The following is a 115343-nucleotide window of genomic DNA, read 5'->3' as shown; positions in this document are numbered from 1 at the left end:
TGACAATTTTAAAAGGTACAACGTCTTAATGAAGGGTGATTTTCAGGCTAAAAACTGGTTGTCTTTCAACACTCAGTTGACCATGAATATGCAATATTCTGATAAACCTTCGGCACCAAGTATCAACACTATCATAAGAACTGAGCCATTGAGACCTCACGTGATACCTAGAATCGATGGTTATGAACAATATGAAGGGATGTTCTGGGATCATGGCCTTATGATACTGCCTCAGCTCACCAATGGAGGCAGACAAAAGTTTAGTAACTCTGATGTGTGGATGAAGGCGGGTGTTAAGGCAGATTTATTGCAAAACTTATCATTTGTAACCGACTTTTCATACAATATTTTTAATAGACAATTTGAATCTGCACGTCCGCTTTTTCAAACAGTCTCCTTTAATTTGGATCAGGACAATCCCGTTAATATTATAGGAGATGATATGATCGAAGTAGATCGCAGATATGATCAATATTACGTATTCAATGCAAGATTAGAATACGAAATTAATAACAAATCCAATCACTACCTCAAGGCCATGGTTGGCTTTAACCAAGAATATGACTATAATACAAGAGTTTTTGGTGAAGCCCTTACTTTGGTTTCCCCTGAACTAATTGACATAGGAGCTACCACAGGAGCGCAACAAATCAGTGGCAGTAAATCTCATGCCTCACTCAGAGGAGCATTTTATAGATTAAATTATATTTATGATGATCGCTACTTGTTTGAATTCAATGGGCGATACGATGGAACTTCCAGATTCCCTAAAGAAGATCGATTTGGATTCTTTCCTTCATTTTCAGCAGGATGGAGAATTTCTGAAGAATCCTTTATGGATGGCACAGATGCATGGTTGGACAACTTAAAGGTGAGGGCTTCTTATGGTTCACTGGGGAATCAATTGCTAGGAAACAATTTTTATCCGTATATCCCGTCTCTGAATTCAGGAACGTCAAACTTTGTACTGAGTGATGGTTTTACACCATTCATTTCTGATCCCGGACTGGTGAGCCCTACGTTAACATGGGAAAGAGTGACTACCCGAAATCTGGGACTAGATCTTTCATTGATAAATGGCAAACTTTCATCTTCCTTTGATATTTACACACGAGCAACAACTGGTATGTTGACCAGAAGGGATTATCCCGACATTTTGGGAACTCAGGCTCCACAAGAGAACTCTGCTGATCTGGAAACCAGTGGATGGGAGTTTTCACTCACATGGAGAGATGGAATTGGTAAAGGAGTGAGCTATTACACGACTTTCAATCTGGCAGACTGGACAAGCATAATCACCAAGTACGACAATCCGACAGGCTCTTTGGATGAATACTATGTAGGCCAACAAATAGGTGAAATATGGGGATTCGAAACTGTGGGAATCATTCAGGATGAAGAGCAATTAGCCCAGATTGCAGATCAGGGTCGGGTTGGAAATGGATGGGATGTTGGTGATATTCAATACGCTGATTTAGATGGTGATGGCATTATCAGTACCGGTGAAAACACCCTTGAGAATCCCGGAGATCGCAAAATTATTGGTAATAACACTCCAAGGCTTACATTTGGAGTTAATTCAGGGATCAGTTGGAACGGTATTTCAGTGAACGCCTTTTTCCAGGGTGTAGGCAGAAGAGATTACTATCCCTCATCTGGTAACTGGACCTGGTTCTTTCCATGGAGATCCTATAATGGAGATAAAAGTTGGTTAACGGAGACCTGGGCAGAAGATCGAAGAGATGCGTACTTCCCTCAGTCTGAAAGAAGTAATAAGAATTTTGTGACACAAACGAGGTTTTTGCAACCGGCCAGCTATATCAGACTTAAAAATCTTAACATAGCCTATCAATTGCCTATCTCTATACTTAAAGGTTCTGGCATAGGAGGTGCCAAAGTATATGTTGGCGGGCAAAACCTCTGGGAATATTCCAATATAAGGAGGCCCCTTGACCCTGAATACGTCTTTAATAATTCAATTAACTATCCACTTTTCAGAAGTTTTACAGTGGGTGCCAATGTTAACTTCTAAAACAAAAGCAATGAATAATATACTTAAATCAATATCTGTAGCTCTCGTTTTCATCTTCACCACAAGTTGTAATGATGATTTTTTAGAGCGCTATCCTTTAGATGAAGTCAGCAATGAAACTTTTTGGAGGAACGAAGCTGATATGAAGAATTACAACAACAGCATTTATCACCTGATCAGAAACGATGAAGTTTATCCTATACTAATGGGACTTGGAAAAGGGAAAAATCTAAACTTTTACGAGGGCCTGTGGTGGCAAGATGAAATGAGTGACAACCTGGGTGCTACCCATGGTAGGGCGCGAGAAATGTACAGCGTAAGGACCGGTACATTTGAGGTGCCTGACGGTCCCAGAATAATGGGATACAAAGGCTGGGACCTGGTCAGAGCGGTCAACTTTGGTTTGGAAAATTACGATTCGGCGAATGAATCGGAAGCGACCAAAGCCAAGTATAAAGGGGAAGCCAGATTGTTTCGTGCCTGGTTTTACGCCGATAAAGTCTCCAAATTTGGTGATGTACAATGGGTGGAAAAGGTCTTGAATATTGATGATGACGACGTTTTATATGCAAGCAGAGATAGCAGAGATTTTGTCATGGAAAAGGTACTGGAGGATTTTGATTTCGCGATTGAAAATTTACCTGAATCCTGGGATGAAGGAAGGGTGGACAAATGGGTGGCTCTTGCGGTGAAATCACGTATATGTCTGTTTGAAGGAACATGGCGCAAGTACCATGGTCTAAGTGATGCTGAAAAATATCTTCAGGAAAGTTTATCCGCTTCCGAAGAACTGATGACTTCGGGGCAGTTTTCGATCTACAACACAGGAGATCCTCAAAATGATTACAGATTCATGCATTGGCAAACCACTCAGGAAGGAAATCCCGAAGTGATTTATTATCGACGGTACATCGCAGATATCAATGGTCATTTTGCATCCAGGTTATTTTTTAATTACAATGGAGGTGCTACTAAAAGTTTTGTTGACGATTTTTTATGTGACGATGGCTTACCTATATCCCTTTCTCCTAATTACATGGGTGATGATTCCATAGAAACGACTTTTATGAATAGAGACCCAAGATTAAGTCAGTGCGTACTGAACCCTGCGGATGCAGAAAGATTAAATTATGCCAGAGATCTTAACAATACTTATCCCAGATTGACTGGACAGAGCGGCGGACGAAATAAATCCAATACCGGATATCATGTGGTCAAACACTGGAATGATGTGGATGAAGGTTCACCCAGAAATCAACACACGGTTTCCCCCCCATGCTTAAGACTTGGAGAGGTCTTATTGAATTATGCAGAAGCAAAGGCGGAATTAGGAACCATCACACAGGAGGATCTTGATATCAGCATCAATCTTTTAAGAGATCGAGCGGGCATGCCACACCTAGATGTCAACCCACAAATGGATCCTACCAAGGCTGATGAAGGCGTCTCAGCTTTGATTATTGAGATAAGAAGAGAAAGAAGGGTCGAGCTTTTTCTGGAAGGACATCGGTACAATGATGTAAGAAGGTGGGCGCAAGGACCCAAATACTTTGGAAATTCAGATTTCGGAATAAGATTCGACGCTGCAGCAGAAGCGAGATATCCCGGTGCAAAAGTAAAAACGACCATGATAGATGGAGTACCTTATATAGACGTACGGAAGGATACTGATTTCGAGCCCAACTTTGAAAACAAACACTATCTCTGGCCCATACCCATCAGTGTGATTTCACAAAATCCAAATGTTGGTCAAAACCCGGGATGGTAGAAAAACAGTGAATTTTTTCAATTAATTATTAAGTTTGAATGGGGTGTAAAATCCACACCCCATTTTTTCAATTTCTAATAATAATATTTTGATATACAAACTGCACTTTACTCGAATTTTGATATTGGTTCTAACACTTGGACCTATTTTATCATATGCGCAATCCAAACCCAATATTATATTTATCCTCACGGATGATCAGAGGTTTGATGCCATTGGCTATGCGGGAAACGAATATGCTTTTACTCCAGAAATGGACAAATTGGCAAAACAAGGCACTTATTTTCATAAAGCCATGGTGACAACGCCGATATGCGCTGCCAGTAGAGCCAGCATTCTCACAGGTTTATATGAAAGAACGCATAATTTCAATTTTCAAACCGGCGATATTCGCGAAGCCTATATGAAGGAATCGTATCCCAAGGTTTTGAAAGAGAATGGCTACCATACTGCTTTCTACGGAAAATTTGGCGTTCGTTATGATGATCTGGATCATCTCTTCGATACCCACGAAAGCTATGATCGAAATAATGCGTACCGTGACAAACGTGGGTACTATTACAAAACTTTAAATGGAGATACCGTTCATTTGACGCGATATACCGGTCAAAAGGCTCTAGATTACATTGATTCGGTAGAAAAGGATGAGCCATTTTGTCTTTCATTAAGTTTCAGCGCACCCCATGCACATGATGGTGCAGAAGAACAATATTTTTGGCAAGAAGAGTCTGACCACATTTTAGCAGATACTGAAGTTAAGGCAGCTGATCTATCCGATGATCAATATTTTAATGCTCAGCCTCAGTTTATTAGAGATGGCTTTAATCGAGTCCGATGGGCATGGAGATACAATACACCAGCAAAGTATCAACACAGTGTCAAGGGTTATTATCGAATGATTTATGGTATCGATCGTGAAATCAAGAAAATTAGAGATAAGCTGGAGGAAAGAGGTCTGGCAGAAAATACCATCATCATCTTAATGGGAGATAATGGGTACTTTCTGGGGGAAAGACAACTTGCAGGTAAATGGTTGATGTATGACAATTCAGTTCGCGTTCCACTGATTGTTTATGATCCGAGAGTAAAGCAGCATGTTGATTCTGATGAATTGGCGCTCAATATAGATGTTCCTTCTACTATAGCGGCCTATGCTGGTCTTAAAGCTCCGGACCAATGGCAAGGTCTGTCTCTGGTTCCCATAGTTTCTGGTACACATAAAAAGTTGGCTAGAGACACAGCACTGATTGAACACATCTGGGAATTCGATCAGATACAGCCTAGTGAAGGTGTAAGAACTCAGAACTGGAAATACTTCAGATACATTAATGATAAATCAATCGAAGAACTATACGAAGTTTCTGAGGATAAAAAGGAGGTCAAAAACCTTGCGACGCTTCCTGAGTACAAGAATAAATTAATTGAATTCAGACAAAAAACGGACGAATTAATAAAGCAATTTAGCGATAAGTATCGCACAGGTCCACACGGTTTATCAGTTGAATTTATCAGAGATCCTAAATCGGTTTATATCGTTGATAATAAACCTGAATACAGTTGGATCGTTCCGAAATGGGCTAAATATCAATCTGGCTATCAAATCCTGGTGGCCTCCAGCCAAAATAATATTCAGAATAATATCGGTGATGTTTGGGATAGCGGCAATGTGCGCAGTGCAAAATCAACGGATATTGAACATGGCGGATCACCTTTGAAGCAAGGCAAAACTTATTATTGGAAAGTAAGAATCTGGGATGAAGCTAATCGCTTATTAGACTATTCAGAACCGCAGCAGTTTACCATTGGCACACCAAAAAACATGATTACAAGTGAAAACAAGTTTTTGTTGGAACGCATCAAGCCCACCGAAATTACAAAAATAGGAAATGCTTACCTCATTGATTTCGGTAAGGCCGCATTTGCAACCATGGAATTTGCATATGAAGCTAAGCAAGACGATACCTTAGTCATTCATGTTGGTGAACAATTGGAAGGCCAACTCATTAACAAGGATCCGGGCGGGCATATCAGGCATCAAAAGATTAAAACACCCGTAAAAAAAGGACTTCATCATTATCAGCTAAAAGTCCACGTTGACAACCGAAATACACTTCCCAATAAGGCAGTCGCCCTACCCGATTCTTTTCCCGTTCTGGTACCTTTCCGATACGCCGAAGTCATTGAACCGGATTACGACCTGAATTCCGATGACTTTGAACAGATTGCATATTTTAATTACTGGGAGGACTCGACTAGCTTCTTCGAAAGCAGTAATGATATCCTTAATCAGGTTTGGGATTTGTGTAAATATTCCATCAAGGCAACCACATTTGCCGGACTTTATGTGGATGGTGACCGAGAAAGAATTCCATATGAAGCTGATGCTTATCTCAATCAATTGAGTCATTATACCACCGATCGTGAATATGCGATTGCCAGGCGTACCATCGAATATTTCATGGAGTACCCGACCTGGCCCACTGAGTGGCAGCAGCATGTCGCATTGATGGTTTATGCTGACTATATGTATACCGGTAATACAGAACTGATCGAAAAATACTATGAACCACTCAAACACAAAACGTTGATGGAGTTGAGGAGAGAGGATGGTCTTGTCAGCTCTGAAAAGGCAACTCCGGAGTTCATGAAGAAATTGGGCTTTAAGGATCCAGAAGCAAAACTAAGAGATATTGTGGACTGGCCACCGTCTGGATGGCAGGGAAATCCTGAGGTCATGGGTGAACGAGATGGCTTCGTATTCAAACCTATCAGTACTGTGATCAACTCCTTGTATTATAAGAATATGAAGATTATGGAGGAATTTGCTGAACTTCTTGGGAAGTCAGAAGATGCTGAAGAATTCAATTATCTGGCGGCATTGGCAAAAAAATCCATCAACGAAAAATTACTGGATAAGGAAAGGGGTATTTACAGAGATGGTGAGGGAACGGACCACGCTGCCTTGCACTCTAATATGATGCCACTTGCTTTTGGCATAGTCCCGGATGCATATATTCCATCAGTGTTGGAACATATTAAATCGAGGGGAATGGCCGCTAGTGTCTATGGTGCTCAATATCTCATGGAAGCGCTATATCTCGCTGAAGAAGAGGACTATGCTCTGGAGCTATTGACCGCAACTCATGATAGGAGTTGGTATAATATGATCGCAGTGGGTTCGACCATCACACTGGAAGCATGGGACATGAAGTATAAGCCCAATGCAGATTGGAATCATGCCTGGGGAGCAGCACCTGCTAATATCATACCGAGAGGCCTTTGGGGTATAAATCCAAAAACACCCGGCTTCGAAGTGGCTACCATTAAGCCTCAAATGAGTACTCTGAATGAAAGTAGAATTGAAGTGCCTACCATTCGAGGTAGCATCAAAGGAGAATTTCTTCGTGTGAATCCACGTCTGGATCGTTTCGATATGGTAATACCTGCCAACATGGTCGCAGAGTTTCTCTTGCCAGCAGATAGCAAGAGAGCCATCAAACACAATGGTAAAAAAGTGAGCGCAGCTTTTGGGTCGATCAGATTAGAACCGGGACAACATCGTATAGAGCTTGCTATAAACAGTTTCTAAATGATCAGGACATTTCTCTTCATATTATTGATCAATTCTTACACTCTGGCACAGGTAGATATGATTCACAGCTCGAAGGTTTCAGATCAGGCGTTGTATTTTGCAGGAGAAAAGGGAATAGACTATCATTTTAATTCCAGAATAACTCCTCATGGTGATTGCATCAAGGTCGCTTTCGGATATATCTACGTTACCTGGTATAGAGGAGGAATGGACAACCGACATGTGATGTTGAGTAGAAAGAAAATAGGTGAAGAGAAGTGGCATCACATAGAATTTCCTCATCAGCACACAGGTTACAGAGGTAATCCAAAAAAAGGTGATTCCCACAATACTATTGCAATTGGTATTTCACCTTTAGACAGTACCATCCACCTGATTTACGATATGCATGCTTACTCAGAAACACAGTATGGTGTCGATTTCTTCAATTACAGTCTTTCAAAAACTGGAGCGGCTGTCGCAGAGGATGAAGATTGGACCATTGACTTGTTCAACAGAAAAAGAAACTATCTAAAGAAGGATCAGGATTACGATAAGGCCACTTATCCGAATTTTAGCCTGGCTGATGATGGAAAACTTTTTGTATTCTGGAGACTTGGTGGATCAGGTAATGGCAATCACTCTTACGCTTACTACGACCAAAATGGCTGGTCAGAAACCATTCAATTCAATAATGGCAATCAAACAACAGTTTCTGAAAAATATAGCATTTATGGCAGTTTTGCGCACTATAATAATCGCCTGATGACTGGTTTTGCCATCCGATATCGAGATTTTCCTAACGAAAAGTACACCTATAATTCAGGATTGTATTTTGCATCTAGTATTGACCCTACCGGTGCGTCTCAATGGCAAACTTTGCAAGGAAAGCCCGTTACACTTCCCATTCAGTCTCCCCAGGCCTTAAAAATTGGTTCCCCTTTGGAACTAGTAAACAGAAATTATATGAGTTCAGGTGCAACCTGGGTTGTTACGCCTAATGAATCTTATCACTTTTTAAGTACCGTAAATGATACCACGATCCATTACTACAAATCTTCAGGTGAAAAATCCATACGTTTCGATATCGGGTCTCCTAAAGGTAAACTTTTCTCGATTGGTCATAAGGTGTATCTGATGGGATTAAATGACATTGGCCAACCTTTCTTATTAAGTACGCCTGAAGGTAAAAATGAATGGAGAGAAGAATATAGCTATGAAGGTGATCTGAAATTTCGACATGGCAACAGTACGATTCACGAAAATAGAATCTACTACTACCTCATGCAGAATGATCAGGGAGATGCTCAACCTATCCATGTTTTAGAATTTATAGTCAATTAATATGAACTGCAAGCAACTATTATTTTTGGTTTTCACATTGAACATGTTCCATATCAATGCTCAAGAGACCGAATTATTCAAAAGTCCTCCCGATGAAACTAAGCCCAAAACATGGATGCATACCATGAGTGGGAATATGAGCAAGGAAGGTCTTACTAAAGATTTGGAATCCATGAAAGAAGCTGGCATTGGGGGGCTGTTACTTTTCAATGTAACCCAAGGTATACCTAACGGTCCGGTAAAGTATAATTCTGACCTACACCATGAGATGATTACCCACGCTGCAGTGGAAGCAGAAAGGCTGGGACTCAGTTTTGGAGTCCATAATTGTGATGGCTGGTCAGCTAGCGGTGGTCCTTGGATCGAACCGGATGAATCTATGAAGATGATCGTTTGGTCTCAGCAAATGGTAAAAGGTGGGAAGGTCAATGTTACGCTGGAAGAGCCGACTAAAAGAGAAAACTTCTATCAAGATATCGCCGTTATCGCCTACCCTAGCCTCACCTCAGAAATTGACGATTTTGAAAATAGACCAATCGTAACCACTTCAGATTCTGAAGTGAATGGATCTGTTTTGGTAGATGGTAAAGTAGATGAAGACGTCCAATTAAATCAATCAGATGGCCAAAAACCATGGATCACTTATTCTTATGAAAAGCCTAAGTCCATCAGATCTGTTTTTATGGTATTTAAAGAAAGAAATGGAAATGCCATACTACAAACTTCTGAAGACGGCCAGAATTGGAAAGATATAAAAGAACTCTACAAAATTCGAACAGGCAAACAGGAATGGGCCATCAATGATCATTTTGACGCCATCAACTCCAGGCATTTTAGACTCCAACTGAACAGTACCATGTCAATTAAAGAGGCATATTTAACCTCAACATACATGATTGACGATCCGTTAGGTCGAACTATGATTGCCAGGACAGAGGCCAATTCACTGCGAGATATGGGCACACCTGATGCATCTATGATCATTCCGAAGAACAGCATTCGCATCATAAATCAAAAATTAGGTGCCAATGGTAGGCTGCAAACAGCATTACCAGAAGGTCAGTGGACCATTTTGAGGATTGGATATACATCAACTGGTGCATTTAACAATCCTGCGTCCGATGAAGGGAGAGGGTTAGAAGTCGATAAATTGAGCAGAGCGCATTTTAAAAAACATTATGATGCCTTTATCAAAAAAGTGATCGTCAATACTAAAGAGAAAGCTCCTAATGCTCTTCAGTACGTTGAGATCGATAGCTATGAAATGGGAGGACAAAACTGGACTGAAGGATTTGATGAACAATTCGAAGCTCGGTTCGGCTATAGCATCATCGATTTTTTGCCCTTAATCACTGGTAAGTTCGTTGAGACCAAAGAAGTTTCTGAAGATGTGCTATATGATTTCAGAGCCATTATCTGTGATCTGATGACAAAAAATTACTTTGATTATTTCACAGAGCTTTGTCACCAGGACGGTATCAAAAGTTATGTCGAACCATACGGATTTGGTCCGCTGAATGATTTGGACATCGTAAAGAATGTTGATTTACCTATGGGTGAGTTTTGGATGAATAGACCCATAACCATGGTCAAATCTGCAGTTTCAGGCTCACACATTTACGGCAAACCCATTATTTCAGCTGAATCTTTCACGTCCAGACCCGAAATAAATTGGAGAGGACACCCGGCTATGGCTAAAACTTCCGGTGACTTGGGTTGGACGCAGGGAATCAACGAAATCATGTTTCATCGTTTTGCACATCAAGCCAACACACATGTATCACCAGGTATGACTATGAACAGATGGGGTTTTCATATTGACAGAACACAGACCTGGTGGAAAAATGCAGGTAAAGCCTGGTTTGAGTACTTATCGAGGGGTTCTTATATGTTGCGGTTGGGAAATCCGGTATCAGATTTACTGGTCTTTGGTGGAGATGATAGCCCTAATTCCAGTTTGATGAGAGGCCAAATCACTCCTGAAGTTCCTAAGTTTATCAATTACGATTGCGTCAATGCAGATGTACTTATCAATAGGTTGAAAATCACAAAAGGTCAACTGGTATTGCCTGAAGGAACGACCTATTCTGGTTTGGTGCTGCAAAATACAGAAGTTATGGAATTACCGACTGCCTTGAGAATTGCAGAGTTCATAAACAAAGACATACCAGTTTATGGAATACCTCCTAAAAAACTTGCTGGTTATAATCGAAGTTCGAAAGAACAAAGTGCCTTTGCCGAAGCAAAATCCGTCATCGCTCAAAATATACGTCCTGTAAAAAATTGGGAATCAGTCCTTGATGACCTTAAAGTAAAACCTGATTTTCAGGTACAAGAAAGAGATGACATTGACTTTATACACAGAAAAACCAAAGATGCAGACATTTACTTTTTCTATAATCCAGACAGCCTGAAAAGTAAATTTACAGTCGATTTTCGTGTTACCAATAAAATACCTGAATTGTGGAAAGCAATGGATGGTTCTATTGTAAAAACGCCATTTTTTGAGTCACAAAAAGAAACAACCAGGCTCCATTTGTCTTTGAATTCAGGAGAATCAGTCTTTGTTGTTTTCCGGGAAAGCCGAAGAAATGTTCCCACATTGGCTTATGACGAAGCATTGGACGCCTATTACGATGAGCATAATCACATCATCGGAGGATTCAAGAATGACAAAGAACCTAACATCGAATTAACAGGCTACCAAAATAATTTAAAAAATGTCCATGCTATTCCAACAACACAAGCCGTTAAAACGCCCTGGAAGGTTAAATTTGATGAAAAGGAATACTTATTCAAAACACTACAAGACTGGTCAGCACACCCTGATGATGAAATAAGATTTTTCAGTGGTACGGCACGATACAGCAATGAGATTATTTTAGACGACCAACATTTGGAGGATGGCATCAGGACAAAACTTGATTTAGGCGATGTAGATGTTGTTGCAGAAGTAATCATCAATGGTGAAAGCGCTGGAATAGCCTGGTATCCACCTTTTGAGATAGACATTACCGAATTCTTAAAAGTAGGTGTCAATAAAATAGACATCTTCGTGACCAATCAGTGGTCCAACAAATTGATTGGCGATGAACGATTTCCTGCAAATGATGGTGGCTACCAATTGGGACCACACAGACCTACGGACCTGACCATGCCAGCATGGTATACAAACAATGAACCCAGACCAGCAGGACAGCGAACTACTTTTACCACTGCACCATTTTATCATCAAGACGATCCATTGATGCCCAGCGGTCTAAAAGGTCCTGTTCACTTAAGCTTTACTAAAGAAGTAAATTTAACACCGGATTTCCTACCACAGATTAATATGCCGGCAGGTAGAATCGCTTTCAGTTCGGATGGAAATCTTCACGATTCTGATGATTGGGGCGCTACAGCAATGTCACTGGCCTTGCTGCATTATGCAGGCCTAGGAGAACGTTTGGTGCACTATGACTATAATAATCATATCGGACTATCCAGGAAATCCTGGGAGGTCATCATGGACGAAGCTGCAAAAGGTGGAGCTAAAAGATTTGGATTGGATGTTAGCAGAATTTTCAACAATCAAACTGAGCGAGACGCAGCAACGGCTAATTTTATCAAAGAAGCAAATCTATCCACCCAGGAAAATCCATTATGGGTGGTATGTGCCGGACCCATGCACACGATTTATTCAATGCTTTCTGAGGTAGACCCAACGAAGCACCCCTATATACATTTAATATCACACAGTCAATGGAATGAGAAGCATTCACACGGAGAGACCCTGAGAACCTGGTACGACTTAAAGAATGATTTCCCAAAAGTTCGCTTCCATAAAATACCAGATCAAAATCGTTCTAATGGAGAAAACGATTTTCACAGTCATATTGACCACTGGAAATGGCTGAAAGAAAGCTCAAATGAAGATTGGCGATGGCTTTATGACATTGACGATACCTGGCAGGTGGATTCTCTTGAGACTTGGAAGGCAAATACAGCGTTTCAATACGATGTATCAGATGCAGGTATGACCTACTGGCTAATCAGCGGTGGACCCGATCAAGGGAACAGTAGAGCGGGAACTAAAGAAGTGAAGGCATTATTTCACCACCAACCTATGATTTCCGCGCCAGTTAAAACCACTGAGATGATAGAACCGAAAGATTTCATACAAATAGAAGCAGAGTCCACTACATCTGACCCGGGGGATTGGCAAACCAGAGAACCCGGTCATCCCTATTATGTGAAGGGTGCATCAGGAAAAACTCATCTGGAGTTCATGGGCAACGACCCAGATCAGGGAGATCCTGCCTCACCCCTTGTCTATACTTTTACAGCCCCTAAAAACGGAAACTTCAGACTATTAATGATGGCTAGTAAAAGACTGGAAGGTGCCCGTGGTGATTGGTGCAACGATGCTTTTGTAAAAATGGGTGGCGACTACGCTTCTGCCACAACATTGACAAAAGAAGAACTACAAACTTTTCAAAAATACTTTCAGGAAGGCAGTACCAGAACACCAGAACTATCCTGGCATTGGGGCCGAAGGGCTGAGAAAGGAAGACATCAATTCCATGACCTGGTTTATAAGTTAAAAGAAGGCGTGGAATACACGCTTACCGTTGCCGGCAGATCTCAGAGATTTAGTTTTGACTATGTGGTGCTTTACGATGATGAAAAATTCACAGTGAGCGAAGCCCAAGAAATTTTTAAAAAGTAATTGATGTACAAATATCTCTACCTATTTTTACTAACAGCTTCCTGTTTAATGGCAGGCAATCCTATTGTTCCCAATGTTGGGCTGAATGATCCTCATATACGTATCTTTAACGACACGGCATATGTATACGCCTCTCATGATAAATCTGCAGATAACAGAAAATTTACCATGGAAGACTGGTGGGTTTGGTCTTCGCCCGACCTGGTGAATTGGACCAAGAGAAGTGTATTGAAGCCTGAAGACACGTACATCGGAAAGCCATATGACGGCTGCTGGGCCACTGATGCAGCTGAAAAAAATGGTAAATACTACTGGTATTTTTCAGAAAGAAATAAACAATCGGGAGTTGTAGTCGGAGAAAGTCCGGTCGGTCCTTGGGTTGACCCATTAGGTAAACCACTTTTGCCTGAAGACCTTACACCTACACATGAATACGATATGAGCATCATTGAGGACGATGGATCTCACTACATAGTATTTGGGGTATGGGATTATTACATCGCAAAGCTTGGAGATGATATGATTAGTCTTGCGGAGGCTCCTCGTAAAATAGATATCATTAATCCCAGAGGTCCATATAATCTGGACGGAAACAATAAAAAAATGCCGACTGATGATAAACCATTTTTACATCAGCACGAAGGTAAATACTATTTGTCCTGGGGTTGTTTCTATGCTACCTCTGATCATCTCTATGGTCCGTATAAATATCAAGATGCCATTCTGCAACCGGAAAGTTTTGCATACGGTTATGATCAACCTACCTGGCCTAATGGTTTCCGGCAGGGGCGTCATGGATCATTTTTCGAATGGCATAACCAGACCTATTTCGTTTATTGTGATATCAGTCAAACCGGAAATCGGTGGTTTAGAGATGCCTTTATCAGTTATGTCCAATATAAGGACAATGGACAAATTGCACCTATCAGGGTTGATAGATTGGGTGTAGGTCAATATTGCGCTACGGATACCATTGAAGCAGAGGAATACTTTGCAGCAGAAAACCTGAAAAAGAAAGAGTGGCAAAAGGGGTTTGCAGTCACCCAAACAGCAAAGGAAAGCCAACTTTTCTTCCAAAATGTGAAAGAATTAGAATGGCTTGACAAAGTGAGAATCAAAGTCAGTGGAAACGGCGACTACGACATTAGCATAGTCGATAAAAGTAAGCAGGAACAGGAGATTGGACACTTAAGTTTTAAGTTGGACCAGGAAGAAAGAATGATCGAAATTCCTTTAAATCTGAATTCACAGGAAGGCAACATTGACATCAAAATCAAGAAAAAAAGTGGACTCCCACTGACCATCGATTTTCTCAAATTTGCAGGATCAGATGATTATCAGGATCCTTCTTTGCCCATTGAAAAGAGAGTTGAAGATCTGCTTTCGAAAATGTCTGTAGAAGAAAAGGTTGCCCAAATGAGAATTTTTCATGCCAATAAAGGTGTGGAGATGGGAGATGATGATAAAATGAAGCTATCACAGGACGTCATTTCCAGGCTAGCATATGGTATTGCTGGTATTAAGAATCCGGGAGAACACATCAGCCCGGTTCGAGCGGCCAAACTGAATAATGAGTTGCAGAAATACATCATTGAAAATAATCGATGGGGAATACCTGCACTGTTTGTAACAGAATCCTACAATGGCGTGGATGCAGAAGGTTGCACTGTCTTTGGAAGGCCGATTACATTTGCTGCATCGTGGAATCCAGAGTTGGTCAAACGAGAATGGGATGTGGTAGGCCGGGAAGCGAGATTAAGAGGAATGCATATGTGTCATTCTCCTGAAGCAGATATTGTCAGAGATCCCAGGTTTGGTAGAATGAGTGAAGCTTTTGGCGAAGATACTTATTTGGTGAGGCAGATGGTGACGAGTGCCATCAAAGGAGTGCAGGGAGATTACGAAGGTCTGGGAGAGGTAACGCATATTGGCGCAGTTGCAAAACATTTTGCAGGCTATGGACAAGTTTTGGGTGGAACCAATTTTGCCGCTATAGAGATTTCACCCAGAACACTGATCGATGAAATATTTCCTCCTTTCGAAGCAGCTGTAAAAGAAGCCAGAGCATTGGGAATCATGGCTTCTCACGGCGATCTGAATGGAATTGCCAGCCATGCGAATCCCTGGTTACTAAGAGAAGTACTACGTGATCAGTGGAGATTCAAAGGTTATACAGTTTCGGATGCCAATGATATCGCAAGGCTCTATTTCTTTATGAATGTTGCCGAGTCGGCAGAACAAGCGGCTCTATTAGGTCTGAAAGCCGGAATGGACGTAGATCTATACAGCGATGAAGCTTATATTTTACTGCCTGAAATGGCAAAACGAGACCCTGAATTAATCACATATATAGATCAGGCAGCCGGAAATGTATTGAGAACAAAATTTATCCTGAGCTTATTCGAAAATCCATACATCGATTTAGAACATACCCGAAACGGGGTTCGCACAGAAAAAGCCCTTGCATTGGCCAAGGAGGCTGACTTAGAATCCATCATTTTACTTAAAAATGAAAATGCAATCCTGCCATTGGCACCCCATTCAGCGAAAAAAATTGCTCTACTGGGACCAATTTTGGATGAAGACACAGCAGAAGCATGGCGAAGAATTGCTGGAAAGGAGACTGAAATCATATCAAAACAAGGATTCCGGCTTACCGATGAAAACCGAAGTGTTCCTCAACTTTTACAAACGACTGAAGAAGAGTTAGCAAGCTTGGTTTCCATGGCAGCCGAAGCAGATGTGGTAGTGCTTTATCTGGGTGGTGATGAACACACGTCAAAAGAGGCTTTTTTCAATAATGCCCTTGGTGATCGAGGTACAATTGAACCATTAGGAAAACAAGATGAATTGATCAGACGTGTGAAAAATCTAGGAAAGCCTGTGATTGTCATTCTTAAACATCGACGAACCCTCGCTATTAATGAGATTTCAAAACATGCAGATGCCATTTTGGACTGTTGGGACCTCAGTGAATTTGGAGATGAATCCATTGCCAGGCTGGTATTCGGCGAAGTCAGTCCTTCAGGCAAACTTCCGGTAACGGTTCCCAGAAATATAGGTCAGCTTCCCTTTCATTACAGCTCCAAGGAAATCAATCGTAAAAAAGAATATTTATTTCTGGATCAGGGACCGCTCTACCCTTTTGGATTTGGTCTTAGTTACAGTGAATTTAAGTATTCAAATTTAAATTTATCTAGTGAAACCCTTGACCCTGATGGGTTTATTCAGGTAACGGTGGAAGTAACCAATACTGGAACTATGGAGGCCAGAGAGGTGGTCCAAATGTATGTAAAGGATGAAATAGGCAGTGTTCTTAGACCAGATAAAGAGCTAAAGGCTTTTGATAAGGTAAGTCTCAAACCTGGGGAAACCAAAAAAATCACTTTCCAAATTCAGCCTGAAATGCTTAAATTCACCGGAATCAGTATGAAAAAAATTCTGGAACCTGGTGACTACACGGTGCAGGTAGGACCTTCTTCACAAGAAGGATTAATTCAACAATTTAAATTAGTAAAATGATAAGATTCATATTATTCGTAGGATGGGCCGTCATCTTGACATCTTGTGGAGCGAGCAAAATCAAGATCGATGATCAAAATGTTGAGAATGCTATGGTGGAGGCTCTAAAATGGCAAGAGGCCAATCCAATTTTTGCCAAGGACCCTACAGACTGGACAAACGGAGCCTACTATACCGGTGTTGCAAGGGCGCATGAATCTACTGGTAATCCAATTTTTCTTAAAGCCATAAAAGATATGGGAGAAAGAAACGATTGGGAGACATGGGAACGATTTTATCATGCTGATGACGTCGCTATTTCTTATTCATATCTATATCTGAATGCACTTCAACCGGATGTTGTCGACCTTGAACCTACTTCTGTCTGGATTATGGATCATCTCTATAAGCCACATGCCTGGAAGGATGGTACGGATCCAATGTCTGAGAAAAAAATACTGTGGTGGTGGTGTGATGCATTGTTCATGGCGCCACCGGTCCTTGTCAAATATTCCAATCTGACGGGAAATAAAGAAATACTCAATCAAATGCATGAGTATTACATGGAGACCTACAATTTACTGTTTGATCAGGAAGAGAAATTGTTCGCTAGAGATACACGCTTTCAGTGGACAGGATCAGAAGATGATCTGAAAGAAGAAAATGGTGAAAAAATCTTTTGGTCCAGAGGTAACGGATGGGTCCTGGGAGGGCTTGCTTTGATACTCAGCGAATTACCTAAAGACTGGGAGCATTATAATTTTTATGAGGACCTCTATAAGACCATGGCCGAAAGGATTAAAGAATTACAACCGGCTGACGGTTTGTGGAGATCCAGCCTTTTATCACCTGAGTCCTGGAACCATGGAGAGGTTAGCGGCAGTGGTTTTTATACCTTCGCATTGACATGGGGAATCAATAATGGCATTCTTGATCGCAAAAACTATGAAGAAACAGTCAAAAAGGCCTGGGTGGCTTTGGAAGATTGCCAACAACCTAGTGGAAAAGTAGGATGGGTTCAAAACATAGGGGCATCACCAGACCCTGCATCTGCAGACAGTTGGCAAAACTATGGAACAGGAGCATTTCTGCTTGCCGGTAGTGAAATATTAAAGTTGTAGAATGGACTACAATTTTGATCAATATTTGGTAGATCTAAAGCAAAGACTGGTTTCAGAATAAATTAAAATGAAAAGAGTAGCATTTAAAATGACCTTAAAGCCAGGATGTGCAACTAAGTATGAAGAAAGGCATAAAGTTTTATGGCCGGAATTGGTCACCCTATTAAAGAATTCGGGCATCTCTGAATATTCAATATTCCTGGATAAAGAAACCCACACCTTATTTGCCTATCAAAAGATCGATGGAGAGAAAGGATCACAGGATCTTGCTGCAGAAAAAATCATCCAAAAATGGTGGAAACATATGGCAGACATCATGGAGACCAATGATGATCACTCTCCCGTGACCAAACCTTTAAAAGAGGTCTTCTACCTTAAATAAAAAAGCTCATGCGCTGGCAGATAGTCCTTTTCTTTTTCATTCTAAGCTTTGGGAGCTTTAACTGGACAGAAAAATCAAGTACCAAAGAATTAGGCAACCAGCTTAAGGATCAAGACTTCATAAACTTGACAGAAGAGCTACTTACAACATGGTGTGATGCGATGCTTGAGTTGCAAATAGATCATCCCGATGACCCATCCATACATGGCGCCCTAAATTGCCCTGCCTGCAATAAAATACATGGTCGTTGCATGGATGCAGTGTACCCGTTTATGTATATGGCTGATCAAACCGGGGATGAAAAATATCTCAAGGCAGCCATCGACGTCATGAACTGGTCAAAAAATGTAAGCATGCCAGATGGAAGTTGGACTGTTATTCCAGATCCTAAATCATGGAAGGGCATATCAGTATTTGGTGCCATAGCCCTGGGGGAAGCATTAAAGTATCATGGACATCTATTGACTGAAGAGAAGCGTATTGAATGGATGGATCGACTCGGAAAAGCAGGTGAATACATTTACGATCAGTTTTATATGGGCTTTAGCCACATCAATTATGGAATCACTTCCATTTATGCACTTCACCTGCTCGGAGAACAACTCAATAGAGAAGATTACATAGCCAAAGCAAAAGAAATGGCTATTGAAATTCCAAATTGGATTACGCCTAACGACAGCTTGATTTATGGCGAAGACAGCCCTGCAGATAAGCGCAGTGCCAAAGGACTTCTGCCTGTCGATTTAGGATACAATGTGGAGGAGACCTTGAATGGTGCCGTCCTTTATGCTATGGAAACACAGAACCATTCCTTATTGAATGTCCTTCAAACTGTGTTGGAACAGCATCTTGAATTTCTTCTCCCGGACGGAGCCTGGGACAACAGCTGGGGAACCCGACAAAACAAATGGAGTTACTGGGGCTCCAGAACTACAGATGGTTGCCAACCTGCCTTTGCATCTATGGCTGATCGTAATCCTGCTTTGGGCACGGCAGCTTTTCTTAACACTAAATTGTTGAAAGAATGCACAGTTGATGGACTGCTCGCCGGTGGACCGCACTATCAGTCACATGGTGTCAAGCCCTGTGTTCACCATACTTTCGCCCATGCCAAATCACTCGCATTTGTGCTTGATAATACGAAAAAACTTTCAAGCATCAACCTTAGTAATAAAGTCCCACGACAGGCCGAAAATGGCTTGCAGCACTTTAAAGACATCGATGTTTGGATTGCTAATAAGGACGAGTGGACGGCAACAATTTCTACTTACGACAATGAATTTAAAACCAAAGGATCTAACCAGGCGACAGGAGGTGCAATGTCCGTGCTTTTTCACGAAAAGGTTGGTCTACTGCTAGCAGCTAGTATGGCCAAGTATAAGTTAGCCGAGAAAAACAATCAACAACCTCAGCCTGGTGAAGAATTTGCTACCACTCCAAGACTTGAAGTCACTCGAGAAGGCATATGGTATACCAATCTATACGACATGGATGCCACGGTACGAACAGAAGAAACGTTGGATGAAATGGCTTTTTATGTCCATACCAGCTTAAGAGATGCAAATCGCACCCCTATCTATGGTAAAAGTAGTGAAATTCACTATTACATAAGAAAAAATGAAGTCATCTTTGAAATACCACCATCATATTACGAAAGTCGGTTTGTGTTTCCACTGGTTTCACCATCTTATGAAGAGTTTGAACTAGAAAACCGCCAATTGACGCTATACAAATCTGATGCGAAGGTAAATTTAGAGTCTACTCTTCCTCTGACCATCAAGGAAACGGAGGGAAGGAGAATTTTCAATATGGTACCCGGAATAGAGGTCATTCCCATTTCTATAGATATTCCTAAAGGACAATTATTGACCGTAAAACTGACTGTAAAATGAAATATTATTACTTATTAATCGCCTTTGCTTTTTATGCATGTCAAAATGAATCTTCCAGTGAGGATAAGCCGCTAAATATTTTAATGATTGCCGTAGATGATTTGCGTCCAACCATTGGAGCTTATGGTGATCCTCTTGTAAAAACACCCAACATTGATCATCTTGCTTCTGAAAGCGTTCTGTTTGCAAAGGCATTTTGCAGCGTGCCCACCTGTGGAGCATCTCGAGCAAGTTTACTGACCAGCACTCGGCCTACCAGATATCGCTTCCTTACCCATAAAGCAATTAGTCAGGAACAAGTACCTGATGCCATCGCCATCAATGAATATCTGAAGGCAAACGGATATCATACCATTTCAAACGGAAAAATATTTCACAACTTGAATGACCGGGCGGCAGGATGGGATGACAACTGGCGATTACAATCGGACGGTAATTGGAGAGATTATCAAATTCCTGAAAACGACTCTTTGGACAGTGGCGACCAACGAGGACCGGCATATGAGAGAGCTGAAGTTCACGATACAGTTTATCGGGACGGCAAACTGATGCTCAAAACGATCAAAGATTTAGAGCAGTTGAAAGATTCTGGTCAGCCTTTCTTTCTCGCCACAGGATTTGTCAAACCTCACCTTCCGTTTAATGCGCCTGCTAAATACTGGGATCTATATGATAGATCAGATTTTGAACCCTCACGGCAGGAATTCTGGCCAGCAAATGCACCGAGAAAGGCATTTCACAATTCAGGAGAATTAAGAAATTACCACGGTATACCTCAGGAAGGTTTTGTCAGTGATAGTCTTTCTGTAACGCTTCAGCATGGTTATCATGCTGCAATAAGCTACACGGATGCCTTGATTGGTCATATTCTTGAAAAGCTCGATGAACTGGATTTGCGTAAGACTACTATTATTGTTCTGTGGGGAGATCATGGCTGGCAGCTAGGGGAACACGGACTTTGGAACAAACACTGTAATTTCAATACTTCATTACATGCCCCATTGCTTATCTCCGTTCCAGGTGGTCTTCAAGGTGTCAAAACTCAATCTATTGCCGAATTCATAGATATTTACCCCACCATCGTGGACCTGGTAGGTTTAAAAATTCCCCGGACCGCAGAAGGAAAGAGCCTGGCTCCGATTTTAGAAAATCCTGACCAAGGCGCAGAAAATTTTGCCATTTCAAAGTGGCAGGATGGCTTAACCATTAGAACCCAACAATATGCCTATACCGAATTCAGGACAGACGAAGACAGTTTGATCTCCCGTATGCTATATGATCACAACACGGATCCAGAGGAAAGCGATAATATTGTGGATGAGCCACAATATCAAAGTGTGATAGATTCTCTAAGTTCCATTATGATGGCTAATCGTGGGAAAGACTACTTTACAAATTGGAAAATGGACAGTGAAGAGATATAGTTACATCTGCTGCATATTTATTTTGATAGGTTGCCATACAAAATTAGAAGTGGAACCGGATTACATCGATCTGTTTTCCGGCGATTTAAGTCAATGGGTTGTAGAAGGAGATAACTCTACGGTTCAATTAGTAAATGGGCAACTAAATATCGATACCTATAAAGGAGTGACCATTTGGTTCCATGAAAAATTGACGGCTCCTCTTAGAATCAAATATGAGGCTAAATTAGTGGATGCGGGCGGTGCCAATGATAGGGTTTCTGACCTGAACTGCTTTTGGCTTGCCTTGGACCCCAATAATCCTGATGATTTTTTCGCAAAGTCTACCTTCAGAAATGGCATTTTTAAATATTATGACACCCTTCAATTGTATTATGTCGGTCAAGGTGGACATGACAATAGCAGAACCAGGTTTCGAAGGTATCATGGAACAGGCGCAAAGCCATTATTACCGGAACATGATTTAACCGATAGCACCTACCTTTTGAAAGCCAATACAACCAATCACATTAAAATAGAAGTAGCTCACGGTATCTCCAAGTATTTCAGAAATGACCAATTGATTTACGAGTTTCGTGATTCCACACCTTATCATAGGGGATATTTCGGTTTTAGAACCACCCGTAATCACATGATCATAGATAACTTTAAGGTCTATTTAGAATCTGAATCGAACTAACCTGTGAAATGATGACTTCTGATATAGGTGGTCCGATTCGTCCAATTTCCTGATTAAAGGGAAAGACGACCACATTTCCACTCTCTTTATTGGCAACAATAAGGTATTCTCCATTCGGTGTAATGGCAAAGTTTCTGGGAAAGTCACCGCCACTGGCTTTTCGATCTATCAACTTTAATTCACTACCATTCAAACGTTCATATACCACAATCGTATTTTCTGCCGGACCGCGATTGCTTACAACCAGAAATTGGTTATTGGGCGTAATGTGAATGTCTGCAGATCGATATATGTCCAGCGTGTCAGCGTAGGTTAAAGTGCTGTTTACTAAAGTTAATAATCCTTCATTGGCAAAATAATCAAATACATCAATTCTTCCTCCTAATTCATTGATCAAGTATCCATATTTTCCTTCTCTGTCAAAGGTAAAGTGTCTCGGCCCGGAACCTGGTGAAATATTGACATTTAAATCCTCCCTGAGGATTAGGCTGTCCTTGACCTGAAATGCGCGAATCTTATCCCCTCCCAGATCATGCGCAAAAAGGAATTCGCCATCGATTGAAAAATTTGATGAATGGATGTGTGCCTCAGCCTGACGATCTTTAATAATGCTACTGTCCTTAAAAGCAAAAAATTGGAAATTATTCGATAGTCTTCCCTCGCCATCTATGGTGTAAAAACTCAGACTTGGATCTGAGTAATTGGATACGGAAAGATATTTTCCATCCGGGGATATATCGATGTGGACCGGATTGCGCCCTCCCGTCGAAACACGGTTTATCAATTCCAGGTGATTTTCATTAAGACGATACGATGAAACGAAGCCGGGAGATTCTAATCTGCTTTCCGTGATTGCATATAAAAACCGACCATCAGATGATGTCTTCAGAAAAGAGGGATTGATCAGACTATCTACCTGACTTACAAGTTCCAATTTCCCTGTCTTGTGATATAAATGGTAAACAAACAGTCCTGTATCAATGCTGTTATCTGTATAAGAGCCAATGAAAATCGTCGAAAATGCGGACTTTTCACAAGCAATCCAAGATAAAGCAATCCATATAATGATGAAAGGTCTTAACATCCACTAAAACTAAGCATATTAATTGGGGTATTTCTTAACTTTAAGCACATCTCTTCAAAATGGATAAGAAAAAAATAAGGTGGGGCATCATCGGTTGTGGCGACGTAGCAGAGATAAAAAGTGGACCTGCTTTTAACAAGATCAAAGACTCAAAATTGCTGGCGGTAATGAGAAGAAATGCTGATAAGGCTGCTTCATTTGCAAAGAGACATCAGGTGCCATATTCTTATTCTGACGCTGATCTTCTCCTTGAAAATGAGGAGATTAACGCAGTCTATATCGCTACTCCTCCTTCTTCACATCTGGAGCTGGCCATCAAAAGTTTGAAAGCCGGAAAAATGATCTATCTGGAAAAGCCAATGGTTTTAAATATCCACGAAGCCCAATTACTGAATAAAGCGGTGCACGATCATCGTGCGAAGTTATGTGTGGCACATTATCGAAGAGCTCTGCCTGCCTTTCAAAAAGTAAAAGAACTTCTCGATGAAAAAGCCATTGGCACGGTGAGATTGGTTGAAATAAACATTCGCCAACCCCTTCATTCTGATCTAATTGCTAATACTGATGAAAACTGGAGAATAGTACCTGAAATTTCGGGGGGTGGATATTTTTATGATCTGGCACCCCATCAATTGGATTTGATGTGCTTTTATTTTGGAGACATTGAAGAGATTTGCGGGCTGGCAACCAATCAATCCCGTTCATATGAGGCCAACGACATGGTAACCGGTCTGATTAAGTTTAAGTCCGGTGTACATTTTTCTGGCACATGGGCATTTAATATTTATGAAAAAAATAAAGAGGACAACTGTATAATCTACGGATCAGAAGGAAGAGTTCACTTTAGCTTTTACGGGGACCAGGTAACTCTTGACAATGCAAAAGGAAGTCAAACTTTTAATTTTATTAATCCCAGACATATTCAAGAACCGATGATACAAAAAGTAGTAGATTACTTTTTAGATGATAAAGAATGCAATCCCTGCAGCGTACAAGAGGCATTGGTAGTGCAAGAAATAATGGAAAAATTTACTAGAAGCTATGGTGCAAACTGACCTGCAATTGGTCCTTCGCCCATCCGTTGGTTGTTTGTCGCATCCAACCGATCTGGGTTCTTAGGCTATTTAGTATTCCATATCCCAGTCCAAGATAGGTCCGGTTTCTGTCGAAAAATGGTACAGTCTGGCCACTTCCTATCTCACGTTGGCCATTGATAAACAACTCGTTATACAGTGCTATATAAATCGTTCCTTTATTAAAAGAAGAATCATTTAGTAAAATATTCAAAAACAAATTATATCGATACCGAGTTCTCATGTCTTGTTCTGGGAGCCAACGCTGTTCGTATCGAAATCGATGGGTCAATTTAACTGCGCTTGTCAAGGATTGAGGAATTAAGGCTTCCTGATAAATCCGGTTTTCAACTACTGTTTCAGTGCTTTCCCCTGGCGTTCCTGTAGTAATATTTGCATAGCCAAGAGTAAATAGAACATTAGAATTCTTCTCTAAATAAGTCAAGCCTGACCGTAAAAGCAATTGTTCTAAATCTCCACCCAGGTTCCAATTCCGATATTGAAAATCACCTTGCATCCCAACAGGACCATCGCCAAGTTTAGCATTGTAAAAGTACATATACCAGGCACCTAATTGGTCCTCGTCCACAGATTGAGCTGTAGCATTAACACTGAACAATAGTGATAAACAAGTAATAAAACAGGTAAGTATCTTCAAGTTCTTGATTTGAAGGCGAATTTAGCAAATCTTATATTAATAATGTAATCCAACATAGGTGGCCCAAAACCAAACTGACCAGCGTTAGTTGGTATGTGCTGTCGTATTATGCCGTGTCTCTGGGTTGATGCACCTCATTCTTTTTTTGGGTTTGCGGATCAACTTCTACGCCGTCAGCTTGAGTCCCTTTTTTGTTGATTGCCTGCTCTTTCAGACTTTGATTATTTTTTTCTTTAGGATTGTCCATAATATCTTTTTTTTATCATACCAGAATAGCGATATAAATGTTTTGTCACACCTTTAATTTGTATTTCAGACCAATACCTTAAACAGATATTAAACTGAGTGGTTATAATATTAAGCTTTAAGTTCATATTTTGGAGCTTAAGTGAAAAACTGCAGTTTTTTTAATTACAAAACGTAAAAAATGGAGAATAATAACGGAAATGGCGGAGAAGCCTGGGATGTAAATGAATCGAGCAAATGTCCATTCCTTGGAGGAAAATTAAAAGGCAGTGCCGGAAACGGAACTGCTAATCGCGATTGGTGGCCCAATCAACTGGACCTGACCATCTTAAGACAGCACAGTCATTTGTCAGATCCTATGGATGAGGATTTTGATTATGCAGAAGCCTTCAAGAGTCTGGACCTGGCGGCCTTAAAAAAGGACCTGACAGAACTAATGACGGATTCACAGGATTGGTGGCCTGCCGATTATGGTCATTATGGACCATTTTTCATAAGAATGGCCTGGCACAGTGCTGGCACCTATCGTATTGGTGATGGCCGCGGCGGTGCAGGATCAGGTCAACAAAGGTTTGAGCCTTTGAATAGCTGGCCGGATAATGCGAATTTGGATAAGGCAAGATTACTATTATGGCCCATTAAGAAGAAATATGGCAGAAAGATATCTTGGGCGGATTTGATGATTTTAGCGGGGAATGTTGCTCATGAGTCGATGGGTCTAAAAATGTATGGATTTGCCGGCGGTAGAGAGGATACGTGGGAAAGCGAAAAAGATGTTTATTGGGGATCCGAGTCTGAGTGGCTTGGAAATGAGGCCAGATATAAGGATGGTGAACTTGAGAGCCCGTTAGGTGCTGCTCACATGGGTTTGATTTATGTCAATCCTGAGGGGCACAACGCAAATCCTGATCCAGTGGAAGCTGCGGAATACATCAGAGAAACATTTGGACGTATGGCCATGAATGACTACGAAACAGTAGCTTTGATCGCTGGAGGCCATACATTTGGCAAAACACACGGAGCAGCTGATCCAGAAAAGTATGTAGCTGCTGAACCAGCTGCTGCCAGTATTGAATCTCAGGGTATGGGTTGGCATAACAGCTATAATTCAGGTCTTGGTGCAGATACCATTACCAGTGGATTGGAAGGAGCATGGACAGACACACCAACTCAGTGGAGTCACAAATATCTCGAAAATTTATTTAAGTATGATTGGGAATTGACGAAGAGTCCAGCCGGTGCCTGGCAATTCAAGCCGAAAAACAATGAAGGAGCAGGTACTGTTCCAGATGCTCATGATCCATCTAGAAAACATGCACCTTTTATGTTGGTTACAGACCTTTCGCTAAGAATGGATCCTGAGTATGAAAAAATATCAAGACATTTTCTTGAGAATCCGAAGGAGTTTGCAGAGGCTTATGCCAAAGCATGGTATAAATTGACCCATAGAGACATGGGGCCAAAAGAAAGATATCTTGGACCAGAGGTGCCATCAGAGGAGTTGATTTGGCAAGATCCCGTTCCAGAAGTAGATCATGAATTGGTGGGCAAAGCAGAAATTGATGCATTAAAAGATTTGATTCTGGATTCAGGCTTGACAGTTTCAGAACTGGTGTCTACCGCCTGGGCTTCCGCTTCTACTTATCGAAACTCTGATAAGAGAGGCGGTACGAACGGTGCACGAGTGAGACTAGCTCCTCAAAGGAATTGGAAAGTCAATAATCCACCTCAACTTCAAAAAGTTTTAGGTAAACTGGAAGAAATTAAAAATGGGTTTGGTAAACCAATTTCATTAGCTGATTTAATCGTTTTAGCTGGAAATGTGGGCATCGAAAAAGCTGCTAAAGATGCAGGATTTGATATTAGCGTTCCTTTCAAGCCAGGCAGAGCAGATGCGACAGAGGAGCAAACAGATGTTGAATCATTTGAAGCATTGGAGCCAAAAGCTGATGGGTTTAGAAATTATCAAGGGGTTACTGACGGACCATCTGCAGAAGAAATGCTCATTGACAAAGCACAACTTATGACATTAACTGCTCCGGAAATGACGGTATTGATAGGAGGTATGCGCGTTTTAAATACCAATTATGATGGTTCACAACACGGCGTGCTGACCGATCAAAAAGGCAAGTTAACCAATGATTTTTTCCTCAATCTATTGGATATGGGAGTCACCTGGAAGGCTTTGGACAAAGGTCAACATGGATTTGCTGCTACCGATAGAAGAACTGGCGAACAGAAGTGGACTGGTACCAGAGTGGATTTAATCTTTGGCTCAAATTCTGAACTGCGGGCAATCGCAGAGGTTTATGCTTGCTCAGACAGTGAAGAGAAATTCGTAAAAGACTTTGTAGCTGCATGGCACAAGGTCATGAATTTAGGAAGATTCTAACTTTTAGATTTTTCATAATAAACTGATTAATAAGGTGGCTTGCCCAAACGGCAGGTCACCTTTTTTACATCATTTACCAATTGATCCCATTTACCAAAACCATTCTGAAAAAAAGTAGCATTACAAGGCATAGGATGAGTGGGATCTTATAAATTTTTTGACCTAATGGATTGGGATGGGTATTTATCTCTCTATGCAGACCCGCTGAAGCCCATAGCCAGGGAATCGAAAAAGCAAACACTAAAAAGGGTGTCAACGCCTGACTCATTGGCAATATACGAAATGGAATCGTCAAGACGCAACCTATAAAGCCAGATATTACGGCCATGTATAATATGACGCGAAATCTTACACCATCGGTCAAAAGCTCTTTCCTTATGGGTGCCAAAGTTAGAAGTAGTCGACCATAGATGATTCCCAGGAAAGCCATAGAAACAAGCGTAAATATGGACAAGCCGATTAGGAGGTTTTGATTGAGATCTAAATAGTAAACAAGTGCATTTCCAACATCTGTAGATGGATCTAGAAATCCAATGGCGATCTGGGGCAAAGACTGAAAAATTCCATGAAAAGAGAGCCAAAAGAAGATCAACCGGACAATAGCGTTTGAAGATTTTATTTGAAGGAAAACGACCATAAAAATGATTCCACAGATAAAAATGCCTGCGGCACCAGACCCCTGCATGAGATTAACCATTTCATGATCTCCTTCCCAGGTATGGTTATTGTGATAGAGCGTGGCCGACAGTCCAAGCATCTTCTTACCTAATACCAGAAACAGTTCTTGTAGAAAGAAAATAACGTTAAATCCAATCACATATGACAGCGCACCATTATAAAGCAGGATTGGAACTTTGACGCCTTGAATGGCTGTATTATGCCTTCTTTTTTTTCTGCTCAACAAATTTAATAAGCCCCAGATCACAGGTATGACCAGTAAAAGAATTAGGGTTACTTGGACAATTCTCATCTTTAGAAACATTGGTTATCCTAAAGACTGTTTATATTTCACAAAGAGGCATAGTATGCCAAAATATCGACTGATTCCTGTATTCTATTGACCAAACAATGGATTTGCAAGCGGTGTCTTCACCTAATCATCCACTGCAGCAAAAACCATTTGGCGAAATTTCCAGCTGGACTCATCTCCCGTGCTACCCTGGGTTTGTTTCATCAGAACCCCAATAATGTTTTCTTCCGGATCAGCAAAATATTGAGTATTAAAATATCCACCCCAGTCAAAAGTACCTATTCCTCCCCTTCCTGCTTGAGCAACACCGTTTTGATCCACAACACCAAACGCCAATCCATAAAAAGAACCACCATCACCCCAGTGATCACTAATTTGATTACTCATCATACTTTCGATTGTCGTTCTGCTTAAAATTCTTTTTCCATTAAATCGACCTTCATTAAGATACATTTGCAAAAATTTGGCATAATCTAAAGCGGTGCTAGATAATCCGGCACCCCCTGAAAAGAATTTCTTTGCTCCTCTTTTCGGGTATGCAGGATCGTAGAATGTGGTAGGATAATTCTCCCATTTATCATTCACCTTGTGTTGTACCTCAACCAATCTATCTTGCTTATTATCAGGCAAATAAAAGTAAGTATCTTCCATTCCTAAGGGCGTAAAAATCTCTTCTTTTAGAAAGACATCAAATGGCTTTCCAGATACAATTTCAATGAAATACCCAAGTACATCCAAACCTTCACTATAAGTGAACTTTTCGCCAGGATGATGATGAAGGGGAAGTTTAGCCAACTTAAGTACACTCTCCTCAATCGTTATATCTTCCGTTGTAAACAGATCGGTGATACCAGCCTTCTGATAAATCAATTTCATTCTTTCATCCCCATCAATAACGCCATAACCGAGTCCAGCTTGATGTGTCAATAAATCTCTTATCGTAATCTCTCTTGAAGCCGGTTCCGTGGTATAACTCGTGTCGCGGTAAGTGAAACCCTTCAAAACCTGAGGATTTTTAAATGCTGGTATAAATTTAGAAATCGGATCATCCAAACGGAATAGTCCACGTTCCCATAATATCATTACTGCGGTAGAAGTGATGGCTTTTGTTTGGGAAGCAATTCTAAAAATGTCATCCCTTTGCATTTCACTACTGTCTTCGCCTGAATTACCGTAAGCCTCGTGAAGCACGATGTGACCGTTTCTTACAATCAAGGCAACTGCACCAGGAATATGATTGGACTCGATCTGTTGCTTTATCATACTGGATATCAATCCTATTCTATCGTCTGACATGCCCGCTTCAGTGGGTGAACTGTATGTCAGTGATTGAGGATATGTACCAATGGTGTTTTGAGCCATTAATCCTGTGGACAGGATTAAAAAAATCATATGGAGCTTTAACTGTTTCATTTCGCTGGTTTATAAGACAATTTAGAAAATTAAATGTATTTGGCCGTAAGGAGACCGAACAGAATTCGCAAATGCGGACTAACTTGTGTATGGAAAAAATACTTATTGCAGGAGCAAATGGTTCTACTGGAAGGAAAATTACCAACCTATTGAAAGATAGTGAGGCTTATCATCCGATTGCCATGATTCGAAAATCTGATCAAAAATCGCACTTTCATGAGCTAAATGTGGAAACCGTTCTGGCTGATCTGACCAATGATCTAAGCCCTCTTCCCGGTGATATCGATAAAGTGATTTTTGCCGCTGGCTCCGGAGGAGAAGCAGTAGTGGAAGTAGACCAGGAAGGTGCTAAAAAATTAATTGATTGGTCCAGGAAAAACGGTATTTCAAAGTTTGTTATGCTTAGCTCAATTGGCGCTGACGAACCGGAAAAGGCAGATCAGCTACAAGAATATTTAAAAGCCAAACACAATGCAGATGAGTATCTTAAGCAGAGTGGCCTTCCTTACACCATTGTCCGTCCGGGAAGTTTGACAGACGAAGGTGGTTTGAATTACATCAAATTAGAAAAACATCTGGAAGAAATGGGAGAAATAAGTCGTGCTGATGTTGCAAAGACGCTCGTAGAATGCCTTTCTGATAGCATCGGGAAAGAGCAGACTTTCGAAATTATCAAAGGAGATACTCAAATAGAAGAAGCTTTAGATAAAGTCACTTCGAAATAGACAGATCCCTGATTTTCACAGTTTTATATTCCATTGGATGACTTTCAGCTTGAAGTGCAATATAACCTTGAGTTAATGGCTGACCGTCCACATAGTTCACTCCTCCATCGGGAGCATCCTTTGCATCAAATATCGGATGAGTGTAAGTCATCACAGTATCGCCCTCAATGATGTGATGTATGATGCTATCACCATAAACCAATAATTCTGCAGTTACCCACTGATCACCATGGTATGTATCAGAAGTGGAACTGATACAATGAGTAGTGACCAATTCATCATCTATGGTCACATGGCTATTCGGTGTACATAAATTTCCAGTGGAGCGCTGATCCTCTCCATTTCCACCTAGAAACTGATATTCTACACATATCGGAAAGAACTGATCAATGGTCATGGTTTTGGGGTCCTGGCTGTGAAACATGATACCGCTATTCCTGTAAGCCCAACCTTGTCCACCAGGAGTCTGATCACCTTTGAAGCGGTATTCAACCATCATATGATAAGATGAAAACGGGCGTTCGTAAAATAAGTGACCATATTGAGTGGTAAAGGTATCATACTCATCGTAATTGATTTCAAGCACACCATCAGTGACCCTAAAAGTATTTAATCCATTGACCCCATATTCATACCCTCCAATTTTGGGTGTCCAACCTTCCAGATCTTCACCATTAAACAATGTTTGCCACTCGTCCTTATCAGATTGACCCGCCTTATTAAAAGAGCTTGGCCCTGTGTCTTTACAGGATACATTCACTATTAAACAAAGAAATAAGCATATAGAAGGTCGAAACATATCAATCATTTTATAGTCTGACAATTTATATAAAATAAATCGTTTAGATGCATGTGGTGACCGATTGGACTTTAATTTATTGCCAGTCGAGAAAACCTTCTTCTGATTTCACCAATCGGGGCTGCTGCGTATTTAACTGTTGGCCCTCCAGTACTTTTTGATAATAGCCTAAATAGTTGGAGGCCATCACATCACTGTTATAGTATTCTTTGGCATACTCATGACAGGTTTTAGCAGAAAATTGATGCCAATACAAGAGCTCATCTGCCATTTCACTACTGCTGTTTGTCAAAAAACCAACATCTTCAGTGACCAATTCCTTTAAAGAACCATAAGGTGTCCCATACACAGGGCAGCCATAAAATAAACTTTCAATGATCGCCAGACCAAAGGGTTCATGCCATCTCACTGGAAAGATCAATCCCCTGGAGCCATTGACCAACATATCCTTCTCCCTGCCTCCAACCATTCCATGAAATCTGATTCTCCTAGAAAAAGTCAATCGGATGCCCATCTTAACATTGAATCTGACTCCACCCAGGACCCGTAAACTTTCGTCTGGTGTTTTCTTAATCACTTCTATTGCTCCACTTACATTCTTCACACGCCAGGCTGCCTTTCCCAAGAAATGAAAGTAAGACCTTTTCATGTTAAAATCAGGTGACGAGTAGTCTAACCAATTTAAGCCATTATAGACAAATACTTCAGAGTTATACCGATTCGCATGATTGCGAGAAACAAAAATCGAGTTATGATTTAGCTTTAGGTGCTGTGGCGTATTACCATGAATAGTAATGACATATGGTACAGTAATCTGGTCCATATCACCTGGCATGTAATGTAGGTGTAGGACATCAGCATCTGGAGGGATCAGATCTTTAATCAATCCATCTTCATCCATGTAAATGACATCAGCAAAGTCACAAATTGATCCGGACTTTAAAATAAAAGTCACCTTGTGGTTTTGCTTCACCAATGCCTGCGCTAAAGACCATATTACTCTTTCTGTGCCTCCATAAAGATAGACTGGCAATTTACTTTGATGCGCCAAGACGATATGCATAAACTGAAATTACGGATGCACAATGATTTTCTGATGAACGAATGTCTCACCAACCAGTACCGTTAGGATATAGGTACCTGCCACAAGATCGTCCTTAAGGTTGTAAATGTACTCCGCTCCTCTGGCGGTGCGTTGATCGAGTAAAACACCCATGCTGCTATAAAGTCTCACTTCGTTGATATAATTGCTTCCCAAAATGGTGATTTGTTCATTTGCCGGATTAGGGTAAACAAAAATATTGGCAGCTACAGCAGCATTGTCAAGCCGAGAATTTTCTAAATCTTCATAGAATGTACAACCCACAGCTTTGCCGGGCATGTTTTCATCTAACCAATCGAGTCGAAGTCTAATCCATTCTTTCATAGATACTAACACTTCATCATAAGTTTGAGCCATTACATACCTTGCAGGATTGGGCCAAACATAAGATCCAAGGACTGGCCAGCGCTCAAAATTTCGTTCCTGTGCAGAACGGATTACATCATGGAGACTGTCTATCTTTGAAACGATCTTTTCATAAGAAAGTAGGTCACTTCTTAAAGATTCGTAGCGGCAGCGAAGACCATTGGCAAAAAAATCATCCCTCAGCATTTCATGCCACCAGAAGGGACTGTTTCCACTGCACTGATAGTAAATTAAGCCATCAAAATCTTCGCCCCTACAGTAATCTGCATTACCAAAAGATAGGTTATAATCCCACACAGGGCTGGCCACCAGGCGACCATCTTTGCTATTTCGATCCTTGTGAAAATAGCTGCTTAGTCTATAAGCATCCACGTTCTTACTAAGTTCATTAAGTATGAAATTGTCAAAAAATGACCTCAGATTGATATATTCGGAATAGTGTATGCCCAATTCGTTTTCTCCATCCCGGGATGCAATGGCGTCCTCAAATCCATCCATAAAAGACCTGATGTACAATTCTTGTTCCAGCTGAATGTCAAATGCACTTGGATAGTAGTATTGGTAAAATATGTTCTTGGAACTATTATACGCATCATATTTGGAACTCCATCCATCATGTCCACCCTTATCGATCCTGAAGATGTAACCTCCCGTTAGAGGATCATCCTCAATATCATTCGCTTCAAGTCTAGATATGTCTACCCTATTCTTGTCTCTTTTGATTTTTTCCATGATCACATAAACCCCCTCATACTGCCCATTGAGCACCAATTCCACATATCTGGTTCTACTGGCATAGCGTCCCATATCACGGGCTACATCCATCGCCAGCACATTGTTCATCAAGGTTTTGTCGGAATAAGGTGCATAAAGGATAAAATCTTCCTCACTGGGAAAATTAAGGAAGCTTTTGTCCTGGTCTTCCCCCAGTTCATTCCAGGTTTCCATCAAATAGGACTTTCTAGGGAACGACTGTGAAGATTCGCCTCTTATTTCTATGCCAATGTTACTTTCAAAATGAAAATTTTCATCGTTTAATGAATTGATCATGCCTTCGCCATTGTATATGATTTTGACGGTGGCAGGAATTTTTGGCTCATTCACAATCATGGTGCGATTTTCGGTTTCTACTATGACAATGGGGAGCTCACTTTGTGTAAACTGGGCACAAAGCAAAGCAGGCAGTAGAATATGAATGAATAGCAATATTCGGTGCATTGGCCCAAAAATATAATTTATTTCGGATATCTCTATTGATTCAGCCAGTTCTTAAAATCTGATGTTCTTGCTCTGCTCACAATGAATTCATGATCTTTAATCTTGTCAATGGTCAGTTTTAACCTATGATTAAGGTAGGGTGCAATTTTAGCTATGCTTGCTTTGGCAACAATCTGACTCCTATTGATTCTAAAGAAATATGCAGGATCAATGGACGCCTCGATTTGATCCAGAGGTTCATCTACGATAAATCTTCCCTGATCACACTCCAAAAAGGATAAGCTGTCTTCGGAATAAAAGTAAATGACTTCAGTTGCATTGATTTGTATGTATCCATGGCCTGCTTTTACCAGAAAACCACTTCGATAGACTTTAGGTTTAAGACTTCCTAGCAAATTCTTGATCGTGAATGGATCAATGATGCTTTGGGTATTTGACTTTTTAAATTTATGAATTGCAACAGATAACTCACTTTGCTTTATAGGTTTAAGTAGATAGTCCACACTATTCACTTTAAAAGCTTGAATGGCATATTGGTCAAAAGCCGTGGTAAAAATGACAGGAGTTTCAATATTAATGTGCTGGAAAATTTCAAAACTAAGCCCATCCGCCAATTGAATATCCATGAAAATTAGGTCCAAAGGTGGCGCTGAATTCAACCACTTTTCGGTATCCTGAATACTGTCAATCACTCCCAGGATTTCAAATGAAGTATCCATCGCTTCCAGCATTCTTTGTAATTGTCTAGCTGCTCTTTGTTCATCTTCAACTACTAATGTCCGTATCATCTTACAGCACTTTTTAAAGTCAACAAAGGCAAAGTCACCACAAAATGATCATTTCGCGTTTCTGCGAGGACCTCCTTTTCAGTGATTAATGCATATCTTTTCTTGATATTCGATATTCCCATTTTAGTAGACGGTACCATTGTGGATTTTGGCTTTATCTTATTGATTACTTGTAATTTATCATCTATTATATTAACCTTAATTTTAAGTGGATTAGATGGAGAGACTATATTGTGTTTGATTGCATTTTCCAATAAAATCTGGAGGCTCATCGGAACGATCGCCCTTGTAAGTTTTTCTTCTGGTATGTTCCATTCCACTTGCAAACCTGAACCAAATCTTTCTGATTGAATGTGAATGTATGATTTTGCAAATTTGATTTCATCTTTTACTTCGATCAAATTTGCATTTCCAGACTCTAAAATAAACCGATATACATCTGAAATTTTATCTACAAATTCTTTGGCTTCTTCTTTGGTATTTTGGTCAATGATATCTCGCAATGTATTTAAAGTGTTGAAGAAAAAATGAGGTTGAGCCTGATTACGGAGAGCATCTAATTGCGCCTGAACTATAGCTTGTTTGGCCTGCTCCTCCTCTCTAATAGACTGTCGTAATTTGATGTAAAAGTAAATGGCTTCATAAATGGCCATTGTCATCAGACTCACAAAAATGATCGGCAATACATATTCAAAATCCGACTTCGGATCAAAATTTACTCCGATCGCCTGAGATAAGATAAGGGTTCCTACATAATTGACCAGAAACAGAGAAGATATACAGACAATCGTGAATAAACTGATTCTTTTGAAGCTGTCTTTTAATTTAGGAAATAATTGTCTGAACTGAATTAGGACTCCTCTGGTCACCAACCAATAAAAAGTAGAAAAGAACAGGGAGATGCTCCATCCTATCACAGCATTTATTAGAGACAGGTTTCTTCCAAATGAATTATTGAAGAGTAAATCCATGGTAAAGCTAAGAACCAAGATGCCTAGAACCATGAACCATTTATCGTCGAAACCCAGATATTTGATTCTCCTTTCCCTGTTCAATAATTTCATGAGGCTAAGATAATGCTATCAACGGTAAACCTTGTTTTGCCTGGTAAAATGTAAAGGCAATCCATGAAGCATAGAGCAATCCAAAAATGACGACTGCCATAAACTTAGCTAATTTTTTTACATTCCATGAGTTAGAAACCCATAAGGCAAAAAGTGGAATGACCTGAATGCCATGTAGCCCAAAAAAATGCGCTACTCGAAGATCACCCGCTATGGTGCTCCAATTGAGAAGTGGTATGCCTTGGCCCCCATCCGGGACTCCAACATTATGTGCCATCTGACCAATCATTTGACCGCCCACCCAACTACCACCGATGACCACTATCCAACCAAGGACAATGGCAATCTGCAGCATTAATTCCAATTTTAGGCGGAGGCGAATCGCATCCATAAAGAGCAACAACATGATGATGACATTGACTCCTATTAAAATTCCCATCATTCCAAATAGAATCCCATCGAAAGGGTTAGAAACGTTGTAATGAGAATGCACACCTCTTGCTGCCTGCAAATTGATGATGATCATCTCGATAAGGAGGGTCCACGCTACAACTCCATTGATGAGTCTGGTCTTTAACCTGGAATATGGATAAAAAGTGATCAAAAAACCAACGGTCGACATATAGATAGCGGTAGAGATATTGAATTTCAATGGCTTAATCCAAACATTGACCCCTTTCAAGGTTCGCTCATCTAGAATCAATCCAGCTACACTGATCACAGCAAGTAATAGAATGAAGATTATACACCCATATAAAAATGGACTGTTGGTACGAAGTGTTTGAATAATATTTTTCATGATTGTTTGTTAAATAATCTGCGAATGATGATAAAGAGTAAGAATCCAATGGGCCCTAACATGAAAGTGCCGATGAGGCAGGGAACTATAATCAAGTGATGGATTTCCAATTTGCGATTCTGATCCAGAATCCACATACCCACTAGTAAGTCAAAAGCCAGGTAATGTACCCAGCCAGCCAGCACTGCATTTTCTTTGGTAAACAGTTCCATGACTGACTCCAGGGTACTAAAATCGAGACCGCCGCTCCTCATGGATATAATGATATAGATGGCGTATACGCAGGAAAGAAGGACAGGAATGATCTTTCGGTCCATTAGAAATCTGGTCACTTTCCAATTTGGAGTCAATATCATTAGTAACCACATGATCATGGCTACTGGATTGACGATTGAAAAAACTGTATTAGCTGTCATATTATTTTATTTTTTCTTTATGATGAGGTAAAAATGGGGGATGATGTCTTGTTTTGAAAGGCAATTCTGCTGAAACGTCGTTTTTTAGGTTTGAATGGCGATCGCTGGCAAATGGAATTTGCCAGTCCCATAGCAGTTTACTGGTCCCAGGGCAGTTTGACGGTCCGTGAACACTATGCTCTTACAATCCGGTCGCCCAGTCGCTTTACTTCCTCTTGCAAATAATTGATTTTCTCTAAAAGCGCATTCTCCATGTGTCTGTCCGCAGCATCCTCGATCGATATAGCTGCCATAAATTCCCACACTTCTAAGATTTCCTGTCCGGCCAAACAAAAGCTGTCATACAATGGATTATCAGACTCCAAATGAAACATGCCGTTTTCCTCTATTTTTGAAATACGCTTAAAAACAATGCCTTCATCTCTGGAAACGACAATGTACCTTCTACCCTCTTTTATATCAGCTATAGATTCTACCCAACTGCCAATAATATAAGAACCATCAATGACCGGCGGCATCGAATCTCCATTAACCGGAAAAGCACGATATTTTTTCTTCATAGGTAAGAAAGGAAAATAAAGGTGATCCAATTGCTCGATATACTCCGGATCACTATAGTTCCCAAGGTACCCTGCACTCGCATCATGCGGAACAATTTCAATAATGTCATTCCCCTTCTGATCAACCTGAACAGGAAAAATCATTTTATCGCTGCCTGCTAACTTTTCAATGTCTACTTCACTCAGATCTATGGTCAACAAAGCATCGACAGAAATTTTAAAATACCTGGACATTCTGAGTAAGGTCTCGATTCCTGGATCATGAACCCCTTTTTCATACTTCGCTAAATTAGACCTACTGAGACTCAAACTTTCCGCCAGTTCCTTTTGCGATAAATCCTGACAAGTTCGCAGATACCTGATGTTTTCAGCTAATATTCTCATAAATTATTTGTTCGTATTTATCACATTAATTAAAGCACAATTCGGGATAAATATAATACAATTGTGAAAAAAGAAAAGTATGAATTTGTCATTCAACCATTGACCTAAACAAAAACACACATAAAACGCTTTATTATAAAAAGCATTTAATGAAAATTACACTTATCGTTTTAGGAGTCCTAATTGCCGGATTTATTGGCTTTCAAATATATTCTATGATCAATACTTCCAATATCGAAACTTATCCATACAATGTTGTGAAGACCGTTGATGATGTTGAAATTAGAAATTACGAACCAAGCCTATTTACTAGTGTGAACCTAAGCACTGGAAAATACAAAGAAGGTTCTAGAAAAGGATTTTCTGTTCTGGCTGATTATATTTTCGGCGGAAACAAAGATAATGAGAAAATAGCCATGACTTCTCCTGTTTCAATGTCCCTGGAAGACAATATGGAAATGATGTTTATGGTCCCAAAGAAATACAATAAAGAAAATCTACCTCAACCTAATCAGTCCAATATCGACTTTAAAGAAATACCAGCTAAGACAATGGCGGCTATCCAATTTGGAGGATGGGCCAACGATAAAAAAATAGAAAAGCATAAAAATGAACTGAAGGATATCTTGGAAGCCAATGGTATAAATTATTCCAACTCATTTTATTTTTTCGGTTACAATGCTCCTTATGAGATCTTCAGTAGGCGAAATGAAGTAGTAGTAGAATTAGAAAATCAAGAAAAATTCCAACCATAGCATTGATGTGAAAGTGCTTGCCCTTAGCCTAAATAACTAAATTTTTAATTTGTTCGTATTTATCACATTAATCATCTGAATAAATGTGATATTTATGCTGATCTTTGTCATATTACCAAAACCTGGAATATGAACAAAGCCATCGTGCATATGGACCTGGATACATTCTTTGTATCGTGTGAAAGACTTGCAGACTCTTCCTTAAACGGTATTCCGTTAATCATCGGAGGCAGTAAAGAGCGGGGCGTGGTTTCATGTGCCTCTATAGAAGCCAGGAAATTTGGTGTCAGATCAGGAATGCCTCAATTCATGGTCAATAAGCTCTGTCCTCAGGCCAAGGTAATCAAAGGTGATTTTGATTTATACGCCAGATGCTCTGAAACGGTAACAGAAATCATACAGGAAAGCGCACCTCTTATGGAAAAATCATCCATCGATGAATTTTACCTTGATATCAGTGGAATGGACAAATATTTCGGTTGTCTTAAATGGACTACCGAATTAAGAGATCGAATCGTGAAACATTCCGGACTTCCAATTTCATTTGGCTTATCCATTAATAAAACCGTCTCGAAAATGGCTACTAATGAGGGAAAACCATATGGAAAATTGATGATTTCAGAACCGGATGTGCCTTATTTTATGAATCCCCTTCCCGTCATTAAACTTCCTGGAATCGGCAATAGCACTTTTCAGGTTTTATCCAGAATCGGTATACGCAAAATTGGAACATTGGCGGAAATACCTACAGATGTGATGGGAAAATTGTTGGGGAAAAATGGTATTTCTATTTCTCAGAAATCAAAAGGCATTGACCATACCCCTGTAAAACCTTACAGCAAGAGAAAATCCATTTCAAAAGAAAGAACCTTCAATGCTGACACTATGAATAAAGTAATGCTACATACCCTACTGACACACATGATTGAAGAATTGTGTTTTCAGTTAAGAAAGGACAATTGGCTGACCTCATGTATCTCCGTTAAGATTAAGTACAACAATTTTGACACCCATACCAAGCAAAAGAACATTGCATTTACCGCCTGTGATCAGACGCTTAGAAATTATGCATTTGAGTTGCTGGATAAAGTGTACGAACGTAGGATGAGGCTACGATTAATCGGCGTTTCCTTTAATAAATTGGTTCGTGGTAAATATCAAATCAACTTATTCGATGACAGCGTAGAAAAAATCCAGCTTTATCAGGCGATGGATAAAATTAAGTCTCGCTTCCATCCGGGAGTTGTGCAATGGGGAGCCGGTTTCAGGAATAAAACATCCGCAAATGTATCTTAATTGTCACTCTCAATATTCCCTCAGATACGGGACTTTTTCCGTGAAGGAATTGGTCTTGAAAGCGAAAATGGAGGGCTTTGAAGCATTGGCACTTACAGACATCAATAACACAACCGGAGTTTATGATTTCATCCTGGAATGCCGTGAAGTAGGTATAAAACCCATCATAGGAATTGATTTTAGAACTAAAAATCATCAGCATTTTGTAGGCCTGGCACAAGATCGGGAGGGATTTCGTGAAATGAATGAATTGCTTTCTGCGGTCAACAGGGGGGAGCAAAAACTACCTGACATTGCACCGGACTGGAATCATTGTTTTGTCATTTATCCATTTGGACATGAACCTGAAAAATTAAGATCATTTGAATTCATCGGCGTGAGCGGAAATCAGTTGAATAGGTTTCGGCAAAGCCAATGGTATAAACATCAGGATCGAGTAGCCATTCTACATCCAGTGACCCATAAATCAATCGATCATTTTGGGCTTCATGCCGTACTCAGAGCAATTGACAACAACATTTTGCTAAGCGATCTAAAACCCAAAGATGCCGGCAAAAGAAGTGATGTAATGTTGCCCATGAATGGGATTTTAGGTCAATTTGATCACTTTCCTGAAATCATAAAGACAACTCGAAAACTTGTTGATCAATGCAATTTCACCTTTGATTTCTCCACTTTAAAAAATAAAAAGACCTATACCAACACCCGTTACAATGATAAGGTTTTGTTGACCAACCTGGCTCTTGAAGGCATGGTCCGCCGATATGGTAAAAATAACAAGGAGGCTAAATCGCGGGTGCTTCATGAAATAGAAATCATTGACAAACTAGAATTCTCAGGCTATTTTCTGATCACCTGGGACATCGTCAAATACAGTATGACCTCAGGATTTTACCATGTGGGGAGAGGTAGTGGCGCCAATAGTATCGTCGCCTATTGTCTTTTCATTACCAATATCTGCCCTATGGATCTCAATCTTTATTTTGAACGATTTTTAAATCCGGCGAGAAAGAGTCCCCCAGATTTCGATATTGACTGGTCCTGGAGGACCAGAGATCATATTCTTCAATATATTTTTACTCGATTCGACAGTGATCGGACGGCATTTGTGGCCACCATTGGCACATTTAAACATCGCAGTACTTTTCGTGAAATTGGGAAGGTATTTGGTCTGGCTAAAGAAGAACTGGACACTTTGGCTAAAAATCCAAGAAGCCATCATGGAAAAACTCAACTCGTCAGGAAAATTCATACCTATGCCAATCAGCTACAGGGTTTTCCCAATCAAAGATCATTACACGCCTGCGGGGTGATTATTTCAGAGGAGCCATTGACTTACTATGCGGCGATGGACATGCCACCAAAAGGTTTTCAGACCACGCAATTTGACATGTATATTGCTGAAGAAATCGGTTTCGAAAAACTGGATATTTTGTCACAAAGAGGAATCGGACACATCAATGAAGCAGTAGATATTATCAGAGAAAACAAAGGTGAAGAAGTAAAAATTGAAAGGTTTCACGATTTTAAAAATGATCCTGAACTGAATAAAAGACTTGCAATGGGTCAAACATTGGGGTGCTTTTATATCGAGTCTCCGGCTATGAGAGGTTTACTTAGAAGACTCAGGTGTTCTGATTATATTACTTTAGTTGCGGCCTCGTCTGTAATCAGGCCGGGAGTTGCAAAATCAGGTATGATGCGGGAATACGTTTTCCGTCATAACAATCCCGACAAATTTGAATATTTCCACGAAGTATTTAAAGAACAGCTTAGCGAGACTTACGGTGTCATGGTTTACCAGGAGGATGTTATGAAAATTGCACATGCCTTTGCGGGTCTGGACATGTCACATGCAGATATTTTACGAAGAGGCATGTCTGGCAAAACAAGATCAAAAAAAGAATTTCTCAGGGTAAAGGAAGCGTATTTTCGCAATTGTCAAGAGCGAGGTTATCCGGAGGAATTGACCAATGAAGTATATCGGCAAATTGAATCATTCGCAGGATATTCTTTTTGTAAGGCTCATTCAGCCTCTTACTCAGTGGAGAGCTACCAGAGTCTATACCTAAAAACTTACTACCCTATTGAGTTTATGGTCGCTGTCATTAATAATTTTGGAGGATTTTACAGAACGGAGGTTTATATACATGAAGCACGTATGGCTGGCGCAAAGATCTGTCCACCCTGCGTAAATCGAAGCGATGTCTATACATCAGTCCAAGGTGAATCGATCACATTGGGTTTCATACACCTAAAGAGCGTAGATGCGGATACCCAACTTGCCATCGTTGAAGAAAGAACTCAAAATGGGCATTACAAAGATTTATTTGATTTCATCGAGCGTGTGCCGATAGGACTGGAAACCATACAAACCTTAATTTTTGCCGGAGCGTTCTTATTTACAGGGAAGTCAAAGAGTAAGCTGGTCATTGAAGCGCGTATGATTTTGACTGATTATAAAGTAGATCATGATAATCAAAGGTTGTTTAGTATATCGAGTCCTGAATATTCACTGCCGGAGTTACCCCATAGCTATGTAGAGGATGCCTATGATGAGTTGGAAATTTTTGGATTTCCAGTAAGCTGTTCCCCCTTTGATTTATTGAAAACAGAATATAGAGGTAGTCATTTTGCAAAAGATCTGCCCCGGTTAAATGGTCAGTATGTGAAGATGGTAGGTTATTTGATCAGCAGAAAAAATGTGCCTACCACTCAGGGAAATATGAATTTTGGAACCTGGATAGATGTCAATGGCGGTTACTACGATACCACTCATTTTGCAAAGTGTCTGGAACGTTTTCCGTTCGAAGGTGGAGGATGTTATTTGCTCTACGGAAAAGTAGATGTAGACTTTTCATTTCCAAATATCATCATTGAACGGATGGCGAAGTTGCCTTTTAAAGTAGATCCACGGTATGAAGACCACGAAACTAAGAAATTTGACCAACAGGCTAGATTTAGGGAAGATTTTAGCAACACATGGAGAGCTCCCTACCCTAGTGAACAGGAAATAGGACTTCCAAGAAAAGCAATGCCCATTAAAAAACCGGAAAAATAGGATTCTGCCTGGTGCTTTCAGTCAGTTTTACCACTCAGTTTGGCAGTAATCTGTCCGATCCAACCTCGTAAAACTTTGACTAAAGAGAGTATGGAGAAAATGATCACTGTCATTAAAAGTATATCAAAAACATTGACGGCGATATTTTCCACACGCTCGTGCATGTCGAGGATAAATCCGATCAATGCAAGTGCGAATGCAATCAATATTAATGGATAAGTGCTACTTTTCATATCTAGTCTTTTAAAATGCTTTCACGACTCATTTATTGAAGGCCCATCGTTTTGATCAACACATGCGAAAAAACAATATAGCCTTTTACCTATATCAGATCGTTTAAAATTATAATAAATAACAAGTTAAGCTGAATGAATTAAAAATTTAATGCTATTAAGCTTTCAGAAAATGAGACCATTAAAGTGCATTCATCAGCAAAAACATAGAAATTTTAACGTCTGACTCGAAAATGATACTCATTCACGGTGCAATAACACCTTTTTCACCCCACTCTCCTAACCATTATTCCTTAACATCAACTTAAATTTGCTTAAGTTAAAATTGAAATAATGAAAAGCATCTACTTATTATATTTCTGTTTCTTATGTACGCCGCTTATTAGCCAACAAGCGAGTAGTGATCTAACTCAAGATAGTTTCAGGATAATCCGGAATTTCACCTTTAACAATGAGGATTTTAAACAGGAAATTAAAATCTCACTTTCCAATCATACGCTTCCTAAGCAATTTCGCTTTTATGGAGAAATAGAGTTTGGAAATGTAGAAATGCAAATTTTGGACCCCCTTGGTAAATATGAAGGTGGGTTTTCATTAAAAAAAGACATGAGTGATAATCGCGGTAAAAAAGCGGTGACAGGCCATTTCGAAAAAGACATCATTCGTCCAATAGAGGGAGATTGGATCATATCGATTTCGGCGGTAAAAACCAAAGGTAAAGTTAAACTGGAAGTGCTGGAAATTGCAAAAGAAGAAATGGATGACCATTAGCAGGCAAAAAATTGGTAAGCAAATATTTTTGTGTTTTTTAACCCTCTTTCTTAAAAACATAACATTGACTGCACAATTGACTGTGCAAGGCATAACTCAGTTGGATTCTTCATGGTCAAAGGACATTTACGTGAGTGAAATCCGAACTTTACAAGATATGTATAAAGCAGGTAATCACCTTATTATTAAGAGGGTCACCATTGATACTTCAGGAAATTGGCGATTTAATATAGAAGAACCTAAGAACGATATGCTGCTGCGATTACATGTCAGGAGAAAGTCAGACCCTGTGACCAGTTTAGTGATAGGATCCAAATTAGAAAATTTTGGCTTTGTAGCTATTGGAAAAGATCGAAATATCACCATGGTCAATGACAAAAAGAGCATCATTTCCAGCTTCAACACCACTGATAGTCCTCTGAACAAAGAACTACACCATATTAAGAAAACATATGATTTCTGGGTTGAGCTAGACCTGTCAAGCCATACTAAAGCAGAAATGATAGCTGTTAGAAAAAAAGCTGCCGATGACTTATTCCAAATTGCAGACACCACTAATGCCATCCTGCCAGCCATATATGCTGCGAATTTGGCAAATTTTGGATTCAATAACAGTGAAGTCACTGAGCAAATGAACTCCATATATGATAGACTTGGTGACCATCCTTACCTGAGTCTCTATAAAACCTATGAAAAACCTAATAGAACAATCCTAATTTATAGCGTCGCCTTTGTAATCGTTGGACTTGGTCTTTATTATTTTCGAAGTGTTTTCATCATGCAGTACCGAAAAAGGCAATTTAATACCCTTTCGTTTAGAGAACGTGATGTGGTACAGCTTGCAGTTGACGGTAAAACGAATAAAGAAATCGCCAATCAATTAAACATTGAACTCAACACCGTCAAAACACACCTAAAAAATATATATAGCAAACTTGAAATTTCATCTAGGCGAGAACTGTCGAAATACAATGATCATGTTTAGAACCCTTTACATATTACTTGCTTTCTACTCATTGCATCTTGGTGGTCAGGATTATGATTTATACAGAGATTTTAAGGTGGGACCCTACTCGGTTGGATTTACCGACAGTATTCTTGTTGACTATTCTAGAATGTATAAAGATACTTTCAGACAGATTCCGGTATCAATTTGGTTTCCCACCACAAAATCTTCAGGTCCGCCCTTGAAGATTATTGATTACTTGAAATTGTATAATAAAGAGGATGCCAGCAATAAAAAAGTAGACCTTGATCATTTCTGGTCCCAGCAGTTTGAAAGTCTTAGCCCTCATATTCAAATAGACCAAATTTTTCAAACGAATAGTATCGCACAGTTTGCACCTCTGCCAAAAAAAGATAAGTTTCCCATAATACTCTATGCTTCAGGAGGGCAGGGAGAAAGCTTTGAAAATTTTTTACTATGTGAAATGCTGGCTAGCCATGGTTTTGTTGTAGCCGCCATACCATCCATTGGAACACATAACCATGAGATGGAAATAACCAAGGAAGGCTTAATGACACAATTTCAAGATTTACAGGTTTTACTTTCCTATCTCAATCAACAATCATTTATCGACTTTCATAAAGTAGGAGCAATGGGTTGGAGTTGGGGCGGACTAGCGACCTTGTTTTTGCAGACGGCATATCCATTTGTGCAAGGTTATGCCTCACTGGATGGATCAATAGCGGGTTACTCTGACATACTTGAACTTTTACCTTACTATGGTAAAGAAAACTTAAATGCCAACTCGATATTTTTTACAACAGTAGAAGATACAAAGGCCAGAACTTCTGAGTTTGTCTCTAGTCTCGTTTACACAACTTCTACACTGATCGCTTTAGATTCTATTCAACACAGCGACTTCTCAACATACACTTACCTGAAGCAAGTTTTTAATAGAACAAATCCAAATGAAAACATCATGGAATTCTATCCCTTTCTTTCTAATACACTTTGTGAATTTTTTACTTCTACACTAAAATCTCAACTTTTTTCAACTTTCAAATTGAAAGATTCTTCTCATTTGATTGAAGATATAGAGTACCATACCGGGCTAGAGAAGCCACTCCGTGAAGATCAATTAATCAATCTAATCAGAAAGAGTGGAGTTGCAGCAGGTAGGAAGGCTTATGAACGCATGAAGTGTTTAAATGCCGATTATCAGCCTTTCCATTCATTTGAAATGACTAAGCTTGCCTTTACACTGGTTCGTGACCATCAACGTAGCCAGGAAGCTGTCGAAGTTATGAAAATGGTAATCCAGGAATATCCCGACTCTGCTGCCTCCTATGCGCTGAGAGGTAGAATCTATGAAATACAAGGAAACCTCGAAAAGGCCTTATCTGACTTCGAAAAAGCTTTGTCTTTTAAAGAAGATGTTAGTCAACCGAAAGAAACTGTATTTTATGAGGATGTTAGTTGGTATCAAAAGAAAATTGAAGAGTTGGAAGAAAGAATCAAAAAGGAATGAAAAATCTTAATATGAAAACAATTCTAACCCATAAGTTGATCAGAATAGTAACCGTAATCCTTATTGCGGTTACCTTTTTGCTCTATTTGTCAAACTTTAGTGCGCTTGGAGCCGTCCTCGATACAAGAAAGATTGTTACTTTTCTAGCGGTATTGACCGTTGTCCTTTCCATTTACATTTTACTAAAAAAGAAAGGGCTTACTTCATTGGTTTTGCTGGTGGTTTCGGCAATCCTGAGTTTTTATCGATCAAAGAAGTTTTCTTCATCTACAATGAGCAAGAAATTAGTTTTAGCAATGACGGCCATCTCTTTTATGGAACGCTGTATACACCAAAAGAGGTAACAACCACTTGTTTAGTGACATTCATACATGGTTCCGGAAGCCAAAGCCGCAAAGAATATGCTTTTCATGCCCGTAAACTGGCTCGAGAAGGTATGGCCTCATTTGCCTACGACAAAAGAGGTAGTGGCAAATCTGAGGGTAATACTTATGATGTAGGATATGAAGGTTATGCGCAAGATGCCATCGCCGGAATCCAGAAAATCAAGTCTTTATATGATTTTGAAAAGTTGGGCCTTTTTGCTGTCAGTGAGGGAGAATGGGTTAGTCTGATCATTGATTCACTTATCAATATTGACTTCATGGTGATGATTTCGCCTTCCGGAACCACACCTATGAATCAAACCATACGAGAGATGACTACCCGGCTTGGAGTGAAGAACATCTCTGCAGATGCTATCATTGAGGCAGAAGAGTTATATCATGAAATTTTAAGTTTTGACAATGATTCCATCAGTAGATTAGAGTTGGAAAGACAAATCCAATTATCCAAAGATAAGGATTGGTTTCAGGCAGCGGAAGACTTTTCTGAAGACTTATACTTCTATCCCTGGTGGTACAAAGTGAAAGATTTTGACCCATCTCCCCTTTTAAGAAAATCGAATACACCTATCCTGGTGATGGTAGGTAAAGACAATGAATCATATCCATCTATTGAGACCGAGTCCAATTTTCTTCCATATTCCCAGGTCAGAACAGTGGTCTTTGAGGAAGGTGATCATGCCCTGCTGGTTTGGAGACTTGGAAAGGGGATACCCCCTCCTGCATTCGTTGACAGATATGAGGAAACGTATTCTCAATGGATTCAAAAACAGTGTGATGACAGCTGAGGAACCATTAGTGTTAGACTGATAAAGGGTTAGACTCAAAAAATTCATATCTTGTATTAAAGAAAAACATCCGCTCTAAATCAGCCCTATGAAAATTATAATTATAGTCTTCTCCTTCCTTTTTATAAGCGCATCCAGTTTTGCTCAAAAAGTCGATGAGCTCGAGCAATTGATTGACAGCATATGTATGGATTGGCAGGGAGATGTGCCTGGTGGAGCAGTAGGAATGGTCCATAAGGGAGAACTGATTTTTAATAAAGCCTATGGTCTGGCTTCTTTAGAATATGAGGTCCTAAATAATACCAAGACCCTATTCAATATTGCATCTGTTTCTAAACAGATTACTGCCTACGCACTCGTTCTGCTAGACGTTGAAGGGAAAATTTCTCTGGATGATGATGTCAGGAAATACCTTCCTGAAGTTCCAGATTTTGGGACTCCAATCACGATCAGGCATTCACTAACGCATACCAGTGGATTGCGAAATTTTCAGAATCTTTTATCCATGGCAGGTTGGCGGGATGGTGATCCTATGACCAATGATGACCTTCTGAAGTATATATCCAGGCAAAAAGAGCTCAACTTTCCGGTCGGGGAAGAATATCTATACTGCAATACGGGATTCGTGCTCGCAACCTTTATTGTGGAAAGGGTCACGGGTATGGATTTCAAGGATTGGACTAAACAAAAAATTTTTGAACCATTGGGCATGGACAATACAACTTTTCGGGAAGATATGGAAGTGGTCATCAAGAATGCTGCAACTGGTTATAATTGTAATGATGGAGCGTGCAGGAATCCATTGGAATTCTATACCTACATGGGGAATGGCAATGTCTATACCAATGTTGAAGATTTTGCAAAGTGGGTCAATCATTTCTCAACAGGTGAAATAGGTGGTCAGGCATCTATTCAGCAACTATTGACAAGAGGCATCTTAAATAATGGAGATACCCTATCGTATGCTCTGGGAATCGGAGTAAACCATTACAGAGGACTCCACCGTATTTCTCATGGCGGATCGATAGGAGGATTCCGTTCCACGATGAGCTATTTTCCGGACTTAGATTTTGGCATTTTCATCTTTTCCAACACCTCTTCTGGAAATCCTGGTGGAAAAGCAAATGAGATTTTAAGCTACTGTCTTCAAGATATGCTCCAGCCTATGGAACCTGGTACCAGAACAGTAAGAAAATTGAACCAACCTGGGGAAAACCTCACCATAGATTATTCGAAAATTGTTCAACAATATATAGTAGATGGGATTAAAGTCACGTTGAATGAATTTGATGGGTCTCTTTATGTTTCTGCTGAAGGTCTTTTCGAAAATATATTACTCACTCCAGCTTCGGATACCAGTTTTTACAATACTGACGCTGATATTTCACTTTATGTCAATGTCCAAGAGGACAAAAAAGAAAATACCCTGGAAGCGATCTTTGCAAACGACTACTACTTTGGTTACGCCCTTGATCCTAAACTTCAGGACCCATCTTTCTTCAAACAATTATTGGGAACCTATTACAGCGAAGAATTGGACACTAGATATGTCATTGAGTATATTGACAATGAGCTGTTTGTCACGCATCGCAAGCATTTACCTTCGAAAATCACACCGGTTACCTCCACAAAGTTAACAGCTGACGCCTTCCACTTTGCCAATGCAGAAATCATCTATGAAGACGAGGCCGTCAAGGGCTTGGAGGTTTCCAATGGAAGAGTAAGAAATGTGTGGTTTGAGAAAATGGTGGAATGATCAAAGGCCCCAAGCCAGCAACACATATTTGCTAATCCATTTTTCATATCTGAGGCTTTTATGACTTCTGCTAATTTGAAATTGACTTATAAATGCTTGGACCTCATCAGATATGAAGAATGGCTTGCCTATTGCTTCCAAGGAGATTGCTTCTAATACCTTGATTACAGAAAACAATCCGGGTTTTTAACTATGGGTACAATAGGAAATTTCATATATCACATCAGACTGATCAAAATGACTAAGTTTACTCATGATTTCCTGAATCCTGATGTTTATATCAATGGGATTCAGAGGCAGCATATTTACTTTGTTGTTAGTTTGACGATGCCCATTTTGCAAACATTAATATTGCTCCTGCTGTTCCGTCCATAGTTGGTTCATTTGTGGAATAATCCCCACTGTCATCGTGATAAACAACCTGCGAATTTTGGAAGTTATCATACTCATCCTGCTCTGAAAGCTGGATACCTATCAATGAGTTGTATATGTCAGCATGTACCGGCCCATCTACTAATCCACCCACCACCTCTCTTCCAGTCAACATCCAGGTACTGGTGTGTACATCTACTGGGTAATCTCCGTTTTCCGGAAAGCCTGTAAACATGGACGTTCCCCATGGATTTCTACCCAACAACCAGTCCCTTTGCTTGACCATGAAATCATTATACTTCTTATCTCCTGTCATCTCTTCATATAGAATGATTTGAGTAATCAGGCCAGTTGCTAAATTATTTGAACACCAAATAAATGGATATCCAACATCGTATGGGGAGTGTGCACTTTCGACAGCTTTTCTAATTTCGGCTTCGTAATAGCCCGCCAATTCATCTTTAAACTCTTCATCCACTTCATGAAACAGAGAAAAGTGTCCCATATTTACATATGGATAGAGTTCATAGTGTTCAATATCTTCTCCGTTAGCAAATCTTTTAATCCACGAGTCCTCCTCAGCAGCCATTCTAGCATACGTTTTAGCCTCTTTAAGATATTTTATTTCCTTGGTAGCCTTATATAGTTCCGGGGCAGCCCACTCCATATCATCAGCCCAGGTCTTTTCATTATATCTGTAGGGTGCCCCAAAAGAATTTCCTTGTTGATAACCTTCGTTTACTTTCCCTAAGTGATACAGTGACTTTGCCGCTGCAAGACACTGAGCGGCATAAATTTCATCTTTCAATATATTTTTCCAAATCCGATATGCAAGAGCCATGGCAGCGGCTGACCTCCCTGCAATATTTGAAATACCAGTCGAAGAGCTTTTATAGAGATGCAGACCTTGTGGATAACCGTCTGCGAAATAGGCAACCCGGTAGTTATTCCCGCCCCATCCATAATCAGCCGGGTCTTTATCAGGAAATTTATAGCCAATATGATCGCGGTCATCTGCCACCTGGTGAATTAGTTCCTTGCTGTTTGGATGCAGTTTTAGAATCCAATCCAGTCCCCATTTTGCCTCATCGAGAATGTCCGGTAGTCCATTAGAGCCTGACCGCCCAAATGCGTCAACTTTATCCGAAAAAGCATCTGGGTAGAGTTCAAATGACATAAGCATATGGGCTGTTGCATAACTACTCGTAATCAAATATTTTAACATATCCCCGGCGTCATGCCAACCACCCGTCGCATCCACAAAGCTGCTATCTGGTGTGACCTCCCCATAAAATACTACACCATCCTTTTGATGACAGTGCACTTCAAAAAATGGATTATATCCGCATCGTTGTTGTTGCATAAATTCTAGCAATCGGTCAGCTTGAAATTGATAAATAGTCGCAGAAATATTGAACTGCGAAGAATGATAACCTGAACTTTCCGATTCTAATTGAAAAGTACCCCGGGACTCAAAATTAGAAAAATCAACTTCATAGTAATATTGAAAATTGCCCCAAACTTCGTCTTTCAAAACCACTTTAGTCAATTCCTCAACCTGCTCCCCTGAATTTACATCAGCTATAAAAATCTTTTCATTCAATTCCGAATTGCTGAATATGATTGCTTTTTTTACATCTAGTGGTTTATATCCTACCTGGTTAATGCGAAAATAAATCGAATCTCCTTGTCTAGCATTAGAATTCACTTGAGTACTAATCAACAAAACTAAAATGGCCATCAACCTCATTCTCACTTTTTATTATGTGGACAATAAATGATCTATTCTCATAAATGAATACCCTTTTTTCTGCAATTCTTCTATTAGGACATCCAATTTGTTATAAAATTTATCAGTTCGGTCTGGATGAGTGCCAATGTGCATTAGAAGTATATACCCATTCAAACCATATTCACTGTTTTCTTCAAAATCTAAAATACTTTGGTAGATTTCTTGACTGTTTCTATAATTCCTTAAGTCTGGAGTGGTGTAGTCGGCATTCGATAATGTACCTTTGGTGTAGTTGACAAGATATAATCCTATGTCCTTACTCCAAGAACTTATCGAATCATTATACCACTCATAGGGTGGTATAAAAAATCTCGCTGCATCTTGCTTGATCCCAAATTGCTGCATCTTTAAGAAATTTTCAAGCAAGTCATCGGTGAATTCATCTTTGGTCACTAATAAACTATCCCTTTCATACCAATCACAATATAGAATATGTTTATCTGAATGTGCTCCCAGATAATGTTGTTCAGAAATCAAGTTCTGAATCAATTGTTGATTGACAGTATTGCTGTAGAAATCTCCAGTAAAGAAAAATGAGGCCTTGATCTGATACTTAGATAGAGTAGACAATATGGTGTTACCACCTTCACCATAATCTCCTCCTGTAAAGACAAGAGCTAATTCTTTTTTACTTTTATCCCCTCTAACGATTCCTCCATATTCCAATTCAATGTTTTTCAAATTCATTCCTTCCTGGCAAACGACAGAATTGATTTGCAAAGTGAAGATTGTCATGGCCATAGCCATCATCCTTTTAGTCTGAATTATCATAGGATCCAATTAATGACTGTTGGTCGGGTCGAACACATTAATTAGAGCAATTTAACGAATCGAGCTAAATTGACATAAGCAATTGCGCTTATTCCTCTTAAAAACTGAAGAAATATACACACAAAGTAAAGGGCCAAAATATTAAGCAGTGATGGACATGCAGAAGAGGCTTATATATAGTTAGTGATAACGTACTTAAACCATAGGTCGTTCAAATAATAATAGCGGCGATCAACTTACTTGCGATGATCGCCATTTCATTTTCTTTACAGGCGCTTGATCTCTTGATTTTCCGAATCTTTGCTTATTACAATATTCAAACTTGTACCTTGAAGAAAGTCGACACCTGTACGTTTCTCATAGAGCTGCTTGTATTTTTTTAATAGGGTCTCGGACTGCTTTTCTCCATTGATTTCCAGACGGTCGTAAGACAGCTTTATTTCGTTTCCACCCTCTTTGTACAGCCCGTCCTTCTTTAACTGTTGCAAGAGCGTGTGCTGAAGATTACCGGGGTGTAAATAGGAGAAACTATGATCAAAGTCTGGAAAACGGAAGGTATCCAGATGCTTAAAGGACTCATGGATGTGACTAAAGTCGAGGGAATCAAATCGAAACTTGAATTCAGATCCCATACGAGGGAAATCAATTGAATCCATCATGAATTCAAATCTCTCACCGACCTCACCCAAGTGAATTTTAAGTTTGCCCATTTTGGATCTCAAACTATCCATGTCCAACCTTAAAGTATCCAGTCGGTCGAATTGAAATTGGTAATTTCCATGCGGAAATCTTATTTCATTCCAACTGGAATCTGAGTCTTCCCCGTTGAAAAAAATGTAGTTGTGATCATCCTCTCCTAACTTGTGGAATTGAAAGTTTTGGCTTAAGGAAGGCCATATAGAATCGTGATAGATGTGCATTCTGGCTTTCATCTCATCAATATTTTCAAGATTGATCCATTCGCTCATGTCATTGGAATTAAAGTGCCACGTATTTTTGGAACCCAATTCGTCTACGATGATTGAATGATCATCAAATTCTTCCTCAGGAATTTCTTTTCCGTCAATATTTAGTCGTTTGATTTCTCCATCCTCCACTTCTACGATCATCGATTTAGATTTAGTGGAATCTTTCGGAATGGTATCAGCTTCTATGTCATTGTTGACAAATCTTACTGGAGGAAGTTCATCCTGAATTAAAGTCAATGTTTCCTCGCTGACTTGTTCTTGATGATCGTCTAAAACGGGTGACTCTGTTGCAGATATCCATATGATCGAGGACATCAATATAATGGTTGCAAATATTTTCTGCTTCATTTCATGTTTGTTGTATGGTTGATTTAATATTCTTTTCATTCTGTCAAAAAGCGGTGTGTTCTTGGAGGTCAATGTCATGGCCAAACCCGGATTTACATTGGTTTCTAAAGCTTGTAACACCAAAAGAGATTTAGCGTACTGTACTTTGTCTCCAATGATGTCAATGGCCAGATCATCGCAAGCATTTTCTCTTTCACATCTGATATTCGCAGAGATCCACCATACTGCCGGATGGAAATAATAAAATGTTTCGATGATGCTCTGTACAATATTGATCAAAAAATCATTTCGAATAATGTGAGCCAATTCGTGAGCCAATATGGCTTCTGCTTCTCTTGGATCAATGGAATTAACGAGGCCAATTGGGAAATAAATGGCAGGTTTTATAATTCCAATGACTGATGGTTGGAGAATTTTGATGGACTCCTTGACCTTAATCACCATATCCACTTTGGCTTTGCCTTTCAAGTCTTCCAACATGTTGGTCAACCATTGAACTTTAATTTCTCTGGCTGAAGATTCGATGTTCCGAGTATGTTGTAATCCATAAATTATTTTGAATAGGAAAAAGAATAAACCGATGCACCAGAGGAGCGTGATCCACTGGATGTTTTTCATCATCAGGTTTTTTAACCATTCCACTAATCCTTCTTCACTATAAAGCATGATTACGGTCGCAAAAGATTCAGAAAACTGACTGTCTTCAGTGAGAATACCATTGGCCAGTGTCGACTGATAAGTAATCGAAAAAGTATAAATGGAAGTGATAAACAGCACGAACAAAGATGAAAGAGCAATCAGGTATCTTTCCTTTGCATACTTCTTTTTAATAACACTTAACACTATTGACATGACCAGTGCAATTAGTGTAGCCTGCCAGATGCTGTGAAATAATGTAATTCCCAATGCTTTTATGAATGCTATATTGACCAAGTCCATCTTACTTGTTTTCTATTTTATCAATTAGGTCTTTAATTTCCTTCAGTTCAGCTTCTGACATCTTGTTATTGCCCAAAGCTTGCATGATGAGTTGAGACGCAGAACCCTCAAATGTGGTTTTCATAAATGAACTCAATAAATTTTCCTTGGTATCACTTTCTTTTACCAACGCTATATAGATATGAGAACGTTGGCTCGTGTCCCGATCAACCAGCCCTTTTTCATGCATAATCTGCATTAGCTTTAAAGTGGTAGTATAGCCAATGTCTTTGTTTTGAGAAAGAATATTGTTGACTTTTCGCACTGAACACTCCCCTTCTTTCCACAAGACCTTGAGTATTTCTAATTCTGAATCTGTTGGGTGAATCATGTGATTATATTTATTACGAAACAGTTCGTACTTCAAATTTATACAAAGAATTTTAAATAACAAAGATTATACGAAATCTTTCGTATTTAAAATGACAAAGGTGTCTGATTTCTCTATGAGCGTTCATCATTTTTCCATGAATGGAGCGACCGATGCACAAAAGGAAGTAATAATTGTCGCAAACGAAAGCAAAAAGCGATCTCACAATAGGCCCCTCGTCGAATTTTGATAATTTCATATCCGGGATAGGTGACAAGTATAAATGTTGTGTCATTGATTTGTGCACCATCCTAAATAACACCCTTTTATAAGTTTCCCCGAGCTTCCAGATTTAATAATGAAGTCAATATTTACGATTCAGACTATGCGCTTAGACTGTATTTAAAATTTGCTTCTACTCAAAATTAAATATTAATAAAAGGTAAAATGGTTATTTATTTACGACAGATTTTAATGGTCCTATGTATGGGCCTCATTACATTGAATTTATCAGGCCAACATATGGCTATTAATGCTGATGGATCAGCTCCGTCTTCGTCTGCCATGTTGGATATTTCTTCTACGGACAGTGGTCTATTGATACCAAGAATGACTACAGCACAGCGAGACGCCATAGCCAGTCCCGCTTCCGGTCTTTTGGTTTACAATACGACAACCAATCAGTTTAATTATTATAGTGGATCAGAGTGGATCAGACTATCTAATAGCAATACAGTGAGTGATCTATCAGGATGGGCTGACTATGCCGATACAACTTATAAAGAGTCCAGTCCTTTTGCATTGGCTGGTGGAGTCAAGGTCACTTTGCCTAATAATGCAGAAAAAATTGTTGACTTTCAAAAGCCATTGGATGTGCCCACTTTTTATGATAAAGATAACTCAATAATTACTGGAAGGAATGGAGATGGAATTAATATTGTTGTCGAATTTAAAGTAAAACCCACTACCGCCTCATCAACCAGAATTACATCAGCCATTGACATAGGTGGGGCGGTTGGAGAAATATATATTAGAGATTTTATTCTAAGTAAAGGCCAGGGTGTAGAACACCATTTCCTCACCTCCTTTTCCGGATACACATTAGGAACTTGGGAAGCCAATGGAGGACAGGTTCGGGTAATATCTACTGATGCGGTAGAAATATACGACATAAGATTCGTCATTACAAGAACACATAAGGCTCGATAATATTAACCCCTGATATTTAAAATAAGTTTCACTGTTAATCGGATGTAAATCCACCATAGTGCGTCTATTCTCTAATAGTCGCACTTTTTTTTAGTTAGATACATTCTGGCTGACAAAGTTTTCCAAAATCGTCTTGATTTCATACTAATAAACCTCCACCACCAGCTCAATTTCCACAGCCTGACCTCGTGGTAGAGATGCCATGCCCACTGCGGCCCTTGCATGTTTTCCTCTTTCACCAAAAACCTCCACCATTAAATCTGAAAATCCATTGATCACCTTGGGTTGTTCCACAAAGGATGAGTCACAATTGACCATACCCAACACTTTCACAATTCTCTTTACTCTGTTTAGATTGCCCAGCATCGACTTCAGCACCGCAAGTTGGTTAATAGCTGTAAGTCGCGCGCCTTCATATCCTTGCTCAATACTGACATCCTGACCCACTTTCCCCGTGATTTCCCGTCCATCCGCATATCTCGGACCTTTACCGGCCAGAAAAATTAGATTTCCTGCTTGCACACCATTGACATAATTCGCCACAGGCTGTGGAGGTGAAGGCAGTGTAATGCCCAATGCCTCTAACCTGGCTTCAGGATCATAATTTGCTTCAGGTTTCTCTGCCTGCTCACAACTTGCAAATGCAAGAGTCAGGACTAAGAAGAACAAGGTGGTTTTCATAGATTCAATCATCATATCCATTTTTACGAGGTAAGAAATCAGCCGCTTTCCACAGGTCATCACTCTTGTAGTAATTCCCATTGGTAATGGTTGCCGTTACAGTTCGTACGTGCTTTATGTCTTCCAGCGGATTTTTGTCCAAAATAATGATGTCGGCTTCTTTTCCAACTTCGATGCTTCCTGTCTGGGATTCCATTCCCATGACCCTGGCCGGTATAATGGTTGCCGTTTGGATCACTTCGAATGGCGTCAATTTTGCATATTTTTGATAGGACTCCAGTTCCAGGTAGAGACCAAAAACAGGAATAAAATTGTCTGTTCCTGCCACTATTGGCACCCCGGCACGATAAAAATCGCTTATGGCTTTCAATATTTTTCGGTATCTATGGACTTGTTTTTCTGATTCATCTGCACTGATGCCCTTTCGAAACCTTTTACCTTCCCATAATTCATAAGCTATTCGATAGGCATCAGGCTCTATTTCTTCTATTTTCGAGCCCATTGGCATCGCCAAAACCAACCTCAAATTCATAGTAGGATCAAGCGCAATATCGTTTTCCAACAAGAAGTCAATCGCTTGCTTTACCCGGAAGGGCTCCAGTTCCTGATCATCTTTCATTAAGTCACCTATTTCACTTTTACTTTTTTCAGGATACAACACAGAGGCAATAGCCCGATCATGACTAAACATGTTCATTCCCAGTTCCACAGATTGATGAATGGTACCCACTAAATCCGGAACATGACCAGTCACTGTAAGACCTCTGGCATGTGCTTCTTCCGCTAAAACTCTTAGAATTTCAGGTTCTACAGAGTTGTAGATTTTGATTTGTCGATACCCCAGATCACTGTACATTTTTACCACCTCCCGAGCTTCTTCCGGAGTCGTGGCTCTTATGATTCCATTCCCTTTATTCCCGGGACCATCTGTCATTCCCGCCAGTAGAATATCCGGACCCAACATTCCTTTCTTTGCAATGGCATCTCTAAAGGCTGTAGCCAATTCCACTTCATTTCCATTGTCACGAATGGTCGTGATTCCACCCGCTAAGTAAGCGGGAGCCCATTGTACCTGATTAGAATGGGCGTGCATATCCCATAAGCCCGGCATGATGGTTTTACCTTCGAGATCCAACACTCGTGCAGCATCAGGAATCACCACTTCTCCCTCATTGCCAATTTCAATTATACGTCCATCACGAATGACGACGACCTTCCTTTTCTGTGTTGTATTTGTGATGCCATCAATTAATTCAGCTCCCTTTAACACCAAATGCTGAGGTTGGTTTGCTTTCAATTTATGGGTATACTCCTCTAAGGCAGCCATTTGCTCCTCCACATTTCCTGCAACAAAAACGGGTAGTGATGCTGCATATTCTTCCCTGATGACCTCCCGAATTTGCGTATTTGCTTTTACAATAGCGATCAGGTTCTTGTGTTCATCTAGCCAGATGGTTCTGCCACCCCAATTGATACCCTCTACAACATAGCGATCAAGAACTTGCTCCTTTCCACGCACTTTAACCAAATCCTGTCCACGGTGTACGATGGTTAATTCACCTCTGGGAAATGTCTTCATAGACTGTCCCACTGTGTAATTTCTAAAGTAGTAATGATAAAGCAGCATTTCCGTTCCTGCGGACAGATTACTGTGCAAGGGAAATAATTGAGCAGGTTTTTTAAATCGTTCGACATCAAAGTGTTTCTCCCAAATCAACAGACTGTCATTGACTGTAGACATTTTCAAAATATTGGATGTGCTTCCTCCTGACCTTCTGATTGAGCTATACAGATGGGGCGTCAAATCTTCTTTGTCCATGTAAAGTACGGATTGAACGCCGGTTATCCGCCCTCTTTCATTTTCACCTTGAAGGGTTTCCAGTATGATGGAATCTTTCGTCGTTCTCACTTGAAAACTTTCCTCACCTATGAGAGACTGGCGCCGGTATATCAGGTAATTTCCCTTGATGTCAATGTTCTTTAAGGCACTTTCAATGTAGGTATTGAAATAGTAACGATTGACTTCATCCGAATTACTTTCAACGATATCGGGTTTCCCATCCTTATTCAGGTCAGCTGTCAAAATATCATAGGTAAATGACTCCCGGTCGGAAAGTGGAATGGCTTCCCACCTCTTAGCGTGATCCTTATTAATGTACACAAAATTAGGTTCCATAAAATTACCTACGACCAGGTCAGCTAAACCATCTAAATTGAAATCTGCTACTGATATAGAGGAAGACTGGCTGGAGTCCTGATCGAAAATGACTTTTCGTTCAAAACTCAATGCTTCATCTCCAAAATAGATCGCATTGGGTTCCCCAACGTTGGCGGTGGCAATGTCCACAAAACCATCATTGTCAAAATCTGAAACTGCTACCGACCTGGTGTTGTCTTTTCCACTTCCGTATGCTACTTGTGATGAAAAGTTGAGTCGGCCATTGTTTAAATAGATATAGTTGGGTTGACCATCGCGATTGGATAATACCAGATCTAAATCACCGTCTTTGTCCATGTCTGCTACCTCTACATCTATGGTTGAGTCGTCTCTTGTTCCGAAACCTATGCTCTCATTAAAGTTTCCTTTTCCATCATTCAGGCAAATTTCATTTTGTTGACCGCGATTGGTGATGAGAATGTCTATATCTCCATCCTTGTCTATATCAGTGACCACAATATTGCGTGTCGGAGCATATTCCTTTCCAAAACTTCCTGACTTTGTAAAATGGCCATTACCATCATTGATGAAAATACTGTTAGGCGCCATGTCATTACCTACAGCTATATCCAGGTCTCCATCTCCATCAAAGTCAGCCAGCTCAGTCGAGTAACTGGTTGTCCTTTCGTCTCCCAAAGGTTTGGAAAGGGAGAATTTGCCACTGCCATTATTGATAAATATGCGGTTCTGTCCTGGCCAATGACGACCATTGGCAAGCACAACATCTATGTCGCCATCTTGATCCAAATCTCCTAATCCGGCTGAAGCAGTCCTTTCCTGATGTGTGCCAAAAATCAGTCTGTTGCTTGTTGTAAAATTAACGCTTTGGGAGTACAATAAGATGGGGAGTAGAAGAAGTGTAGTTATAAGCCATTTGGTCATTTGATCCTTTTATCTTTTAGTCATCTAAAATTCCTTCATAATATCTGATCCAATTCAGTCCTAAAATTTTATCAATCTCTCCAGGCTTAAAACCACTGCTTTGCAGACGTTCCGCTACCAATCGATATCGATCTGTCGAGTCCAGCTCCGGAATCCACGGTGGCCACTGAACTTTATAGGAAGGCTTAAATCGAGTCAGGCGAGGCACATACCAATTTTCGCGGGTAGCACCTGATGCTTGTAGCCCCTGTATGGCAAAGTCAGCTGCCAGTCCTACATGGTCAATCCCTCCTACCTTTACTGCATGTTTGATGTGATTAACATAGGTGTCCAGCGTGGTTTCCACTCCTATTTTGGGACCTATCATGTATCCCAGACTGATGATACCAATGACTCCACCCTTGTCAGCCATCGCTTTAATTTGTCGGTCTGTTTTGGCTCTGGGATGGTTTTGATGCAGTGCCTCACACATGGAATGATTGATCATGGCGCCATATTTGCTGAATTTGATGCCGTCATCAGTCGTTTGCCTGCCACAATGCGAAAGATCGATCACAATTCCCAATTCATTCATACGCTCCACTACCTGGATTCCGTAATCAGATAGACCAGCATTTGTTCTTTCTGTACATCCGTCACCGATTAAATTTCTTTCATTGTAGGTAAGTTGCATCCATCTGGTTCCAGCAGTGTAAAGAATGTCCAGATTTTCCAAATCATTGTCAATCATCCTGGAGTTCTGAAATCCTAATAACACAGCTGTTTTACCTTCTGATTTTGCTTGTCGGAAATGTCTGGAAGCTGTAGCCAGTAGCAATTTTTCAGGATTGGACTTTATCCTTTCCTGCCACTCCGACAATGAAAGTAATGCCCGTTGCATGGTTGCCGAATCAAGAGAAGCATTAAAACCTGAATAACCAGTCTGTTCCAGGGCCTCAAAAGATGCTTCGTCCCAGTTGCGCGTAATGATCAATCCATCTATTACGATAGATTCATCATAAGCATACTCTGACATTCGAGACCATTGGGTTTGCGTCACTCCCTTGATAATGGGAATGGGAGCCAATGCACTTAAGCTTACCGCCTTAAGGAAGGGTCTTCTTTTCATGACATTACGCTATTCATCATTAACTTGATCTTATCAATCGTCGTCATTCAATTTTTCATAATCATCCTCCATCAGTCTTTCAAGAGGATCCAACAAAGCCTTTAGTTCTGCTGACAATTCTTCATACACTTTGTATGCACCATCTGTAGGCCTTGCATCTCCATTTTCTACACTTCTTCTGAGAGAAGCCAGCTTATTATTCAGCATGATCGGGAAATTCAATGGATCCTGACCGCTTTGATTCTGCACCTGATATAGTTGCTCTTCTATATGGGTCATCTTCTGTATAAACTCCCTGGTTTCTTCATCCAGATTATCGGCACCTCCTGCCTGCTCTTCCAATTCAGAGCGCACTTTTCGAATGGCGATGACCGCCTCGTTGGCCTCAGAGGTCTTGTCTCTAATTTTCATCGCAAGCTCAAATTGCTCCTGGAGATCTTCTGCAGTAATGCCTTTCAGATTAGGATCCATCAGGATCTCAAATGGATATTCCTTGACGTAATCGCCAGCTTTCATCCGCACGGTGTAGTTTCCTAAAGGTGCCTTTGGTCCACTAGCCGGCCTGGCACTCCATATGATCATACCATCAAATACGGTTGCTCCCGGATATCTAAGATCCCATTTGAATTCATTGATGCCGGATGCAGTTGTAGGTTTGCTGGATCCGCCTCTTCTCCACCATGGAATATTCGGGTCCACTTTATTTTCTTTTTCTTTGCCTACAAAGGTGTCTACAAGATTCCCATCATCATCCAAAATCTCAAAGACTACCGAGTCTGCTTCTTCTTTCAAATAGTATTGAAAAATGCCATCATACACGCCACGTATGGGGTCACTCGGTTTAAAAAGTAAGGCGTCTGCTGCCAATGATTTCGTTGTCACTTCCCGAAGTGGATTGATGTCATCCAAAATCCAAAATCCCCGTCCATGGGTACCAAGGACCACATCATCATTTTTGATTTGAAGGTCACGAATCGGTGTATCCGGCAGATTTAATTGAAGCGGTTGCCAATGATCCCCGTTATCAAAAGAAATATATACGCCATGTTCAGTACCTAAAACCAGCAAGCCCTTACGAACATGATCTTCTCTCACTACTCTGACAAAATGACCTGCTTCTACTCCTTCGATGATCTTTTTCCATGTCTTACCATAATCGGTGGTCCGATATATATAGGGTTCCCTGTCGTCAACCTGATACCGATTCGCAGCAATAAAGGCAGTTCCCGGAGAGTGCATCGATTCTTCTATGATACTTACGCGACTGTACTTAGGAAGATCCTTGGGGGTAATATTGTCCCAGGTTTTGCCACCATTTCGTGTAATGTGCACCAATCCATCATCAGATCCGGCCCACAAAGTATTGTTGTCGTGATGGGAAGTGGTTAAAGCAAATACCGTTGCATAAATTTCTGGTCCGTTCATATCTTTGGTAATGATCCCACCTGTAGGTCCCAGAGTTTCCGGATCGGCATAGGTCAAATCAGGACTTACTTTTTCCCAGGTTTGACCGTCGTTGGTCGTTTTCCATACATGCTGTGAACAGGTGTACATGATATTATCATCCTGCTTGCTGAACACAATTGGAAAAGTCCATTGCCACCGCTCGAGTAAATCGCTGGAGGGTTGGCCAGAGAAGAACCTGGGGTAGACCTGAATATCTCTTATTTGCCCATTGCTTCTGTCGTATCGAGTCAGCAAGGCGCCCTGACTTCCGGCATAAAAAATATCCGGTTTACTGGGATGCTGGGTAATGTACCCACTTTCACCTCCACCCACTGGGTAGGCCCATCCGTGTCCGGGTCCGCGTGCCATTTTGTGATCCCAACCATCGCTCGGCATGGCCAATGTGCTGTTGTCCTGCTGAGCACCAGCCACATGATAGGGGACATCGCTGGTGGTCATCACATGATAAAACTGTGAAGTAATGTAGTCCTGCTCCGTCCATGTTTTACCTCCATTTGCACTGACATTTCCACCTCCGTCATTACCATTGATCATGCGATCAGGATCATTAGGATCAATCCATAGGTCGTGTTGATCACCATGCGGAGGTCTGATGACAATGTCAAAGGTTTTTCCCCCATCTGTGGATTTATACATTCCCGTATTCAACCCATAAACGGTATTTTCATCCCATGGATCTGCGTAAATTCTTGAATAATAGAAAGCTCTTTGCCTCAACTTCCTCTCGTCATTGGTTTTCTTCCACGTCCAGCCACCATCATCAGATCGGAACACACCTCCTTCATTGGCCTCCACAATAGCCCAAACTCTGTTGGGATTTTTCGGAGAAACAGTCACGCCTATTTTACCCAATGGTCCTTCAGGCATGCCTGGATTTTTAGTTAATTCTATCCAATTCTCACCACCATCTACAGATTTCCATAGCTTACAATATTCTCCTCCACCCCACATTTTCCAGGCTTTTCTGTAGACTTGCCAAGTGCTGGCATACAATACATCCGGGTTGGTTCGGTCAATAATAAGATCTACAGCGCCAGCTTTGGGACTTTCATACAATACCTTCTTCCAGGTATTTCCGCCGTCTACAGATTTAAAAACACCACGTTCTTCATTATCCCCATATGGATGTCCAAGCGCAGCTACATAGACGATGTCCGGATTTGTAGGATGAACACGGATCCTGGCTATTGCTTGTGTTTCTTCCAGTCCCAGGTGTCGCCAGGTTTTTCCACCATCTTTTGACTTGTAGACGCCGTCACCTTGCGTAATACTTCCTCTTAATTGGACTTCACCCATACCGATGTATACGATATCAGGATTGGTTTCAGCGACTGCCACTGCACCTACAGAAGAGCTGGTGATTTGGCCATCGGTGACCGGAAACCATTCATTCCCGCCATCTACAGTTTTCCATAATCCTCCTCCGGTTGCACCGAAATAATACTCTAATGGTCTTCCGGGAGAACCTGCGACACCCAGGCATCGTCCACCACGATAGGGCCCAATGTTACGCCATTCCATGGTTTCGTAAAAAGTGGGATCAATCTCTTGTTGTGCTGTAGATTGAGTCGACCAGGTAAAGGAAAGGGCCATCAGCATGGCAAGTATCATTGCTTTCATTATGTTGATTTTAAAAATTTATTCATGATACAGAAAAAATTTCTATTCGCCATCTTTTTTGTCAGAAAGCAAGTCAGACTGACATCCATCCATTGAGGAAATAAAAACTTGGAACAAGATGGTCTTAAATATAGCGCTCCCTGTTCTGCAAGTTTAATAGAGAACCCAAAATAAAAATCACACTTCCCACCATTAAGAAAATACGATTTTTCCACACGATTTGTTGGTATGCCACTTGGGTCAATTCACGAGAGCTACCGAAAGGGTTCATGAAAATGTTCCACATGGTATCATCAAAGATTTCACTAAAAATGCTAAGAAAGAATCCTAAAATGACCATCACAACAGCGGTTGCATTGCCATTTTTGATTCTGGTAGAAAGCAGAAATGCCAGGCTTCCCAGGAAGCTAACTGGATACATCAGCTGATAGGAAAGGAGGATAGGATTGATCGGATATAATAAGTAAGAACCCAATGCTGAAAATAATATTAACATCAAAAAAACGAGCACAAATATCAATATGATTCTGACCAGCCAGACCTTATATCTGTAGTCAGGAATACCAAAAAGTATTTCAAGCATTCTTGCGTCATCATCTCTCTGAATACCAAATACTACGGGATAGAAAATCAATAGCAATGCAGGCAGAAAAGTGATTTCGTACATGACGCTGAGATTGAAGTCCACGTTATCGAACACGCTTACAATCATAAAAAATATATAGAATGCAATTGCTGCCAATAAGAATAGTATAAATCTTCCGGCGAAGACCACCTTTAGATTATAGCGTATGACCTGGAGTATAAGTATTAGCGAACTAGTCATTTTCTTTTATTTGAATGTTCTTTAATAAGCATAAATACGCATCCTCCAGAACGGGTTCTATGGGGTAAGCATTTTCATTAGGCCTGGTATTCGAAATGCACCTTACTTTAATATTTTCTCCTTCCCGAATATGGTTTACGATCACATGTGCCTCATCCTCCTGCGTGAATTGGTTCGCTGGAATCAAATATTCCCAGATCAGCCCATTGGCCAAATGTACCATATCCAAAGGCGAACCCTGATACTTGACTTCTCCCTTATCTATGACAGCTAACTGGTTACAAGAGCTTGCAATATCTTCGATAATGTGGGTAGAGAACAATACGATCCTTTCTCTGCTCAACTGAACCAGCAGGTTCCTGAAGCGAATTCGCTCTCGTGGATCCAAGCCAGCAGTAGGTTCATCTACAATAAGAATTCTGGGTAGGTGTAAGAGGATTTGTGCGATCCCAATTCGTTGTTTCATGCCTCCGGAAAAGGAAGAAATTTTTTCATTTTTTCGATCCAACATATTTACGGCTTCAAGAACGTACTCAAGCCGTTGCTTTCTTTCTGTATGTTGAGTGATCCCCTTGAGTATGGCCTGATAATCCAGATAGCTCCAGGCAGACATGTCATCATAACTGCCAAAGGCCTGTGGCAGGTAACCAATCAAACCTTGCAGTTCTTCTCTTTTCTCCTGCGTGTCAAAACCATTGATCCAAATCTTGCCATAGCTTTGGTCAAAGATACCACTGATGATTCGCATCAAAGTGGACTTACCAGCTCCATTTGGTCCCAGCAATCCATACATTCCTGTACCAATTTCAAGGGAGATGCCGCTTAAAGCTTTAAAGGGCAATTTCTTTTTGCCAATGTATGGTATACTGAGAATCGTACGGTAGTAAAATCTTCTGATCCTCCATTTGACCCTTTCAATTTTTAAACCCTTTCGATAGAAATAATGGGATGAGCGCTGAACAAACAAAATTAAATACCAAACCACACCAATCACGGCTGCATGACCTACGCCTTCCCATTGTGCATAAAGCGCAAGTACTAACAAAAAAGGCAAAACCCAAAAAATTAATTTTCCTAAAAAAGACAAAACCCTTATGATCATGTGGCCGTTTCCAATTTGAAGGTATTCACTTACAGGTCTACCGATTTCTAAGACCAGAAGATAAATCGATATGGCCATAACGGTCATCCAAAAACCGTTTTCCAGATACCAAAAACAGAACCAGATCATAAAAATCAGTAAGGGAAGCTGCCATAGTAAATCCTTTAAGAAAGTCTTCCACCCAAACTCTTGGACTACACTTTTTCGAGATGAGGCCAGGTTTTCACTTCCACCCCACTCTCGGGCGAACCGACCTGGTCGATTGTAGATCTTGACAAGATTCTGAACGACAATGTGAGGAGCAACATCACCAGAAATGATTTCTTCACTTGCCTTTTTGAGACTTTCCATAATAAAGTAGGTGATGCCTGGAATGATGAAAAACAAGAGGAGGATATTGGCAAACTGCCACAGCAGTGCATCCACCCTGAAATAGACCAGCAATGACCCACCAATGAACAAGGCAATGTTGACGATTTTTATCCATAGCGGTAAGTCGCGAAACCAGCTGATCGCATTTTCCATACCCAAATACACCGTCGGGATGAGGATCAGTGTAAGAACAGTGCCTAAAGCCAGCCCCCCTATAACGGTCACTGCAAAAGGAGCTCCTATGACACCCACATACTCTTCGGTACCCAGGGCCAACGGAAACATTGCGACAATGGTGGTAATTGCTGTTATCATAATGGGCCTGAGGCGATGAAGCCCAGCAGTCATTAATGCTCTGGTTTTTCGAAATCCTTTGCGTCTTAAAGTATTCACATAATCAATGAGGATAATGCCATTGTTGACAATGACACCGAGCAGAATCAAAAAACCGGTCAATGTATTGGCATTCATCAACGAATTACCCGTAATGGCCAATCCTAAGAGCGCTCCGGTAGCTGCTAAGGGAACTGAAAAGCCCAGCACAAAGGGAGCAGTAAGCGATTCAAAGGAAGAGGCCAGAATGATGAATATCAATAAGAACGCTGCCCCTACCAGTGGTTTGAAATCCTTGAGTTGATCCTGAGCGTCAACCAGCTCGATTGCAACCCCTGGAGGAATCTGATAATTGGCGATCAGATCCGAAATATTCGATTTATAGCTTTCCAGTAAGTCACGTGATTGTTCAGCCTGTCGGGTAGGTGCATAGGTCAGTTCAATCTGCTTTTGTTGATTGATTCGACGGATGTCCTCGGAACCCTGCGTTTTCGTAATGGAAGAAATATCAGTCAACTGGTGACGACCACCTACCTGATCTCTGATCTCAAGTGTTCTCAAGTCGTCCATTGTTTTGGCTTCTTCTTCTATCGTCGGAGACTCACTTTCTCTGATGATGATATTATAACCTTCGTTTCCATATTTAAATTGGGTTTCCGAAGTAGAAGTCTGGCCGAAATCACGAAGGGCCAGCGCTATATTTTCAGGGATGATATTGTTTCTGGCCATGGTTAGCGGATCAAAATCCAATCGGGCTTCAGGACGACTTCCTCTTGTACTGAGATTCGCGCTTCTCGTTTCACTAAGGTTTTGAACAAAATATAGCAAATCCTGTCCCACCCTTTGGATTAATTCATAATCTTCACCCTTGATCAATATTCTTTCCTGAGTATTGCCGAATCCCAATAGCGCACCCATATCTCCCATTCCACCTCCACCGAAGTCACCACCACCTGTGGCACTCCCTGGTGCAGGGTTGGTACTGATTGTTCCTCCACCTACTCTTTGAATGATACCCTCTATATCCTCCTTGATTTCGTTGAAACCCCGACCATCGACTTCTTCGTGTTCTTCCTGAAGCTTAATGGTCACTACTCCATCTTCAGCATTGACTTTACTATAGATGTCCGCTTTTTCCTTAATTTCTTCAAGCACTGACTCCACTTCCTGAACCACAATGTCAGTTTTTTCAAGGGTGCTGCCTTTTGCCATAGTCACATATATATCGATCTGATCCGATTCCACTTCTTCCAGCGCATTGATATTGAGGGCCAATACTGCAAAAGCAGTTAAAAAGAAGAGCAACAATCCTCCAATGATCACTCTGGTAGGATTTCGAAGACTACTCTTCAAAAGCACCATGTAAATCCGCTCAGTTTTATTATTTCCTTTTGACACATCAAAAGCTGATTTCTTCGATCCAGCATTCTTTCTCAAAACCAGTGCTGCCAAAACGGGAATCAGGAAAAGGGCCACCAGAAGGGACATGAGCAAAGTAGAAATAATGGAAACGCCAATATTTTTACCAATAAGGCTCAATAGATAATTGCCAAAGAAAACAAAGGGTAAAAATACAGTTGCAGTCGTCAAAGTAGCTGCTAAAATGGCTTTGGCTACTTCTTTAACACCGGTGATGATCGACTTTTCCTTTGACTTTCCTTCTGACAGCAAGCGGTAAATGTTCTCTAATACCACAATGCTGTTGTCCAGCAACATACCTACCGCCAAAGCCATTCCTATCAGAGTCAGACTGTTGATGCTGATACCTGCCCCATAAAACCAATTGAAAGCTGAAAGTACGCTAACAGGTATGGACACTGCAATGATGGAAATTAAACGTAGGTCTTTGAGGAAAATCCACAAAACCAGAATAGCCAATAACCCACCGATAAGCGCCAATCTGATGATTTGATTAATGTTATTCTCCATGTCATCGGCCATATTCTGTTGAATGGCAATCTGTACATCTTTGGAAAGCAATTGCTTGTTCAACGCTTTGATCAAATCCTGACATTGATGAGAAAGGTCAATAATATTAGCCTGGGAAGCCTTGGTGAGTGTAACTGAAATGGCATCTTTCCCGTTCACTCTGCTGATGGAAGTACTTTCTTCCACACCAAATGAAACCTGGGCAACATCCTTCAGTAAAATAGGCCCGGGAGCCATTACCAGATTTTCGATCTCAGCGACAGATGTTAGTTCAGTAGCGGTTCGAATGAAATACCTTCTCTTCCCCTCATACACATAACCTGCTAATGTTCTGTCTCCAGAGTTCTGGTTGATCTTTGACCGTACCGATTCAACGGTGATGTCCAGAGGCTCACTGGCCTCTTTATCCAGGATGATTTCCAAGCTTTTTTGTCGTCCGCCAAATACGTTGATGGATGCGATCCCACTCAAGTTTTCAAAGGCCGGACGAATTTCCTGTTCCGTAATGGTTCGCAATCGGTCAGTTCCACCACTTCCACGAATTTGCAGCTCTAAAAATTGATTGGTGAATTGCTGCAGATCTATCTTGGAAACATTGACAAAAATATCATCCGGCAGCTCAGTCTTAATGGCATCTATCTTTTGCTGCAAGTCGAGAAATGCATACTTAAAGGCCACGTCTTGCTTGAAACTCACCTGTATAAATGCTTGATTAGCGCCGATTCGGCTGTCGATTTCCTCAACCCCTTCCAGGCTTCCAATTGCACCCTCCACAGGGATAACACCTTGCTGCTCTATATATTCAGGACTGGAGGCCGATGATGTAGCCACCTGAACGAATAGCATCGGTAATTCAGCATTGGGAAGCAATTCTACTGCCAATCGATCATAAGAGATATAACCCAATAAACTCAGACCTAAAAAGATCATACAAGTCGTTATCTTCCTTTGAAGAAGTACCGTCATCTTGCAGTTTTCTTTTCGCCCCTATCAATAATCGCATAAACGCAAGGAATGACAATGAGGGTTAGGAATGTAGAAGTAATCAGTCCACCTACAACTGCCCATGCCATGGGTGCCCTGAGAGATGCACTTTCACCAAATCCGAAAGTCAGTGGTAGCAAAGCCAGAACTGTAGTCATGCTGGTCATCAAGATAGGTCGAATTCTCTGTTGACCTGCCTCTACAATTGCATCCCACTTTTCAGCACCACTTCTTCTCAACTGATTAATCCTATCGACAAATATGATCGCGTCGTTTACCGCTATGCCCACCAGCATAATGACTCCAATCACTGCCATAATATTTAGAGGCATATCTAAGGCATAGAAAGTGCCGATGGTCCCTACCACTGCCAGAGGAATGGTCAATAGAATGGTAAAAGGATGAAGCAACGACTCAAATTGAGAAGCCATCACCATATATACCAAAATGATCGAAAGCAGCAGTGAGAATCCCAGGCTTTTTAAAGATTCCTGTCTGCGCATTTCATCACCTTCAACACTGATGCTGTAACCAGGTGGTATTTCCAATGTTGCTAATTGCTTCCTAATTTGTTGAGCAACGAACTCCAAAGGTTGGTCTTCAACGGATTGAGCATAAACTTTTCCTATTCTATTTTGATTCCTTCGATGGATTTCACGGGCAGCTGTGGTCGTGTTCAAACGGGCAATTTCTGCCAACCGAAATTCCCTTTGTCCACCTTTGATGACCATTTCTTTAAAATCCTGAATTCCTTGCTCCGGAAGAACGAGCCTGATATCCAGCATCTCCCCAGCTCGCTCCAATCTTCCGACCTCCTTGCCCTGCAAATGGTCCTGAATCTGAGTAACAACCGAATTCATGTCTAATTCATACAAGCCCAACTTAAAACGATCAAAAAGGACTTCCACTTCAGGTGCCCCTTCCTCTATGGATGTTCTGACATTCAGTAAAGAAGTTATGGTTTCCATCTCAGCCTTTACCAGCATGGTCATTTCACGGATCACCTCTAAATTTTCTCCTTTGATCTCCACAACCAGGGGTGCTTCTTCCGTCCTCAATATTTCATCTAAAGAAGATGCTTCAGGGGCAAATGAAATTTGAATACCAGGAATACCACTGATAGCCTGGTCAAGCGCAGCAATGACTTTACTGGTGCCAAGTGCAGTGCTGTCTACCAGTCCGACTTCCAGTGTGGCCCTATGCTCACCCCTGAAGACATTATTCTTTAATTCACCTGGATTGGTTTTGGCGCCAATATGACTGTAAATGAAATCGATGTCCTCGCCTAAGCCATCTTGAATGATCTCTTCTATATTGGCAACGGTTGCTGCGGTCCTTTCCAATATAGTGCCTTCAGGCATCTGAATGTCCATGGTAAACTTGTGCGTGCTGGCACTTGGCATGAATTCAGTGCCTACCTGAGGATAAATATAAGCGGCCATTGCAATTAAGCCTGCTGCCAGTAAAATGACTATCCATCTCCACTTCAAAATTTGTCTCAAAAATCTGCTATACCCAGTAAGCTGGAATGATCTGGCCTTGGCAGGAAGGCTTCTGTTCCGATAAAATTGGTGATACAACATCGGAATAACAAAAATCGCGACAAACAACGAGGACAATAGTGAGAAAGCAACGGTCCATGCCTGATCCTTGAACAGTTCGCCAGCGGCATCCTGCATGTAAATGAGGGGCAGAAAGACGATGATGGTGGTCAGCGTTGAAGCAGTGATGGCGCCACCCACTTCAGATGTCCCCGTGATGGCTGCGCTCTTGGCATCCATTCCCGTCTCATGGTTCCGAAATATACTTTCAAGCACCACAATGGCATTGTCGACCAACATACCCGCTCCTAATGCCAAGCCGCCCAGGGTCATGATGTTCACGGTCAATCCATTGAAATACATCAAGGTAAAAGTGGCTATGATTGAAATGGGAATGGCAATACTGATAATTAAGGTGGTGCCCAGGCGATGAAGAAAAAAGAAAAGTACCACTATGGCCAGACCTATCCCAATCAACGCCGTTTCCTTTACTTCGTCTACTGCATTCTTAATAAATGTTCCCTGATTAGAGATGACATCAAATTGATATCCCGGCAAAGCGGCTTTGATCTCATCTAATTCGACCAGTATTTCTTCTACTGCTTTTACCGTGTTGTAGCTGTTTTCCTTGTAGATGGATAGTCCCAGTGAGCGCTGACCATTGATCCGCACCATATTTTGAGGCTCCTTATTTGTAAATTGAGTCACAGCAACATCTTGCAGGTAAACAGGTGCATTACTTCCTCCCTGATTGGAAACATCTTGAGGATTGGTTGCTTCACCATTTCTTCCGGAGGTGTTGCCTTGCTGATATCCGATGATCAGGCGGTTAAAATCATCTTCAGTTTTGAGCATTCCCGCACCTTTGATGGTATAGTTTAAGCCCAGATCTTCAACGTTTCCTCCTGAAATATTTTGATTGTAGCTTTGAATTTTTTGAGCAATGTCGTTGATGGTCACCTGAAAGGCCTCCATTTTATAGGGCACTGGTTGAATGAGGACTTCTTGCTCCAATTCACCGGAAAGAGCCACTTGTGCTACCCCTTCTAATCTGATCAACTTATTGGTCAGATAATTATCTCCGATTTTTCTCAATTCATTCAAGTCCGTAATCTCAGGATGGCTAATACCGATCAACATAATAGGAGCACTGTTCGGATCGTACTGCGTCACTGTTATTCTGTCTAATTGTCCCCCCTGATTAAAATCATTCAGTGACTTCTGCAGATCGAGGAAGGCTTCATCCATATCTTTTCCCCATATGTACTCTACGGTCAATTGCGCAGAGCCAATTTGCACAACAGAGGAAACCTGTGACACCCCCTGTTGCCTCATGGTCAGGGATTCGATCTGCTCAATGTATTGCTTCTCAATTTCTTCCGGTGCTTTCTCACCAGCTGTAATTTCCACAAACAAACGTGGAGAATTGAGATCTGGAAATAAGTCCACGCCCAGTCTCGAATATGAAATGTAGCCGAGAATACAAATTCCCAAAATGGCCATCAGAATGGTCACTGGGTAGTTTACCGAAAACGTAATCAGTCTTTTCATTGCAGGATTTTCACTTTAGACTTGTCTCTTAGTGTTTCAAAACCCTTGACCACCAGTCTATCATTTACTTCTAACCCGCTGACCACTTCTATCTGATCTTCATTCTCCATTCCGGTTTCTATCAATCGCTCAAAGGCAGTATTGTCTTCCACAACAAAGACCCTCTTCCCTTTCTGATCAGATATAATTATTTCTTTAGGTATGGTGATGATGTCTCTCTTTTCATTGACCTTAATTAAAGTTTTGACGAACATTCCAGGGCGGATCAATAATTTAGGATTACTAAATCTCACTTTTGCCAGGTAAGTTCTGGTTTCTACGTCAATGGCTGGTGAGATTTCAGTGATCCTTCCTGTGAGGGTATCGTCCGGAATACTGTAATTCGTGAGTTGTACCGGCTGCCCGATTTTGATTTCGTTGATGGTGCTTTCAGGGAGGTTGACGTCAATGTACATTTGATAATAATTCATGATTTTCCCTAGAGGTGCCCCTTGTTCAATGATGCTATTGGGTGTATAATTGGGAAATTCTACGATGACCCCTGAAATGGGAATGCTCATCTTCATTTTTTTCAGTCTCAACTGTGCATTTTCAAGATCATTTTTGGCAGTGGTCACCTGTAGCTCAGCATCCTGAAGTTCTCGCTCTGTAACTCCACCTTTTTCGTAGACTGACTTTTGACGGTCATATGTTTTTTCAGCCAATTGCAAGTTCATTCTCTTGGTTTCCAAAGCGATGCCATTGACATACTCCTCATCGATTATTTCCATAAAAGGCTGACCCTCTTTAACATAGTCTCCTAATTTATAAGGTCTGTTGTAGGACGGATGATTGAGCAAATGGAATTCACCACTTAAAGGGGCCTTCATCTCCATTTCTTTATCAGCCATGGCATTACCTGTGGCAATGGTATGGCGGGAAAGTTGGTCCGTCTCCACCTGAATGACAGAAACCGGAGCAGCGATTTCAATACTTGGGCTTTCATCTTCCGACTGGTCACAACTGGTTAACAAAGCTGCGATCAAAAATAAAAGCAGCAGATAGGACTTTACTAACATAGCGTTTGTTTCGATGGTCATTTTCAGAAATATTTTTAAGCTCATTCTTTAGTTTTTCAATAGTGCCAATGCAACAGGCTCCTGCTTTTCCCAGTCATACAGGGTTAAGATCTTCAGATCAAGGAGTTGGTTTTTATAATTAATGAGTGCCCTTGCCAGATCGATTTTTTTGTTGGACAGCTGAGTTTGAAATTGATTCAGGTCGATACCGGACAAGTCTCCATTTCGGTATCGCTCCAGATTGATTTCATAGGTGCGTTCCGCATTCTCGACGTTTTTACGGGCAATTTCTATTCTAGGCATCTGGGTTTGTATGCTTCGATACACACGTCTGATGTCCAGGGCAATTTGTTTTTCTTCTTCTCTGAGGTCCAGTTGCTGACTTTTCATCGATACTTCCACAGCCTGAACCCGCTGGTTACGCTCTCCCCAGTCCCAAATAGGAATGTTCATGGAGATGCCGATACTGGGATTACTGGTCGGCGAACTGTAGACATCACCAAAAGATTCATTGTCTCCAAAGATACCAAGTGTCAATTGTACATCAGCTCTAAATTCATTCAGCGCCTTTGTTCTGGTCAACTCGAAAAAAGATTTTTCGATGTCAATTCTTCTTTGTCTTAATTCAAGCCTTGAATTCAAAGCCAGATCAATGGCTCGGTCAAGGTCTACCATCACTTCTTGTACATCCAGTTCTGAGATTAAGCGAATATCTTCATCCAGGCTCATCCCGATTTCACGCTTGAACAATTCTTTCGTGTTGGCCAGTGAAAGCTCACTGTCCTGAACCGATAGCTGAGCATTGGCAAAATTCAATTCTGCCTGATATAGCTCCTCTCTGGCCAGTAGATTGGCCTCAACTTTGATTTTCACAATTTCATAGTTTTGAGAGGTATTGGCCAACTCGTCTCTGGAAATATCCAGGTTAAGCTGGGCGAGATAGACATCAAAAAACTGACTGGTGATGGTTTTTTCAAGAGTGAGACGCTGGATGGCATATTCCAAATTGGCATTTTCGTAACTTAGGCTTAGTTCATCCAACGCCATTTGTCTCCTATTGTAGGTAAACAGAGGTTGATTGATCGCCAGATAAAGGTTGTTAAAAAAGGCCTTATTAGAATTTTCACTGAAGTTGGCGATTGCAGATCTGTTGTTTCGCCATCCGAAGGTATTGAACAGACCCACCGATCCACCAGTCTGCAAAATCGGTTGTTCCACTTGAAAAGTACCTCGAGAAAAGGTTTCCGTATTGGTAAACCACTGCGAAAACTGGTTATCAAATATTCTGTTGTTGCTAAAGCTGTATGGCTCCAGGGTCAGTGAAAAACGCGACTTCAGAGAAGCCCTTTCAGCATTGAGATTGTGCTGAAACTGTTCCACCGTGAGCAATGATCTCTGAACATTTGGACTTCCCGTTTCTGCGATTTCAAGTGCCTTTTGCAAGGTGATGGGCAACTGACCACTAAGCGCAGGAGTCAGGAAAAACATGATGCACGTAAGATAGAGCGAAAGCTTTACCATTAAATTTCTTTGCATGAATCTGTTCATTTCTTTCATTTTTAAGTTCATGTTCAATCCAGTTTAACCAGTTTGATGGCATCTGCGAAAATCGCTCTCAATTTACTTTCATTGGTCAAACTGATACTGATGGTATCATTCGAGAAAGTGTAATCCCCCAGTGCCATCCAACCTCCTGGTGTATTCCTTTTTAATTCTATGACGGGATGATCCACACCGTTCTGGTGCGGTACTGTGAATGTATAAGTGCCGCGAATATTGCTATCCCAATTAAAGGATTCGTCTTTATAGACATGGTAAAATAAGTTGTATCGACCCGGTTCTTCCAGAGGTATGTTCCAGGTCGCCACTTTATCACCTTCTCCCGCCTTGATGTAAAATGCAGACCGAATAAAGTCTCCGTAGAATTCATCATTCGTTGTTGCTGTCCAATTTAAAGGCGGCCTCCAAACTTTGGTCCCCTGGTATTTAAATCGCTCTCCATCTTGTGGTTTCAGCCACTTCCTCAATCTGCTGACCTCTTCAAAACGGGTGAATTCAAAGGCAGGATCTTCGTTATCGAAAACCAATTCACGGTCATCCAGGATCTCAACTACATCTTCCAGGATAACCTCCCGTTCTGCCGCGCCCTGCCTTGTTGTCTTTTCTATTTGTTCAAAATTGTACTCGATCTGATTGGGCAGATTGCCAGAGATCAATGTGTTAAATTGAATACTCGTAGGGTCAGTGCTGGTTAGGTAATATATTTCCTTGCGTTGATCCGGCTTCATATAGATGAGGTCTTCTGCCTGTTCACCAGGAGTCAATTTTGCCTTGATGACTCCTTCGCCATCACCGTGATTGGACACTTTAAAACTGACCTGCACCATTTCGCGGTTACCAGAAAACACTTTCTGAGCGATTGGGTTTGAGAAGGCATATTTTGCGAGCTGTATTTCATTAAACCAGGGATCCATCTGCGCAGTAATGTCTATTCCAAATCGCTCGTCAACCTTTTGGACAAAATCCTCAAATGGGAAATTTTCAAATCTTCGAATTTCCAAAAGCTCCGTTACAAAATCTCTGAATTGGTCTGAATCAGTCTTGGCTTCAATCAATGAAAAAAGTGTCTCTCCTTTCAGTTCGATGACATTGTCTACCAGTTCTTTATGTTCTTTCAGCCTAAGTACTTCTGCAAAGCTCTTTTCCTGCAATATCATATTGGCTAACTCATTCTGCGTACTTCCACTATTTCTCCGCACCCAATCCGGCCCCTCATTTTGTGAACCCCTCAGATATGATTCAAATATACGATTGAGAATAGGCCATTGATCTGAATCCAGATTATTACACATCTCATAAAACTGAACAAACTGGTAGTACGGGTTGATGGATTCCTCTACCACCGTACCCTGCGAACTGTTCTTTGTATCTACATCCTTAAATTCATAAAAGCGCTCAAGGAAACGATTCAGCACCGAGATCTGTAATTCTTCTTTGGTCTTATTGCGGTTCGATCCCCACCGTCGTTGCCTCTTGACCTCTCTTTTAAAGTCATTTCTTCTGCTGAACAATCCTTTTTCAGGAAAATAAACCATGCCTGGTTGATGGTGCTGGTGGATCGAAGTCCAGGTGCGATCATATGATGTGAAAGGTCCGGGGACTTCTACAATGGCGAAAGATTCGAAGGGATATTTCAGCCCAATTTTTCGTTCATAATCCCTCAGGCGTTCTACAATAATAGAAGGAAGTGTATCTCTGATGTCTGGAAAAGCATCTTTAAAGTAGTCATGACCCTGAATGTGATAAACCGCCAGTTCAATACTGTCCGTCTGCCAGCTCTTCTTTTCATATCGACCAATAGCCAACGATAAATGTGGCTGTGCAAAGCCGGCCTGTATCACATAATGATCCTTTCCTATCAAGTCCACTTGACCTACTGATACCGGTGTCAGATCTGGTAAAGTAGTTACCTCTATCTTGTAGTCTATCAAGTCTTTGCGGTACCAGGAAGCACTCTCCGAACTATATCCTACCCCACTTTGCAGATACCAGTCTGATTCTGGTGTCAGCAGCAGGTAATGCTCATCAAGAAACGCGACCTCCTTTCCCATGTCGTACAAAAAGCGATCAGAACGCTTATATTTCCGGTCTTCATCAATATCTATGTATAGTGCATTCTTGTCAATGTTGCCTTGGTAAGAGATCATGAAGTCTACGGAACTTCCGGCCGGAATGGAATCTTTGAACTTCAGGAAGACCAATTGCAGTTGCCTTTCGAATGGAACAGGTTCGCCATTGGCAAGGATTTTATCGATTTTCAGACCCGGATTTAGACGAAAAACGAATTCCTTACTGGTTTTTGCGCCAGATCCAGATATTTCAGCTTCTATGGATATACCTTCTGTAAGCTGTGTCAGTTGGATGTGATTTTTATCTATGTCAATGGTGGAAGTGAAAAGGTGAGCATTGTTCAAGGCAATCATTTCTTGTGGCAGAGAGATACTCCGTTGGTATCGTTCGATGTGTTTCCAACCTAAGAAGGTGCCTGCCGCTAAGAATCCAAGTGCCAGAAACAGTGATAATATATTTTGGAATCTGGACTGAGGCAATCGTTTCAGTAAAAGTATGGAGATAAAAATGAAGGACAAACCAAAGCAGGTGTACATCAGGCGTAATGTCCAGATGGTCTCCCAATCCGTAAAACCGGTGATTAAAGAGTGAAACATAGGCAAATGAAAAGCCATGTAGTCAAAAAGGTAGTTGAAGGAAGTTTGCAGATAGATAAGGCTGGAAAGTATGTATCCCAATAGCAAAACAAAAACCAGTGCCTGGTTTCTGATAATGCTCATCATCATTGATGATAACCCAATGATGAATACCAAAGTAGGTATAGAGATCAACACCGGATAGTAGATATAGGCTTTCCAATCGATTGAAGTATCAGCTGCCAATGCATTGAAAATCAGAGCCAACAGTAGCGCAATGACATTGACAATTAAAAATAAGGAGAGAATACTCCACGCTTTTCCCAGCACATAGCTGGCATTGCTCATTGATCGCACATAAAATACCTCGGCAGTGTCCTGTTTGCGATCTCTTTTGATGAATTCAGAGGAGAGAAATACTGCGATGATGGCTTGTCCGATGTTCAGCAGGTAAATCGCCAATAAAGGCATGTTGGCAGGGACTGCACGATAAAACCATGTACCATCACCTACCGATGAAACTTCCGCCATATTAAAGATGAAGATCATGAATAAGGTCAGGAACGAAAAGATGCGAAAGAACCAACTTCGCAGCAGTACTTTACGTTCGTATTTGGCTATGGTTAAAAAAGTTAGGTTCATTTCTGTTTTGGTTGCGTATCAGATTTTATGATGTAAATAATATTTTATTTTTTAGCGTATGTTCCACAAAGTAGACATAGGCATGTTCCAGATTAGGCTTGACCCGCTCCGCTTCATAACCCACCACTTCATCAGCAACCACTGTAATTTTCCACCCTTCTTTGATCATGACTGTGGCCACAACATCGAATTGAGTGGTCACTTTTTGATACTCCTGTTCTGTTGCATAGATGTTCCAAACTTTTCCCTCCGCTTGACTGATCAACTCAGTTGGTGGGCCTGAAAAAGCAATTTCTCCCTTATTAAGAAGGGCCATGTGCTCGCATATGCTGGAGATATCCGCTACTATATGAGTGGATAAGATGATGCTGACATCCTTATTACCAAGCCTGGCCAGGAGGTTTCGGAACCTGATACGCTCTTCGGGATCCAACCCTGTAGTGGGTTCATCCACGATAATGATCTGCGGCTCATTGATTAGGGCCTGGGCGATGCCCAAGCGGCGTTTCATTCCACCGGAAAGCTTGCTGGCTTTTCTACTTCTGACGTCAAAAAGACCGACATCCTCTAGCAGTTGATCTACTGCTGCTTTTCTCTTCTTTCTGCTGGTCATGCCTGCTAGCCGAGCAGCGTAATCCAGAAATTCATAGGTCTTCAAATTGGAAAAAAAACTAAAATCCTGCGGAAGGTATCCCAACATACTCCGAACATAGGCTCTGTTTTGGGAAGCCTCCTTTCCATTAACGTAGATCTGGCCACTACTTTGTTTCATTAAAGTAACGAGGATTCGAATCAAGCTTGATTTCCCTGCGCCATTGGGTCCCAATAGACCAAACATGCCTTCCTTGATTTCAAGATTGACATTATTTAGTGCCTGGTTCCCATTCGGATACCTTTTTGAAAGGTTCTGAATAGAGATGTTCATCTAGTAGTAGAAGTTAGTTTATACGCCAATTTAGTAAGTAAGATCGGAATGTGGCGCTATGGTTCAGATTTTTAGATGAGTAAAGGTAGGGGGTCGACCAGTGTAGCGCACTACATATTTAGATCATCATACCAGACGCCCTGGTTTCATGACTGAAAAAAGAAATCCCGCCATTATAATCATAGCGGGATCTTCCTTTGGTTTCCTAAACGGAAAATGTTTATTCTAATAATGCTTTGGCATTGGATAGGCTTGATGAGGTATCATTTCGGCCATTGTAAAAGATCACCTTTTTTTCCTGATTCGTCTTTTGCCTGTTATAGAGCAGCTCAAATTTGCTGGATCCTGTTATTTGTTTCTTCAAGTTACGACTGAGCACATTATCTTCTAATGAGTGGAGTGACTCGGGCTGATTAACACTTCTCGCTAGATTGGATTGTAATTCCAGTCCACATATCACTTCGAAATTCAATAAGCCGTCCGGATTGCTACGTATTAGTTGACAATGTGAAGAGCTAACAAAAATGGAAGGTATGGTTGGTTCTTCAATTACTCCTGAAGCTCTCATGACTTCTAATTCATCAAATTCATTACAGATAATAGCTGCGACGGCACCTTTTTCCTCTGCAAACTTTACTTTTTTGTCGAAAAAACAAAGTCCACGATCAATGACAGCAATTTTCCCGCTTAAATCGTTGACAATTGGATTTTCTTCAGGTTCTAAAAAGAAACAAGCGGTAGTAGGTTCAACATTGGTCCATGGAGCTGTTATAGCAGCATTGCTAGGGCCGAAAGTTGCTCCTGTCCCCTCGACACCATTCACTAGCCCTATCGGGTAATTAGCTATATTATCACAATTTTTATCAATTAGATCACATGCTTCATTGGCTCCGGGGTTAACCGTGGGATCCATATCGTCACAATCCCCAATTTGAAAATTACCCAAGTCAGCCAATGAAGTATACCCCTCCGGTTGACAAGAGCTAAAAGCATTATCAGCAACGTCATACCAATTGTCTCCATCTTGGTCGACTAAAAGCAAATATTCCTGAAAATTGGTTTCACCTTCATACCTTTTAAAAGTTCCTTCGATTTCAAACCCTGGTGGGAACAATTCCCCGCAATCAAAGCTGACATGAACATCATTACCGTTATTGACCAGGGTAATCATGCAGCCATCGATTGCACATGGGTCAGATTCCATGTAGGTATATACATTACCATTCGCTTCCGTAAGTGTCCACTCTATGCCTTCAAAGCAGTAGCCCGCTTCTACAGTGATGGCACAACCACCTTCTTCCACAGTGATCACATAACCGAGGTTACCGATATATTCACCATTAAAATAACCATAGACCAATCCACAATATTTGCCTGATAAATTGACCGGATCTTCATCGTTACAATCCGTAATACTACAGTCGTTTTCACGGTCAAATAAGCCGTCACCATCTTGATCTATTGCGTCTCCGTGTAATTCGTGATCTGGCCATGCGTTGCCATTCACATTAATAATCCGTGATCCACCTTCGTCATCGATGTGACAGATGTCCACTTTTGGCAATTGGCCACTGTTACGATCAAGATCCTGAGACACCATTACATCATGTTCTAAGTTCAGTGTTTCGATACTTTCTTTTTCACAGGAAAAAACGAGGAAAATAAGGAGAAAAGTGAGGGATAGGAAAAACATCCCCGCAGCCCTGGGGCCGGTTTTAATGAGGTTCATAATTTTAGTTTTAAGGTTTAAAATTACCCAACTAATGAAAGGTCATAATAAGGACAGACCATATTATTATTTAGATATATCGAATCTACAAAATAAAAGCAAAAATACTATCGTCTAATGCAATATTTTTTAGTAATAATTTTGTTGTATTTCAGAAATGTAAAGTAGTTGACTTTTATTGCTGTGCGCATATTCAAAGATGAGAACACAATCTATAACTTGATTCAAGGATCGGTGGGGACTAAACAAGATGCCTGTTTACTTTCGCTGCCAGTAGCGAAAAGATTGATCTTGTATGGCCATAAAGTCACCTTTGAAAGGTTTCATTTCTTGTGACCTGAGATCGTACTCCCAAAACTCATAAGTTCTTTGCTTATTTTCGTCCAGGAAAAATCCAGGAAAAATGACTTTCTGAGCGTTTTTGTGCCAGTAAAAATCACTTAAAACCCCGAATTGATCTGTAGTCAGACCAATTTTGGTTATGCGCTTTTCTTTTACGGAAAGTAAATTTGGTCTCCATCCATCAGCATCATTGGGAGTAGTGCCGTCTCTTGTAAAAAAAATGATATGACTTCCATCTGGGGACATGGTCATTCCTTCCGCTCTTCCCTGATATTTAGCCTGTGATATTTTCCTATTTTCATTCAAATCATATATTGTAATGGTAGAATCCCTTTCTCCAAAAGCCAGAAGAGTCCCAGTTTCATCCCATGAAAGACCGCATCCACAAGGGTTAATATCATCTATGATCCTGGTTTGGCCAGTTGTGATGTCCCGGATCATGATCTGCCCTTTGGAATTGTTCATAGAGTCACGAACCGAGAAGGAAAAGTAGGCAACTTTATCTCCTTTTTTGTTCCAAACAGGGCTTCTTTTATAACCGATTTGTGAAATTCTTCTTCCCTTATCAAGTCGCTTTTGTTTATATTTTTCAGGAGGAAGAATATAAACTGTTTCATACTCAGCCTGGATTTCGCCTTTGTAAAAATCAGGACCTTCATGATCATACGTATAGACCTTGTAAACCTTTTGGTTATTTATAGTCTGACTTCCTTCACCAATGGTTTTATGGCTAACACATTCACAAAAAAGCGTACAAGTCAGTATCGCAAATAATAATCCTCGACAAGAATGTGTGATGAGAGTAGGTCTTTCTGCGGTTGCAGTATTACGAGATTGAACTAGATCCATTTTCCGAAGATTACTAATTCCAATCCTACATGACTGATCAGATTCTTTTCTTTTCTTAAGCCATAATTGATAATGCTGTTCAGTCTTAAATCCCATCTCTTAGAAAGGGTTTTTTGATAGACCAATGGCAAAATATTGATATCCCATTCCCCCGCTTCATAATAATGCTCTACGGTAACACTGGGATTTATCCCTATGAAATGATGAGCCCTATCGTTCTGCGAAAATGCTCCCCAACTTGCCATGATAAAGAATGACAAAATCCCAACTGTCCGAAGATCCATTTTATTTGAGTTTTGATTCCAATTTCATCTAATGATCCCAACCTTTATCTATTGCTCACTAAGTTTCTTTTGATGCTCAAAATAATCTTTCACATTTTTACCCTCTTCAGCAAGATAAGAGAATCCTAAACGGTCTGCAATTTCTGCACTCAATTGATTAAAAAGATCCATCATAACCTCTATGCTAGACCAAATACTTTCGACCTCTGCATCCGGATATGTTTTCAATACTTTGCGATAGGTATCATGATCAATGTATTTTTTCAAGAACCGATTGCTTTTTCCGACATTGATTTCGAAGTCATATTTAGCCCCTGCATACCACTTCAACATTCGTGAAAACATTTTTCTGACAGGACCTTCCAACATGTCTTTAGCGTAATAAACTTCTCTTCGCATTAATCCTTTGATTACATACGTACTCACCCACCAAAATTCATTGCAACAGTCCAGAAAATCCTTTTCAGTTGGCCTTCGAACCCAATAATCCTTTTCGGTCGCTTCTATCGAGGAATCAAAAAATGCATCCTTATCCAATAGAACCTTTGTCAAACTGTCGCTATACTCCTCCATGTCATCCACTGGTATCAAGGTAAGATCGATTCTATTATGATCTTCAAAAAGCATCAGATAGACCATGCTATTTTGCTCCTCTGAACGATCTTCTTCGTCCAACTTCATACTATTGGGCATTTGCATGATGATGCGTTGACCAAATACATCGATCCAATCCGGCTCCGCTCTAAAGGAATCCAGATCTTTGACCACAAAGGTGATGTCATAATCTTGGAATCGGTCTGGGGTAATCCTGTTGTTTGCTCTCGAACCATTGAGGATGACAGCCCTGATGCGTTGATCAGCCTGAGCCACCGCTTTAATTAGTGCAAATATTTGCTTTTCGCTCCTCATGAAATACCATTGACCTAAAAAAGAGAAGGATTACTCATCTGCCCTATTGTAGACTCGCACCCAGTCAATTTCCATCTGAGCATTATCAGCGTAATTAGCAGAATTCCTATCCTGAAAGAATAGTCCTCCAACTGCCGTATTCAACACCACTTTTTCCTTCTTTCCAAATATACTGGCAATGTTATTGTCCCGGTTTGCCACGTATGTATGTAAAACCTGACCGTCAAAAAGAATATCTATCTCATTCGAACGCCATCTCATTTCATAGACGTGAAAGTCAGCCGTAAGGTCTACTCCCGGCGAGTAATGTACTTCCGTGTTTCTGTTAATATTCCGATTAGGTCGTCGACCATAGAATATATTAGACTGATACTCTGTGGGTTCTCCACCCCTTGCTTCTAAAATATCTATTTCACCCTGTGTGGGCCAGGGATCTCCATATGACCAGAATGCGGGCCACATTCCATGACCAGACGGCAACTTAATTCGTGCTTCAAAGCGATATTCGCGCTCTCCGGAAACTGCAGAAGGACCGAATAAGGCTTTGGTTTCTATTCTGCCTGATACGTATTCGAAATCCTTTGGAGTACTGTCATAGATATTGGTGGGTCCGGTGACGGCCTCCCTCTGAATGTTGATCTTCAGTGTTCCATTAGAAAGCTCTAATTGCTCTCCCCGGTAAAGCTGAATTTCCTCATTGAACGCTCCTCCTTCCCATATATTCCAAGCCGAAAAATCACTATTAAACTCATCTTCGAAAATCAAATTCCAGGCTCCCGTTGGCTGCGGATCATCTCCTCCCCCTTTGTCAGGCTTACCCATTTTGGAAAATTCAGAAAACGCTTCGTTCTGACTGAGCATGCTTTCTTTGTTGCATCCGCTGAAAATTAAGGGAACGACGAAAATGATAGCAAGAAGATGATTTTTCATGATGAATTGTATTTATAGATTTAGCTTTTGAAAGTACATAATAAATCTTGAATTAGAAATTAATAGTCTTGCTTATTCCGAATTATGCTTTCCTTAATCCTTTTCTATTACAAATTTCAAACCGTCGTAGAAGCTTGGAAACGGAACATGCCCGTAATTCTCAAAAGTCTTGTATTTAATGTGCAATTTGTCTCCAAATTCTTCCTCCATCCTTTTTGCCAGATTAAGTATGGATTATTATGGTTTTTTCACATTATTTGTTCATCCATTTATTGGTACTTCCCGTCCAGGCCCAAAGAATATTTACGATCTTCCACTCTCCATCAAATTTTCCGAGGTGGATGTAGTCGATGAATTCAAACTTATTGGTCTCCGCTTTTACCGTCGCTATTCCTTCAGACACATCATAAATCTGAATATCGGTCTGCATAGGAGCATCCACGTCAACGTCCGCTTTGTAAAACAATGTAAAATCAAATTTTTTGGAAAAACCGATCAAACTTGCAGCGGTCATATCTGAAGGATAATCCACATCGTCTTCGTTTTTTTCAATGATGCGCTTCGCCAGATCAGGATGCATGGCTTTTTCAACCCTCTCTGGAGAGTTGGTTTCCAGTCCTTCGAGGTAATTCAGGACGGTTTCTTTAATCTCTAAAGTATCAGTTGCCGTCTGGGCAGATAGTTGAACACCACTTAAGATCAAAATTGCCGCAATCAACGGCAAGACGGAAATCAATTTATTCATTTTTAATTTTTTGAGGTTGTAGCCTACTCTATTCAGTTTTCAGCGGCCCTGTTCTTTGTATTTAAGGTCAATATAAATCTATTTTGCAAGTTTTTTTTGCTTTTATCTAACTGTCTCTCACCCTACTATTTCAATTGATTCATTTTAAGATAATTGTCAATTATTTTTATCAGTTTATTGGCTTCCACAATCGCTTCCTGGGACATATTAATTTCTCCATTAGCACGAAACGCTCGTCCAATCAGCGCATTTTCCAGTGCCGGATCCTCTCGAAAAAGATTGGTGTTGTCCAAACTTAAATCCCTATTCTCCGAATGGCGGTTCAACTCAGGAAAGTAAGTTCCCAGCTCCATTTTATTATAGATAAAATCCTCAACCCGTAGCTTTACAAACATGTTATTTTGTTCTATTATACTGGAAATTTTATCTAGAAGAACATAGTATCTGTAAATAGACTCTTTGAATTCCTGGTCAGTGATCCACTGAAAGTGTGACCCTGACTCCATAGACTTAAAAGTGGTATTGTTAGGTAAAAATGTTCTTTCTGAAGCCAGATCACCAATACTGTCAGCAAGAACTGAAAGCGGTTTATTCTCAAATTCAGGTGATGCAATGACTTTAAATGTGAAATCAATATGTTTGAGAAGTCTCTGGTTATGGTCAATTTGCTTATTCAAATCTTTAATATCTTCATTTAAATTGACCTTCAACGAAGTGAGTGATGTCCTGATCGAAGCCTTTTCTTTCTTGGTTTCATTCCAATTATTGATTTGCAACGCGATCAGGATTCCAATGACGACAAGCACAATTTCGCCAATGGCGTATAACAGGTATTTACTCACCTTATTTTCTGTAATTAATCGTTGTCGAATTTTGCGAAAGAATTTAATCATTGGTTTGCGATTTTTTTAGCCGGCTTCACACTTGGCTCCCAATTTACCTTTTAACTGTTCGATTTCCTGCAGCAGTAAGTTGTACAGTTCGATTTGTCTGGTATTGACGCCAACGAACTCTAAGGATTCATTGAGTAGTCTGTTTCTCATTTCCCTGGATAGTCTGTTATCGTCTAAGGAAAGAACAGCCTCCTTTAATTCCTCATCCAAACCCACCGTCAATCGACCTTCATCCAAGGAAGCCAGCACAGTACCATTTTCAAAATAATCATCATGAGCAAACGAAATATCCACCGCATGTTGCCCATTGATCATGATGATGCTCTTCAATTCTTCCACTCTGTTAAAATAGTGATTAAGCGCTTTGATGATCGATTTATCGTTGATGATATTCAGATTGGCTCCTGATTTCAGATCTTCATACGCTGAATTATTGGGCTCAAAGTCAGAATAAACAGCCTTCGTCGCATTAGAAACCTGTGTGCCAATGTCAATTTTTGCTGAGCGATCATCTAATAGTAAGCGGACCGATTCATTGGAAGAGACCAACCGCTGTTCAGCCAATCTCAATAAGTTTTGAATTTGTTCCTGGTCTAATTTTACGTCATCTAGTAAACGGCAATAGTATTCCTTCTCCAGCTTTACTTTCTTACGATGGTCATTCCATTCATTTAATTGGAAAGCCAACAGAATGCCAATAGCAACCAGTGCAATTTCTCCAATGGCATATTTTAGGTATCGTCCAGTTTCACCTGCTGAAAGCAACCGTCGTCGAATCTTTCGAAAAAATTTAATCATGAGTTTAGTTGATATTCGTATCGAAGCGTTTCACCTCAAACGAACTTTTATTTACGATTTAACTTATAAATCGCTTCCGCAAATTTTTCTCCCAGGTCAATGTAGCCACTACTGTCATAGTGATAAGCGTCATAGTAACCATAGTTTTGCGTGCTTCGCACAATCGCCACCTTTTGTTCTGTTCGTGCATATTTTTCCTGCGCATATTGTACCAGTTCGCTGTATCTAAATACTTTTCCAGCATCATTTTTGCCTGAATCCGTAATCTTTCCAATGACAAGCGGCAGATCATCGACCCTCAATGCAGCACGCACCAAATCCATGAGACGTTTTAAATTGTCATAATACCTCAACGCCACTTCTTCCCTATAGGCATCACTTTCCCCCTGCATCCAAAGTATGCCCGATGGAATCAAAACATCCTCAACACCATTTCCATCAATGTCCTTCACTTTCATCGCCTCTTGCAGCGTTTTCAGAAAGTGGTCGTATTGATTGATCCCATTTTGTCCTTTAAAATCAGGTTCCCAAGAGCCATATCTTCCGGCAGCGACACTGTCTATCGAAGTTCCACCTCTTGAATATTTGATGATGGCTATTTTATCATTAGGATAGTATTCCTGGAGTTTCTTTGCGAATGAAAGTTCTGGTCCGAAAAAACCGGACAAATTATTTTCCTTTTCGGTCGCTGAAAATTCCCAGCCTTGCCCGGGAAGTAGTTTGGCCCAGATGCCCAATCCCCCGCTTTCATCCCCATCAGGAGCGGGATGACCGTGGAAGATCCATGATTCTCCGAGATTTGAATGAATAGAATCCGGCACTTCCTCGACAAGTCCAAATCCATCCATATTGGATTGACCACCTAAGTAAAAAAGTCTGAAAGTATCTTTAGCATTCTCCTGGGCTGACAATATTAGAGGCAAAAGAAAGAAAGTCAGCGCATAATTGATGGGTCTCATAAAGTTGGGTTTATAGGTTATACAGGGACACCACTTCCCTACCCTGCGAATTTAATCGATAAAATGAATAATGAACACACATTGATCTATAACTTATAAAATTCGCCCGCATCTACTTTTATGGTGGTTAATTCTACGGTATGTCCATCGGGATCTTTGGTATAAATGGAGTCGAAATAGTAATGATCCTGAATTTGGTAGCTCAATCCTAAATCCTTGTATTTTTCAATGGCCTTTTCAAAATTATGCCGGTTGACGTGGAATGCAAAGTGATCTATCTTGACATTTTTGGATGCAGGATTCAAGGAGTCATGATCCAGATTGGCCGGAAAAAGTGCTACACCAAACCCTTTCGACATCATGAAAACAGGAAATGCTCCCCATTCTGGTGGTTGAACTTTTTTTAGACCAAGTACTTTGGAATACCATTTTGCAGATTCGCCGAGATCTTTGACTCTAATGGCCACATGGTCTATGTATTGCAGGTCAATGGGCTCTGTCACAATTGAGGATTTACAAGCTTTAAATTTACTAATAATTAGCAATTAGTCTAATGCATCTTCATGATCCTGCATTACCATTCTACCAAGACCTTTTCCTGACCTTCTACCCTGCGTCAATCTGGAAACGGTGAAGATGGTCAGTAATCCAACAAACATTGACAGAGAACGAAAAGGAAAAATGACCTCACCGCCGGCAGTGCCCGGATAAGGCAAAAATGCAGGAATTCCAAGGCTTGCTTCTCCCCCACCCAATCGCAAGATCAATGCCACGGTAAAACCCGCAAGCGCACCATAAATATTAGACTTTTCATCATTGAAAGCACAAAAAAGTGCCGGAAACAAAAGACAATAGACAAAGTCGCTGCAGAGAAACCAGAGTTGGTACACACTCTCTACCCTTAGTGCCACCAAAGTAGCCGCGATACCAATAATCCAAATCGACTTTTTGGCTACAGCAACCAGATTTGCAGAAGTAGCATGAGGCTTGACGATGGGTTTGTATATGTTCCAGGTCAACATGGAGGAAGCAGACAAAATGGAAGAATCCACCGACGACATGACCGCTGCCGCGATAGCACCCAGGCCAATGGTAGCCACCCAGGGATTGGTCAGATAGCGAATGACATGGGGTAAAATAGCAGCCGCATTCTCAGGCTCCGGCAAACCCATAGCCGTCCAGTCGGCAAAAGAGCCAATCACACCGATCATCACCGAGGGGATAGCAGCAATCAGGCATAGAAATCCGGCGAATATCGAAAGTCTGACAGCGACGCCTTCATTTTTAGCAGAAAGCACCCTTTGGAAATAGACCTGCCATGGTATTCCGCCCAGCATCAACAATAAGGCATAATCCCACCACACCCAATAATAATCCCCCAGGGCCGCCCTGGAAGGTAGCAAGGTTGCTGCCGCTCCTTTTTGAGATTTGTACATTGCCCATACGGTGTCCGCATCTCCCACATGAGCAAGGGCTACAGGAACAACAATGATCAAACCGACCATCAAAATGATCATTTGAAAAACATCAGTCAAGGCCACTGCCCACAAACCACCAATGGCCGTATAGGCAATGGCAATGATGGCAGAGAAAATGATGGAAAGTTGCATATCGAGGCCCAACAAGGTAGAAAAGGTAATACCCAGCGCGGTCAAAATCGCCGCGGTCCAAAACAACTCACCCGTTAGTGCAGGAACAAAAAGCACGGCTGACATTTTCTTTCCAAACTTCTGTTTGAGCGGGTCCAACATTGTCTTAAACTCGAAACGACGCATTTTTCGCGCAAAAAGCAAGCCACCCAGAATCAGGCTCATGGCATATCCCCAGGGCGCCTGCACCCATACCAATCCATAATTACTGCTGTAAGTATTCTCCGCCGTTCCATTGATGTATCCCCCTCCTACCCAGGTAGCCGTCATGGTAAAGACGGCAACATAGAGGGGAATGGAACGACCGGCCAGCAGCAATTGATTGTAATCATTGGCCTGGTTTCTTTGGGCTGCATAGGTTCCAATCAGGAAAATGAGGAAGAAGAAAAAGACCATTGAGATGTAACCGCTCCAAAGCACATCGGCGTCGGTAAAAAAGTAGAGGATGACACCTTGCACGCTCAGTAAGAGAACAAGGATGATGGGCGCTAAAAAAATTCTTCTCAAGGTTATTAAACTTTTCGCTTGGCTTTCTTCGACCGGAAAGATGCGATAATTTTTTATAAATATTCTATATTGGGAAGATCGTCCTAAAAACTGTGAAACATGAGTCAAGCCAAAAACAAATTCCAATCCATTGCACTGGCATGGCTGGTCCATCTTTTCACGGCAACGGGTATCGTTTTCGGATTTTTGGCCATCCTCGCCACCAATGAAGCAGATTTTCGGACGGCCATGTTCTATCTGATCGTTGCAGCGGTCATTGATGGTGTGGACGGTACCCTGGCGAGGCGCTTCCGTGTAAAAGAAGTGTTGCCAAAGATCAACGGCAGCATGATCGATACCGTGGTAGACTTCACCAACTATGCGGTCGTGCCCACCTATATGATTTACAAGGCGGGCATCTTACCGGAATCGCTTGGCCTGTATTTGGCGGCTTTGATCTTATTGACCTCCGCCTCGTACTATGGAAAGGAAGGCATGGTCTACGAGGAAAAATACTTTATAGGCTTCCCTGTACTGTGGAATGTCGTCGCCTTTTTTTGCATCTTCGTTTTTAGTGATTACCTGATCCTCAATGCAATTCTCATCGTAGTATTGTCCATTCTGCATTTTGTACCCCTTAAGTTCCCCTATCCCAGCCGACCTTCGCGTTACCAGAAGTTGGACCTGGCAATCAGCGCCCTCTTAATGGGAACAATGCTAACGGTCATTTATTTCTGGCCGGTTGAATATGTCTTTCTGTCCTGGCTGGCTGTGGTTTGCGGCTTTTATTTTCTGGGCATGGCGGTGTGGAATACGGCGCGGGAGGCGTGAATCTCCTCCTGTACTAGTATATGGTGGAAGAAAAAAGACTCAATCCTTCAGCTCAGCAAACGAATCGGAGAATTTTCCACCTTTTTCGTATAATATTCCCCAATCTTTAAGGCAATGCATGAGAACTTAAAGCTCTGAAATATCAAAATCTACAAGATCATGCAAATATTTAAAGCTGCTATTCAAAGCGCAATTTTCTTTCTAATACTCATTATTTCTTTCTCCGCTTCCGGCCAAAACGTTGGAATCGGAACGAATAGTCCTCATCCATCAGCCATCCTGGAACTTAACAGTGATACATCCGGCATTCTTATACCGCGAATGACCGCTGCTCAAAGAGATGCGATTAGTTCCCCTACAGATGGATTACTGGTGTATGTAACCGAAGACCATAGCTTTTACTATTGCTTTGGTGCTCAGTGGTATAGGCTTGGCGACCGTGCCGTCCTGGTTTCAGATACAGACAATGATACCAAATTACAGGTTGAAGAGTCTGCTGACGAGGACATTTTGCGAATAGATCTTGGTGGAACGGAATACCTTAACATCGACGAAGGGCGAATCAATGTTGTTAATACCGGTAATTCAGTATTTATCGGTAATGGAGCAGGAGCGAACGACGATTTTACAATGAACGATAATATAGCAGTCGGCGAAGAAGCGCTTCATTTGAATACAACCGGTATTGGAAACATTGCGGTAGGAAGTTATAGTTTGCGTAATAACGAAAGTGGCCAACGAAACACTGCTGTGGGAGCTGTTTCCCTATATAACAATATAGTAGGAGGTTACAATACAGGATTGGGTACCGGAACGCTATTCAGTAATTTGAACGGTTCGTCTAATGTTGCCTTAGGTAACTATTCGTTGTACCAGAATACAGCAGGAAATGGAAACACTGCCATCGGAACATTTGCAGGTGAAAATACGATAGGAGGTGGTGGAGTCTTCATTGGATACAAAGCAGGGATGAATGAAATAAGAAGCAATCGCCTTTACATTGAAAATTCAGAAGCCGATTCTACAGCGGCGCTTATCTTCGGTAACTTTGAAACTAACTTCTTACGAATCAATGGCACCTTAGATGTAAATGGAGCATACAAGATGCCGGAAATCGATGGTTCTGCCGGACAGATACTAGCAACAGACGGTGCGGGTAGCGCGAACTGGACGGACCCCACACCAGAGTCAATTTTAGTGGATCTTGATAACGACACCAAGATTCAAGTAGAAGAAAGTAACGATGAGGACCGATTGCGTATAGATCTTGGTGGTACGGAGTATTTTATATTTGACAGGGGTCGAATCGATGTAGTAAATACGGGTAATTCTGTTTTTTTAGGTTTCGGTACCGGCGCGTCAGATGACCTGTCAAACAATCAGAATACCGCTATAGGCACACAATCACTTGTTTTAAATTCAACAGGAATTGCCAATTCAGCCCTGGGAATGCAGTCGCTAGTTGTGAATACTACAGGAGCTAATAATCTTGCATTAGGAGCTTACGGACTGTGGTCCAACAGAGATGGAAATTCCAACATAGCAGCAGGATATGAAGCCATGTATCTGAATGTCAATGGAAGCAGTAACACCGCTGTAGGAGATCATGTTATGCGTAGCAATAGAAGCGGAAACCGAAACAGCGCATTGGGTCACAATGCTCTTTACAGAAATCAAACTGGCAATGGCAATACTGCATTAGGATCCGAGGCTGGTTTTAATGTACTTGGCGATAGTAGCGTTTTTATCGGGATTACTGCAGGTAGGAACGAGACTGCCGGGCATCGACTTTATATCGAAAACTCACCAGCTGACGAAACGAATGCCCTAATCTACGGTGAATTTGACAATGATTTGTTGCGAGTGAATGGGACGCTTAATATTAATAGCGCCTATAATTTGCCTCAAACAGATGGAAGTATAGGGCAAATCTTAACTACAGATGGAGCAGGAAATGCGAATTGGACAGATCAGGTTTTAACAGGTGCAATAACTGATATCGATAATGATACCAAAATACAAGTTGAGGAAATCGCAGATGAAGATCAGATACGTTTCGACCTCAATGGTATAGAATATTTTGTAATGGACGAAGGTCGAATCAACGTCTTGAATACGGGGGAGTCCGTCTTCATCGGTCAAGACGCCGGAATGTTAGATGACCTCACCTCTAATAAAAATGTTTTTGTAGGTTTTGAATCCGGAAAAGCGAATACGATTGGTGGACAAAATGTTGCATTAGGATATCGTGCAATGTCCGCTAATACCAGTGGTTTCAACAATTCAGCCTTAGGTCTTAATGCATTACTGGTTAATACGACCGGTCACAATAATACTGCAGTCGGCATCGGCGCACTGTCTTCAGTAACAGGTGGGATTTTCAATACTGCAGTAGGTTCAGGGTCGGGAAATAATACAAATGGCTCCAATAACGTATCCGTTGGAAATCGATCGCTCTTTAGCAATACAACGGGTTCGTCTAATGTCTCCATAGGAGCCTCTGCAGGTCATAATGCTACTGGATCCGGAGGCATATTCCTCGGATTTTCAGCTGGTTTTAACGAAACACAAAGTAATCGTTTATATATTGAGAATTCGTCAGCTGACGCAAATAATGCGCTGATCTATGGTGAATTTGATAACGACTATCTTCGCGTGAATGGACACTTAAGTATACGTAATGGATTTAGTGATGGGGACAAAGACACAAAAATCCAGGTAGAAGAAGGCCTCGACGATGATATTATTCGGTTCGATATTGCCGGTGAAGAGCGTTTCATTATGCGTAAAGGTAGACTTGATTTCTTGAACGACGCAGGATCCGTATTTATTGGAAAAGATGCCGGTTTGGTTGACGATTTGATTTTTGGTGGAAATGTAGGTATAGGTGATGGTGCGTTGATGTCAAATACTTCGGGAGGTAGCAATGTTGCAATAGGCCGTGCTGCACTCAATTCTAATACCACAGCTAATAGCAATGTGGGTATCGGACCAACTGCACTTTTCGCAAATACAATTGGCAACTCTAACGTAGCGGTGGGTGCTTCGGCAGGTTCATCGACTATTGGCAGCGGAAGTATTTTTATAGGAACTGCAGCAGGAAAAAATGAGGTAAATGGAAATAGATTGTATATCGAACCTACAAGTGCTGGTGAAAACGACGCTCTAATCTTCGGGGATTTTGGTACGGATCGACTCAAACTGAACGGTTCCGTTAAAATTTACAACCGAAACGCATCGAAGAATATTTTCGAAGTTACCAATGCTGCCATGACACAAGTTCTCGTTGTCGGCGAAGACAAATCGATTGCTATGCCTGCAATGGCTACTGGTACTGGAAATCCTGTGAATATTACTGCTAGTGGCAAGTTGGTTCGCAACACATCGACACGACGTGATAAGAGAAATATCGAGGATTTCGAAGTCGATTTTAACAAGGTTTTGGGCGTCCAGCCCCGACGGTATAATCGCCCTCATTCTCCCGAGATAAAAGAGATAGGCTATATTGCTGAAGAGATGGATAGCCTCGGACTTCATGAACTGGTTGTTCGTTCGGAAGAAGGCGTCATCGAGGGAATCTTTTACGACAAAATCGTGCTTTATACGAACGAGATAGTGAAGCAGCACGATAAGGAGATTAGCAAACTAAAAGATATGGTTGCCAGCCAGCAAGCACTCATAGAACGTCAAAGCTTGCTTCTCGAAAAGCTATTGAATAGCCAAAAAGCAAGTGTAGCAGAACAAAAGCAAGTAGAGCTTAGTGATCAAAGGGAAGAATAAGGGTTTATTCTTGAGAGGAGAGGTTAGCTCTCGCGGTCTTAAATCTTAATCAACTTCTTCAAACAAAGTTGCTCGAAGAGGTCACATTGGATCAAGATAAAAATGGGACCACTGGGTAGATCTTCTATGTTGATGATCAGGGGAGAATTGGTGTTCGAGTAATCTTGCAGAACTTGTCCATTGATATTGAGCAGTTGAATCGTCGCATTGGCGAAGTTGCCTTCGATTTTCACTGTATTGCTCGACGGATTCGGAAAGACCTCTATGTAGCCATCATCCACCTCTATGTGGGCTTGATTTGCCCTCTCACTTCCTTCGAATGCACCTCTCGATGGAGGCTGATCAAATAGATTCTGATCGAAATCTCTGGTAGGTTCCTCGACCATCAGTCCTGTTCCTACTGCCGGACTGGAAGGAGGTATTCTATAATTTTCTGTGCTAACATCCACGAATTGTGGATCTGCTATCAGCTGATTCGCATCTGTGACGGGCAAGTTAGGCGACCAGGTATTGCTGCTTCGATTATACCACAGGTTATGGCTGAATGTGAAAGTTTCCGGAGCCGTATTGGATCCGATATTCACTTCTGTCAAATCACTTTCTAAATGGACGATATTGTTGCTAAATTCATTGTCGCCACAAGGCAGGAATCCAGGTTCAGTCGTTTCTTGCAGAATACGCATCACCCAGTTGTCCGGGTTATAGAAAGTGTTATGGTACACTTTGGCACGAATACAGCCCACGAAGGCTACTGGCGCCCGACAACCAATGAATACATTCGAAAACACTTCGAGGTCTGCAGCTTCGAAAGCTTCTACAATAGGATCCGGCAGTGGCGGTCTAAAAAATTGCAATCCTGTACTTCCACCCAGATTCAGAGCTCTTTGAGCAATATTCTTGAAGGTGTTTCGCTGAATTCTGATAAACTGAGTGCCCCCTTTGTTTTGGATGCCGCTGGTCCCCGAATGATCAAAGAAACAATCCTGCACAGTGCCCCAATGGCATCCTACAAAATCAACACCACTCCCTCCGCTGCCACCATTGATAAAACTGCAACGCTCTATTAAAAAACTATCGACCCCTGACATTTTCAGCAGGTCGTTATTTCCAGTTGCTGCTATATCTCGAAAGATACAGTTACGGATGGTGATAAATTTGGATGGAGAAGAATAGTCACCACCATCGTCAATATTGATACCGTTGCCCGTTTGCTGCTCGATGACCAAACCATCGAGGATGAGATGAGAGCAGTTTATCAGATGTATGGCCTCCGTTCCGCCACGAAAAATACTCTGGTGCTGCACCTCAGCCTTGATCACGATCGGCTTTGATTCAGTACCATTCAATGTTAGAAACTGAGTGCCATCCTGAAAGACTTGCGATTGCAACAACAAGGTATCACCTGGCATAACAGAACTCTCTGCCGCCTCCAGGTTACTAAAGTCACCGGTCGCACCTATGGTAATGACTTGGGCATTACTCAAATATTGACTAAGCATTGCGCCTAGAATAACCATGTATATCCTAATCATATCAATGAGTGTTAGTGACTCAGCAAAAGTACATGCAAATTCCAGGTTACTATGTGCTCGCTATTACATTAATCCTCTTCTAAAATAAATTTCAATCCATCATAAAAACTTGGATAGGGTACATGTCCATAATCCTCATATGTCTTGTAGAGGAATTTCTTTTTTTCCTCATTTCATCGTTGATCTTTGCTGACAATTCGTGCATGGATTGATGAACTTCTTGCTGAGGATCGTAAGGGTCATGTAATGAATTGGCCACAAATAATTTCTTGCCGTGGTATGCTTGCTTGTGCTCGAATGACTCCGCAATCAATGTCTCAAAGTAAGGATTCATGTCTTCAAACCATCCTGCACTAGTGCCAATGGAATGGTCAAATAATTCCGGATTTTTCAGAAACGCAAATATGACGAATAAACCTTTACTCCAATATTAAAGAGGACCTCCTGAGAAAAAGAGATAGTGATTAATAATAAGCAAAGGGAAGAAAGTTAGAACTGGTTTTATCATGTTAGATTACTAAAGAAATTTTTACAAATTCACTTTAAGATAATTGTCAATAATTCCTATCAACTTATTTGCTTCCAAAATAGCTTGCTGCGACATATCAATTTCGCCATTACCTCGAAGCATTCTTCCAATCAGCACATTTTCAATATTTGGATCGTCTCAAAAGAGATTGGTGTTATCCAAACTTAAATCTCTATTTCGTGAATGGCGATTCAACTCGGGAAAGTAAGTTCCCAGCTCCATTCTATTATATATGAAATCCTCAACCCGTAGCTTTACAAACATATTGTTTTGTTCTACTACGCTGGAAATTTTATCTAAAAAAACATAGTATCTATAAATAGACTCTTTGAATTCCTGGTCTTTAATCCATTGAAAATGCGACCCTGACTCCATTGACTTGAAAGTAGTGTTGTTAGGTAAAAATGTTCTTTCTGAAGCCAGATCACCTATACTGTCGGCAAAAACTGAAAGCGGTTTATTCTCATAATCAGGTGATGCAATGATTTTAAATGTGAAATCAATATGTTTTAGCAGCGTTTTAGTATGTTCAATTTGCCTGTTCAGGTCTTTAATATCTTCATTTAAATTCACTTTCAATGAAGTGAGTGATGTCCTGATCGAAGCCTTTTCTTTTTTGGATTCATTCCAATTATTTATTTGCAAAGCAATCAGGATTCCAATGACGACAAGAAAAATTTCTCCGATGGCGTATAATAAGTATTTGCTCACCTTGTTTTCGGCAAGCAATCTTTGGCGAATTTTTCTAAAGAATTTTATCATTTTTTAGCGGTGGGTTATAATGAAGCTCGACGGCAGTCTGTCTAAAAACTAACCCCTAATATATAGATATTAAGTGCAAGTAGACTGTCATGAATTGTAGGATTGCAAAGGTTTGATTACACGTCTGTGATCATTGATGAAGTGCTTTATAATCAAAATGCTGATTTTATTAAGGTTTTTATGCTCTGATCACTCTATTCTACCACATCTCCCATCCCATGACATTCTTTTGGTTATATTTTTAAAAATAAAGTTTTGCTATGATGCCTAATTAAAGTGAGCTTTTAGGGCAACATTCTTCTGATTCAATATGACAATTTCAAAGGCGGATTTATCCAAAACTAAAGTAACCTTTTTATCATCCGTCTCTTGTATATCATAAGGAACGGCTTTGCCGACTTTCTCACCTTTTTTGTAGGCAAGCACCAAACATGGGCACTGGATATTTTCTTCAACAAATGATAGTTCCACTTCTTTATGATCACCATACACCATCCATTGGGGACGATCGTACTTTTTACTTCTTGGATGGAAAACTGCTATGTCATACCTGAATGTGCCCATAGGAGGTAAATCAAGAGAGGTTTGCTTTCGTTGCTGACCAAATAGCTCACCAGATTCATTGACAAAAACACTAGGTCTTTCTAAATCTGTAATCTGATAATACGAGTTTTCGTAATCCCTTTGACCCTTTTCAGAATAAATAGTCTGACTTATGGTTAATGGGTCAATTCCTGTAAATTCCGTCAATCTCCCTGCCATCGCCTTTCCCCAACCCATGGAATTATTAGGCATAGCGCCTTCGTACACATGATCAAAACCACAATGAATTAATATCTTTTCGTTAGGGTATAGATTTAGATAAGATTCAATATTCCGGGCTTGATTAATTTCTCTCTCCTTCCCGTTAGCATGTCCACTGCTTTCGTATCCAAATATATTGAAACCCATATCAAAGGCAGTTCTTATTAAATTGCCAAATTGAGGTTCTTGTGTAAAATATCCAGAATCAAGAATAGGATAACCATTGGCTTGCATAATTGAATCTGCTTGAGGGGTATTAAAATATCCTTCCATTCCTAGGTGCTTAAACCCTCTTTTTTTGAGTCCTTCAAGTAGTCGAGTGGTAAAAATTCGATGTTGGGGCATTTGATGAGCTTCATTTATAATAACTACTTGGTGCTCTTCAGCTTTATTCAATATGTAATCTATTGCATCCATTGCTTTGTAGTGGCCAAAACTATCTCGTTGTTCCTGAGTAAGTCCAATTTCAATTGATTCCCTCCTATCCCAGATCTCATGCATCCTTTCTATGTTTCCGATTTTAGCAAATTCCCATGCTGTTCTATCGACAATTGTAGGAAAGGTATCCCAATATGAAGAAAAATTATATGGCCTCTCATTGGACTCTGTATCAAAATGAAAGTCAAACTCCACAAAATCTAACTTTTCATAATCTTTATTTTTAGTGTTGCAGGTAATGCTCAGCAAAGTAATAGCAATAAACAATAAGCGTTTCATTCATCAGTTTTTATGCCCGATAAGTTAAATGTTATCTTCTTTACTAAGATAAATACACATTAGAAAATGCGCAAAATCTACTAAATTACATAAAACTGTTCTGAGACCTACTAACTCAGCTAGTACACTTATCACATCCATCAGATATCACTATTCAACCTCTACCGCAAAAATACACTACCACCAGCCTTCTCTGGCCTATCTACCTAAAAATCAACATTCCATGAAATTCGAAGAAGGTGTCATTCGATTATACATTGCAAAAGGCATTTGCCAACTAATCTCCCTACTTCTTCTCCTTATTAGATTTTTCAGGGTGACTTTCTATCATTTCCAACATCCTTTTGGCGTTCTCTCCCGTCACCCCTTCAGGATCCATCTTAAGTGCTTTGTTGTAAAGCTCAATCGCCTTGTCCTTATCTCCCGCTTTTAAATAAGCCTCTGCCAGACTGTCCCAAGTATTAGCAGAGTCTGGGAAAAGTTGGGTATTCATTTGAAACACAAAAACAGCCTCTTGGCTTCTTCCCTGATTTAAAAGGCGGTACCCTACTTTGTTAAATTCACCTTCAAAATTAAAAAATTGATACTGAGGATTATTCACCATTCTAGCAGCCTCGGACTGGACTTTCTCCATATCGCCCTTAATAAACAGGTCCGTTAGATATCCCATAGGATCGAGAACGAAATTGTCACCTTCAAAATTAAGTGCTGCCTTAAGTGCCGGATCATCGTTATTTTTGTACTCTTCAAAGGTCATGTCCACTGCAACATGAGGAGCAGTCCACTTTGCTCCCTCCCATTGCGGTTTGTCTTGCCACCATGCAAAGGAGAGAAATACAGGGATTTTACTATTCGGCAATTCTAGACGATTATTGTCTCCATAAAAGTTAACGTTCTCAGAGGAAGGTTCTCCTACGAAGACTACATTGGTATAATTGTCTAATTCATTGATCAGGTTTTGACATGCGGAGAAGGTTCGACGCCCTATAATCACGATAAACTTACCGACCTGATTGATTTTTTCAGTCTCTATGACTCCGGTTACCACCGCTTTATTCTTATAATTATTTCCCCCTCCATTCAGCCTAACGTCGAGTACTAGTCGCTCAACTTCATTGTCTTCAATAAATTCGAAGACCTTCTCATAAAAAGCAGGAATATTCTCTTCCGGATCATCCTGAATTTGACTTTGTCTTACGTATACCGTTTTTTCTTCCGGCAAGTATTCATAGTAGTAAATTTTATCCAGATTTTTCAGGTAGTAAGGTGTTTTAGATTGATCACGTGCATCCACCCAATCTTCTGACTGCGTGACAAAGCCATATTTGGTATCCATAGTTTCACCTGAGGGCAATGCCTCAATAGTAGAAGTAAAGGTCTTGCCTTCTTTTTCAAAAATGATTTCCACATCGTCCGATAACTCCGGGATGACTTTCTGTGCATGCAATACCGCCGGCATGGACAAATAGCGCAGTCCATATGCTTTAAAATATTGATCATTTTCGTTCGGCGGCACTGGATAAATAGCTTCTAAAGCATCCGCTGTTTTCATCGAGCCAATTTGAATCACCTTCGCACCGACCAATTCTTCGTAATCCTTGTGGGCACCTTGAATGTAAAGCCCGTCTTTAAATAGATAGAAGTTGACAGGTAACTGTCGAAAAATACTATTGTGGTGTCTGAATCCCAATGCGGTATGTCCATACTTAAATGAAGATATGAGTCGTGCCAATCCCACTACGATTTCGTGCGATTCTAAATTGGGAATTTCCTCGCTGAGTTCTTCTACTGCCTTGTCAAATTCTTCGGCTGTGGTTTTCTTGACTAGAAATGGATAGTCGGTGTGTACGGTTTCTTGAATAAATCGTAGATCTTGTTCCCATTGATCTTTTGTTAAATCGTATTGGGCTAGTAGCTGGCAAGAGATGATCGCCAGAAGACAAGCAATTGCTGTTTTCATATTTGAATTTTAAATGATCATTATACTACTAAGACGGCAAAAAATATGAAAGGTTGCAAAAATGGTAATACCAGAAAAAGTCTGATTTTCTTATGATGTAAATCATCTGAGCTTTCGTATTCCAGTTTTTTTAGGCATCATCTTTGACCATTTCAGGTCATGCGTCCATTTGGATCTAATCACTTTCAATCGGTCTTTTAAAATTTAGCAAGCATGAAAAGATATTTAATTTGTCTGGCCCTTTTATCTTCAGCAACATTGTTTTCTCAAGTAGGCATTGGCACCAACACACCGAACGCAACATCAGCTTTAGACATTGAAGCTTCTAACTCCGGGCTTTTGATTCCTCGTGTGGCATTGACCGATGTAAGTGACAACAATGCACCGATTAGCAATCCTGCAGTCAGTCTTTTGGTTTACAATACGAATGGATCAGTTACGGGTGGAAGTGGGAGCGGTTATTATTATTGGACTGGCTCAGTTTGGGAAAAGTTGATCACTTCGACAGTCTTATCAGACGTCTGGACGACTTCAGGGAATGCTGGAACTGATCCTTCTACAGATTTTATCGGAACCACAGATGACCAGGACCTGAGCATCAGAACCAATAACACCGAAGCCATTAGAATTGATAATGCTGGAAATGTTGGCATAGGTGAAAACGACCCTTCCAATACATTAGAAGTGAACGGCAGTGTGCTTTTCAATGGAGATTTTGTCAATCAACAAGCACTGGGTGCGCACTCCGGTACTGTTCAAGAAGTTCCATTTACTAATCTTGTCCTCACTCCACTTACTGGGACCGATGTGAGTATTACGGTTACAGATGGTTCCGGTGTCACTAATTCGGCCGTATTTATCACAGGTTTTGCACGAGTATTTGGTGGAAACCTAAATGGTTCAAGTACTTCTGTTGGTAGTTATTTTCTCATTTTACAACGCGACACCGATCCTTCATTCTCTACACCTTCGATTCTTACCTATACAGGTGGTGCATGTTACATAGAAACTCCGAATGGAGGATCAAGTGCTTCTATTGGTTTTCAAGGTGGTGGTCATATTTCCTACTTAGACAGCGAACTTACGGCTGGTCAAACCTATTATTATCGCCTTGTATTCTATCCGAACTCAGTGGGAATTAATGCCGGTACTTTCGATGTTTACCAGAGAGATTTAGTAGTGCTTCAAATTAAGCAGTAGTTTCGGCTTTCAAACCTACGAAGGTTGTCAATTTCCCTGTTCTTTCAGATAATCAGCAACTTCGCTATGACCTTCACGCTGGGCAATCAATAAAGCGTTGTCTCCATTGTCCATTTTTATATTTATGGATGCGTTATGATCGACCAATAACTGAACTAAAGCAAGATTTCCTCTATGGGCTGCTGAATGTAAGGCGGTAACATTTTGTGTCTGAGTGGCATTGACATTTACTCCCTTTTCAATAAACAATTTGCAAAGTTCATAATTCTCCTTTGCAATCGCGGAGTGTAAAGCATTTACTTTCGATGGATTGGTGGCAGAAAGGTTAGGGTCAGCCCCAAATTGAATCAATAATTTTGCGATTTCCGTCTGATCAAAAAAAGCGGCAAGGGATAGCGGTGAGAATCCATCCTTTGAATGCGTATTCTTCAAATCAACCTCAGGATTATTTAAATAGTCGTTTACTATGTTCATTTGACCGCAGACAATAGCTTCATGAAACGTAAAAGATGCTTTAAGCTTTATGGCTTCCTCCAATGGCTCATGAAGTCCGCTATAAGCTATAAGTAGTAAACCAGAGCTTCCATTCTCATCTGTAATATTCAACACCTCAGGATACTTATTAATCAGCATAATAATCTGTTCAGCATCTTTGTTTTTAATATGCGTTTTTAATAGTTCAATCATATTTTGTTGTTGTGGCGTCAGATAAGTTGATATCGAAACAAGTAATAGTAAGAGTATTTTCATCCTTTTAAATTTCTACGAATGACGACAGAATTTAAAATATAGCATTACTATATATCACCTTTTCGAAAAGCACTGGGAGACTGTCCTACCAGACTTTTAAAATAACTGCTAAAATTGCCCATACTTGAATAACCGATATCAAAGGCAATATCCTGAATAGATTTGTCTGTCTCCAAGAGCTGACGTCTTGCTTCTTGGATTCTTTTGGTGGAAATATAATGGAATGGTGAAATACCAAAAAGCTTCTTAAAATTTCGCAATAAGTGATTTTCCGATAGGAGGCCTATGTTTGCTAGTTCCTTTAATCTTAAGCTTCTATGATAGTTGCAGTCCAAAAAGTCCTTTACATACCAAATCCTTTGATAGAGTTCTTCCCTAGTGGCTTTCTTTACTGTATGCAATCTCCTGGCGTCCAAAAGCGCATTTCTATTCTGTTCTAATATTGCATTCAACAATTCATGGTAAAACTCATCTTTCTCAAGTGCTTCTTGTCCTGCAGAAGTTTTTTTCCTGCCCATTTTTAGTAGCTCTGATACTTTTCCTTGATGGACATAATTCCTTTCAAATATTCTAAGTCCTGATTGTTCTTTTACTCTGAAATCTATTAATTCTTCGTCTGTAGCACTATTATCTGCTACTACCTTCTCAACAAATTTAGGCGAGAAAAATACGCAAAAGGATTCCGTTTTCTCGGTGCTATCAATCGTCAAACGATAATTGGTGCATTCATTAAGAATAAGAAAATTAGATTGGTCTACCTTATATTCACGCTGTTTGACCTGATAATCAGCACTCCCTCCGTAGAAAGATTTGATGGACAAGAAGCATTCCCCAGACCATTGATACTGCTTTGCTTGCTGATGAATGATAAAGTTTTGTGTCAATGTATTTCCGTTTAAAGTTGTGATTTGCTTGGTTTCAAAAATACATCATATTACTCCTATAGCTTAGATTTTTTGGCTTTGTGGAAAGCTTGCAATAAGAACTAAAGATCTACGAATATTAATCAAAACTTTTTCAAGTGCAATAGAATTTCCGCTTTCACTTCATCATAAGCTTCTTGCAACAACCAATGTCCTGCATCTAATTCAACAAACTTATAATAATCTGTGACGTAATCTTCAGTCCACTCAACACCGGATCGACTTAGCGCTTTATCATTTTTTCCCCAAATGAAGAGGGTGGGAATATCTATCATGTCCTTATCAAAACCTTTAACAAAGCCATTGTAATTGGCTCTGTACCAATTTATAGCAGACGTCAATGCCTTCTTCTGACTTAAGATATTTACATAAGCTTCGACCTCCTCCTCGCTATGTTCAGACCAAATGGTCTTCAGCATTTTAAAGTCATTTCTGGCCATCATAAATTCCGGCATTTTTTTGGTCTGGAAGTTTCTAATATAGTCGCTAGCCTTGTATTGTAGACTATCTTCCTGGTAAGCTCTGGAAAAGGCAGCCAAATGAGGAACGGAAAGAGAAGTAAAGCTATGCAGTCTTTCCGGATGATGAGCTGCCACCACCCAGCCCACTCCACTGCCCCAATCGTGACCGATCAGGTGAAAAGTATCGAGATTTAATGCATCTGCTATGGCCATAACATCTTCAGCTAAATACGAAATATGATATTGATCGGTTTCATGAGGTCTGGCCTTAAAACTATATCCTCTTTGATCTGGAGCAATAGTATAATAACCTTCCTTGTTTAGATCTGCCATCAACCTCTTGTAGATAATAGAAGATTCAGGGAAGCCATGTAAGAGTATGACCGGGATGTCATTTTCATCTCCGCTAATTTTAGTTGAAAATTCAAATCCATTTGCTTCTATCAGGCGATAACCGTCTGGCAAACTACCTTCTTGACTGCCTTGTCCTACGCGGTCTACGTATAAATAAGCGATTCCAGCCAATATAATTAGCAATAGGATAATAGCGGCAAAAATCTTAATAATCATATCTTTTTTTTTTATTGTTCATCCAGTATTTCTAACAAAATTTCATCGATGTGCTTTATCGCTTCCTTATCATTGAGCAATTCGTCCAGACGTGCATCTCCCATTTCCTGAATCCTGTATTCCGGCAAATCTTCTTTAAACAACAAATACACAAAGCGATCCACCGTTCGTTCTTTCAGGCCATGGGGAAGGTCATATTTGTGGACCAATGATTCTTCCATGCCTATGTGGGTAATTTCGTGGATGATGGTATTGGCAGGGTTATTATAATTCATGAATTCGCCTTGCTGATTCGTCCATAGGGTGATTACGCCTTCATCCGGGTCATAGCTCCCACCCGTTCCATATAGGGTGAATTGAATTTTATATTGGTCAAAGGTTTTGAAATTCCAATTCCAGCCGCTTAGTTTAACTTCAACTTTATCCATCATTCGATTCAGTAGTGCCAATTGACCTTCTACTTTCTGAATGGCGTTCTTGTACTTTGATCGATCATAAATTTTCGCTTCTAACAAACGATAAATCTCAGCGTAATCATCGTTACCAAAGTTTCCCTCTTTTGACTTATTGATCAGGTTGTCGATCAATGGGTCATCAGGTAGGTGGATGGTATAGCCTTGGCTTTCGAGGAAGGTGATATCGTTGATGGTACGCCAAATCGATGTTGCTTCCTGCTCAATTGATGGTTCGATAATTTGGATACGACTTGTGGTAGATTGCTTACACTCATTTACTGCGCTGAATAATAAAAGCATCAATAGAGTATTAAAAAAATGCATCAGTCTATTTTGATCAGGCTTTTAATTTTAACTTATTCCACTCCTAAATTATTGTCAATGAGTGCCAAAATCGCATCGATCTTATCTTTAACATTAGGATAGTAGTTCTGGTTAGCATAATTGATTGTGGCCACGTATGCTATGACTTCATTTTCAAAGTTAACATTCCTTAGCATATCAAGATTAGAAGCGTTAAAATTTGAGGAAGCGAGTTCTTTAAAATCTGGATTAAGCCTAACGAAAAGGTTTCTGGTGTTGCCTAGATTTTGTCCGATGTCAATAATCTGATATCTCAATCTAAATAACTCTTGTTCTTGAAATCGCACTTTATAGATTACACCGCTCCAGGATGAAAGGTTGTTTTTCAGTTCTTCGCTTTCGAATAAATCCATGTAATACAACTACTAAAGGAGCATTGATGCTTAAACCCTTCGGTAAATAAAAAATATATTCTCTGTTCATCCCATCGTGACTAAACTCTCTTCTCATTACGCCCGAATTTACTGACTTGTTAGAACTGCAGTTCGTGAAACAAATCAGAGCTGTGAAGTATAACAACAAAATTGATATTTTTTTCATTAATTATATCTTGGTGATAAGTCTCAGACACCATGAGTGAACAAATACGCCGGATCCAACTTCAGCGCAGGTGGCAATTTCGAGGTTTACGAGAGAGATTTATTGTTCTTGAAATTAAGCAGTAGAGGTTACATCATCAGAATAGTTGTTATAAATATGCTGCATTTTCAATAAATAATTGACTGCTAATAATACCGTAATTAGTAAGACTGCAAATAATTTTGTACGATGAAGGTCACCTATAATTACTATTTCTGAAAAAGATGAAAATCTACTGTAGAAAATATATATTGACAACAACAACAATATCGCAGCAATGAAAAATAAAGCTTTTTTTATTGAAGTAAAAGCAAGTTGAACTCTAACCGCCGATTTAGCTTCAATTTTCTCCATCAAAACATCTGTAAAATTTTCTGTAGTAGTTAATCCACTTTGTTTTAAAAGTACTTTGGCTCGATCTTCATTCATAATAATTGTGTTGTTTCATTGCCTAAAATTTTGTGAATTTGTAGTTGCATATTTTTTCGACCTCTATGTAAATCTACTTTAATTTTCGACTTAGTAAAGCCTGTTATTTCTTTTATTTCAACGATCGTATATTCGTATAAATAGAACAAGCGTAATATTAATGCTTCATCTGATTTCATCCTATTCAATGCCAAATTGATATATTTTTTTTGATCATCTTCCTTTAATCTTTTTAGTTCAGCATCTACATCAGTTTCTATAGGGGAATCTGAAAGCACCTCCATTGGCATGTGTTTTTTCTGTTGCTTGGCCATGTTATAAGCAGTATTGATTACAATTCGGAACAACCATGTTGAAAATTTTGAATCATGTCTAAAGGAATCTAATTTTTCAAAGACTTTAATAAATGCAGTTTGAACAGCATCTTCAGCCAGACTTGAATCTTTTAGCACAGAACTGGCCAAGGTGAAAGACGCATCTTTATAGGTATTGACCAAGGCTCTAAATGCGGATGTATCCCCCTCCTTGCAGCGTTGTAAAAGCTCATCGTCTAACGTTGTGTTTCGACTCACTTTTTTCTTTTACGTAACCTATCTGCAGCCAAAAGACCGAAGGCCCCAAAGACAAGGATGGTTCCCCAAATCAATAAATCAGCTGTATCTTCAGTCAGGTCCATCGTAGTGAAAATGGTAGAAACCATAAGTCCTATACCAAGCGACAATAAAATACATCCAAAATCTTGGTAAAGCATTTTTACAGATGATTCTGGATTAGCCAATCCCTTTTTAATCAATTCTTTTTTAATTAGGTAGCTATACCGTGCAATAATATAAATTATTGTAACTACCCCTGCCATTAAAAATAGCGCTCCTAGTGCTTCCTGCATATCTTTCATATTGATTCACTTTTATCCTTGAGAAATATTATCATAGTAATTCATTTAAAACAATTCTTTGGTTAAAACACTTCCCCCAAAGTTTTAGAAATTTCCTCTAAAAATGGAAGCATTTTTCCACTGTTAGTGAACAACACTAAACCGAATCCTTTTGCTGGAACAAACATGGAATATGACTGGAAATCGTGATTGTTGCCAGTATGCAGATGTATGATACCGTTTTGTGTAGGTTTCTGGGCAAAACCAAGTCCCCAACCTGTTTGTCCTGTTTCTAACTTAATTGGATTATCGTCTCTGAAATGTGTTTCTTCAAATAACATTTCACGAAAGGAATCTTCGCTTAACCCTTCTCTTTCCAGCATGGCAATAATAAAATTGGAATATTCTGACGCTTCGCTATGAATACTTGAATATGAGTTAAAGGTTTTTCCACTCCATCGACCATCTCCTGGTTTGTTTTGTGTGGGCTGACCTTCATTGTCATGACCGAAGACTTTATTCGATTCTAAATATTCATCCCACACAAAAGTGGTATGAGGCATCTTTAAATGTTGAGTTACTTTTTCCTGGAACAATTGATTTAGCCCTTCTTTAAAGCCAACACCTAGTTTCATTCCGATTACTGCAGCCAAATACTGGTAGGCTTCGCCTGAATACATAAAATCTGTGCCTGGCTTGAAGGCAAGTTTTATTTTTTTATCATAAGCATGATTGGGAAAGCCTGTTTGATGTGCTAAAACCATTCGTGCAGTTATTAATTTGTAATCTTCTTGCGATTCAGGTGAAATTCCGGGATGGGGTAAGTATTCGTGCAGAGGTTTATCTAATTCGATCGTCCCATTCTCAACCATTTTCATCACAAAATATGCAAAAATCGGTTTTGATAATGAAGCACCTTCGAACATGCTCTTTTTGTTCAATGGCTCCTTTGAATCAGCATTAGCCACTCCGAATACTTGGTGGTAAACCATCTTTTTCTCGTTGATAACAGCTACGGAAAGTCCAGGCATATCAGACTTTTCCATTGCTTTTTCAATAGCGCTGTCTAAGCTGGAAATAGAAATGGTTTTGCCATCTAGTGTTTGGATGTATTTGAATTGTGCAAAGGTCGCTGTTGTAGTCAAAGCGAATATGGTAATAGTTAGTATTTTTAAAAAAGGTATCAAAAATTTCATCTTGTTAATTTTAATTATTGAATGTAGTTGGGTGCATGCACATTCATTGGACAAGATTACTTTTTAATAGGTTACAAGTTTTTGCATTTCTTCGAACCTATTCACAAATTCTTCGGCACACCGCTGAATCATTATGGCTACACAAAAGAAACGAATTTTGAATCAGAAAGAATTGTAGAAAAGCGTGGGCTACCACCGATAGCCATTCACCCCTCCGTTTTCATCGTTGCTCTCATCAAAAAGGAAATCGAGGAACTCAAAGAAATTCTCTACCCTTCCATTTCCACTACTGGCTCCATCTATACACCAGTCATAAAGACCGTAAGACCCTCTCTCACTGGATTTGTCATCTGGGTGATACCAAGTGCAATGGCTCCAGAAAGACCTATTCGACTGTGAAAAAATTTGATGGCCTCGTGGAATGATTTGGTAAACGCCATACTTTCCGTTAACAAAGTCATCGGTTTCTGGTAGGTAGCCGCTGCCATAGTACGAATGTATGACCAGTTCGTCTATTAATTCAACAACCTTGGCAGCTCCTTTCCGAATTCTATCATCGAAATCTTGATTCAATCTGACCTGATCCCAGAAGTGATATGCATCTACGTAGGGAAAAGTCAATTGAGCGATTTCAATGTCTTCAGAGGTATTATGGTAATAACCAAGGGAGTTCTCTACGATCTCCTGAGTAAGCCACTTATCTTCAGCAATCAGAAGTCTTGCAACATGATCAATTGCAGACTTTAATCCGTCAATTTTTGAATTGTCGAATAAAGCCCAAGATGCCCATCTTTGTTGATCATAAATTTCTTCAAAAATCAATTTTGAAAATGCTTCTGGACTCATACTGGCAGGATCTATAGTCTTCTCGGTCCCTCCTTCGAAGAAATTTGTATCCAACTCCAGTTGAGAACCGGAATCAGAATTCAAACGCTCGAGAATCTTATCATACGCCCACGCACCTGAAAGTGGAGATGAAGCGATCACATAATCTGCCGAAAAAGTGGGACTTTCCGGACGCCACTGATATAAATTTTCAAGGCCAGCCATAGAACATACATCCAAACCAAATATATCCACTGATTCTTCCTTTGTCAATATCTTAGTAAGTTCGGCTGGATAAAGTCGATCATTGTCCTCCACTTCTGAGTCAGCACACATACCCATTCCATTTCCATGTGATCGCAAGACCAGCAGATAGTGTTCTGCTGGATAATAATGCTTACAATATTGAATAAACTTTTTGAGGGTTTCGGCGTCTCCCATATTGGCGTCAAAGGTTTTACCAGGGCCGATCTTCGGATAGTAATGATTACCTTCTAAGGTTGTGCTTTTGTCGTGCCCTATCTCAAAAAGCCTAGTGTCTGTAAAGTTTTCTTCAAGTGTGGTAGAGTCTTCCGAAAAACCTTCAATTCTATCTATTAACAAAATCAGATTATATTCATCTGACTGCTTCCCCTTTTTCATTTCTTCTACATCACTTAGCAGGTCGATTTCAGAGGAATTAGATCCAGCGGCATAGTACATAATTGTCCAGTTCTTTGCTGGTTGCGCAAATGAAATAGCTACGATTACAGACATGCTTACCGCCAAAAAATATTTAATATTCATTTGTATATTTTAAGATTCACCAGTGCTTAATATCAACACTATTAAGATTAATTATTCTTTGATAGATGCAGAATACGCAATAAATGGTGTATCGACATATTGTGGATTAATAGTTAATATTTAAAATAATTTACTGCGTACTTGCTCATAGGTAGAGTCATTTCGTTTTGTAGATTAAGCATCAGCATCTTCAACATAATTATCAATAAAATGTAAACAATAATTAGAATGAAAATACTTTTATCGGCAGTAACTTTAATTTTCTACAGTGGAATCTTTTCAGCTCAGAATTTCACCGAACTTGAGTATGGATCCTATGAAGTAGGTGTAAAAATACTGAAAATAGAAGACCATACCAGGAGGTCCAAACTTCACAATCGTCCTATCACTGTTCAGATTTGGTATCCCTCGCACAAGAGAACATCTGAAAAATTGACCACTAAGGATTACTTAGAACTTAAATATCAGGAAGCTGATAATAGGACTGTTCCTGGCCATTTAAAAATCGCAGCAGCTCATAAAGTCAGGGGAAGTATGGATCGTTGGTACGGCCACATTGATGAGGATAAATGGAACGATCTAATGGCTACAAAGTGGCATGCCTCGTTGGATTTACCTTACTTGAACGAAGCCAAACCTTGGATTGGGATATTTCGCTTGAAATCTTTAAATCAATTCCAACTCATATTTTTCGCTTTCATTCAATGTTTCCTCTTCCATTAAGGCCACATTAGTGTATAAAAGCTTCAGCAGATAACTGGCGAGAATCGTCTTACCAGTTCCGGTACTTCCTTTAACAACAATGGTCGTTTCGGGATGATGTGTGAGGTGTTCCAATAGTTCTATAACGGAATAATATTGATCTTCAGAAAGCGACTTGTACGGAGAATATTTGAAAAGCTCGCTGTTTTCGATTTCCTCAAGTGTCTTACTTACCACCTTCTTTTCTAAAAGCTTATTCCAGATCTCAGAAAAGAGGTTTGCATAAATATCCTGTTGATAGTAATTGTGATTGATCAGTCCAAAATTACCGTTGAGCAATTCGAAGCTTCCTTCACCCGAGAGATATTGAATGAGTTTAGATTCAATGTCAAGTGTTGCTGATTTATTGAATTTGTCTGAACCGATGATGGACAGCATGTTTAGACTGGACTTTTCTTTATTTTTGAGATGATTTTTGACACGTTGTGAGAAATTGGTGGATTCACCGACATAGGCCTTTTTCGTCTCATTACTGTTGATAAAATAGACGATGGGCCACTGATTTTTAACCCATTTATTGTCGACAATCTGGGGCAGGTTTTTTTTATCAAATGGGTAGGGTTCAGAAACTTCGATAGACAGCTCATACCCTGCCCTCATAGCTCATTGTATTTGGTCGCTACGTTTTTTGATTTTTCTACCGGATATTTCACAGCATTCTTTTTGATTTTCTCAATAACGATTTCCTCTACATCGAAATCATATTTATCAGCCAGGAGTAGAGCGTAAGCGAGAACATCGGCCAATTCCTCTTTGATCATATCTACGTTTCCTTCCTCGGCTGACTTCCAAAGAAAGCATTCTAATAATTCACTCGATTCGATGCCCAGAGCTAACGCCAGGTCTTTGGCATTATGAAATTGTGCCCAGTTGCGTTCATCTCGGAAGGCCTTTAATTTTTCAATAACGTTTTGCATGTTGCAATATAGGGATAAATCAAAATTTTAGCTTATCTCAGAAAATCTTATCCATAGTGTTAGTGATGCATTTGATTGTACCTGTTCGATGATAACGGTTAGTATATGAAAAGTAGGCGATTTCGAAGCTCGCAACTTTCGGTTAAGCACAAAGTTTGATACGAGCCAAAAGCCTTGACTTTAGCAATTATTCGCCTATTTTTTATATACATTGTTGGCGGTATGTGCTTTCATTCTTCCTTTAATTTAAAACAATTCCGTAGATTATCATTATTAATGATGGCTCCAATAATATCTTCGCTTTTCTTTGCAATCTTAAACGGATGTTCTTTGTAAAGTTTGGCATAGATGTCATCTACTTCTGTCAGTACTACTTCAATTTTAGTTTCCGATAGGTCTTTTATTTTTTGAGAATAGTTGCTGTGCCATTTCATATTTTCAGGACTTACCCAACCGTTTTTAATAAAACCCTTCGTCTTTTTTGGACACCTGCAAGGGTTCGCAGTATTGACTAATCCACAACGATTGTGCATCCATTGATGCAGGTCTTTCCTTGCACGGGAAAGTTTTTGTCGAAAATTATCAGGGGTGATTTCAAATATTTCACTTGCCAATTGATGGTCTATTTCAAAAACTTCGCCTACTATGTAGGTTAGTCGTTGCTCTCTGTCCAAACACATCAGCATACCGGCCATACAAGCAACTTTACTTTCTTCTATCTCAAGTTGCATTTCCTTTTCTTCCATTTCTGATAGGGCAATATTTGGCGAACCATCAATGTAATCAAAGAATATGTCAAAACTTGTTACCACTTTCTCGTAGCTTTGTTTTTTAATGTTCAAGAAATGATTGAAAGTTATGCGGTATAGCCAAGTTCTGAATTTGCCTTTGGACGGGTCGTATTTGGCTAAACTTGTTACTAATTTTACTAAAATCTCTTGGGTTACATCTTCTGCATCTTCGACATTATTAATCATTTTCATTGCAATGTTGAAAATGTATTGTTGATGTCTTATAACCAATTCACTCAAACTATTACGGTCACCATTTGTTGCCTTGGCAATCAAGATTTGGTCGTAATCGTCTGAATAATTTTTACCGCTAAATGGATTTTCTTTTACTTTCATTTTGAAGCCTTAAATATCGAGATTTTGTAATTACTACCACCAAATTTATACTTTCCGTTTGCTTCGCCTTTTTCATTGAAGATGAAAAACAGACTTCCCTTATAGATATTTCCGTTATCTGCATTGGTTTGCCAATTGCCTTCAAAACGATTGGCATGTACATTTAAAGTGAGCGTCATTTTTCCTTTACGGTTTTCACCTTCGGAAAAGTAGCCATATTCAATCATCAATTCATTATTATCAAAAGTAGCAGCAGGGATTCTTGCAATCCCTGCTGCTTGAATGTCCATTTTGTAGTTTGCAAAATCTTTGATGAAAATAGATGCGAATTCCTTTTGTATCATATTATTTTGTGCATTTGAATTACAACCAATGAAAATCAAACCTATGATGTAAATGAATTTTTTCATTTTGATATTTTTTCAAGACCATTAGCACCTTCCCCATACATACTTTCAACAGCTTGCTTTACCATTTCAAAGAGTGATTCGTCTTTTATGGTAAATTCTAAATCCCATTGAAGTTGAGTTTGCTCTCCTTTTTCATTGACTTTCATTGTGCCAACTACATTTTCAATTGGAAGTAAGGGTTGAGAGTCGATTGAGTATTGGAATACTTGGTTTGTGTTATCCACTTTCAAAATCGTTTCGTTCATTTCTCCTTGTTCGGTTAAACACACCCTTTTGTCTCCGTCTAATTGACAAGCGGTAATAACTGGAAGCCATTCATTAACTCCTGTTGCTTTGCTAATATTAGCCCATACATTTTCTGATGGTGCTTTGATAGTGTGCATTGTTGAAATTATCTTTTTCATCGGATTATTTTTTTTGAGTTTCGTATTTGATTCCTTTTGATTCGAGATTTTGTCTCTCCTTGCTGTCAATGGTGCATTGACCTGTGAAATAGCAAATGAAGCAACGGGCAGAAAGGACTGTCCCAAATTGTGCAATCGCTAAGACTCCAAATAGAATGAAATATGTAATGTTACTACTGAAAAAGTAAATAGCTCCAACTGTCGCCCCAATGCCAACAATGGTTCTTACAGTTCGGTCTTGCCAACCAATGTTTCTGTTGTAGGAATATGTTATTCCCCTGATTAATCTGTTCATATTGTTTCTTTTTTTTTAGTCCTTCCACTTTGTGAGGAATTACTATTGAAACAACAGAACTTGTCAAGTGTGACAAAACTTTTTAAAAATTCTCTTTTTAGTCAAGCGTGATTATGTCTGAGTGGGTCTTTCTTCATTACCGCCAAAGGTTTTGCCATAAGATGAGGAATGACGATAGGAGTTCTTCATTCTTCATGGCTTGTTATCTTCTGTTGTGTGCCCTGAAGTTCCATCGGGTACTAAGTTAATCAAAAGTGGTTAATGGAAATAGATGGAACAAGTTGTAATTGAGATGAAAGACCTCTTCAAAGGTTGGATGGAAAGGAAACGAGCTGGCTCCA

At 40.4% G+C, this 115343-nt stretch carries 89 protein-coding genes (1 of these 89 running past the window's edge); 28 read left to right on the top strand and 61 right to left on the bottom strand.

Annotated elements, in window-relative coordinates; genetic code table 11:
* From L2567_RS13190 to L2567_RS13140, 11 genes are all read left to right on the top strand, one after another.
* Window positions 1-2032 carry the 3' portion of a SusC/RagA family TonB-linked outer membrane protein gene (locus L2567_RS13190; protein WP_235298258.1) on the top strand. The gene continues 1061 nt to the left of window position 1, outside the view, so only the last 2032 of its 3093 coding nucleotides appear in the window; its start codon lies off the left edge, out of view; its stop codon occupies window positions 2030-2032.
* A gap of 10 nt (window positions 2033-2042) precedes the next feature.
* Complete coding sequence (locus tag L2567_RS13185) at window positions 2043-3800, top strand: RagB/SusD family nutrient uptake outer membrane protein (protein WP_235298257.1); 1758 nt, start codon at window positions 2043-2045, stop codon at window positions 3798-3800.
* A 124-nt stretch (window positions 3801-3924) separates the two neighbouring features.
* Complete coding sequence (locus L2567_RS13180) at window positions 3925-7389, top strand: alpha-L-rhamnosidase-related protein (RefSeq protein ID WP_235298256.1); 3465 nt, start codon at window positions 3925-3927, stop codon at window positions 7387-7389.
* Complete coding sequence (locus L2567_RS13175; protein WP_235298255.1) at window positions 7390-8715, top strand: BNR-4 repeat-containing protein; 1326 nt, start codon at window positions 7390-7392, stop codon at window positions 8713-8715.
* A 1-nt stretch (window position 8716) separates the two neighbouring features.
* On the top strand, window positions 8717-13423 hold the full coding sequence (locus L2567_RS13170; protein ID WP_235298254.1) for a glycosyl hydrolase: 4707 nt from the start codon (window positions 8717-8719) through the stop codon (window positions 13421-13423).
* A 3-nt stretch (window positions 13424-13426) separates the two neighbouring features.
* Complete coding sequence (locus tag L2567_RS13165; RefSeq protein ID WP_235298253.1) at window positions 13427-16945, top strand: glycoside hydrolase family 3 N-terminal domain-containing protein; 3519 nt, start codon at window positions 13427-13429, stop codon at window positions 16943-16945.
* Window positions 16942-18045, top strand: coding sequence for a glycoside hydrolase family 88/105 protein (locus L2567_RS13160; RefSeq protein WP_235298252.1), 1104 nt, complete (start codon window positions 16942-16944; stop codon window positions 18043-18045). Before L2567_RS13165 ends, L2567_RS13160 begins: the two co-directional genes overlap by 4 nt.
* Window positions 18046-18112: 67 nt before the next feature.
* Entirely contained in the window at window positions 18113-18427 is a 315-nt protein-coding gene (gene rhaM / locus L2567_RS13155) for an L-rhamnose mutarotase (protein WP_235298251.1), read from the top strand.
* A gap of 8 nt (window positions 18428-18435) precedes the next feature.
* On the top strand, window positions 18436-20319 hold the full coding sequence (locus L2567_RS13150; RefSeq protein WP_235298250.1) for a hypothetical protein: 1884 nt from the start codon (window positions 18436-18438) through the stop codon (window positions 20317-20319).
* Entirely contained in the window at window positions 20316-21743 is a 1428-nt protein-coding gene (locus L2567_RS13145) for a sulfatase (protein WP_235298249.1), read from the top strand. Before L2567_RS13150 ends, L2567_RS13145 begins: the two co-directional genes overlap by 4 nt.
* Window positions 21730-22422 (top strand): DUF6250 domain-containing protein, encoded by a 693-nt coding sequence (locus L2567_RS13140; protein ID WP_235298248.1) that lies wholly within the window; start codon window positions 21730-21732, stop codon window positions 22420-22422. Before L2567_RS13145 ends, L2567_RS13140 begins: the two co-directional genes overlap by 14 nt.
* Here L2567_RS13140 and L2567_RS13135 read toward each other — a convergent pair.
* Complete coding sequence (locus tag L2567_RS13135) at window positions 22391-23506, bottom strand: lactonase family protein (RefSeq protein ID WP_235298247.1); 1116 nt, start codon at window positions 23504-23506, stop codon at window positions 22391-22393. The genes L2567_RS13140 and L2567_RS13135 overlap by 32 nt on opposite strands.
* 59 nt (window positions 23507-23565) lie before the next feature.
* Between L2567_RS13135 and L2567_RS13130 the strand changes: the two genes are divergently transcribed.
* Window positions 23566-24561 carry a Gfo/Idh/MocA family protein gene (locus tag L2567_RS13130; protein WP_235298246.1) on the top strand — a complete coding sequence of 332 codons (996 nt, stop codon included), beginning with the start codon at window positions 23566-23568 and terminating at the stop codon, window positions 24559-24561.
* On the opposite strand, the gene L2567_RS13125 is transcribed toward L2567_RS13130, so the two are convergent.
* Window positions 24539-25237 carry a DUF2490 domain-containing protein gene (locus tag L2567_RS13125; protein ID WP_235298245.1) on the bottom strand — a complete coding sequence of 233 codons (699 nt, stop codon included), beginning with the start codon at window positions 25235-25237 and terminating at the stop codon, window positions 24539-24541. The two genes, L2567_RS13130 and L2567_RS13125, sit on opposite strands and share 23 nt — an antisense overlap.
* A gap of 106 nt (window positions 25238-25343) precedes the next feature.
* A complete protein-coding gene (locus tag L2567_RS13120) occupies window positions 25344-25484 on the bottom strand; it encodes a hypothetical protein (RefSeq protein WP_235298244.1) in 141 nt (46 codons plus the stop codon).
* A gap of 180 nt (window positions 25485-25664) precedes the next feature.
* Here L2567_RS13120 and katG point away from each other — a divergent pair, with 180 nt between their 5' ends.
* Window positions 25665-27875 (top strand): catalase/peroxidase HPI, encoded by a 2211-nt coding sequence (katG, locus tag L2567_RS13115; protein ID WP_235298243.1) that lies wholly within the window; start codon window positions 25665-25667, stop codon window positions 27873-27875.
* A 73-nt stretch (window positions 27876-27948) separates the two neighbouring features.
* On the opposite strand, the gene L2567_RS13110 is transcribed toward katG, so the two are convergent.
* Window positions 27949-28845: a hypothetical protein gene (locus L2567_RS13110; RefSeq protein WP_235298242.1), complete on the bottom strand. Its 897-nt coding sequence runs from the start codon at window positions 28843-28845 to the stop codon at window positions 27949-27951.
* A 123-nt stretch (window positions 28846-28968) separates the two neighbouring features.
* Window positions 28969-30258: a serine hydrolase domain-containing protein gene (locus L2567_RS13105; RefSeq protein WP_235298241.1), complete on the bottom strand. Its 1290-nt coding sequence runs from the start codon at window positions 30256-30258 to the stop codon at window positions 28969-28971.
* Window positions 30259-30347: 89 nt separating this feature from the next.
* On the opposite strand from L2567_RS13105, the gene L2567_RS13100 reads away from it, so the two are divergent.
* Entirely contained in the window at window positions 30348-30983 is a 636-nt protein-coding gene (locus L2567_RS13100) for an SDR family oxidoreductase (RefSeq protein WP_235298240.1), read from the top strand.
* On the opposite strand, the gene L2567_RS13095 is transcribed toward L2567_RS13100, so the two are convergent.
* The 8 genes from L2567_RS13095 to L2567_RS13060 all read right to left on the bottom strand — a co-directional run bounded on the left by L2567_RS13095 (window position 30970) and on the right by L2567_RS13060 (window position 38479).
* Complete coding sequence (locus L2567_RS13095) at window positions 30970-31782, bottom strand: 3-keto-disaccharide hydrolase (RefSeq protein WP_235298239.1); 813 nt, start codon at window positions 31780-31782, stop codon at window positions 30970-30972. The two genes, L2567_RS13100 and L2567_RS13095, sit on opposite strands and share 14 nt — an antisense overlap.
* A 76-nt stretch (window positions 31783-31858) precedes the next feature.
* Window positions 31859-32845, bottom strand: coding sequence for a glycosyltransferase (locus L2567_RS13090; protein ID WP_235298238.1), 987 nt, complete (start codon window positions 32843-32845; stop codon window positions 31859-31861).
* A gap of 9 nt (window positions 32846-32854) precedes the next feature.
* Window positions 32855-34468: a CotH kinase family protein gene (locus L2567_RS13085; protein WP_235298237.1), complete on the bottom strand. Its 1614-nt coding sequence runs from the start codon at window positions 34466-34468 to the stop codon at window positions 32855-32857.
* A gap of 32 nt (window positions 34469-34500) precedes the next feature.
* On the bottom strand, window positions 34501-35256 hold the full coding sequence (locus L2567_RS13080) for a LytR/AlgR family response regulator transcription factor (protein WP_235298236.1): 756 nt from the start codon (window positions 35254-35256) through the stop codon (window positions 34501-34503).
* The gene (locus L2567_RS13075) at window positions 35253-36320 is read right to left on the bottom strand and encodes a sensor histidine kinase (RefSeq protein ID WP_235298235.1); all 1068 of its coding nucleotides are present in this window, start codon (window positions 36318-36320) and stop codon (window positions 35253-35255) included. The genes L2567_RS13080 and L2567_RS13075 overlap by 4 nt, the downstream gene beginning before the upstream one ends.
* Window positions 36321-36324: 4 nt before the next feature.
* Window positions 36325-37119 carry a hypothetical protein gene (locus L2567_RS13070; RefSeq protein WP_235298234.1) on the bottom strand — a complete coding sequence of 265 codons (795 nt, stop codon included), beginning with the start codon at window positions 37117-37119 and terminating at the stop codon, window positions 36325-36327.
* Window positions 37116-37535 (bottom strand): ABA4-like family protein, encoded by a 420-nt coding sequence (locus tag L2567_RS13065; protein ID WP_235298233.1) that lies wholly within the window; start codon window positions 37533-37535, stop codon window positions 37116-37118. Before L2567_RS13065 ends, L2567_RS13070 begins: the two co-directional genes overlap by 4 nt.
* A gap of 173 nt (window positions 37536-37708) precedes the next feature.
* On the bottom strand, window positions 37709-38479 hold the full coding sequence (locus L2567_RS13060; protein ID WP_235298232.1) for an XRE family transcriptional regulator: 771 nt from the start codon (window positions 38477-38479) through the stop codon (window positions 37709-37711).
* A 149-nt stretch (window positions 38480-38628) separates the two neighbouring features.
* Between L2567_RS13060 and L2567_RS13055 the strand changes: the two genes are divergently transcribed.
* From L2567_RS13055 to L2567_RS13045, 3 genes are all read left to right on the top strand, one after another.
* Entirely contained in the window at window positions 38629-39234 is a 606-nt protein-coding gene (locus L2567_RS13055; RefSeq protein WP_235298231.1) for an SOUL family heme-binding protein, read from the top strand.
* 129 nt (window positions 39235-39363) lie between these two features.
* A complete protein-coding gene (dinB, locus tag L2567_RS13050) occupies window positions 39364-40530 on the top strand; it encodes a DNA polymerase IV (protein ID WP_235298230.1) in 1167 nt (388 codons plus the stop codon).
* The gene (locus tag L2567_RS13045; protein WP_235298229.1) at window positions 40520-43591 is read left to right on the top strand and encodes a DNA polymerase III subunit alpha; all 3072 of its coding nucleotides are present in this window, start codon (window positions 40520-40522) and stop codon (window positions 43589-43591) included. Before dinB ends, L2567_RS13045 begins: the two co-directional genes overlap by 11 nt.
* A 17-nt stretch (window positions 43592-43608) precedes the next feature.
* Here the strand turns inward: L2567_RS13045 and L2567_RS13040 are convergent, their stop codons facing one another.
* Window positions 43609-43824 (bottom strand): hypothetical protein, encoded by a 216-nt coding sequence (locus L2567_RS13040; RefSeq protein ID WP_235298228.1) that lies wholly within the window; start codon window positions 43822-43824, stop codon window positions 43609-43611.
* A 333-nt stretch (window positions 43825-44157) separates the two neighbouring features.
* Here L2567_RS13040 and L2567_RS13035 point away from each other — a divergent pair, with 333 nt between their 5' ends.
* The 6 genes from L2567_RS13035 (at window position 44158) to L2567_RS13010 (ending at window position 49996) form a co-directional block, all read left to right on the top strand.
* Window positions 44158-44595: a hypothetical protein gene (locus tag L2567_RS13035; protein WP_235298227.1), complete on the top strand. Its 438-nt coding sequence runs from the start codon at window positions 44158-44160 to the stop codon at window positions 44593-44595.
* A 64-nt stretch (window positions 44596-44659) separates the two neighbouring features.
* Complete coding sequence (locus L2567_RS13030) at window positions 44660-45580, top strand: response regulator transcription factor (RefSeq protein ID WP_235298226.1); 921 nt, start codon at window positions 44660-44662, stop codon at window positions 45578-45580.
* Window positions 45573-47069, top strand: a complete 1497-nt coding sequence (locus tag L2567_RS13025) for an alpha/beta hydrolase family protein (protein ID WP_235298225.1) — start codon at window positions 45573-45575, stop codon at window positions 47067-47069. The genes L2567_RS13030 and L2567_RS13025 overlap by 8 nt, the downstream gene beginning before the upstream one ends.
* Window positions 47070-47080: 11 nt before the next feature.
* On the top strand, window positions 47081-47413 hold the full coding sequence (locus L2567_RS13020; RefSeq protein ID WP_235298224.1) for a hypothetical protein: 333 nt from the start codon (window positions 47081-47083) through the stop codon (window positions 47411-47413).
* A gap of 14 nt (window positions 47414-47427) precedes the next feature.
* A complete protein-coding gene (locus L2567_RS13015; RefSeq protein ID WP_235298223.1) occupies window positions 47428-48240 on the top strand; it encodes an alpha/beta hydrolase in 813 nt (270 codons plus the stop codon).
* An 88-nt stretch (window positions 48241-48328) separates the two neighbouring features.
* On the top strand, window positions 48329-49996 hold the full coding sequence (locus L2567_RS13010) for a serine hydrolase domain-containing protein (protein ID WP_235298222.1): 1668 nt from the start codon (window positions 48329-48331) through the stop codon (window positions 49994-49996).
* A 316-nt stretch (window positions 49997-50312) separates the two neighbouring features.
* Here L2567_RS13010 and L2567_RS13005 read toward each other — a convergent pair whose 3' ends face one another.
* From L2567_RS13005 to L2567_RS12990, 4 genes are all read right to left on the bottom strand, one after another.
* On the bottom strand, window positions 50313-52109 hold the full coding sequence (locus L2567_RS13005) for a glycoside hydrolase family 9 protein (protein WP_235298221.1): 1797 nt from the start codon (window positions 52107-52109) through the stop codon (window positions 50313-50315).
* A gap of 21 nt (window positions 52110-52130) precedes the next feature.
* Window positions 52131-52931, bottom strand: a complete 801-nt coding sequence (locus tag L2567_RS13000; protein ID WP_235298220.1) for a polysaccharide deacetylase family protein — start codon at window positions 52929-52931, stop codon at window positions 52131-52133.
* Between the two features lie 266 nt (window positions 52932-53197).
* On the bottom strand, window positions 53198-55186 hold the full coding sequence (locus tag L2567_RS12995; protein WP_235298219.1) for a M56 family metallopeptidase: 1989 nt from the start codon (window positions 55184-55186) through the stop codon (window positions 53198-53200).
* Window position 55187: 1 nt separating this feature from the next.
* Window positions 55188-55556 carry a BlaI/MecI/CopY family transcriptional regulator gene (locus L2567_RS12990; RefSeq protein ID WP_235298218.1) on the bottom strand — a complete coding sequence of 123 codons (369 nt, stop codon included), beginning with the start codon at window positions 55554-55556 and terminating at the stop codon, window positions 55188-55190.
* A 426-nt stretch (window positions 55557-55982) separates the two neighbouring features.
* Here L2567_RS12990 and L2567_RS12985 point away from each other — a divergent pair, with 426 nt between their 5' ends.
* Window positions 55983-56744 (top strand): hypothetical protein, encoded by a 762-nt coding sequence (locus L2567_RS12985; protein WP_235298217.1) that lies wholly within the window; start codon window positions 55983-55985, stop codon window positions 56742-56744.
* 144 nt (window positions 56745-56888) lie between these two features.
* Here L2567_RS12985 and L2567_RS12980 read toward each other — a convergent pair whose 3' ends face one another.
* The 22 genes from L2567_RS12980 to L2567_RS12875 all read right to left on the bottom strand — a co-directional run bounded on the left by L2567_RS12980 (window position 56889) and on the right by L2567_RS12875 (window position 90890).
* Window positions 56889-57437: a RidA family protein gene (locus L2567_RS12980; protein WP_235298216.1), complete on the bottom strand. Its 549-nt coding sequence runs from the start codon at window positions 57435-57437 to the stop codon at window positions 56889-56891.
* Entirely contained in the window at window positions 57430-60525 is a 3096-nt protein-coding gene (locus tag L2567_RS12975; RefSeq protein WP_235298215.1) for an FG-GAP-like repeat-containing protein, read from the bottom strand. Before L2567_RS12975 ends, L2567_RS12980 begins: the two co-directional genes overlap by 8 nt.
* Window positions 60526-60541: 16 nt before the next feature.
* A complete protein-coding gene (locus L2567_RS12970; RefSeq protein WP_235298214.1) occupies window positions 60542-61633 on the bottom strand; it encodes a dipeptidase in 1092 nt (363 codons plus the stop codon).
* Between the two features lie 33 nt (window positions 61634-61666).
* The gene (locus tag L2567_RS12965) at window positions 61667-64720 is read right to left on the bottom strand and encodes a VPS10 domain-containing protein (protein WP_235298213.1); all 3054 of its coding nucleotides are present in this window, start codon (window positions 64718-64720) and stop codon (window positions 61667-61669) included.
* 124 nt (window positions 64721-64844) lie between these two features.
* Window positions 64845-65546 (bottom strand): hypothetical protein, encoded by a 702-nt coding sequence (locus L2567_RS12960; RefSeq protein WP_235298212.1) that lies wholly within the window; start codon window positions 65544-65546, stop codon window positions 64845-64847.
* Window positions 65539-70248, bottom strand: a complete 4710-nt coding sequence (locus L2567_RS12955; RefSeq protein ID WP_235298211.1) for an efflux RND transporter permease subunit — start codon at window positions 70246-70248, stop codon at window positions 65539-65541. Before L2567_RS12955 ends, L2567_RS12960 begins: the two co-directional genes overlap by 8 nt.
* Window positions 70245-73358: an efflux RND transporter permease subunit gene (locus L2567_RS12950; RefSeq protein WP_235298210.1), complete on the bottom strand. Its 3114-nt coding sequence runs from the start codon at window positions 73356-73358 to the stop codon at window positions 70245-70247. The genes L2567_RS12955 and L2567_RS12950 overlap by 4 nt, the downstream gene beginning before the upstream one ends.
* Window positions 73355-74461 carry an efflux RND transporter periplasmic adaptor subunit gene (locus tag L2567_RS12945; protein WP_235298209.1) on the bottom strand — a complete coding sequence of 369 codons (1107 nt, stop codon included), beginning with the start codon at window positions 74459-74461 and terminating at the stop codon, window positions 73355-73357. Before L2567_RS12945 ends, L2567_RS12950 begins: the two co-directional genes overlap by 4 nt.
* A gap of 3 nt (window positions 74462-74464) precedes the next feature.
* On the bottom strand, window positions 74465-75964 hold the full coding sequence (locus L2567_RS12940; RefSeq protein WP_235298208.1) for a TolC family protein: 1500 nt from the start codon (window positions 75962-75964) through the stop codon (window positions 74465-74467).
* A 23-nt stretch (window positions 75965-75987) separates the two neighbouring features.
* Window positions 75988-79263, bottom strand: coding sequence for a golvesin C-terminal-like domain-containing protein (locus tag L2567_RS12935; protein WP_235298207.1), 3276 nt, complete (start codon window positions 79261-79263; stop codon window positions 75988-75990).
* A gap of 25 nt (window positions 79264-79288) precedes the next feature.
* On the bottom strand, window positions 79289-80188 hold the full coding sequence (locus tag L2567_RS12930) for an ABC transporter ATP-binding protein (protein ID WP_235298206.1): 900 nt from the start codon (window positions 80186-80188) through the stop codon (window positions 79289-79291).
* Window positions 80189-80408: 220 nt separating this feature from the next.
* The gene (locus L2567_RS12925) at window positions 80409-81917 is read right to left on the bottom strand and encodes a PA domain-containing protein (RefSeq protein WP_235298205.1); all 1509 of its coding nucleotides are present in this window, start codon (window positions 81915-81917) and stop codon (window positions 80409-80411) included.
* 258 nt (window positions 81918-82175) lie between these two features.
* Window positions 82176-83108, bottom strand: a complete 933-nt coding sequence (locus L2567_RS12920; protein WP_235298204.1) for a hypothetical protein — start codon at window positions 83106-83108, stop codon at window positions 82176-82178.
* A complete protein-coding gene (locus L2567_RS12915; RefSeq protein ID WP_235298203.1) occupies window positions 83099-83392 on the bottom strand; it encodes a hypothetical protein in 294 nt (97 codons plus the stop codon). Before L2567_RS12915 ends, L2567_RS12920 begins: the two co-directional genes overlap by 10 nt.
* A gap of 48 nt (window positions 83393-83440) precedes the next feature.
* The gene (locus L2567_RS12910; protein ID WP_235298202.1) at window positions 83441-84301 is read right to left on the bottom strand and encodes an aminoglycoside 6-adenylyltransferase; all 861 of its coding nucleotides are present in this window, start codon (window positions 84299-84301) and stop codon (window positions 83441-83443) included.
* Window positions 84302-84331: 30 nt separating this feature from the next.
* Window positions 84332-85231 carry a glycoside hydrolase family 16 protein gene (locus L2567_RS12905; protein ID WP_235298201.1) on the bottom strand — a complete coding sequence of 300 codons (900 nt, stop codon included), beginning with the start codon at window positions 85229-85231 and terminating at the stop codon, window positions 84332-84334.
* Between the two features lie 253 nt (window positions 85232-85484).
* Complete coding sequence (locus L2567_RS12900) at window positions 85485-85976, bottom strand: nuclear transport factor 2 family protein (protein ID WP_235298200.1); 492 nt, start codon at window positions 85974-85976, stop codon at window positions 85485-85487.
* A 125-nt stretch (window positions 85977-86101) separates the two neighbouring features.
* Window positions 86102-86869, bottom strand: coding sequence for a DUF6090 family protein (locus tag L2567_RS12895; protein ID WP_235298199.1), 768 nt, complete (start codon window positions 86867-86869; stop codon window positions 86102-86104).
* Window positions 86870-86884: 15 nt separating this feature from the next.
* Window positions 86885-87667 (bottom strand): DUF6090 family protein, encoded by a 783-nt coding sequence (locus L2567_RS12890; RefSeq protein ID WP_235298198.1) that lies wholly within the window; start codon window positions 87665-87667, stop codon window positions 86885-86887.
* 47 nt (window positions 87668-87714) lie between these two features.
* Complete coding sequence (locus L2567_RS12885) at window positions 87715-88626, bottom strand: sialate O-acetylesterase (protein WP_235298197.1); 912 nt, start codon at window positions 88624-88626, stop codon at window positions 87715-87717.
* Window positions 88627-88712: 86 nt separating this feature from the next.
* Window positions 88713-89129 (bottom strand): VOC family protein, encoded by a 417-nt coding sequence (locus L2567_RS12880; protein ID WP_235298196.1) that lies wholly within the window; start codon window positions 89127-89129, stop codon window positions 88713-88715.
* 42 nt (window positions 89130-89171) lie between these two features.
* Entirely contained in the window at window positions 89172-90890 is a 1719-nt protein-coding gene (locus L2567_RS12875; protein WP_235298195.1) for a sodium:solute symporter family protein, read from the bottom strand.
* On the opposite strand from L2567_RS12875, the gene L2567_RS12870 reads away from it, so the two are divergent.
* Together L2567_RS12870 and L2567_RS12865 are read left to right on the top strand one after the other, a co-directional pair.
* Window positions 90882-91592 carry a CDP-alcohol phosphatidyltransferase family protein gene (locus tag L2567_RS12870; protein ID WP_235298194.1) on the top strand — a complete coding sequence of 237 codons (711 nt, stop codon included), beginning with the start codon at window positions 90882-90884 and terminating at the stop codon, window positions 91590-91592. The genes L2567_RS12875 and L2567_RS12870 overlap by 9 nt on opposite strands.
* Window positions 91593-91751: 159 nt before the next feature.
* Complete coding sequence (locus tag L2567_RS12865; protein WP_235298193.1) at window positions 91752-95372, top strand: hypothetical protein; 3621 nt, start codon at window positions 91752-91754, stop codon at window positions 95370-95372.
* Window positions 95373-95410: 38 nt separating this feature from the next.
* Here L2567_RS12865 and L2567_RS12860 read toward each other — a convergent pair whose 3' ends face one another.
* The 5 genes from L2567_RS12860 to L2567_RS12840 all read right to left on the bottom strand — a co-directional run bounded on the left by L2567_RS12860 (window position 95411) and on the right by L2567_RS12840 (window position 101676).
* The gene (locus L2567_RS12860; RefSeq protein ID WP_235298192.1) at window positions 95411-96904 is read right to left on the bottom strand and encodes a right-handed parallel beta-helix repeat-containing protein; all 1494 of its coding nucleotides are present in this window, start codon (window positions 96902-96904) and stop codon (window positions 95411-95413) included.
* A 91-nt stretch (window positions 96905-96995) separates the two neighbouring features.
* On the bottom strand, window positions 96996-97238 hold the full coding sequence (locus L2567_RS12855) for a hypothetical protein (protein WP_235298191.1): 243 nt from the start codon (window positions 97236-97238) through the stop codon (window positions 96996-96998).
* 333 nt (window positions 97239-97571) lie between these two features.
* Window positions 97572-98195 carry a DUF6090 family protein gene (locus tag L2567_RS12850; RefSeq protein ID WP_235298190.1) on the bottom strand — a complete coding sequence of 208 codons (624 nt, stop codon included), beginning with the start codon at window positions 98193-98195 and terminating at the stop codon, window positions 97572-97574.
* 267 nt (window positions 98196-98462) lie between these two features.
* Window positions 98463-99716 carry a hypothetical protein gene (locus L2567_RS12845; RefSeq protein ID WP_235298189.1) on the bottom strand — a complete coding sequence of 418 codons (1254 nt, stop codon included), beginning with the start codon at window positions 99714-99716 and terminating at the stop codon, window positions 98463-98465.
* A gap of 286 nt (window positions 99717-100002) precedes the next feature.
* A complete protein-coding gene (locus L2567_RS12840; protein ID WP_235298188.1) occupies window positions 100003-101676 on the bottom strand; it encodes a tetratricopeptide repeat protein in 1674 nt (557 codons plus the stop codon).
* Between the two features lie 213 nt (window positions 101677-101889).
* On the opposite strand from L2567_RS12840, the gene L2567_RS12835 reads away from it, so the two are divergent.
* Window positions 101890-102876, top strand: a complete 987-nt coding sequence (locus L2567_RS12835; RefSeq protein ID WP_235298187.1) for a hypothetical protein — start codon at window positions 101890-101892, stop codon at window positions 102874-102876.
* 27 nt (window positions 102877-102903) lie between these two features.
* Here the strand turns inward: L2567_RS12835 and L2567_RS12830 are convergent, their stop codons facing one another.
* The 10 genes from L2567_RS12830 to L2567_RS12785 all read right to left on the bottom strand — a co-directional run bounded on the left by L2567_RS12830 (window position 102904) and on the right by L2567_RS12785 (window position 111087).
* The gene (locus L2567_RS12830) at window positions 102904-103626 is read right to left on the bottom strand and encodes an ankyrin repeat domain-containing protein (protein WP_235298186.1); all 723 of its coding nucleotides are present in this window, start codon (window positions 103624-103626) and stop codon (window positions 102904-102906) included.
* A gap of 47 nt (window positions 103627-103673) precedes the next feature.
* Window positions 103674-104510, bottom strand: a complete 837-nt coding sequence (locus tag L2567_RS12825; RefSeq protein ID WP_235298185.1) for a helix-turn-helix transcriptional regulator — start codon at window positions 104508-104510, stop codon at window positions 103674-103676.
* Between the two features lie 122 nt (window positions 104511-104632).
* Complete coding sequence (locus L2567_RS12820) at window positions 104633-105580, bottom strand: alpha/beta fold hydrolase (protein WP_235298184.1); 948 nt, start codon at window positions 105578-105580, stop codon at window positions 104633-104635.
* A gap of 11 nt (window positions 105581-105591) precedes the next feature.
* Window positions 105592-106335, bottom strand: a complete 744-nt coding sequence (locus L2567_RS12815; protein WP_235298183.1) for a hypothetical protein — start codon at window positions 106333-106335, stop codon at window positions 105592-105594.
* 56 nt (window positions 106336-106391) lie between these two features.
* Complete coding sequence (locus L2567_RS12810; protein WP_235298182.1) at window positions 106392-106751, bottom strand: hypothetical protein; 360 nt, start codon at window positions 106749-106751, stop codon at window positions 106392-106394.
* Window positions 106752-107052: 301 nt separating this feature from the next.
* Complete coding sequence (locus L2567_RS12805; protein WP_235298181.1) at window positions 107053-107406, bottom strand: hypothetical protein; 354 nt, start codon at window positions 107404-107406, stop codon at window positions 107053-107055.
* Window positions 107403-107978, bottom strand: coding sequence for an RNA polymerase sigma factor (locus L2567_RS12800; RefSeq protein ID WP_235298180.1), 576 nt, complete (start codon window positions 107976-107978; stop codon window positions 107403-107405). The genes L2567_RS12805 and L2567_RS12800 overlap by 4 nt, the downstream gene beginning before the upstream one ends.
* Window positions 107975-108301: a hypothetical protein gene (locus L2567_RS12795; RefSeq protein ID WP_235298179.1), complete on the bottom strand. Its 327-nt coding sequence runs from the start codon at window positions 108299-108301 to the stop codon at window positions 107975-107977. The genes L2567_RS12800 and L2567_RS12795 overlap by 4 nt, the downstream gene beginning before the upstream one ends.
* Window positions 108302-108363: 62 nt before the next feature.
* A complete protein-coding gene (locus tag L2567_RS12790) occupies window positions 108364-109476 on the bottom strand; it encodes a serine hydrolase domain-containing protein (protein WP_235298178.1) in 1113 nt (370 codons plus the stop codon).
* A 189-nt stretch (window positions 109477-109665) separates the two neighbouring features.
* Entirely contained in the window at window positions 109666-111087 is a 1422-nt protein-coding gene (locus tag L2567_RS12785; protein ID WP_235298177.1) for a clostripain-related cysteine peptidase, read from the bottom strand.
* Window positions 111088-111315: 228 nt separating this feature from the next.
* On the opposite strand from L2567_RS12785, the gene L2567_RS12780 reads away from it, so the two are divergent.
* On the top strand, window positions 111316-111810 hold the full coding sequence (locus L2567_RS12780) for a hypothetical protein (RefSeq protein WP_235298176.1): 495 nt from the start codon (window positions 111316-111318) through the stop codon (window positions 111808-111810).
* Here the strand turns inward: L2567_RS12780 and L2567_RS12775 are convergent.
* The 6 genes from L2567_RS12775 to L2567_RS12750 form a co-directional block, all read right to left on the bottom strand.
* Window positions 111754-112449 (bottom strand): GIY-YIG nuclease family protein, encoded by a 696-nt coding sequence (locus L2567_RS12775; RefSeq protein ID WP_235298175.1) that lies wholly within the window; start codon window positions 112447-112449, stop codon window positions 111754-111756. The two genes, L2567_RS12780 and L2567_RS12775, sit on opposite strands and share 57 nt — an antisense overlap.
* On the bottom strand, window positions 112446-112766 hold the full coding sequence (locus tag L2567_RS12770) for a nucleotide pyrophosphohydrolase (RefSeq protein ID WP_235298174.1): 321 nt from the start codon (window positions 112764-112766) through the stop codon (window positions 112446-112448). Before L2567_RS12770 ends, L2567_RS12775 begins: the two co-directional genes overlap by 4 nt.
* Before the next feature lie 230 nt (window positions 112767-112996).
* Window positions 112997-113893, bottom strand: coding sequence for an RNA polymerase sigma factor (locus L2567_RS12765; protein WP_235298173.1), 897 nt, complete (start codon window positions 113891-113893; stop codon window positions 112997-112999).
* Window positions 113890-114303 carry a hypothetical protein gene (locus L2567_RS12760; RefSeq protein ID WP_235298172.1) on the bottom strand — a complete coding sequence of 138 codons (414 nt, stop codon included), beginning with the start codon at window positions 114301-114303 and terminating at the stop codon, window positions 113890-113892. Before L2567_RS12760 ends, L2567_RS12765 begins: the two co-directional genes overlap by 4 nt.
* The gene (locus L2567_RS12755) at window positions 114300-114707 is read right to left on the bottom strand and encodes an SRPBCC family protein (RefSeq protein ID WP_235298171.1); all 408 of its coding nucleotides are present in this window, start codon (window positions 114705-114707) and stop codon (window positions 114300-114302) included. Before L2567_RS12755 ends, L2567_RS12760 begins: the two co-directional genes overlap by 4 nt.
* 4 nt (window positions 114708-114711) lie before the next feature.
* Window positions 114712-115002 carry a hypothetical protein gene (locus L2567_RS12750; protein WP_235298170.1) on the bottom strand — a complete coding sequence of 97 codons (291 nt, stop codon included), beginning with the start codon at window positions 115000-115002 and terminating at the stop codon, window positions 114712-114714.
* Window positions 115003-115343 lie beyond the last annotated feature (341 nt).

The organism is Portibacter marinus, from assembly GCF_021533195.1.
GTDB classification, from domain to species: domain Bacteria; phylum Bacteroidota; class Bacteroidia; order Chitinophagales; family Saprospiraceae; genus Portibacter; species Portibacter marinus.
The sequence above is the reverse complement of the archived record's forward strand: the minus strand, read 5'-3'. Positions and strand labels throughout refer to the sequence as shown.

Bases quoted from the DNA above. Each gene is read 5' to 3' on its own strand.
- L2567_RS12840 (WP_235298188.1), bottom strand. From the start codon at position 101,676: ATGAAAACAGCAATTGCTTGTCTTCTGGCGATCATCTCTTGCCAGCTA.
- L2567_RS12865 (WP_235298193.1), top strand. From the start codon at position 91,752: ATGCAAATATTTAAAGCTGCTATTCAAAGCGCAATTTTCTTTCTAATA.
- L2567_RS12905 (WP_235298201.1), bottom strand. From the start codon at position 85,231: ATGAAAAATCATCTTCTTGCTATCATTTTCGTCGTTCCCTTAATTTTC.
- L2567_RS12990 (WP_235298218.1), bottom strand. From the start codon at position 55,556: ATGATTCACCCAACAGATTCAGAATTAGAAATACTCAAGGTCTTGTGG.
- L2567_RS13055 (WP_235298231.1), top strand. From the start codon at position 38,629: ATGAAAATTACACTTATCGTTTTAGGAGTCCTAATTGCCGGATTTATT.
- L2567_RS12830 (WP_235298186.1), bottom strand. From the start codon at position 103,626: ATGAAAATACTCTTACTATTACTTGTTTCGATATCAACTTATCTGACG.
- L2567_RS12995 (WP_235298219.1), bottom strand. From the start codon at position 55,186: ATGGACTTGGTCAATATAGCATTCATAAAAGCATTGGGAATTACATTA.
- L2567_RS12935 (WP_235298207.1), bottom strand. From the start codon at position 79,263: ATGAACCTAACTTTTTTAACCATAGCCAAATACGAACGTAAAGTACTG.
- L2567_RS12765 (WP_235298173.1), bottom strand. From the start codon at position 113,893: ATGAAAGTAAAAGAAAATCCATTTAGCGGTAAAAATTATTCAGACGAT.
- L2567_RS12955 (WP_235298211.1), bottom strand. From the start codon at position 70,248: ATGACGGTACTTCTTCAAAGGAAGATAACGACTTGTATGATCTTTTTA.
- dinB (WP_235298230.1), top strand. From the start codon at position 39,364: ATGAACAAAGCCATCGTGCATATGGACCTGGATACATTCTTTGTATCG.
- L2567_RS13000 (WP_235298220.1), bottom strand. From the start codon at position 52,931: ATGATAATTCAGACTAAAAGGATGATGGCTATGGCCATGACAATCTTC.
- L2567_RS13175 (WP_235298255.1), top strand. From the start codon at position 7,390: ATGATCAGGACATTTCTCTTCATATTATTGATCAATTCTTACACTCTG.
- L2567_RS13160 (WP_235298252.1), top strand. From the start codon at position 16,942: ATGATAAGATTCATATTATTCGTAGGATGGGCCGTCATCTTGACATCT.
- L2567_RS13085 (WP_235298237.1), bottom strand. From the start codon at position 34,468: ATGCACCGAATATTGCTATTCATTCATATTCTACTGCCTGCTTTGCTT.
- L2567_RS12805 (WP_235298181.1), bottom strand. From the start codon at position 107,406: ATGAATGAAGATCGAGCCAAAGTACTTTTAAAACAAAGTGGATTAACT.
- L2567_RS12910 (WP_235298202.1), bottom strand. From the start codon at position 84,301: ATGAGGAGCGAAAAGCAAATATTTGCACTAATTAAAGCGGTGGCTCAG.
- L2567_RS12810 (WP_235298182.1), bottom strand. From the start codon at position 106,751: ATGGATTTATTCGAAAGCGAAGAACTGAAAAACAACCTTTCATCCTGG.
- L2567_RS13185 (WP_235298257.1), top strand. From the start codon at position 2,043: ATGAATAATATACTTAAATCAATATCTGTAGCTCTCGTTTTCATCTTC.
- L2567_RS12890 (WP_235298198.1), bottom strand. From the start codon at position 87,667: ATGATTAAATTTTTTCGAAAGATTCGACGACGGTTGCTTTCAGCAGGT.
- L2567_RS13105 (WP_235298241.1), bottom strand. From the start codon at position 30,258: ATGAAACAGTTAAAGCTCCATATGATTTTTTTAATCCTGTCCACAGGA.
- L2567_RS13010 (WP_235298222.1), top strand. From the start codon at position 48,329: ATGAAAATTATAATTATAGTCTTCTCCTTCCTTTTTATAAGCGCATCC.
- L2567_RS12985 (WP_235298217.1), top strand. From the start codon at position 55,983: ATGGTTATTTATTTACGACAGATTTTAATGGTCCTATGTATGGGCCTC.
- L2567_RS13110 (WP_235298242.1), bottom strand. From the start codon at position 28,845: ATGAGAATTGTCCAAGTAACCCTAATTCTTTTACTGGTCATACCTGTG.
- L2567_RS12925 (WP_235298205.1), bottom strand. From the start codon at position 81,917: ATGAACCTCATTAAAACCGGCCCCAGGGCTGCGGGGATGTTTTTCCTA.
- L2567_RS13150 (WP_235298250.1), top strand. From the start codon at position 18,436: ATGCGCTGGCAGATAGTCCTTTTCTTTTTCATTCTAAGCTTTGGGAGC.
- L2567_RS12775 (WP_235298175.1), bottom strand. From the start codon at position 112,449: ATGAGGGCAGGGTATGAGCTGTCTATCGAAGTTTCTGAACCCTACCCA.
- L2567_RS12885 (WP_235298197.1), bottom strand. From the start codon at position 88,626: ATGAGACCCATCAATTATGCGCTGACTTTCTTTCTTTTGCCTCTAATA.
- L2567_RS12750 (WP_235298170.1), bottom strand. From the start codon at position 115,002: ATGAACAGATTAATCAGGGGAATAACATATTCCTACAACAGAAACATT.
- L2567_RS12975 (WP_235298215.1), bottom strand. From the start codon at position 60,525: ATGACCAAATGGCTTATAACTACACTTCTTCTACTCCCCATCTTATTG.
- L2567_RS12915 (WP_235298203.1), bottom strand. From the start codon at position 83,392: ATGGATCTTCGGACAGTTGGGATTTTGTCATTCTTTATCATGGCAAGT.
- L2567_RS12960 (WP_235298212.1), bottom strand. From the start codon at position 65,546: ATGACTAGTTCGCTAATACTTATACTCCAGGTCATACGCTATAATCTA.
- L2567_RS13120 (WP_235298244.1), bottom strand. From the start codon at position 25,484: ATGGACAATCCTAAAGAAAAAAATAATCAAAGTCTGAAAGAGCAGGCA.
- L2567_RS13165 (WP_235298253.1), top strand. From the start codon at position 13,427: ATGTACAAATATCTCTACCTATTTTTACTAACAGCTTCCTGTTTAATG.
- L2567_RS12770 (WP_235298174.1), bottom strand. From the start codon at position 112,766: ATGCAAAACGTTATTGAAAAATTAAAGGCCTTCCGAGATGAACGCAAC.
- L2567_RS12845 (WP_235298189.1), bottom strand. From the start codon at position 99,716: ATGAAACGCTTATTGTTTATTGCTATTACTTTGCTGAGCATTACCTGC.
- katG (WP_235298243.1), top strand. From the start codon at position 25,665: ATGGAGAATAATAACGGAAATGGCGGAGAAGCCTGGGATGTAAATGAA.
- L2567_RS13075 (WP_235298235.1), bottom strand. From the start codon at position 36,320: ATGAAATTATTGAACAGGGAAAGGAGAATCAAATATCTGGGTTTCGAC.
- L2567_RS13070 (WP_235298234.1), bottom strand. From the start codon at position 37,119: ATGAAAAATATTATTCAAACACTTCGTACCAACAGTCCATTTTTATAT.
- L2567_RS12850 (WP_235298190.1), bottom strand. From the start codon at position 98,195: ATGATAAAATTCTTTAGAAAAATTCGCCAAAGATTGCTTGCCGAAAAC.
- L2567_RS12870 (WP_235298194.1), top strand. From the start codon at position 90,882: ATGAGTCAAGCCAAAAACAAATTCCAATCCATTGCACTGGCATGGCTG.
- L2567_RS12855 (WP_235298191.1), bottom strand. From the start codon at position 97,238: ATGAATCCTTACTTTGAGACATTGATTGCGGAGTCATTCGAGCACAAG.
- L2567_RS12965 (WP_235298213.1), bottom strand. From the start codon at position 64,720: ATGAAAGCAATGATACTTGCCATGCTGATGGCCCTTTCCTTTACCTGG.
- L2567_RS12755 (WP_235298171.1), bottom strand. From the start codon at position 114,707: ATGAAAAAGATAATTTCAACAATGCACACTATCAAAGCACCATCAGAA.
- L2567_RS13020 (WP_235298224.1), top strand. From the start codon at position 47,081: ATGAAAACAATTCTAACCCATAAGTTGATCAGAATAGTAACCGTAATC.
- L2567_RS12895 (WP_235298199.1), bottom strand. From the start codon at position 86,869: ATGATTAAATTCTTTCGCAAAATTCGACAACGATTAATTACAGAAAAT.
- L2567_RS12980 (WP_235298216.1), bottom strand. From the start codon at position 57,437: ATGATTGAATCTATGAAAACCACCTTGTTCTTCTTAGTCCTGACTCTT.
- L2567_RS12950 (WP_235298210.1), bottom strand. From the start codon at position 73,358: ATGAAAAGACTGATTACGTTTTCGGTAAACTACCCAGTGACCATTCTG.
- L2567_RS13145 (WP_235298249.1), top strand. From the start codon at position 20,316: ATGAAATATTATTACTTATTAATCGCCTTTGCTTTTTATGCATGTCAA.
- L2567_RS12940 (WP_235298208.1), bottom strand. From the start codon at position 75,964: ATGAACAGATTCATGCAAAGAAATTTAATGGTAAAGCTTTCGCTCTAT.
- L2567_RS13065 (WP_235298233.1), bottom strand. From the start codon at position 37,535: ATGACAGCTAATACAGTTTTTTCAATCGTCAATCCAGTAGCCATGATC.
- L2567_RS12820 (WP_235298184.1), bottom strand. From the start codon at position 105,580: ATGATTATTAAGATTTTTGCCGCTATTATCCTATTGCTAATTATATTG.
- rhaM (WP_235298251.1), top strand. From the start codon at position 18,113: ATGAAAAGAGTAGCATTTAAAATGACCTTAAAGCCAGGATGTGCAACT.
- L2567_RS12835 (WP_235298187.1), top strand. From the start codon at position 101,890: ATGAAAAGATATTTAATTTGTCTGGCCCTTTTATCTTCAGCAACATTG.
- L2567_RS12930 (WP_235298206.1), bottom strand. From the start codon at position 80,188: ATGAACATCTCTATTCAGAACCTTTCAAAAAGGTATCCGAATGGGAAC.
- L2567_RS12860 (WP_235298192.1), bottom strand. From the start codon at position 96,904: ATGATTAGGATATACATGGTTATTCTAGGCGCAATGCTTAGTCAATAT.
- L2567_RS13060 (WP_235298232.1), bottom strand. From the start codon at position 38,479: ATGAGAATATTAGCTGAAAACATCAGGTATCTGCGAACTTGTCAGGAT.
- L2567_RS13090 (WP_235298238.1), bottom strand. From the start codon at position 32,845: ATGCATATCGTCTTGGCGCATCAAAGTAAATTGCCAGTCTATCTTTAT.
- L2567_RS13005 (WP_235298221.1), bottom strand. From the start codon at position 52,109: ATGGCCATTTTAGTTTTGTTGATTAGTACTCAAGTGAATTCTAATGCT.
- L2567_RS12970 (WP_235298214.1), bottom strand. From the start codon at position 61,633: ATGAAAAGAAGACCCTTCCTTAAGGCGGTAAGCTTAAGTGCATTGGCT.
- L2567_RS13100 (WP_235298240.1), top strand. From the start codon at position 30,348: ATGGAAAAAATACTTATTGCAGGAGCAAATGGTTCTACTGGAAGGAAA.
- L2567_RS13135 (WP_235298247.1), bottom strand. From the start codon at position 23,506: ATGTTAAGACCTTTCATCATTATATGGATTGCTTTATCTTGGATTGCT.
- L2567_RS12795 (WP_235298179.1), bottom strand. From the start codon at position 108,301: ATGAAAGATATGCAGGAAGCACTAGGAGCGCTATTTTTAATGGCAGGG.
- L2567_RS13095 (WP_235298239.1), bottom strand. From the start codon at position 31,782: ATGTTTCGACCTTCTATATGCTTATTTCTTTGTTTAATAGTGAATGTA.
- L2567_RS13170 (WP_235298254.1), top strand. From the start codon at position 8,717: ATGAACTGCAAGCAACTATTATTTTTGGTTTTCACATTGAACATGTTC.
- L2567_RS12780 (WP_235298176.1), top strand. From the start codon at position 111,316: ATGAAAATACTTTTATCGGCAGTAACTTTAATTTTCTACAGTGGAATC.
- L2567_RS12900 (WP_235298200.1), bottom strand. From the start codon at position 85,976: ATGAATAAATTGATTTCCGTCTTGCCGTTGATTGCGGCAATTTTGATC.
- L2567_RS13040 (WP_235298228.1), bottom strand. From the start codon at position 43,824: ATGAAAAGTAGCACTTATCCATTAATATTGATTGCATTCGCACTTGCA.
- L2567_RS12790 (WP_235298178.1), bottom strand. From the start codon at position 109,476: ATGAAATTTTTGATACCTTTTTTAAAAATACTAACTATTACCATATTC.
- L2567_RS12785 (WP_235298177.1), bottom strand. From the start codon at position 111,087: ATGAATATTAAATATTTTTTGGCGGTAAGCATGTCTGTAATCGTAGCT.
- L2567_RS13035 (WP_235298227.1), top strand. From the start codon at position 44,158: ATGAAAAGCATCTACTTATTATATTTCTGTTTCTTATGTACGCCGCTT.
- L2567_RS12920 (WP_235298204.1), bottom strand. From the start codon at position 83,108: ATGGATCTAGTTCAATCTCGTAATACTGCAACCGCAGAAAGACCTACT.
- L2567_RS13045 (WP_235298229.1), top strand. From the start codon at position 40,520: ATGTATCTTAATTGTCACTCTCAATATTCCCTCAGATACGGGACTTTT.
- L2567_RS12815 (WP_235298183.1), bottom strand. From the start codon at position 106,335: ATGCTTTTATTATTCAGCGCAGTAAATGAGTGTAAGCAATCTACCACA.
- L2567_RS13130 (WP_235298246.1), top strand. From the start codon at position 23,566: ATGGATAAGAAAAAAATAAGGTGGGGCATCATCGGTTGTGGCGACGTA.
- L2567_RS13025 (WP_235298225.1), top strand. From the start codon at position 45,573: ATGTTTAGAACCCTTTACATATTACTTGCTTTCTACTCATTGCATCTT.
- L2567_RS12760 (WP_235298172.1), bottom strand. From the start codon at position 114,303: ATGAAAAAATTCATTTACATCATAGGTTTGATTTTCATTGGTTGTAAT.
- L2567_RS13080 (WP_235298236.1), bottom strand. From the start codon at position 35,256: ATGATACGGACATTAGTAGTTGAAGATGAACAAAGAGCAGCTAGACAA.
- L2567_RS12945 (WP_235298209.1), bottom strand. From the start codon at position 74,461: ATGAGCTTAAAAATATTTCTGAAAATGACCATCGAAACAAACGCTATG.